The 113588-nt window shown below is 72.3% G+C and carries 112 protein-coding genes, 4 tRNA genes and 3 pseudogenes (1 of these 119 running past the window's edge); 45 read left to right on the top strand and 74 right to left on the bottom strand.

Features of this window, described 5'->3' with window-relative positions:
- From FB455_RS16575 to FB455_RS16480, 21 genes are all read right to left on the bottom strand, one after another.
- A protein-coding gene (locus FB455_RS16575) for a DNA-directed RNA polymerase subunit beta' (RefSeq protein ID WP_013288640.1) crosses the window boundary here: on the bottom strand, nt 1-2265 show its 5' portion. The gene continues 1623 nt to the left of window position 1, outside the view; 2265 of the gene's 3888 nt are visible here — the first part of the coding sequence; the start codon lies at nt 2263-2265; the stop codon falls past the left edge of the window.
- Between the two features lie 80 nt (nt 2266-2345).
- Complete coding sequence (gene rpoB / locus FB455_RS16570; protein WP_013288641.1) at nt 2346-5777, bottom strand: DNA-directed RNA polymerase subunit beta; 3432 nt, start codon at nt 5775-5777, stop codon at nt 2346-2348.
- A 574-nt stretch (nt 5778-6351) separates the two neighbouring features.
- Complete coding sequence (gene rplL, locus FB455_RS16565; RefSeq protein WP_013288642.1) at nt 6352-6738, bottom strand: 50S ribosomal protein L7/L12; 387 nt, start codon at nt 6736-6738, stop codon at nt 6352-6354.
- Between the two features lie 54 nt (nt 6739-6792).
- Nucleotides 6793-7341, bottom strand: a complete 549-nt coding sequence (rplJ, locus tag FB455_RS16560) for a 50S ribosomal protein L10 (RefSeq protein WP_013288643.1) — start codon at nt 7339-7341, stop codon at nt 6793-6795.
- 316 nt (nt 7342-7657) lie between these two features.
- Complete coding sequence (locus FB455_RS16555) at nt 7658-8347, bottom strand: hypothetical protein (protein ID WP_013288644.1); 690 nt, start codon at nt 8345-8347, stop codon at nt 7658-7660.
- The gene (locus FB455_RS16550; protein WP_145753984.1) at nt 8344-9231 is read right to left on the bottom strand and encodes an ATP-binding cassette domain-containing protein; all 888 of its coding nucleotides are present in this window, start codon (nt 9229-9231) and stop codon (nt 8344-8346) included. Before FB455_RS16550 ends, FB455_RS16555 begins: the two co-directional genes overlap by 4 nt.
- An 82-nt stretch (nt 9232-9313) precedes the next feature.
- Nucleotides 9314-10030, bottom strand: coding sequence for a 50S ribosomal protein L1 (gene rplA / locus FB455_RS16545; protein ID WP_013288646.1), 717 nt, complete (start codon nt 10028-10030; stop codon nt 9314-9316).
- An 88-nt stretch (nt 10031-10118) separates the two neighbouring features.
- A complete protein-coding gene (rplK, locus tag FB455_RS16540; RefSeq protein ID WP_013288647.1) occupies nt 10119-10550 on the bottom strand; it encodes a 50S ribosomal protein L11 in 432 nt (143 codons plus the stop codon).
- A gap of 186 nt (nt 10551-10736) precedes the next feature.
- Nucleotides 10737-11459: a transcription termination/antitermination protein NusG gene (gene nusG, locus FB455_RS16535; RefSeq protein WP_013288648.1), complete on the bottom strand. Its 723-nt coding sequence runs from the start codon at nt 11457-11459 to the stop codon at nt 10737-10739.
- A 35-nt stretch (nt 11460-11494) separates the two neighbouring features.
- Entirely contained in the window at nt 11495-11887 is a 393-nt protein-coding gene (secE, locus tag FB455_RS16530) for a preprotein translocase subunit SecE (RefSeq protein ID WP_013288649.1), read from the bottom strand.
- A 213-nt stretch (nt 11888-12100) separates the two neighbouring features.
- A tRNA-Trp gene (locus FB455_RS16525) sits at nt 12101-12173 on the bottom strand.
- A gap of 127 nt (nt 12174-12300) precedes the next feature.
- Nucleotides 12301-12693, bottom strand: coding sequence for a MaoC family dehydratase (locus tag FB455_RS16520; RefSeq protein ID WP_030269317.1), 393 nt, complete (start codon nt 12691-12693; stop codon nt 12301-12303).
- 4 nt (nt 12694-12697) lie between these two features.
- A complete protein-coding gene (locus tag FB455_RS16515; protein WP_013288651.1) occupies nt 12698-13144 on the bottom strand; it encodes a MaoC family dehydratase N-terminal domain-containing protein in 447 nt (148 codons plus the stop codon).
- Between the two features lie 120 nt (nt 13145-13264).
- Nucleotides 13265-13432 (bottom strand): 50S ribosomal protein L33, encoded by a 168-nt coding sequence (gene rpmG / locus FB455_RS16510; RefSeq protein ID WP_013288652.1) that lies wholly within the window; start codon nt 13430-13432, stop codon nt 13265-13267.
- 132 nt (nt 13433-13564) lie between these two features.
- Nucleotides 13565-13637 (bottom strand) — tRNA-Met (locus FB455_RS16505).
- A 25-nt stretch (nt 13638-13662) separates the two neighbouring features.
- Nucleotides 13663-13735: transfer RNA gene (locus tag FB455_RS16500), tRNA-Thr, on the bottom strand.
- Nucleotides 13736-13831: 96 nt separating this feature from the next.
- Entirely contained in the window at nt 13832-16354 is a 2523-nt protein-coding gene (locus tag FB455_RS16495; RefSeq protein ID WP_013288653.1) for a putative bifunctional diguanylate cyclase/phosphodiesterase, read from the bottom strand.
- Nucleotides 16355-16404: 50 nt separating this feature from the next.
- Nucleotides 16405-16542, bottom strand: a complete 138-nt coding sequence (locus tag FB455_RS34305) for a hypothetical protein (protein ID WP_013288654.1) — start codon at nt 16540-16542, stop codon at nt 16405-16407.
- A gap of 422 nt (nt 16543-16964) precedes the next feature.
- Nucleotides 16965-17201, bottom strand: coding sequence for a hypothetical protein (locus tag FB455_RS16490; protein ID WP_013473700.1), 237 nt, complete (start codon nt 17199-17201; stop codon nt 16965-16967).
- Between the two features lie 84 nt (nt 17202-17285).
- On the bottom strand, nt 17286-17645 hold the full coding sequence (locus FB455_RS16485) for a hypothetical protein (protein WP_145753980.1): 360 nt from the start codon (nt 17643-17645) through the stop codon (nt 17286-17288).
- Entirely contained in the window at nt 17569-18078 is a 510-nt protein-coding gene (locus tag FB455_RS16480) for a pentapeptide repeat-containing protein (protein WP_486481542.1), read from the bottom strand. The genes FB455_RS16485 and FB455_RS16480 overlap by 77 nt, the downstream gene beginning before the upstream one ends.
- Nucleotides 18079-18167: 89 nt before the next feature.
- On the opposite strand from FB455_RS16480, the gene FB455_RS16475 reads away from it, so the two are divergent.
- Nucleotides 18168-19853 carry an AAA family ATPase gene (locus tag FB455_RS16475; RefSeq protein WP_145753975.1) on the top strand — a complete coding sequence of 562 codons (1686 nt, stop codon included), beginning with the start codon at nt 18168-18170 and terminating at the stop codon, nt 19851-19853.
- Nucleotides 19854-20052: 199 nt separating this feature from the next.
- Nucleotides 20053-20517 (top strand): hypothetical protein, encoded by a 465-nt coding sequence (locus FB455_RS16470; protein ID WP_145753972.1) that lies wholly within the window; start codon nt 20053-20055, stop codon nt 20515-20517.
- A gap of 569 nt (nt 20518-21086) precedes the next feature.
- On the opposite strand, the gene FB455_RS34300 is transcribed toward FB455_RS16470, so the two are convergent.
- The 3 genes from FB455_RS34300 to FB455_RS16460 form a co-directional block, all read right to left on the bottom strand.
- Nucleotides 21087-21248, bottom strand: coding sequence for a hypothetical protein (locus FB455_RS34300; protein ID WP_186466410.1), 162 nt, complete (start codon nt 21246-21248; stop codon nt 21087-21089).
- Nucleotides 21249-22325: 1077 nt separating this feature from the next.
- Nucleotides 22326-23021 (bottom strand): HAD family hydrolase, encoded by a 696-nt coding sequence (locus FB455_RS16465; protein ID WP_145753970.1) that lies wholly within the window; start codon nt 23019-23021, stop codon nt 22326-22328.
- Nucleotides 23018-23884, bottom strand: a complete 867-nt coding sequence (locus tag FB455_RS16460) for a winged helix-turn-helix domain-containing protein (RefSeq protein WP_145753967.1) — start codon at nt 23882-23884, stop codon at nt 23018-23020. Before FB455_RS16460 ends, FB455_RS16465 begins: the two co-directional genes overlap by 4 nt.
- Nucleotides 23885-24295: 411 nt before the next feature.
- Here FB455_RS16460 and FB455_RS16455 point away from each other — a divergent pair, with 411 nt between their 5' ends.
- The 15 genes and pseudogenes from FB455_RS16455 (at nt 24296) to FB455_RS16395 (ending at nt 34702) form a co-directional block, all read left to right on the top strand.
- On the top strand, nt 24296-24541 hold the full coding sequence (locus tag FB455_RS16455; RefSeq protein ID WP_145753965.1) for a DUF6284 family protein: 246 nt from the start codon (nt 24296-24298) through the stop codon (nt 24539-24541).
- Nucleotides 24541-24915 carry an RRQRL motif-containing zinc-binding protein gene (locus tag FB455_RS16450; RefSeq protein ID WP_145753963.1) on the top strand — a complete coding sequence of 125 codons (375 nt, stop codon included), beginning with the start codon at nt 24541-24543 and terminating at the stop codon, nt 24913-24915. Before FB455_RS16455 ends, FB455_RS16450 begins: the two co-directional genes overlap by 1 nt.
- Nucleotides 24912-25712, top strand: a complete 801-nt coding sequence (locus FB455_RS16445; RefSeq protein ID WP_145753961.1) for an ABC transporter permease — start codon at nt 24912-24914, stop codon at nt 25710-25712. Before FB455_RS16450 ends, FB455_RS16445 begins: the two co-directional genes overlap by 4 nt.
- A gap of 1 nt (nt 25713) precedes the next feature.
- On the top strand, nt 25714-25905 hold the full coding sequence (locus tag FB455_RS16440) for a hypothetical protein (protein ID WP_145753959.1): 192 nt from the start codon (nt 25714-25716) through the stop codon (nt 25903-25905).
- A gap of 97 nt (nt 25906-26002) precedes the next feature.
- The gene (locus tag FB455_RS16435) at nt 26003-26470 is read left to right on the top strand and encodes a DUF3307 domain-containing protein (protein ID WP_145753957.1); all 468 of its coding nucleotides are present in this window, start codon (nt 26003-26005) and stop codon (nt 26468-26470) included.
- Between the two features lie 47 nt (nt 26471-26517).
- Nucleotides 26518-26688: a hypothetical protein gene (locus FB455_RS34295; protein WP_186466409.1), complete on the top strand. Its 171-nt coding sequence runs from the start codon at nt 26518-26520 to the stop codon at nt 26686-26688.
- Nucleotides 26689-26778: 90 nt separating this feature from the next.
- Entirely contained in the window at nt 26779-29025 is a 2247-nt protein-coding gene (locus tag FB455_RS16430; protein ID WP_145753954.1) for an FtsK/SpoIIIE domain-containing protein, read from the top strand.
- 142 nt (nt 29026-29167) lie between these two features.
- A complete protein-coding gene (locus FB455_RS16425) occupies nt 29168-29410 on the top strand; it encodes a molecular chaperone DnaJ (RefSeq protein ID WP_145753952.1) in 243 nt (80 codons plus the stop codon).
- The gene (locus tag FB455_RS16420; protein WP_145753950.1) at nt 29407-29706 is read left to right on the top strand and encodes a hypothetical protein; all 300 of its coding nucleotides are present in this window, start codon (nt 29407-29409) and stop codon (nt 29704-29706) included. Before FB455_RS16425 ends, FB455_RS16420 begins: the two co-directional genes overlap by 4 nt.
- On the top strand, nt 29703-30002 hold the full coding sequence (locus FB455_RS16415) for a hypothetical protein (RefSeq protein ID WP_145753948.1): 300 nt from the start codon (nt 29703-29705) through the stop codon (nt 30000-30002). Before FB455_RS16420 ends, FB455_RS16415 begins: the two co-directional genes overlap by 4 nt.
- A pseudogene (locus FB455_RS16410) lies at nt 29972-30931 on the top strand (bifunctional DNA primase/polymerase); the annotation flags it as partial. The gene FB455_RS16415 and the pseudogene FB455_RS16410, both read left to right, overlap by 31 nt.
- Nucleotides 30928-32511 carry a YfjI family protein gene (locus FB455_RS16405; protein ID WP_145753942.1) on the top strand — a complete coding sequence of 528 codons (1584 nt, stop codon included), beginning with the start codon at nt 30928-30930 and terminating at the stop codon, nt 32509-32511. The pseudogene FB455_RS16410 and the gene FB455_RS16405, both read left to right, overlap by 4 nt.
- A gap of 381 nt (nt 32512-32892) precedes the next feature.
- The gene (locus FB455_RS34290) at nt 32893-33060 is read left to right on the top strand and encodes a hypothetical protein (RefSeq protein ID WP_186466408.1); all 168 of its coding nucleotides are present in this window, start codon (nt 32893-32895) and stop codon (nt 33058-33060) included.
- Nucleotides 33057-33260 carry a helix-turn-helix domain-containing protein gene (locus FB455_RS16400; protein WP_145753940.1) on the top strand — a complete coding sequence of 68 codons (204 nt, stop codon included), beginning with the start codon at nt 33057-33059 and terminating at the stop codon, nt 33258-33260. The genes FB455_RS34290 and FB455_RS16400 overlap by 4 nt, the downstream gene beginning before the upstream one ends.
- Complete coding sequence (locus FB455_RS16395; protein WP_145753938.1) at nt 33257-34702, top strand: site-specific integrase; 1446 nt, start codon at nt 33257-33259, stop codon at nt 34700-34702. The genes FB455_RS16400 and FB455_RS16395 overlap by 4 nt, the downstream gene beginning before the upstream one ends.
- Before the next feature lie 63 nt (nt 34703-34765).
- Here FB455_RS16395 and FB455_RS16390 read toward each other — a convergent pair.
- Nucleotides 34766-34849 (bottom strand) — tRNA-Tyr (locus tag FB455_RS16390).
- Between the two features lie 147 nt (nt 34850-34996).
- On the opposite strand from FB455_RS16390, the gene FB455_RS16385 reads away from it, so the two are divergent.
- The 4 genes from FB455_RS16385 (at nt 34997) to FB455_RS16370 (ending at nt 38218) form a co-directional block, all read left to right on the top strand.
- A complete protein-coding gene (locus FB455_RS16385) occupies nt 34997-35491 on the top strand; it encodes a YajQ family cyclic di-GMP-binding protein (protein ID WP_013288657.1) in 495 nt (164 codons plus the stop codon).
- Nucleotides 35492-35650: 159 nt separating this feature from the next.
- Complete coding sequence (locus FB455_RS16380; protein ID WP_145753935.1) at nt 35651-37150, top strand: MFS transporter; 1500 nt, start codon at nt 35651-35653, stop codon at nt 37148-37150.
- A 65-nt stretch (nt 37151-37215) separates the two neighbouring features.
- On the top strand, nt 37216-37722 hold the full coding sequence (locus FB455_RS16375) for a SigE family RNA polymerase sigma factor (RefSeq protein ID WP_013473722.1): 507 nt from the start codon (nt 37216-37218) through the stop codon (nt 37720-37722).
- A complete protein-coding gene (locus FB455_RS16370) occupies nt 37703-38218 on the top strand; it encodes a hypothetical protein (protein WP_145753933.1) in 516 nt (171 codons plus the stop codon). Before FB455_RS16375 ends, FB455_RS16370 begins: the two co-directional genes overlap by 20 nt.
- 4 nt (nt 38219-38222) lie before the next feature.
- Here FB455_RS16370 and FB455_RS16365 read toward each other — a convergent pair whose 3' ends face one another.
- The 9 genes from FB455_RS16365 to FB455_RS16325 all read right to left on the bottom strand — a co-directional run bounded on the left by FB455_RS16365 (nt 38223) and on the right by FB455_RS16325 (nt 47543).
- Nucleotides 38223-39482, bottom strand: coding sequence for an MFS transporter (locus tag FB455_RS16365; RefSeq protein WP_013288661.1), 1260 nt, complete (start codon nt 39480-39482; stop codon nt 38223-38225).
- A gap of 137 nt (nt 39483-39619) precedes the next feature.
- Entirely contained in the window at nt 39620-40498 is an 879-nt protein-coding gene (htpX, locus tag FB455_RS16360; protein ID WP_030269305.1) for a zinc metalloprotease HtpX, read from the bottom strand.
- Nucleotides 40499-40647: 149 nt separating this feature from the next.
- A complete protein-coding gene (locus FB455_RS16355) occupies nt 40648-42114 on the bottom strand; it encodes a proton-conducting transporter transmembrane domain-containing protein (RefSeq protein ID WP_145753931.1) in 1467 nt (488 codons plus the stop codon).
- Complete coding sequence (locus FB455_RS16350; RefSeq protein WP_145753929.1) at nt 42111-43616, bottom strand: NADH-quinone oxidoreductase subunit M; 1506 nt, start codon at nt 43614-43616, stop codon at nt 42111-42113. Before FB455_RS16350 ends, FB455_RS16355 begins: the two co-directional genes overlap by 4 nt.
- A complete protein-coding gene (locus tag FB455_RS16345) occupies nt 43613-45538 on the bottom strand; it encodes an NADH-quinone oxidoreductase subunit 5 family protein (protein WP_145753927.1) in 1926 nt (641 codons plus the stop codon). Before FB455_RS16345 ends, FB455_RS16350 begins: the two co-directional genes overlap by 4 nt.
- A complete protein-coding gene (nuoK, locus tag FB455_RS16340; RefSeq protein WP_013288666.1) occupies nt 45535-45915 on the bottom strand; it encodes an NADH-quinone oxidoreductase subunit NuoK in 381 nt (126 codons plus the stop codon). Before nuoK ends, FB455_RS16345 begins: the two co-directional genes overlap by 4 nt.
- Nucleotides 45912-46460, bottom strand: coding sequence for an NADH-quinone oxidoreductase subunit J family protein (locus FB455_RS16335; protein ID WP_145753925.1), 549 nt, complete (start codon nt 46458-46460; stop codon nt 45912-45914). Before FB455_RS16335 ends, nuoK begins: the two co-directional genes overlap by 4 nt.
- Complete coding sequence (locus FB455_RS16330; RefSeq protein WP_013288668.1) at nt 46457-47047, bottom strand: NuoI/complex I 23 kDa subunit family protein; 591 nt, start codon at nt 47045-47047, stop codon at nt 46457-46459. Before FB455_RS16330 ends, FB455_RS16335 begins: the two co-directional genes overlap by 4 nt.
- 73 nt (nt 47048-47120) lie before the next feature.
- Nucleotides 47121-47543 (bottom strand): ester cyclase, encoded by a 423-nt coding sequence (locus FB455_RS16325; RefSeq protein ID WP_013288670.1) that lies wholly within the window; start codon nt 47541-47543, stop codon nt 47121-47123.
- 94 nt (nt 47544-47637) lie between these two features.
- Between FB455_RS16325 and FB455_RS16320 the strand changes: the two genes are divergently transcribed.
- Nucleotides 47638-48681 (top strand): glutathione S-transferase family protein, encoded by a 1044-nt coding sequence (locus tag FB455_RS16320; protein WP_013288671.1) that lies wholly within the window; start codon nt 47638-47640, stop codon nt 48679-48681.
- A gap of 197 nt (nt 48682-48878) precedes the next feature.
- Here FB455_RS16320 and nuoH read toward each other — a convergent pair whose 3' ends face one another.
- The gene (nuoH, locus tag FB455_RS16315; RefSeq protein ID WP_013288672.1) at nt 48879-49841 is read right to left on the bottom strand and encodes an NADH-quinone oxidoreductase subunit NuoH; all 963 of its coding nucleotides are present in this window, start codon (nt 49839-49841) and stop codon (nt 48879-48881) included.
- 260 nt (nt 49842-50101) lie between these two features.
- A pseudogene (locus FB455_RS16310) lies at nt 50102-50749 on the bottom strand (NADH-quinone oxidoreductase subunit C); the annotation flags it as partial.
- A gap of 103 nt (nt 50750-50852) precedes the next feature.
- On the opposite strand from FB455_RS16310, the gene FB455_RS16305 reads away from it, so the two are divergent.
- Entirely contained in the window at nt 50853-51899 is a 1047-nt protein-coding gene (locus FB455_RS16305; RefSeq protein WP_186466407.1) for a glucose 1-dehydrogenase, read from the top strand.
- A gap of 32 nt (nt 51900-51931) precedes the next feature.
- Here FB455_RS16305 and FB455_RS16300 read toward each other — a convergent pair whose 3' ends face one another.
- Nucleotides 51932-53248 carry a DUF2252 domain-containing protein gene (locus FB455_RS16300; protein WP_013288675.1) on the bottom strand — a complete coding sequence of 439 codons (1317 nt, stop codon included), beginning with the start codon at nt 53246-53248 and terminating at the stop codon, nt 51932-51934.
- A 36-nt stretch (nt 53249-53284) separates the two neighbouring features.
- Nucleotides 53285-53845 carry an NADH-quinone oxidoreductase subunit B gene (locus FB455_RS16295; RefSeq protein WP_013288676.1) on the bottom strand — a complete coding sequence of 187 codons (561 nt, stop codon included), beginning with the start codon at nt 53843-53845 and terminating at the stop codon, nt 53285-53287.
- Between the two features lie 149 nt (nt 53846-53994).
- Between FB455_RS16295 and FB455_RS16290 the strand changes: the two genes are divergently transcribed.
- From FB455_RS16290 to FB455_RS16280, 3 genes are all read left to right on the top strand, one after another.
- The gene (locus tag FB455_RS16290; RefSeq protein ID WP_013288677.1) at nt 53995-54552 is read left to right on the top strand and encodes an RNA polymerase sigma factor; all 558 of its coding nucleotides are present in this window, start codon (nt 53995-53997) and stop codon (nt 54550-54552) included.
- The gene (locus FB455_RS16285) at nt 54545-55735 is read left to right on the top strand and encodes a hypothetical protein (RefSeq protein ID WP_013288678.1); all 1191 of its coding nucleotides are present in this window, start codon (nt 54545-54547) and stop codon (nt 55733-55735) included. The genes FB455_RS16290 and FB455_RS16285 overlap by 8 nt, the downstream gene beginning before the upstream one ends.
- A gap of 99 nt (nt 55736-55834) precedes the next feature.
- On the top strand, nt 55835-56776 hold the full coding sequence (locus FB455_RS16280) for a hypothetical protein (protein WP_013288679.1): 942 nt from the start codon (nt 55835-55837) through the stop codon (nt 56774-56776).
- A gap of 49 nt (nt 56777-56825) precedes the next feature.
- Here the strand turns inward: FB455_RS16280 and FB455_RS16275 are convergent, their stop codons facing one another.
- Both FB455_RS16275 and FB455_RS16270 read right to left on the bottom strand, forming a co-directional pair.
- Complete coding sequence (locus FB455_RS16275) at nt 56826-58304, bottom strand: pyridoxal phosphate-dependent decarboxylase family protein (protein ID WP_013288680.1); 1479 nt, start codon at nt 58302-58304, stop codon at nt 56826-56828.
- A 35-nt stretch (nt 58305-58339) separates the two neighbouring features.
- Nucleotides 58340-59737 (bottom strand): MFS transporter, encoded by a 1398-nt coding sequence (locus FB455_RS16270; RefSeq protein WP_013288681.1) that lies wholly within the window; start codon nt 59735-59737, stop codon nt 58340-58342.
- 123 nt (nt 59738-59860) lie between these two features.
- On the opposite strand from FB455_RS16270, the gene FB455_RS16265 reads away from it, so the two are divergent.
- Complete coding sequence (locus tag FB455_RS16265) at nt 59861-60217, top strand: hypothetical protein (RefSeq protein ID WP_013475204.1); 357 nt, start codon at nt 59861-59863, stop codon at nt 60215-60217.
- Nucleotides 60217-60873, top strand: coding sequence for a nucleotidyl transferase AbiEii/AbiGii toxin family protein (locus FB455_RS16260; RefSeq protein ID WP_145753916.1), 657 nt, complete (start codon nt 60217-60219; stop codon nt 60871-60873). The genes FB455_RS16265 and FB455_RS16260 overlap by 1 nt, the downstream gene beginning before the upstream one ends.
- 57 nt (nt 60874-60930) lie before the next feature.
- Here the strand turns inward: FB455_RS16260 and FB455_RS16255 are convergent, their stop codons facing one another.
- Entirely contained in the window at nt 60931-61242 is a 312-nt protein-coding gene (locus tag FB455_RS16255) for an MGMT family protein (protein WP_047894270.1), read from the bottom strand.
- A 13-nt stretch (nt 61243-61255) separates the two neighbouring features.
- On the opposite strand from FB455_RS16255, the gene proB reads away from it, so the two are divergent.
- A complete protein-coding gene (gene proB / locus FB455_RS16250) occupies nt 61256-62413 on the top strand; it encodes a glutamate 5-kinase (protein ID WP_013288683.1) in 1158 nt (385 codons plus the stop codon).
- A 74-nt stretch (nt 62414-62487) separates the two neighbouring features.
- Entirely contained in the window at nt 62488-63729 is a 1242-nt protein-coding gene (locus FB455_RS16245; protein ID WP_030269271.1) for a glutamate-5-semialdehyde dehydrogenase, read from the top strand.
- 663 nt (nt 63730-64392) lie between these two features.
- Here FB455_RS16245 and FB455_RS34790 read toward each other — a convergent pair.
- From FB455_RS34790 to FB455_RS16215, 6 genes and pseudogenes are all read right to left on the bottom strand, one after another.
- Nucleotides 64393-65262 (bottom strand): annotated as a pseudogene (locus tag FB455_RS34790) (prenyltransferase/squalene oxidase repeat-containing protein); the annotation flags it as partial.
- A gap of 129 nt (nt 65263-65391) precedes the next feature.
- Nucleotides 65392-66639: an adenylyltransferase/sulfurtransferase MoeZ gene (moeZ, locus tag FB455_RS16235; protein ID WP_186466406.1), complete on the bottom strand. Its 1248-nt coding sequence runs from the start codon at nt 66637-66639 to the stop codon at nt 65392-65394.
- A gap of 41 nt (nt 66640-66680) precedes the next feature.
- A complete protein-coding gene (locus FB455_RS16230) occupies nt 66681-67499 on the bottom strand; it encodes a DUF3152 domain-containing protein (protein WP_145753914.1) in 819 nt (272 codons plus the stop codon).
- Nucleotides 67500-67578: 79 nt separating this feature from the next.
- The gene (locus FB455_RS16225; protein WP_145753912.1) at nt 67579-68442 is read right to left on the bottom strand and encodes a DUF3152 domain-containing protein; all 864 of its coding nucleotides are present in this window, start codon (nt 68440-68442) and stop codon (nt 67579-67581) included.
- Between the two features lie 5 nt (nt 68443-68447).
- Nucleotides 68448-69446 carry an alpha/beta fold hydrolase gene (locus FB455_RS16220; protein WP_013288689.1) on the bottom strand — a complete coding sequence of 333 codons (999 nt, stop codon included), beginning with the start codon at nt 69444-69446 and terminating at the stop codon, nt 68448-68450.
- 40 nt (nt 69447-69486) lie between these two features.
- Entirely contained in the window at nt 69487-72303 is a 2817-nt protein-coding gene (locus FB455_RS16215; protein ID WP_145753910.1) for a hypothetical protein, read from the bottom strand.
- Between the two features lie 149 nt (nt 72304-72452).
- Here FB455_RS16215 and FB455_RS16210 point away from each other — a divergent pair, with 149 nt between their 5' ends.
- Both FB455_RS16210 and FB455_RS16205 read left to right on the top strand, forming a co-directional pair.
- Nucleotides 72453-73091 (top strand): TetR/AcrR family transcriptional regulator, encoded by a 639-nt coding sequence (locus FB455_RS16210; RefSeq protein ID WP_013288691.1) that lies wholly within the window; start codon nt 72453-72455, stop codon nt 73089-73091.
- A gap of 65 nt (nt 73092-73156) precedes the next feature.
- Nucleotides 73157-73384 (top strand): DUF3107 domain-containing protein, encoded by a 228-nt coding sequence (locus tag FB455_RS16205; protein ID WP_013288692.1) that lies wholly within the window; start codon nt 73157-73159, stop codon nt 73382-73384.
- Nucleotides 73385-73430: 46 nt separating this feature from the next.
- On the opposite strand, the gene FB455_RS16200 is transcribed toward FB455_RS16205, so the two are convergent.
- A complete protein-coding gene (locus FB455_RS16200; protein ID WP_145753907.1) occupies nt 73431-74102 on the bottom strand; it encodes a ferritin-like fold-containing protein in 672 nt (223 codons plus the stop codon).
- 282 nt (nt 74103-74384) lie between these two features.
- On the opposite strand from FB455_RS16200, the gene FB455_RS16195 reads away from it, so the two are divergent.
- Nucleotides 74385-76046, top strand: coding sequence for a DEAD/DEAH box helicase (locus tag FB455_RS16195; RefSeq protein WP_145753904.1), 1662 nt, complete (start codon nt 74385-74387; stop codon nt 76044-76046).
- A gap of 185 nt (nt 76047-76231) precedes the next feature.
- The gene (locus tag FB455_RS16190; protein WP_145753902.1) at nt 76232-77380 is read left to right on the top strand and encodes a class I SAM-dependent methyltransferase; all 1149 of its coding nucleotides are present in this window, start codon (nt 76232-76234) and stop codon (nt 77378-77380) included.
- Between the two features lie 41 nt (nt 77381-77421).
- Here FB455_RS16190 and FB455_RS16185 read toward each other — a convergent pair whose 3' ends face one another.
- Nucleotides 77422-77847 carry a hypothetical protein gene (locus FB455_RS16185; RefSeq protein WP_071097700.1) on the bottom strand — a complete coding sequence of 142 codons (426 nt, stop codon included), beginning with the start codon at nt 77845-77847 and terminating at the stop codon, nt 77422-77424.
- Between the two features lie 180 nt (nt 77848-78027).
- Here FB455_RS16185 and FB455_RS16180 point away from each other — a divergent pair, with 180 nt between their 5' ends.
- The gene (locus FB455_RS16180; protein ID WP_026268433.1) at nt 78028-78447 is read left to right on the top strand and encodes a helix-turn-helix domain-containing protein; all 420 of its coding nucleotides are present in this window, start codon (nt 78028-78030) and stop codon (nt 78445-78447) included.
- Nucleotides 78448-78469: 22 nt separating this feature from the next.
- Here FB455_RS16180 and FB455_RS16175 read toward each other — a convergent pair whose 3' ends face one another.
- From FB455_RS16175 to FB455_RS16160, 4 genes are all read right to left on the bottom strand, one after another.
- Nucleotides 78470-79624: a hypothetical protein gene (locus FB455_RS16175; RefSeq protein ID WP_145753900.1), complete on the bottom strand. Its 1155-nt coding sequence runs from the start codon at nt 79622-79624 to the stop codon at nt 78470-78472.
- A complete protein-coding gene (locus tag FB455_RS16170; RefSeq protein WP_013288699.1) occupies nt 79617-79847 on the bottom strand; it encodes a heavy-metal-associated domain-containing protein in 231 nt (76 codons plus the stop codon). The genes FB455_RS16175 and FB455_RS16170 overlap by 8 nt, the downstream gene beginning before the upstream one ends.
- A 165-nt stretch (nt 79848-80012) precedes the next feature.
- Complete coding sequence (locus tag FB455_RS16165) at nt 80013-82130, bottom strand: DEAD/DEAH box helicase (protein WP_186466405.1); 2118 nt, start codon at nt 82128-82130, stop codon at nt 80013-80015.
- Nucleotides 82127-83965, bottom strand: a complete 1839-nt coding sequence (locus tag FB455_RS16160) for a BTAD domain-containing putative transcriptional regulator (RefSeq protein ID WP_145753898.1) — start codon at nt 83963-83965, stop codon at nt 82127-82129. Before FB455_RS16160 ends, FB455_RS16165 begins: the two co-directional genes overlap by 4 nt.
- A gap of 141 nt (nt 83966-84106) precedes the next feature.
- Between FB455_RS16160 and FB455_RS16155 the strand changes: the two genes are divergently transcribed.
- Nucleotides 84107-84931, top strand: a complete 825-nt coding sequence (locus FB455_RS16155; RefSeq protein ID WP_013288702.1) for a hypothetical protein — start codon at nt 84107-84109, stop codon at nt 84929-84931.
- A gap of 163 nt (nt 84932-85094) precedes the next feature.
- On the opposite strand, the gene FB455_RS16150 is transcribed toward FB455_RS16155, so the two are convergent.
- The 7 genes from FB455_RS16150 to FB455_RS16120 all read right to left on the bottom strand — a co-directional run bounded on the left by FB455_RS16150 (nt 85095) and on the right by FB455_RS16120 (nt 90536).
- Nucleotides 85095-86213, bottom strand: coding sequence for a branched-chain amino acid ABC transporter permease (locus tag FB455_RS16150; RefSeq protein WP_114918872.1), 1119 nt, complete (start codon nt 86211-86213; stop codon nt 85095-85097).
- Nucleotides 86210-87100 (bottom strand): branched-chain amino acid ABC transporter permease, encoded by an 891-nt coding sequence (locus FB455_RS16145; protein WP_013288704.1) that lies wholly within the window; start codon nt 87098-87100, stop codon nt 86210-86212. The genes FB455_RS16150 and FB455_RS16145 overlap by 4 nt, the downstream gene beginning before the upstream one ends.
- Nucleotides 87097-87825: an ABC transporter ATP-binding protein gene (locus FB455_RS16140; protein WP_013288705.1), complete on the bottom strand. Its 729-nt coding sequence runs from the start codon at nt 87823-87825 to the stop codon at nt 87097-87099. The genes FB455_RS16145 and FB455_RS16140 overlap by 4 nt, the downstream gene beginning before the upstream one ends.
- Nucleotides 87826-88569, bottom strand: coding sequence for an ABC transporter ATP-binding protein (locus FB455_RS16135; RefSeq protein WP_013288706.1), 744 nt, complete (start codon nt 88567-88569; stop codon nt 87826-87828).
- Between the two features lie 3 nt (nt 88570-88572).
- The gene (locus FB455_RS16130) at nt 88573-89775 is read right to left on the bottom strand and encodes a substrate-binding domain-containing protein (RefSeq protein ID WP_013288707.1); all 1203 of its coding nucleotides are present in this window, start codon (nt 89773-89775) and stop codon (nt 88573-88575) included.
- 216 nt (nt 89776-89991) lie between these two features.
- The gene (locus FB455_RS16125) at nt 89992-90237 is read right to left on the bottom strand and encodes a hypothetical protein (RefSeq protein ID WP_064446649.1); all 246 of its coding nucleotides are present in this window, start codon (nt 90235-90237) and stop codon (nt 89992-89994) included.
- Nucleotides 90234-90536, bottom strand: coding sequence for a DivIVA domain-containing protein (locus FB455_RS16120; protein ID WP_030269240.1), 303 nt, complete (start codon nt 90534-90536; stop codon nt 90234-90236). Before FB455_RS16120 ends, FB455_RS16125 begins: the two co-directional genes overlap by 4 nt.
- A 283-nt stretch (nt 90537-90819) precedes the next feature.
- Here FB455_RS16120 and FB455_RS16115 point away from each other — a divergent pair, with 283 nt between their 5' ends.
- Nucleotides 90820-91047: a GntR family transcriptional regulator gene (locus FB455_RS16115; RefSeq protein WP_030269238.1), complete on the top strand. Its 228-nt coding sequence runs from the start codon at nt 90820-90822 to the stop codon at nt 91045-91047.
- Between the two features lie 344 nt (nt 91048-91391).
- Here FB455_RS16115 and FB455_RS16110 read toward each other — a convergent pair whose 3' ends face one another.
- The gene (locus tag FB455_RS16110; RefSeq protein ID WP_071097686.1) at nt 91392-92510 is read right to left on the bottom strand and encodes a glycerophosphodiester phosphodiesterase; all 1119 of its coding nucleotides are present in this window, start codon (nt 92508-92510) and stop codon (nt 91392-91394) included.
- A 106-nt stretch (nt 92511-92616) separates the two neighbouring features.
- On the opposite strand from FB455_RS16110, the gene FB455_RS16105 reads away from it, so the two are divergent.
- Nucleotides 92617-93951, top strand: a complete 1335-nt coding sequence (locus tag FB455_RS16105; protein WP_145753896.1) for a potassium transporter TrkG — start codon at nt 92617-92619, stop codon at nt 93949-93951.
- Nucleotides 93941-94609 (top strand): potassium channel family protein, encoded by a 669-nt coding sequence (locus FB455_RS16100; RefSeq protein WP_013288711.1) that lies wholly within the window; start codon nt 93941-93943, stop codon nt 94607-94609. The genes FB455_RS16105 and FB455_RS16100 overlap by 11 nt, the downstream gene beginning before the upstream one ends.
- 87 nt (nt 94610-94696) lie before the next feature.
- On the opposite strand, the gene FB455_RS16095 is transcribed toward FB455_RS16100, so the two are convergent.
- The 7 genes from FB455_RS16095 to FB455_RS16065 form a co-directional block, all read right to left on the bottom strand.
- Nucleotides 94697-96316, bottom strand: a complete 1620-nt coding sequence (locus FB455_RS16095; protein ID WP_013475180.1) for a serine/threonine-protein kinase — start codon at nt 96314-96316, stop codon at nt 94697-94699.
- Between the two features lie 71 nt (nt 96317-96387).
- Nucleotides 96388-97944 (bottom strand): fused MFS/spermidine synthase, encoded by a 1557-nt coding sequence (locus FB455_RS16090; protein WP_071097679.1) that lies wholly within the window; start codon nt 97942-97944, stop codon nt 96388-96390.
- Between the two features lie 36 nt (nt 97945-97980).
- Nucleotides 97981-99018: a VldE C-terminal domain-containing protein gene (locus FB455_RS16085; RefSeq protein ID WP_013288714.1), complete on the bottom strand. Its 1038-nt coding sequence runs from the start codon at nt 99016-99018 to the stop codon at nt 97981-97983.
- A 184-nt stretch (nt 99019-99202) separates the two neighbouring features.
- Nucleotides 99203-100012, bottom strand: a complete 810-nt coding sequence (locus FB455_RS16080; protein ID WP_030269228.1) for an inositol monophosphatase family protein — start codon at nt 100010-100012, stop codon at nt 99203-99205.
- Nucleotides 100005-100457, bottom strand: a complete 453-nt coding sequence (locus FB455_RS16075; protein ID WP_013288716.1) for a response regulator — start codon at nt 100455-100457, stop codon at nt 100005-100007. The genes FB455_RS16080 and FB455_RS16075 overlap by 8 nt, the downstream gene beginning before the upstream one ends.
- A complete protein-coding gene (locus tag FB455_RS16070; protein WP_145754098.1) occupies nt 100454-102211 on the bottom strand; it encodes a sensor histidine kinase in 1758 nt (585 codons plus the stop codon). The genes FB455_RS16075 and FB455_RS16070 overlap by 4 nt, the downstream gene beginning before the upstream one ends.
- A gap of 70 nt (nt 102212-102281) precedes the next feature.
- Complete coding sequence (locus FB455_RS16065; protein ID WP_145753894.1) at nt 102282-103493, bottom strand: fused response regulator/phosphatase; 1212 nt, start codon at nt 103491-103493, stop codon at nt 102282-102284.
- A 293-nt stretch (nt 103494-103786) separates the two neighbouring features.
- Here FB455_RS16065 and FB455_RS16060 point away from each other — a divergent pair, with 293 nt between their 5' ends.
- Nucleotides 103787-106165, top strand: a complete 2379-nt coding sequence (locus FB455_RS16060) for a M28 family peptidase (RefSeq protein WP_145753892.1) — start codon at nt 103787-103789, stop codon at nt 106163-106165.
- An 82-nt stretch (nt 106166-106247) separates the two neighbouring features.
- Here FB455_RS16060 and FB455_RS16055 read toward each other — a convergent pair whose 3' ends face one another.
- A complete protein-coding gene (locus FB455_RS16055) occupies nt 106248-107132 on the bottom strand; it encodes an NAD(P)-dependent oxidoreductase (protein ID WP_145753889.1) in 885 nt (294 codons plus the stop codon).
- Nucleotides 107133-107161: 29 nt separating this feature from the next.
- Between FB455_RS16055 and FB455_RS16050 the strand changes: the two genes are divergently transcribed.
- Nucleotides 107162-107512, top strand: coding sequence for a winged helix-turn-helix transcriptional regulator (locus FB455_RS16050; RefSeq protein ID WP_069088010.1), 351 nt, complete (start codon nt 107162-107164; stop codon nt 107510-107512).
- A gap of 108 nt (nt 107513-107620) precedes the next feature.
- The gene (locus FB455_RS16045) at nt 107621-108169 is read left to right on the top strand and encodes a YciI family protein (RefSeq protein WP_145753887.1); all 549 of its coding nucleotides are present in this window, start codon (nt 107621-107623) and stop codon (nt 108167-108169) included.
- Between the two features lie 4 nt (nt 108170-108173).
- Here the strand turns inward: FB455_RS16045 and FB455_RS16040 are convergent, their stop codons facing one another.
- Nucleotides 108174-108368: a hypothetical protein gene (locus FB455_RS16040; protein ID WP_356997722.1), complete on the bottom strand. Its 195-nt coding sequence runs from the start codon at nt 108366-108368 to the stop codon at nt 108174-108176.
- Nucleotides 108369-108516: 148 nt separating this feature from the next.
- Between FB455_RS16040 and FB455_RS16035 the strand changes: the two genes are divergently transcribed.
- On the top strand, nt 108517-109146 hold the full coding sequence (locus tag FB455_RS16035) for a hypothetical protein (protein WP_363800079.1): 630 nt from the start codon (nt 108517-108519) through the stop codon (nt 109144-109146).
- A gap of 144 nt (nt 109147-109290) precedes the next feature.
- Here FB455_RS16035 and FB455_RS16030 read toward each other — a convergent pair whose 3' ends face one another.
- The 4 genes from FB455_RS16030 to FB455_RS16015 form a co-directional block, all read right to left on the bottom strand.
- A complete protein-coding gene (locus tag FB455_RS16030; RefSeq protein ID WP_083395376.1) occupies nt 109291-109686 on the bottom strand; it encodes a CPCC family cysteine-rich protein in 396 nt (131 codons plus the stop codon).
- Nucleotides 109687-109733: 47 nt separating this feature from the next.
- Entirely contained in the window at nt 109734-109988 is a 255-nt protein-coding gene (locus tag FB455_RS16025; protein ID WP_013288724.1) for a Smr/MutS family protein, read from the bottom strand.
- Nucleotides 109989-110047: 59 nt separating this feature from the next.
- The gene (locus FB455_RS16020; RefSeq protein WP_013288725.1) at nt 110048-110410 is read right to left on the bottom strand and encodes a tetratricopeptide repeat protein; all 363 of its coding nucleotides are present in this window, start codon (nt 110408-110410) and stop codon (nt 110048-110050) included.
- 86 nt (nt 110411-110496) lie between these two features.
- The gene (locus FB455_RS16015) at nt 110497-111267 is read right to left on the bottom strand and encodes an ROK family protein (protein ID WP_013288726.1); all 771 of its coding nucleotides are present in this window, start codon (nt 111265-111267) and stop codon (nt 110497-110499) included.
- A gap of 85 nt (nt 111268-111352) precedes the next feature.
- Between FB455_RS16015 and FB455_RS16010 the strand changes: the two genes are divergently transcribed.
- Together FB455_RS16010 and FB455_RS16005 are read left to right on the top strand one after the other, a co-directional pair.
- Nucleotides 111353-112990 (top strand): ABC-F family ATP-binding cassette domain-containing protein, encoded by a 1638-nt coding sequence (locus tag FB455_RS16010; RefSeq protein ID WP_071097666.1) that lies wholly within the window; start codon nt 111353-111355, stop codon nt 112988-112990.
- A gap of 38 nt (nt 112991-113028) precedes the next feature.
- Nucleotides 113029-113346, top strand: a complete 318-nt coding sequence (locus tag FB455_RS16005; RefSeq protein WP_013288728.1) for a hypothetical protein — start codon at nt 113029-113031, stop codon at nt 113344-113346.
- The last annotated feature ends 242 nt before the right edge of the window (nt 113347-113588 follow it).

Below are 113588 nucleotides of genomic sequence, written 5' to 3'. Positions count from 1 at the left end.
ACCACGCTGGTACTGCTTGTCGATCCGGTCGGCTTCCTTCTCGTACCGCTCCAGGATCTCCCGCTTGCGCGGCGGAGCGATGACGTCCTCCATGCCGATGGTGACGCCGGACCAGGTGGCCCAGTGGAAACCGGCCTCCTTGAGCCCGTCCAGGGTGGCCGCCAGGGCCACCTTCGGGAAGCGCTCGGCGAGGTCGTTGACGATCGCGGAGAGCTGGCCCTTGCGGATCTCGTAGTTCACGAAGCGGTAGCCCGGGGGCAGCGTCTCGTTGAACAGGACCCGGCCCAGCGTGGTCTCCACGGTCACCGGCTCGCCCTCGGTCCAGCCCTCGGGGGCGGTCCACGGCTCGGCGCCGGCGCCGTTGTCCACACCGACCACGTCGCGCAGCCGGATCCGGACCGGCGTCTGCAGGTGCAGCTCGCCGTTGTCGTACGCCATCCGCGCCTCGGCGTCCGAGCTGAACGCCCGGCCCTCGCCCTTGCCACCCGGGGTGAGGTGGGTGAGGTGGTACAGACCGATGACCATGTCCTGGGTCGGCATGGTGACGGGCTTGCCGTCGGCCGGCTTGAGGATGTTGTTCGACGACAGCATCAGGATCCGCGCCTCGGCCTGGGCCTCGGCGGACAGCGGCACGTGGACCGCCATCTGGTCACCGTCGAAGTCGGCGTTGAACGCGGTGCAGACCAGCGGGTGGATCTGGATGGCCTTGCCCTCGACCAGCTGCGGCTCGAAGGCCTGGATGCCCAGACGGTGCAGGGTCGGCGCGCGGTTCAGCAGAACCGGGTGCTCGCCGATGACCTCTTCCAGCACGTCCCACACGACCGGCCGCTGCCGCTCGACCATCCGCTTGGCGGACTTGATGTTCTGCGCGTGGTTGAGGTCGACCAGCCGCTTCATCACGAACGGCTTGAACAGCTCCAGCGCCATCTGCTTGGGCAGGCCGCACTGGTGCAGCTTGAGCTTCGGGCCGACCACGATGACCGAACGGCCGGAGTAGTCGACGCGCTTGCCCAGCAGGTTCTGGCGGAACCGGCCCTGCTTGCCCTTGAGCATGTCGGACAGCGACTTCAGCGGCCGGTTACCCGGGCCGGTGACCGGACGGCCACGGCGGCCGTTGTCGAACAGCGCGTCGACGGCCTCCTGGAGCATCCGCTTCTCGTTGTTGACGATGATCTCGGGCGCGCCGAGGTCGATCAGCCGCTTGAGGCGGTTGTTCCGGTTGATCACACGCCGGTACAGGTCGTTCAGGTCGGAGGTCGCGAAGCGGCCACCGTCGAGCTGCACCATCGGGCGCAGGTCCGGCGGGATGACCGGGACGCAGTCCAGCACCATGCCGAGCGGCGAGTTGCGGGTGTTCTGGAAGGCCGCGACGACCTTGAGCCGCTTGAGCGCACGGATCTTCCGCTGGCCCTTGCCGGAGCGGATGGTCTCGCGCAGGTTCTCCGCCTCGGCCTCCAGGTCCATGTTCTGGACCAGGGCCTTGATCGCCTCGGCGCCCATGCTGCCGGTGAAGTACTCACCGAAGCGGTCGCGCAGCTCGCGGTAGAGCAGCTCGTCGGTGACCAGCTGCTTCGGCTCCAGCTTGCGGAAGGTGTCGAGGACCTCGTCGAGGCGGTCGATCTCGCGCTGGGCCCGGTCGCGGATCTGGCGCATCTCGCGCTCTCCGCCCTCCTTGACCTTGCGCCGGACGTCCGCCTTCGCGCCCTCGGCCTCCAGCTCGGCCAGGTCGGCCTCCAGCTTGGCGGCCCGCTTCTCGATCTCCGAGTCGCGGCTGTTCTCGGCCTGCCGCTTCTCGGCCAGGATCTCGTTCTCGATGGTCGAGAGGTCGCGGTGACGCGCTTCGGCGTCCACGCTCGTCACGACGTACGAGGCGAAGTAGATGATCTTCTCGAGGTCCTTCGGGGCGAGGTCCAGCAGGTAGCCCAGCCGGCTCGGCACGCCCTTGAAGTACCAGATGTGGGTCACCGGAGCGGCCAGCTCGATGTGACCCATCCGCTCCCGGCGAACCTTGGAGCGGGTCACCTCGACGCCGCAGCGCTCGCAGATGATGCCCTTGAAGCGGACCCGCTTGTACTTACCGCAGTAGCACTCCCAGTCCCGCTGCGGACCGAAGATCTTCTCGCAGAAGAGCCCGTCCTTCTCCGGCTTGAGGGTGCGGTAGTTGATGGTCTCGGGCTTCTTGACCTCGCCGTGGGACCACTGACGGATGTCGTCAGCGGTGGCGAGGCCGATGCGCAGCTCGTCGAAGAAGTTGACGTCGAGCACTATGTCCCCTATGTCGTCGTCTGTACTGCTAGCTAACGAGTGGGATCCGGGGCAGGGTGACCCTGCCCCGGATCACCACCTCAGACCTCTTCGACCGAGCTCGGCTCGCGCCGGGACAGGTCGATGCCCAGCTCCTCCGCCGCCCGGAACACCTCGTCGTCGGTCTCGCGCATCTCCAGGGCCACACCGTCGCTGGAGAGCACCTCGACGTTGAGGCACAGCGACTGCAGCTCCTTGAGCAGCACCTTGAACGACTCCGGGATGCCCGGCTCGGGGATGTTCTCGCCCTTGACGATCGCCTCGTAGACCTTGACCCGGCCCAGGACGTCGTCGGACTTGATGGTCAGCAGCTCCTGCAGGGCGTAGGCGGCGCCGTACGCCTGCATGGCCCAGCACTCCATCTCACCGAAGCGCTGGCCACCGAACTGCGCCTTACCACCCAGCGGCTGCTGCGTGATCATCGAGTACGGGCCGGTCGACCGGGCGTGGATCTTGTCGTCGACCAGGTGGTTGAGCTTCAGGATGTAGACGTAGCCGACCGCGATCGGGTCCGGCAGCGGCTCGCCGGAACGACCGTCGAACAGCTGCGCCTTGCCGCTGCCCCCGATGAGCTGGTTGCCGTCCCGGTTGGGCAGGGTCGACGCCAGCAGGCCGGAGATCTCCTCCTCGCGGGCACCGTCGAAGACCGGCGTGGCCACGTTGGTGTCCGGCTCGGACTCGTGCGCGTTGATCGAGCGGAGCTGGCGCTTCCACTCGGCGTCGTCGCCGTCCACGCTCCAGCCGGTCTTGGCAACCCACCCGAGGTGGGTCTCCAGGACCTGGCCGATGTTCATCCGGGACGGCACACCGAGCGGGTTCAGCACGATGTCGACCGGGGTGCCGTCCTCCAGGAACGGCATGTCCTCGATCGGCAGGATCTTGGAGATGACGCCCTTGTTGCCGTGGCGGCCCGCGAGCTTGTCACCGTCCTGGATCTTGCGCTTCTGGGCCACGTAGACCCGGACCAGCTCGTTCACGCCCGGGGGCAGCTCGTCGCCGTCCTCGCGGGAGAAGGTACGCACACCGATGACCGTGCCGGTCTCGCCGTGCGGCACCTTCAGCGAGGTGTCCCGGACCTCGCGCGCCTTCTCGCCGAAGATCGCGCGGAGCAGCCGCTCCTCGGGGGTCAGCTCGGTCTCACCCTTCGGAGTGACCTTGCCGACCAGGATGTCGCCGGGGACGACCTCGGCGCCGATCCGGATGATGCCGCGCTCGTCGAGGTCGGCGAGCATCTCCTCGCTGACGTTCGGGATGTCGCGGGTGATCTCCTCCGGGCCGAGCTTGGTGTCCCGGGCGTCGACCTCGTGCTCCTCGATGTGGATCGAGGTGAGCACGTCCTGCTGCACGAGGCGCTGCGACAGGATGATCGCGTCCTCGTAGTTGTGGCCCTCCCAGCACATGAACGCCACCAGCAGGTTGCGTCCGAGCGCCATCTCGCCCTCGTCGGTGCACGGACCGTCGGCGATGACCTGACCGGCCTCGACGCGGTCGCCCTCGAAGACGACCGGCTTCTGGTTGACGCAGGAGCCGGCGTTGGAGCGGCGGAACTTGTGCAGCAGGTACGTACGGCGGTGGCCGTCGTCCTGGTGGACGGTGATGTAGTCCGCGCACAGGTCCTCGACCACACCGCCGACCTCGGCGACGACGACGTCACCGGCGTCGACCGCGGCGCGGTACTCCATGCCCGTACCGACCAGCGGAGCCTCGGCCTTGACCAGCGGCACCGCCTGACGCTGCATGTTCGCACCCATGAGCGCGCGGTTGGCGTCGTCGTGCTCCAGGAACGGGATCATCGCGGTGGCGACCGAGGTCATCTGCCGCGGCGACACGTCCATGTAGTCCACGGCGCCCGGCGCGACGTCCTCGGTCTCGCCGCCCTTACGGCGGACCAGGACGCGGTCCTCGGCGAAGGTGCCGTCCGACTTCAGCGGGGCGTTTGCCTGCGCCTTGACGAACCGGTCCTCCTCGTCCGCGGTCAGGTAGTCGATCTGGTCGGTGACCCGGCCGTCGATGACCTTCCGGTACGGCGTCTCGATGAAGCCGAACGGGTTGACCCGGGCGAACGTGGACAGGGCGCCGATCAGGCCGATGTTCGGGCCTTCCGGCGTCTCGATCGGGCACATCCGGCCGTAGTGGGACGGGTGCACGTCCCGGACCTCGAAGCCGGCCCGCTCGCGGGACAGACCACCCGGGCCGAGCGCGCTCAGCCGGCGCCGGTGGGTCAGGCCCGCCAGCGGGTTGGTCTGGTCCATGAACTGGGACAGCTGCGACGTACCGAAGAACTCCTTGATCGCCGCCACCACCGGGCGGATGTTGATCAGGGTCTGCGGCGTGATCGCCTCGACGTCCTGGGTGGTCATCCGCTCGCGGACGACCCGCTCCATCCGGGAGAGACCCACCCGGACCTGGTTCTGGATCAGCTCGCCCACGGTACGCAGGCGACGGTTGCCGAAGTGGTCGATGTCGTCGGCCTCGTAGCCCTCCTCACCGGCGTGCAGCCGGCAGAGGTATTCCACGGTGGCGACGATGTCGTCCTCGGTGAGCGTGCCGGTGGTGATCGGCACGTCCAGCTCGAGCTTCTTGTTGAACTTGTAGCGCCCGACCTTGGCGACGTCGTACCGCTTCGGGTTGAAGAAGAGGTTGTCGAGCAGGGTCTGGGCGTTCTCACGGGTCGGCGGCTCGCCAGGGCGGAGCTTCCGGTAGATGTCGAGCAGGGCCTCGTCCTGGCCGGCGATGTGGTCCTTCTCGAGCGTGGTCATCATGAGCTCGGACCAGCCGAACTTCTCACGGATGCGCTCGGCGGACCACCCGATGGCCTTGAGCAGGACGGTGACGGCCTGGCGGCGCTTGCGGTCGATGCGAACGCCGACCGTGTCGCGCTTGTCGATGTCGAACTCCAGCCAGGCACCCCGGCTCGGGATGACCTTGACGCTGGAGAGGTCGCGGTCGGAGGTCTTGTCCGGCTGCTTGTCGAAGTACACGCCCGGCGAGCGGACGAGCTGGCTGACCACGACGCGCTCGGTGCCGTTGATGATGAAGGTGCCCTTCGGCGTCATCATCGGGAAGTCACCCATGAACACCGTCTGGCTCTTGATCTCGCCAGTGGTGTTGTTGGTGAACTCCGCGGTCACGAACAGCGGCGCGCAGTAGGTCAGGTCCTTCTCCTTGCACTCCTCGATCGAGGCCTTGACCTCGTCGAAGCGCGGAGCCGAGAAGGAGAGCGACATGGTGCCGGAGAAGTCCTCAATGGGACTGATCTCGTCGAGGATCTCCGCGAGACCCGAGCGTGCGTGCGGGTCGTCCGCCGACCGGCCCTGCCAAGCCTCGTTGCCGACGAGCCAGTCGAAGGACTCGTTCTGGATGGCGAGGAGGTTGGGGACCTCGAGGTGTTCGGTGATCCGACCGAAAGAAACTCGGCGGGGCGCGAATGCGCTCGACGTACGACTGGTCTTCGCAGGGCGGGAAGCTGCCAAGATGCGTCCTTCCGAGGACCGGTGCTGCAGAACGGCTGGTACGCGTGCACTCCAATGACCCCACCAGAAATATCCACAATCGGACATTTCCGAGCAGGGGTCAAGTCGGAAGGCAGCGCAAACTAGCAGTGTAGCCGAGAGGCTAACCGCTGTCCAGCCCACCCCGCAGGTCGTCGCGGAACAAGCCCTGGGACCTCGGAAAACCGGGTCGACCGGGCCGCTCGGAACGCGACGCTCCTGCCGGTCCGCTCGGGAGCCGCGGCGGCGGTGCTGCCGTTGCCTTACCCGAGAGGCGGCCGTTGCAAGCGCGGAAGGTCTTGCTGATGTTCAGCGTGCCTGGCAGGCCCGTGCCGCGTCAAGGGCCGGTTACTGCTCGGGGTGTCTTTCCCACCGACGGGCTACCGACAGACGTCGCTGACCGGCCGATGAGAGGACGCTGTACGCCCTGCTCACGCCGTTCGCCGGCGGGCGGCACCAACACGGCGGGCGGTGACCCGGTCTCCCGGATCACCGCCCGCCGCGACGCGATGTGCCCCGGCTCACGTGAGCCGGACGCGCGTCAGGTGGAGCAAGGTCACTTGAGGGTGACCTTGGCGCCCTCGCCCTCGAGCTTGGCCTTGGCCTTCTCGGCGGTCTCCTTGTTGGCCTTCTCCAGGACGGCCTTCGGAGCGGCCTCGACCAGGTCCTTGGCCTCCTTGAGGCCCAGGCCGGTCAGCTCGCGCACGACCTTGATGACCTGGATCTTCTTGCCACCGTCGGCGTCGAGGATGACGTCGAACTCGTCCTTCTCCGGCTCGGCCTCGGCGGCCGGGGCACCCGGACCGGCCGGGCCGGCGACGGCGACCGGAGCGGCGGCGGTGACCTCGAAGGTCTCCTCGAACTGCTTCACGAACTCGGAGAGCTCGATCAGCGTCATCTCCTTGAACGCGTCGAGCAGCTCGTCGGTGCTGAGCTTCGCCATGTCTGGCGTCCTTTCTCGCAATGAAAACTAAGAACGTGGTGCGCCGGGAGGGCCTCAGGCCGCCTCGGCGCCCTCCTGCTCGCGCTTCTTGTCCGCCAGGGCGGCCGCCGCGCGGGCGGCCTTGGAGAGCGGAGCCTGGAACAGGGCCGCGGCCTTGCTCAGGTTGCCCTTCATGGCGCCGGCCAGCTTGGCCAGCAGCACCTCGCGGGACTCCAGGTCGGCGAGCTTCGTGACCTCGGCCGCGGAAATGGCCTTGCCCTCGAAGACACCGCCCTTGATGACGAGCTTCGGGTTGGCCTTCGCGAAGTCGCGAAGCCCCTTCGCCGCCTCGACGACGTCGCCCGAAACGAAAGTCAGCGCGGTAGGACCGGAGAACAGCTCGTCGAGCCCGGAGATGCCCGCATCGGCCGCGGCACGCTTGGCAAGCGTGTTCTTCGCGACCGTGTAGCTGGTCTCCTTGCCGAGCGAGCGCCGCAGCTGGGTGAGCTGCGAAACCGTGAGCCCGCGGTACTCGGTCAGCACGGTCGCTCCCGCGTTGCGGAAGCTCTCGGTCAGCTCGGCGACGGCCGTGGCCTTGTCGGCCCGGATCGGCTTGTCCGCCATGTCCCTCCTCTCTCGTTGCTCGGAGCTGGTACGCCGGCGGCGAGCCGAGGCTCGACGACGGCGGCGGAGGCATCACGACAACGAAAAAGCCCCGGCGCAGGGCGCACGGGGCGAGGGCCGGGGACACGGGCACAGTCGGCGGACCGTGCGTGAAACCGAGTTTCGCTTACCGCCCTGCGCGGGTCGCCCGTCGTCGCGGGACCTTCGACCGTGCCGGAGCACGGTGACCAGCGGTCTTTGGGTGGAACTACCGCACCAGGTTACGCGACGTGCGCCGCAGCACCAAATCGCCGGAGGTGCTCCCGGTCACCAGGGCTCAGGCCCGGGTGCGCCGCGCCCAGGCGTAGCCGGTCAGCGCCACCGCCGTCCAGGCCAGGGCCCAGCCGGTGAGCAGCAGACCGGCCCCGGCCGCGACCGGCCCGGTGACCGCCCGCGCGGTCGCCATGACCGGCGGGACCATCCAGGGCGCGACCGAGCCGGAGAGCCCGAGCACCACGACCCCGACCGCGCCCGTGACCAGCACGGCGACCCCGTAGCCGGCGCTGCGGGTCACGGCCCGGCTCGCCAGCGCGCCGAGCGCCACCGCAGCCGGCAGCGAGAGCAGGTGGGCCCAGAGCCCGAGCGCCACCCCGAGGAGCACCGGCCGCTCCCCCGGCCCGACGGTCGCGGTGACCCCGCCGAGCGGCCACGGCAGCGCCAGCGCGACGAGCACCACGGCGAGCCCGGCCACCAGCGCCGCGAGCAGCCCGGCCGCCCGCTCCCGGGCCGGGCCGGCCACCACCCGGGCCATCCGGCGCTGCACGTCGGGTTCCACGTCCAGCAGGATCTTGGTCTGCCAGGCCAGCACCGGGAACAGCACCACGGCGGAGACGCCGTAGGCCTCCGCCGGCCGGGCCCGGCCACCGCCGTAGAGGACGCCGAGGACGAGCAGGCCGGCCAGCACCGGCGCCAGCGCCCGTCCGGTACGCACGAAGCCGGCCAGCCGCAGCCGGACCAGCGCGATCACCGGGCCACCTCCGGCGCCGGCCCGGGCCGGGCGGAGTCCCCGGCCTCGGCACCGGCCTGGTCCGGGGAACCAGCGGCGGACGCGCCGCCCGACCCGCCGGTGCCCGACGGCCCGGCGGAGGCCGGCACCGGGTGCGTGGCCGGGGGCGGGACGGCGTGTTCGCGTACCCGAAGGATCTGGTGGCCGTCGGCGCGCAGGCGGGCGACGGCGGCGGCCAGCCCGGCGGCCGGGACCGCCAGCTCGACCACGGCGACGGCCGCGCCGCCCGACGACGCCTCCTCGGTCACCGTGCCGTCGGTGACCGACAGGTGCCGGGCTCCGGGGAGCCGGACCGTCTCGCCGCGGTGGTCGCTGACCAGCACCGTGCCGCCGTCGGCCAGCACCTCGCCGATGATCTCGGGGACCGACTCGCGGGCGGTGGCGTCCAGCCCCTCCCAGGGCTCGTCGAGCACCAGCAGGCCGGGCGGGCGCAGCAGTGCCTGCGCCAGGCCGACCTTCTGCGCGGTGCCCTTGGACAGCCGCGGCAGGCGCACGTCGTGGAAGCGGGTCAGGCCCAGTCGCTCCACCCAGTGGCGCACCGCCCGGTCGGCGGCGGGACCGGGCAGGCCGGCGACGCGGCCCATGGCGGACAGGTAGGCCCCGACTGTGAACGGCTGGTCGGCGGGGAAGCGCTCCGGCACCCAGCCGACGACCGGCGGCCGGTCGGCGACCCGGCCCCGGCTCGGGCGCAGCACCCCGGCGGCGAGCTGGAGCAGAGTGGACTTGCCGGCGCCGTTGCGGCCGAGCACGACCGCTGCCTCACCCGGGCCGATCGCGACGTCGACCTGCCGCAGCACCCACGGGCCGTGCCTGTGGTAGCGGAGCCAGACGCCGTCGAGCCGCATGCGCCCGAGAGTGCCACACCGGACAGACGAACGGGGCCCCGCCACGACGTGGTGGCGGGGCCCCGTTCGGGAGTACGCGTGCTCAGCCCTCGGCCGAGCCCTCCTGGAAGTTCTTCACGACCTTCGGGTCGACCGGTACGCCCGGGCCCATCGTGGTGGTGAGGGTGACCTTCTTGAGGTACGTGCCCTTGGCCGCGGACGGCTTGGCCCGCAGCACCTCGTCCAGCACCGCGGCGTAGTTGTCCACCAGCTGGTTCTCCGAGAAGGAGGCCTTGCCGATGATCAGGTGCAGGTTGGAGTGCTTGTCCACCCGGAAGGTGATCTTACCGCCCTTGATGTCCGAGACGGCCTTGGTGACGTCCATGGTCACGGTGCCGGTCTTCGGGTTCGGCATCAGACCGCGCGGGCCCAGGATCCGCGCGATCCGGCCGATCTTGGCCATCTGGTCGGGCGTGGCGATCGCCGCGTCGAAGTCCAGCCAACCGCCCTGGATACGGGCGACCAGCTCGTCGGTGCCCACCTCGTCCGCACCCGCGGCGACGGCCTCCTCGGCCTTCGCGCCGGCGGCGAAGACGATCACGCGGGCGGTCTTACCGGTGCCGTGCGGCAGGTTGACCGTGCCGCGGACCATCTGGTCCGCCTTGCGGGGGTCGACGCCGAGGCGCATCGCGACCTCGACCGTGGCGTCGAACTTGACGTTGGTGGTCTCCTTGGCCAGCTTGACGGCCTCGACCGGGGTGTAGAGCTTCGACCGGTCGATGACATCGGCGGCCTTGCGGTAGCTCTTGCTGCGCTGCATTTCTGGTGACTCCTGTGGTCTCTGGCGGGCGCGCGGCGTACGCGGCCCTCCCACGAACAGAAAGATCGGGTGGAGCGGTGGAGCGAGATCAGTCGGCGACGGTCAGGCCCATCGACCGGGCGGTGCCGGCGATGATCTTCTCGGCCTGGTCGATGTCGTTGGCGTTGAGGTCCGCCATCTTCTTCTCGGCGATCTCGCGCAGCTGGGCGCGGGTGACCGAGCCGACCTTCTCCTTGTGCGGGACGCCCGAGCCCTTCTGCACGCCGGCGGCCTTGATCAGCAGCCGGGCGGCGGGCGGGGTCTTCAGCACGAAGGTGAACGTGCGGTCCTCGTAGACGCTGATCTCGGCGGGGACGATGTCGCCCCGCTGGGACTCGGTCTGCGCGTTGTAGGACTTGCAGAACTCCATGATGTTCACGCCGTGCTGGCCGAGCGCGGGGCCGACCGGCGGCGCCGGGGTGGCCTGGCCCGCCGGCAGCTGAAGCGTGAACGTCTTGACGAGCTTCTTCTTCGGAGGCATGTCTCTTCCTGGGGCTTGGAACTGGGATTCTCGCCGGTCCGCGGGCGCGCACGGTCAGCACGGTGCGGACAGCCGACGTTCTAGGGTAGCGCAGCCGTCGGCCACCCCCCGCGCCGAGGTCGGCGGATGGCGAAACGGCGCACCGGCGGCCACCGGGAAGGGGCGGGCCGCCGGTGCCGACGTACGTCAGATCTTGGCGACCTGGTTGAAGTTCAGCTCGACCGGCGTCTCCCGGCCGAAGATCGACACCAGCACCTTGAGCTTCTGCTGGTCGGCGTTGATCTCGCTGATCGTCGCCGGCAGCGACGCGAACGCGCCGTCAGTGACGGTGACCGAGTCGCCGACCTCGAAGTCGAGGACCTTGATCTCGGGCTTGGCCTTCTTCTGCTCGGTCTCGACCGCCGGGGCCAGCCACTTGAGCACCTCGTCGAGGCTCAGCGGCGCCGGCCGGTCGGCCCGGTCGGTCGCGCCGACGAAGCCGGTGACCCCCGGGGTGTTCCGGACGCAGGAGTAGGACTCGGCGGTCAGTTCCATCCGGACCAGGATGTAGCCCGGGAAGACCTTCGCCTGGACCTGCGACCGCTTGCCGTTCTTGACCTCGACCTCTTCCCGGGTCGGCACCTCGACCTGGTAGATGAAGTCCTCCATGTCGAGGGAGGTGATCCGGGTCTCGAGGTTGGTCTTGACCTTGTTCTCGTAGCCGGCGTACGAGTGCACCACGTACCAGTCGCCGGGCGCGTAACGCAGCTTCTGGCGCAGCTCGGCGACCGGGTCGAAGTCCTCGTCCGGGGCCGGCTCGGTGGTCGGGAACTCCGGCTCGCTGGCGGCCTCGACCGACTCGTTGTTGGCCGCCGTCGCCACCGTGGACTGCTCGTCCGGGGTTCCGGCGGTCTCGTCGTACTCAGGCACGCTCGCTCACTTCCGTCAGTATCGCTGTCCGCAGGTCAGCTGGACTCGCCGAAGACCCACAGCACCGCCTTGGCGAAGCCGTAGTCCAGGCCGGCCACGATCGCCAGCATCACCGCGACGAAGGTGACCACCACGGCCGTGTAGGTCAGCAGCTCCTTGCGGGTCGGCCAGATGACCTTACGCAGCTCTGCCACGACCTCGCGGAAGAACCGCGCGATGCGGGCGAACAGCCCGATCCGCTCGGTGTCCTTGCGGGTCTTCCGGCCCTCGGCCGGCTCGGCCTGCGCCCGCTTGCGGGTCGCGGTGCCACCCCGGGCGACCGGCTCGTCCGCGTCGGTGGCGTCGTCGTCGGCCACGTCGTCGACGGTCGCGTCGTCGTTCAGACGCTCGTCGCCGTCGTCCTCGCCGCGGCGCTTGCTCTCGGCCACTTCGCCCTCCGTGCGGGTATGGGGTCGCACGCCGGGCGGCGTGCGCGGCGTGTTGGTCACGCCGGCCGGACCAACCGTCCCGCGACGGGCCGCGGCCGGCGGACCGGCCGGGAGGGCCCGAACGCCTCGGAACCACCCCACCGATGCCACCACCACGGGCCGGACGCCGCCGGTGAGGGCGGCGCGACCCACGGAACGGTCAGGCCTGAGGCGCAGGGGTGACAGGACTTGAACCTGCAGCCTGCGGTTTTGGAGACCGCTGCTCTGCCAATTGAGCTACACCCCTGTGCGGCAACTCACCTCCACCCGGACACGCTGTGCCGAGCGGGGGTCACTTGCCCCACGGCGGACCAGTGTACGGGTAGTCGTGCGACTTTCCCAACCGGTCTGCCTCTCGCGCGTCGGGCGAACCCTCAGCGCGTCGTGCGGATCAGTGCCCGAGCCTGCGACAGCACCTTCTCGCCCTGGCAGGTGGCGGTGATGTCGAGCCTGGTCAGGCCCTCTTCGGTGACCTCCTTGACCACCGCTGACACCTCGATCTCGGTGCCCTCGTCGGTGTCCGGGACGACCACCGGGCGGGTGAAGCGGACGCCGAAGTCGACCACCGCGTCCGGCGCGCCGGCCCAGCCGGCCACCGCCCGGCCGACCAGCGCCATGGTGAACATGCCGTGGGCGATGACGCCCGGCAGCCCGACGCCGGTGGCGGTGCGGTCGCTCCAGTGGATCGGGTTGAAGTCGCCCGAGGCGCCCGCGTAGCGGACCAGGTCCGCGCGGGTCACCCGGTACGTCTGGGTGGGCAGCTCCATGTCCTCAGGCCTCCCCGCGTACGACGATCTTGGACCACACGGCGACCACCGGCTCACCGTCCACCGTGCTCACGTCCGTGCGGGTGGTCAGGAAGCCGTGCCCGCCCCGGGTGGTGACCTCCTCGATGGTGTTCACGCACACCAGCTCGTCCCCGGCCACCACCGGCCGGGTGTACGCGAACCGCTGGTCGCCGTGCACCACACGGCTGTAGTCGACGCCGAGCGCCGGGTCCTCGACGATCTGCCGGCTGGCCGACATGGTGACGACCACGGGGAACGTCGGCGGCGCCACCACGTCGGGGTGGCCGAGCGCCCGGGCCGCCTCCGGGTCGTGGTGGACCGGGTCGGTGGCGCCGACGGCGGTGGCGAACTCGCGGATCTTTTCTCGGCCCACCTGGTAGGGGGCGGTCGGCGGGTACGTCCGGCCGACGAAGGACGGGTCCAGGGACATGCCGCCGAACCTACACGGAAAACACGAACGCCGATCCGCCCGGTCGGGCGGCCCGGAGGCCACCCGTCAGGTGGATCGGCGTTCGAGAAGCTGTTGCGGTGCCGGCTGTGCCGGCCGCGGTCAGCGGGTCTCGCGGTGGACGGTGTGCTTGCCGTCCCGGGGGCAGAACTTCTTCAGCTCGATGCGGTCCGGGTCGTTACGGCGGTTCTTGCGCGTGATGTAGTTGCGCTCCTTGCACTCCACACACGCCAAAGTGATCTTCGGCCGGACATCGGTCGCCTTCGCCACGGCGGAGTGCCTTCCTCGCTCACGGATATCAACTACGGCGTGTCAGCGTACGCGCTGACGACGCGGACATGCAAAGTGGGCGCCTGTGGCGCCCATCCCACCGGCCACCGGGCTGGGCCCGGAGGACGAGAGTAGCGGTGGCCGGACTTGAACCGGCGACACAGCGATTATGAGCCGCTTGCTCTGCCATCTGAGCTACACCGCCGTGGCGGGTCCAGCCGGACCCTCTGAGCCCCCTTACGGAATCGAACCGTAGACCTTCTCCTTACCATGGAGACGCTCTGCCGACTGAGCTAAGGGGGCCTGCTCGATCACCCCGGGGGGTGTCGCGCAGGGGAAACAGTACACGACCGCGTCGCGCAGGTGAAATCGGATCCCCCGAGTGCGTGTCCGCCCTGGTCAGGGCACTACTCGCAGGCGCGGCAGCTCCCCCGCGACCACCGTCTCCGGGTCGACCTGGGCGCCGAACCAGGCCTCCAGCCGCTCGTACGGCAGAGGGCGGCTGAACAGGAATCCCTGGCCGATCTCACAGCCGATGTCCTGGAGCAGCTCCAGCGTCAGCTCGCTCTCCACGCCCTCGGCCACCACCGCCAGGCCGAACTGCTGCGACAGCGTCACCACCGCGTTGACGATCGCCAGGTCGCCCGGATCGGTCGCCATGCCCTGCACGAACGACCGGTCCACCTTCACCTCGTGCACAGGCAGCCGACGCAGTTGCGCCAGCGACGAGTTACCCGTGCCGAAGTCGTCCACCGAGAGGCGGACACCGAGGTCACGCAGGCTGCGCAGGGTGGGTATGGGACGTTCGGTGCCGTCCAGGACACCCGCCTCGGTGACCTCCAGCGTCAGCCGCTGCGGCGGTACGCCGTACTCGGCCAGCAGGTCGCGTACCAGCGCCGGGAAGTGCTGGTCGGTGAGCGTACGCGCGGCGAGGTTGACCGCGACGGACAGCGGCTGTTCGCCGTGGCTCCAGTCGCGGCTGCGCCGCAGGCTCTCCCGGAGCACGAACTCGGTGAGCCGGCCGAGCTGGCCGGTGTGCTCGGCCACCGCCACGAAGTCGTCCGGGGCGACACTGCCGTGCGCCGGGTGCTCCCACCGGGCCAGGCACTCCACGCCCACCAGGCGGCGGTCCCGCAGCGTGACCTTCGGCTGGAAGTAGACCTCCAGCTCGCCCTCGTCCAGCGCGCGTTGCAGGTCGCCAGCGAGGCCGAGCCGGCGCAGCGACCGCGACTCCAGCGCCGGGCTGTAGAGCTGCACGCTGCCCGGTACCGACTTGGCCGCGGTGGCGGCCAGGTCGACGCGTTGCAGCAGCGCCACCGCGTCGCTGCCGTGGTCCGGGTGCACGGCCACCCCGACGACCGTGTCCACGTCCAGGGTGAGCGCGTCGAAGACCATCTCGTCGCGGATCTGCTCCCGCAGCTGGGCCGCCAGTTCCAGGGCCGCCTCGGTGCTCTCCAACCGCAGCGTCACCAGGAACTCGTCACCGCCGGCCCGGCCGACGAGCGCCGAGGAGGGCGCGCAGGAGCGCAGCCGCTCGGCCACCTCCATGAGCACCTTGTCGCCGGCGGCGTGACCCAGCGACTCGTTCACCTGGCGGAGCCGGTCCACGTCGAAGAGCAGCAGCGCCACCACCTCACCCGGGGCGCGGATCTTGACCGCCTCCGCCACCGACGAGGTGAGGCGCCGCCGGTTGGGCAGGCCGGTGAGCGCGTCGTGGTCGGCGTCGTGCCGCAGCCGGTCGACCAGGCGGGAGTTCTCCAGCGCCACAGCGGCGTGCGCGGCGACCGTCTCGAAGACGGGGATGTCGCCGGGGGCGAAGTGGCCGATGTCGCTGAGCCGGTTGGTCACCTCCAGCGTGCCGATCACGGCCTGGCCGGAGCGCAGCGGCACCACGATGGCGTCCTTGACCCGCTCCTCCCCCGCCGCCTGCCGCAACGCCGGATCGCCGCCGAGCCAGCGGCCGATCGAGAGGGTACGACCCTTCTTGTGCACCTGCTGGCGCAGGCTCGCCGGGGTGGGCGCCAGGTCAAGCAGGCCGGGGGTGTCCACCCGGGCGGTGAGCAGCACCTCGGGATGCCGGCCCTGGGCGGGCAGCCAGAGCGTCGCGTACTCGGCCTGCATCAGCGCGCGTACCCGGTCGAGGAGGATGTCGGCGAGTGACCGCTCGGTGCCGGAGGCGAGAAGGCGGGTGAGCTCGTACATCCCGGCCAGCGTGCGGTGCTGGCGGAAGAACTGGGAGTAGGAGCGGTAGACCAGGACCAGGCCGCTGAAGAGGGCGGCGAGCAGCAGCGCCGACCACCACGTCGTCTTCAGGGCGATCAGGACGAGCAGGCCGATCGCCACGTTGATGGCGGCGGTGAGCAGAGCGGTCGGCATGCTGCGCAGCGCGTCCCGCCCGGCCTGCCAGCCCTGGAGCAGCACGTGCACGCCGACCACGCTCACGAGGCTGACCAGCGTGACCACGCAGACGGCGAGGAACAGCGAGCCCCAGGTCCCCGGCCCGACACCGCGCAGCGGCGGCAGCGCCAGGAGTACGAGGCTGGCCAGCGAGGTGGCGGCGGCGGCCTTGGCGACGTTGAACCAGAGCTTCGCCGCGCCGAAACGGTGCGAGGCACTCCAGATCAGCACCGAGAGTGTGTAGATCAGTACGACACTCAAGGGCGGCAGGAAGTAGAGCGCCACGATCAGTGGCACCTCGGTGAGCGTCACGCCCACCGACTGGCGCCGGACGTAGACGTTCAGCACCGCGAAGCTGATCCCCGCCATGACGACGAAGAACACGAAGGCGAGCGGCCACTTGCCGAACGGGTGGTCCGCCACCAGGGCGATGCAGGTGCTGAAGACCACCGCCAGCAGCGCCAGAGGGGCGGTGACGAGCCAGGCACGTTCCGTTGACCTACGAGGTCGGCCCTGGCTTGCCATGCCCCTCCTACCCGAGACGTCGTCCGCCGGCCGGCGGACGACTCGATGATTCAGCGCGGGGCGTCCATCGTCCAGACGATGTCGGCGAGTTGCGCGCTACTGGTGCCGGGGAGGATGCCGAAGGCGCCTGCGATGGCGGCGAGCACGAGGAGCGAGCCAAGCAGCCGGCCCAGCGTTCGACCAGACATGATTGCTCCTGTCGGGAGATTGCCACAGGGATGGTGAAGGTTTCCCGATCGTGCCACAAGCCTGAGGGGCAGAAAAGCGGAGAGGACCCGCCCAGCCCGAGTAGCTGTCAGGTTCCGCCGTTCGGCCCGGCCACCCACGACACGCAGCCAGGTCATGGGGGTGAAGGGACGTCAGCCGCTTCGTCCATTGCGGATTCCCACCTTCACCCACGAAGGGGATCAAGTCACGCGAAACCCCACACCACCAACCCTGGGTCGCCCGGCCGGCTCACCCTGGCCAATCCGCCCGGTGGACCACCACCGGACCCGCGGGCATTGACCACCATACCTGCCCGTGTCATGAACGCCAGAGGATGATTCGCTCATTCACGCCGGAACCGCTCAGTGGGCTCACCAGGGGCGTCCAGCGCCTTCGGCGTACGTCACCTGAGCATGTCCGCCACGCCGGTGTCCGGATCGACCGCCACGCTGAGCTTGCAGTGTCCCCGGGCTCGGGTCTCCCCACGGGGAACGAAGTCGACGACCAGCAGGCGCTCGGTTCCGCGGAGTCCTCGCACCTGCGCTTCGTACGGCTCGGAGATCTGCCAGTCGTCGATCTGGAACCCGCCTCGGGGCTTGCCGGCGCGCATCCGTCTGGTGAACTCGGCGGTCGCCAGCACCCGAACCTCATCCTGATCCACGACCCAGTATCGATCTACCGGCCCGTCCGCCGGAGGACACGGCCCGGCGGACCGGTCGCGCGGCTACTGGCCGAAGGTGTACCGCAGATTCGCGTTGATCAGCTCGTTCAGTCGCCTACGCAGATGCCCGAGCAGCGAGGGGTCTGGAAAAGGCTCGGCGAGCAGCAGCGTCCACCGAAGCAGGGTGCCTTGATGCCCGTCGGACGCGAGATCGAAGCGCACCTGCGCGTCGGGTCGCTTCGACCACAGCGATGACCAGACGACCAGGTTCGGGCGTTCGCGGCGCAGGATCTGCGGTCGCTGTTCGTCGTCGAGCAACCGAAGCCACGGGCGTGCCGGGTCGCGGTCAGGCTCGCTCAGCGCCTCGAAGACGACGGCCGGCGGAGGCGCTTGACCGCGTATGCGACTGCCCGCTTCGATCATGGCTCAGCTTAACGGCGCGAGCCGACAGGGCTGACGAGTGTCGCGGCCCGAACGAGAATGGCCCCGGAGCGCGTTTTCGCAACTCACGGGCCGTTCTTGCACCTGGTGGCGGGTGATGGATTCGAACCTCTGTAGCTTTCGCGACGGACTTACAGTGCGTCAAGCTCAGTGCTATGACCTGGGCATATCGGCTGCCTTGCCTTGCTGGTGACACACAAACAACAGGACTCACCCCAGTAGGCAGGCGTAGCCCATCCGGTCGACGCCCGTCCGGCGATGGGTCGAACGTCGGCGGCACGTCCAACCGCGCCCTGTCGAAGGACACCACCCCGCCGCCGAACGTCGCTCCTTGGAAGGGCACCCGCCCGCCGCTGAACGTCGCCCCGTCGAATGACACCTGCGCGCCACTGAACGTCGCCCCGCCGCCAAACAACGGATCCTCGCCGAAGGCGATTGCCGACGCGAGCAACCTCGGCGTGGCGCGGGGTCGCGTTCACCGCAGCGCTCGGGCAGGATCGCCTCGTGGCCATCGACTTCTGGATCTCCTCGCTTACGTTCAGCGACCGAACGCGCGTTCTTACACCCGCTCAAGGCATCACCGTCATAGTCGGACCGAACAACTCTGGCAAGACCGTTACTCTGCACGGCTTAATCAACTCTCTCGCCTCACCCCATAGCAAGAGTGAGGCAAAGGTCGTGCGTGATGTCAGCTTCGAAACCAAGGGCACCGTGGACGACCTCCATGCTTGGTTGCAAGAGAATGCGCACAAAGAGCGCAACATGTATGAGGAGATGTATCGGCGGATGGGCCAGCAAGTCAGATGGCATGAGCTGAAATACGGCTGGGAGAATGCCCACACAGGGCATATAGGACCCCACCTGGCGAACTATCTCACGTTCTCCGCCGACGTCGACTCACGCGCTGGTATCGTAGGCGGTCAGGTCAGTTCGGGGTATATGGATGATATACCAAGCAGCCCCGTCGCCTTCCTGTACTACGACGGCGATCTTGAGCAAAAATTCTCAAAGATTTGCGAATCGGCGTTCGGGATGCCTATTACCCTTCAACGGCTTAGCTCCTCATCGTCTCTTAGACTAGGGGTTCCCGACGCTGAAGTTCCGCCCGTCAATCGGCCCACGAAGGCGTATGCGGATGCCGAGCGTGCGCTTCCAGCGTTAGGCGAGCAGGGCCATGGGATGCGGAGTTTTATGGGTCTAGCGCTAACAATGCTGGTCCAGAACTACTTCGTGATTACCGTTGACGAGCCAGAAGCTTTCCTGCACCCTCCTCAGCGGCGCGCGCTGGGGCGACTCCTCAGCGAATTGGCGACCAACAGCGGGTCTCAGCTATTCATCGCGACTCATGATACGGACTTTCTTTGGGGATTACTTGACGGCCCTGCCGAAGTAACTGTTGTTCGGCTTACCAGGGACGGCGACGTGAACCATGCCAAGCAGATTGACGCCGAGCAGGCAAAATCGTTATGGACTGACCCCCTCCTTAGATACTCAAGAATCTTCGACGGCCTCTTTTACAATCGGGTCGTAGTAGCGGAAAGCGACTCCGACTGCCGGTTCTTCGGGGCGGTCGTGGACTACCTCGTCGATGAGCGAGGTGTCGCAAGACCTGACGTGCTCTTTGTACCTGCCGGAGGAAAGGATCGGATACATGTCGCGGTATCAGCCCTCCGCAGCGTAGGCGTCGACGTGGTTGCCGCTGTTGACTTCGACATGTTTCGAGATGAACAGGGCTTTAAGCGCCTGGTCGAAGCTTGCGGAGGCACCTGGGAGGAATTTGCTCAGCTCAGGACACGCTTTGCAGGGCCAATTAGCGCGAAGCGGGTCGCCAAGCCCATTTCGGGGCTTCGGAAGAAGCTGGACAGCATCTTGCCCGGCGATGAAGCAGACCTGGACCGGGAGACCAGCAAGGCGGTTACAGCGCTATTCTCGTTCAAAGATGGATGGGAGGAGGCGAAAGATACCGGACTCGAATCCGTACCGCATGGAGATGCGTATCTCTCTTGCGAGCTACTACTCAGCAAGCTCACCGAAATCGGAGTCTTCGTCTCACCCAACGGCGAGCTTGAATCATTCGTCAAGGGCGTCGGAGGCCATGGACCGAAGTGGGTGAATGCTGTTCTGTCTAAAGGTCTACAGAAGCGGTCCGCTACAGCACATCGCTTCGTTAGGCAGTTGATTGAGAGATGACAAGCCGCTCAGGGGATGCTAGCCGCCTTGGTTGGCGCGGCACTCACCACAGCGCAAAGAGTTGCGGGCATCAGCCAAGGAGAAAGGAGTCACATCTTTAGCTCAGCCGACTTTTCGGGCGAGACGGGCAGGGCGACTCGCCGTGCGCTGACTCAAGGCCAACACCGTCGATCTGACGGCGCTCACCGACGCTGCCTTGGTGCGGAAGGCGCTCGACACGCTCGCCCTGCGGATGGACGGCACGCCCGCGTCGCCCAACACAGTCGCCCGCAAGCGGGCCGTCTTCTCCGGCGCTCTCAAGTACGCCGTTGAACTGCGGCTACTCGACACGCACCCGATGTCCCTGCTGAGCTGGACCGCTCCGAAGATGGCCGATGAGGTCGACCGGGGAGCGGTGGTCAACCCCAATCAGGCTCGGGCGCTGCTCGCCGAAGTGGGGCGCAGCGTGCCCGAGTTGGAAGCGTTCTTCGGGTGCATGTACTACGCCGCGCTGCGCCCCGAGGAAGTGCTCCACCTGCACGAAGACGAGTACGAGCGGCCCGCCCAGCGTGGGGGGTGGGGGGTACTGCACCTGACCGGCTCGACGGTGGCCGTAGGTCGGGACTGGGGCGACGGAGACGACACCGCCGAGGACCGAGGGCTCAAGCACCGGGCAAGGCAGTGACCCGGGACGTACCGGTTGCGCCGCCGCTCGTGCGGCTGCTCGACCATCACATCAAGGAGTACCCCACCGGGATCGAACGGCAAGCTGTTCGTGACCCGACGCGGCCGCGGCGGGCGGTACGTCCCCACCGCCGGCCAGCCGAGCCCGAACAACACCTACGGGAAGGCGTGGCGCGACGCGCGGGCAAAGGTGCTCACCCCGGCTCAGTAGCGCTCCCCGCTAGCCCGGCGACCGTACGACCTGCGGCACGCCGCCGCGTCGCTCTGGCTCAACGCCGGGGTGCCGGCAACCCAGGTCGCCGGGTGGGCCGGGCACAGCGTCCACGTCCTCATGCGGGTCTACGCGAAGTGCGTCTACGGGCAGGAGGAAGCCGCCCGCGCCACCGGATTGAAGCAGCCCTTGCGAACGGAACCACGCGCCCGAGCGATCACAATCGCGACGGTAGGGCCGACTTGGCCACAGGCGAGATGTCGTGAAAGGCTGCCTCTAATGCGGCCGTAGGGTTCGACCTCTGGGCGGTTGCGGGGGTTGGGAGCCGGTGGGCCAAACCAGCTCCCAACCCAAGAGAGTCAGCGGTGATCGTGCTTGGTCGCCAAGTTCACCGCCAACTCGACCATCACCACGAGAGCCTGCACCGCGAGGTGCAGGCTCTCGTCGTTGACGAACAGCAACCCCAAGAGTTGCAGTCCGGTCCGGACGTAGAGCCAGCCCTCCGCCAGCTCACGTGGCATGACTGAAGTCAACTGTGCCGGCTCCTTCCCGGCTCCATTCGACCCCTCGTGCGCCTGGGGCACTAAATCCTCCGATCCCTGATGCTGATGCGCCTCAGGTAGGCCACATCCGGAGCGGCGATCCGCCGACCCGATCGGATGTCTACGAGTCGCCAGCGCTCCACAAGGGCGGGATCCGTCTCCCCAGCACCACTCGCAAAGTTGCTCACGAGCAGCAGAAGCAGGCTATCCAGGGCAGGGTTCCCCGCGCGTGCGCGCGCGGGCGCGCACGCGCGGGCCGATGTCCGTGAAGCTGTCGATCAGTCTTGAGCGCCAACCTGCCCAAACGGACTGGAAGCCGATCGTTAATCATCAATCCTTCCCGTTGCGGTGATGTGTAACATCCGCCCGCTAGGGTCGACCCCATGGCGAACGACGGCGACCCCGGCTACTGCCTGAAGTGCCTTGATTGGCTCCCATCCGATACCAGGGGTGGCACTCGCTTCTGTTCCGCGAAGTGCCGCAACCAGAAGTGGCGACGAGATAAGCGCGGGCGACAACCCTTTAAGTTGCCCGAAAACTGCGATTACTGTGGGTTTTCCATCTACACGTGGGGACTTAGGCGCAAAAGAAGCGATTCCCTCTATTGCGGCAGTAGATGTCGCCAGGCGGCGTATCGACAACGTCAGCGCGGGGCGGAACTCCGCGCACAACTAGGTATCGAACTGCCGCCGAGCCGGAGAGCCAGGTAGGGGTCAGTCCGTGGGGGCATGCCGCGCCGACCGAGGATGGCCGAGCTAGCGTCGCCTAGGCGCAGGCTCGGCGGCGCCGTGGAACTAGTTGATCTCCGTGACACTCATGTGACACAGCCAGCGAGATCGAGCGGGCTAGAGCGGGACTGAGTGAGACGCACAGATAGAGGCCCCCGACCGACGTTCTCGCTGGTCGGGGGCCTCTATCTGCACCTGGTGGCGGGTAGAGGATTCGAACCTCTGAAGCTTTCGCGACGGATTTACAGAGCGCCACGGACAGGCCGCCGACCTGCGCAAACGCCGTTCAGCCCGAGCACGACGACGCGGATGCGACGTCGGTCCCGTTTCAGCCTCCCGCCCGGTCGATCAGAGCACCGGCAATCTCGCCCATGCTGGTGACCACCACGTCCGCCCGGGCGAGCCGGAACGCGTCGACCTTCGCCGGCCGATTCGCGTAGCCGACCACCGCGACCCCGGCGGCTCGTGCTCCCTCTATGTCTGAGAGCGAGTCGCCGATCAGCACACACCGGCCCGTCGGCACGCCGAGGGTGCGCACGGCTTGCAGGATCGGTTCCGGGTTGGGCTTCATGCGGTCCGGCTCGGCGTACGCCCGGCCGACCACCGGAGAGACGTACCCGGCAAGCCGGTGCGCTGCGAGGTAGGCGATCACCGCACCGGCCGAGTTGTTACTGACCGCCGCTACCGGCACCTCGGCTTGCCGCGCCGCCACGATCACCTCGCGGCCGTATGGTGTTGGCTCGGCAGTCTCGACGGCCCGCCGCTCGGCGGCGCAGAGCGCATCCTCTACCGCTCGCGTTACGCGCTGGTTGCCGACCACGCTAGTGCGGCGCAGTACCTCAAGCGGGTCCGGCTCGCTGGCGAGGTCGGGCGGTACATCGACACCATGCTGCCGCAGTACGTTGACCAGCTCGCCTGCGACCTGCTGCGCCGGGTATCCGGCGAAGATGCTGCACACCGGCCCGTCAAAGTCGAGCAAGACCGCGCCGACCTCGCCGAGCAGCCTGCCGAGGTCGGCGTTCATCCGTCGTACCGATAGGCAATGGTCGACCACACCGAGTCGAACCACTGGCGGGACGCCTCTACGAACTGCGTGGCGTGAGAGGTTTCGTCGTCGGTGACCGCGTAGTGGAACAGCGGCACGTCCTTGCCCATCAGGTCGTAGATCGCCATCGGCTCGCCTTTGATCGAGACGGTGCGCTCAACGACCGGATAGAAGCCATAGAAGACCTCTTCGTCATTGAGGATGTAGAGCTTGAACAGCGGCGACGCCCGGTGCATCCGCACCTCAACGGTGGTCGACCGGATGAGGCCGAGGTCACCCAGCTCGGTGACCTGATCGATGATGCCATCTGCGGCTCGGCGGGTGATCCGCTCCGCACGCTCGCGCACCGCCGCGTCGTCGGCCTGCGTCTCAGCCCGTGAGGGCAGCGCCATCGGCACGGTCATGTCGGAGATCAGGACTCGCACGGCGATCGTCTCCGGCGCGAGCCGACCGACGCGCACCTTGTCGAGCGCTTCCGCGAGCGCATCCCGCAGCGTCTCGCCCGAGAACCCCGCAAAGTCGATCGTGACGTGAGGCCGCTCAAACGCCGCTTCGATGTGCGGGCGCAGCTCGACCGCTCGCTGTGTTTGCGCCCGGACGAACGCGCCGCTGCCCTGCCGGGACACGATCAGCCGCTCTGCCCGGAGCAACTCCAAGGCTCGCTTGACCGTCTCCCGCGCCACGCCGTAGCGGGCGGCTAGTTCGGGCTGCGATGGCAGCTTGTCGCCGGGGGCGAGCCGGCGCATGAGGATGGCCGCCCGCAGCTTGTTCGCGATCTGCTGCGAGGCCTGTTTGGGGTCGTCGGGATCTAACTGACCGAGGAAGTCAAGGTTCTCGTTCACCCGCTCACGGTAGCGCTGACTAGCCAAGTCGGGAAAGTTCGGCACGCCCTCTTGACCTGACTAGCCAGGCCGCCCTACGGTCATGGCGTCGGACCTGACTAGCCAGGCACGACAAGCCGAGCGGAAGCCGGAGAAGGTGGCGCTTTTGCGCCGCGCGCTTACGGGCCGGTCGTGTGGTCGTTCATTGAGAACTTCACAGCAGAAGCGCCGCGTGGATCCGTCTGCGGCATCCCCGCCTTGAGCCACACGGTGGCCGACCCCGGTGTCTTCCCGGGCGAGCGGGGCGAGCGGGCCGGATCCGGCGCGCGGCATGGACTTCTGCCTCTTGATTTCTGTTCGTCCCCGGGGTGCGGCCGGTCTGGTCGCACCCCGGGGCTTTCCCGACTGCAGCGACTCTCCCGGAGGTTTCCCGTGAGGAAGCACCTTGCCCCCGTGGCCGCCGAGCCGACCGCCGCCGACCTGGCCGCGATCGACACGGAGTGGCCGCTGATCGCGGCCGAACTGGACGTGCTCGACGCCGAGATCACGATGCTCTACGCCGAGGACCACGGCGGACCCTCGCCGCTGGACTGGCGGCGGCTGCGCCGGGCCGAGGCCCGCGTCACCCGCGCCGCCGCCGACCTGACCGCCCGCACCGACCCGCACCGCGCGGCCTGATGTCCCGCATCCGCGCCACCTTCCACGACCCGGACGGAGCGCGGTACGGCATCCCTACCTACTGGTGGCGCGGTGCCCCGCCCGGCTACGCCACCCGTCGCCAACTGGCCGCCGCCGGGCTGCGCCCCGGTGGTCAGCCGATCGCCGCTCAGATCCTCTGGCGCGGCGTCGGTGGCACCCGCGCCGCCTACCTGTACCGGCTGGATCTGGCCGCCCCGAAGCGCACCGCCACCCCCGCCCAACGGCGCGCCATCGCCGCCGCGCTGCTCGCCCGCCGGACCTGCCCGACCTGCGGCACGGTCCGGCCCTACTACATCCCGCGCTCGCTCGGCGAATGCCTGAGCTGCGCATACCCGTTGGAGGACGCAGCATGACCGCCCCCACGATCAACGGCACCCGCTACCCGCAGCCCCTCGAAGACCTGTTGCCCGCCGCCCGCGCGCTGGACCTGCCCGAGGGTGAGGCGTTCCCGTCGCGCAACCGGCTCATGCGGGAGTTCCGCATCGGCGCACCCAAGGCCGGTGAACTCCTGGCCCTGCTCAAGGCCGAGCCCGCGACGCCGCCGGTCGACAGCACCGGCCCGGATGCCACGGACCCGGCCGACGCACAGGCCGTGCCCGAGCCCGCGCCGCCGGTCGAGCCGGACCCGACGCCCGCCCCGGAGATCACGACGGCCGAGCCGGATGCCGAGGCCACGGCGGTCAGTCGCCCGGACACGCCCCCCGACGACGAGCCGAGCCGGCGTCCGGTGGTGTGGCCGGTGGTGCTCATGGCCCTCGGCGCGTTCGTGGCCGTCTGGTCCGGCTGGGTCGGGCTCGGCAAGCTCACCGGGTTCGGGAAGGTCGACCTGCTGCCCGGGATCGTGGAGCCGGGTTCGTGGGCCACCATCGACTCCGCGATCACCCTGCCCATCGGGGTGGAGGCGTACGCCGCGTACGCGCTGTACGTGTGGCTGTCCGGCCGGGTGCCGACCCGGGCGCGCACGTTCGCCAAGTGGTCGGCGCTGGCCTCCCTCGCGGTCGGCGCGCTCGGCCAAGTCGCCTACCACCTGCTCACCGCCTACGACGTCACCGCCGCCCCGTGGTGGATCACCACCCTCGTGTCCTGCCTCCCGGTGGCGGTGCTCGGCATGGGCGCCGCGCTCGCGCACCTCGTCCGAGAGGGCCACTGACATGCCGAAGCGCAAGGCCACTGAGCAGGATCTGGCCAACATCGTGGCGGAATGGGCCGTCCGGGAGATCCACCGGGACGACAACACCCGCAAGGCGTTCCGCAACCTGTCGCCCGAGGTCCAGGGCCAGATCCACGGATGGGCCGCCGACGAGCGGCAGCGCCGTGCGGACGGCATCACCATCACCGACTGACTTCGCCCGGCGGCACGGCCCCTCGGCCTAGGAACCGTGCCGTGCCGCCGGTCCACCCCCCTTCAGCCGTACCTACCGACCTCGGGAGATGCCCCTCATGTTCGCAGATCCGACCGGCGCGCACGCGGCGACGTTCGCCGCCGTGTTCGTTGCTCTCTACGTCGCGCATCAGGTGGGCGACCACTGGATCCAGTCGCAGCGCCAGGCCGACTGCAAGGGCCTGCCCGGCTGGCCCGGCCGCCTCGCCTGCGCCGCCCACGTCGCCACCTACACCCTCACCGCCCTGGTGGCGCTGGTGTTCCTCATCGCCGGTACCGGCCTGCGGCTGGATCCGTGGGCGGTCGGCGTGGGCTTGACCGTCTCGGCGGTGTCGCACTACATCGCCGACCGGCGCACCCCGCTGCGGCGCATCGCCGAAGCGCTGGGATCCGCGAAGTTCTACGCCCTCGGCGCGCCCCGCGCCGGCCACGACGACAAGCCCTGTCTCGGGACCGGCGCGTACGCCCTGGATCAGTCCTGGCACATCGGTTTCCTGTTCGTCTCCGCCCTGCTCATCGCCGCCTGACCCACCCTGCCCCGCTGGCAGTCCACTTCCTGAAGGAGAGCCTTCTGATGGCACGCATCTCGATCGGCCGGTCCTCTGGCCGCATCACCACCGGCACCTCAACGCTGTGGTGCCCGCCCTGCGGCAACGACAGCAACTGGCGCGACATCACCGCTGACGACCGGCGTACCTACGCCACCTGCGGCGACTGCGGCAACCGCGTCTCCGTTAAGAACTGACCCCGCCCGGCGGCACGGCTACCGGCTCCCAACCTGCGCCGTGCCGCCGGTCCCCCGTCCGATCCGTGAACCGTTGGAGGAACCCCCATCATGACGTCCCCCCAAGACGACCGTTTCGACTGGCAGGCCGCCGAAGCGGACCTGTCCGACCCCACCACCGGCCCGGACGGCCCGGATGCTGAGGTGGTGGATCTGGATGCCGCCCGGTCCCGGCGGCAGGGTTCCGTCACCCTCGGCGAGGGTGACGGAAGCGACCTGGACGACGACCGTCCGGAGGGCGGCCCGGTGCTGGTGGACAGCGTGGAGGCGCAGCGCCGCCCGCGTTTCTCCCTGGCCGGGTTCCGCGACGCGCAGCGGGTGCCGATCCTGCCGGGGTGGCTGCGCTCGCGGGCGGAGTTCGCCGGGAACCTGACGTGGGCGGGCGGGTTCGCCGCCCACGCAGCCGGCTACCACGCGCTGCGGCTGCCGAAGTACGCGGGCCGCATCGCGTGGCGCGCGCCGCGCGGCCTCGGCCGCCTGATCGGCGGGTACGGGCGGTGGCTGTTCGACCTGGAAGGCGAGCCGGTCCGACAGTCGGTAGTCCGCGCCGCGATCGACAAGCCCGAAGAGGCCCGCACCTACCAGGGGCTGTCGCGGCAGCGTGACCGGCGGGTGCGCTGGCGCGGCCTGACCGCGATCCCCGCCGCGCTGGCCCTGTTCACCCTGGCCGGAGTGCTGCTGCTCGCCCCGGGCGCGGTACAGCTCGCCGTGGCGGTCGTGGTGGTGACGGTGCTCGCGTTCCTCGGCGCGCCGGCCGACAAGCCGCTGCTCGACACCGCCGTGGTCCGCACCGCCGCCGCGCCGCTGACCTCGGCCGAGGTGTTCGCCGCCCTGGCCGCGTTGAACATCAAGGGCATCAACGACGCCATCCGCCGGGGCGACAACGGCAAGCGGTGGTTCCCCGCCCCGATCGCGCGGGAGAACGGCGTCGGCTGGCGCGCCGAGGTGGAGCTACCGCGCGGCGTCACCGCATCGAGCGTGGTGGAGAAGCGCGAGGAACTGGCCGCCGCGCTGACCCGTCCGCTCGGGTGCGTGTGGCCCGAGGCCAACGGCGAGGTGCACCCCGGGCGGCTCGTGCTGTTCGTCGCCGACAAGGACATGAGCCGGGCCAAGCAGAAGCCGTTCCCGCTGCTCACCTCCGGCACGGTGAACCTGTTCAAGGCCGCGCCGTTCGGCACCGACCCGCGCGGCGCGCTGGTCACCATCACCCTCATGTACGCCTCGGTGATCATCGGGGCGCTGCCCCGGTTCGGGAAGACGTTCGCGCTGCGGTTGGCGCTGCTGCTGGTCGCGCTCGACCCCCGGTCGTGGGTGCTGGCGTTCGACCTCAAGGGCACCGGTGACCTGTCCCCGTTGGAGCCGGTCTGCCACGCCTACCGGGCCGGTGACGAGAAGGAGGACATCGAGTACCTGGTCACCGCGCTGCGGGAGGTCCACACGGAGATGCGCCGCCGCACGAAGGTGATCCGGGATCTGCCGCGTGACCTGTGCCCGGAGAACAAGGTCACCGACGAGTTGGCGTCCAACCGCAAGTTGGGGTTGCACCCGATCGGCATCGGGATCGATGAGTGCCAGCGGGCGTTCGAGCACCCGGTGTACGGCGCGGAGATCGAGGAGATCTGCGAAGACCTCGTTCGCCGTGGCCCGGCGGTCGGAATCATGCTCAAGCTGGCCACCCAGCGGCCGGACGCGAAGAGCCTGCCGACCGGGATCTCCGCGAACGCGGTGCTGCGGTTCTGCCTCAAGGTCATGGGGCAGACCGAGAACGACATGGTGCTGGGCACGTCGATGTACCGCAACGGCATCCGGGCCACGATGTTTTCCCGCCGGGACAAGGGCATCGGCTACCTGGCCGGTGAGGGTGACGAGCCGGTCATCGTCAAGACGTTCGAGATCGACGGCCCGGCCGCCGAGGCGATCGTCGCCCGCGCCCGCAAGGCCCGGGAGCGGTACGGCAACGTCACCGGCCACGCCGCCGGGGTCGTGCTCGACACCACCGCCGTGCGGCGGGACACGATCCTTGAGGACGTGGCCGGGGTCATGGCCGAGGCCGAGCCGAAGCTGTGGTCCACCGTGATCGTGAAGCGTCTCGCCGCGCTGCGGCCCGACGTGTACGCCGGGTTCACCGCCGATCAGCTCCGCGAGGCGCTCAAGGTCCACGGCCTCACGACGAAGCAGTGCTGGGGCGAGGACACCGACACCGGGGAGTCCGGCAACCGCAAGGGCTTCCACCGCGCGGACGTGCTCACGGCGATCACCAAGCGTGACCGCGAGACGGGCGGCGGCAAGACCAAGTAGCCCACGATCCGCCGCTAGGTCTAGCGGCCACCTCCGCTAGACCTAGCGGCACCGCTAGCGACTCAAACATTTCCTGGCCAGCGCCCTAGCACCTAGCGGCGTCGGCCCCTCGCACCCTCAAAACGGCCTGTGGAGGCGTTTCGTGCTGACCATCGCCGCGCTAGCTAGCCTGACCATCCTCGGTTACGCAGCGTTCTACCTGATCAAGTGCTACGCCGTGCCGTTCGGCCCCTGCCGCCGCTGCAAGGGCACCGGAGAGCGGCGCGGCCTCATCCTCCGACTCAAGCGCGAGTGCCACCGCTGCGCCGGCACGGGCAAGCGGGTGCGCGTCGGCCGCCGCGTGATCGAGCGCGTCCGCGACGAGTACCGGGCTGGCACCCGATGAACCGCCGCAACCTCAACCAGCACACCGACTGGTGCGGGCGGGACCACCGATGCGGCCTCGGCGAGCACCGCTCGCCAGAGATTGTGGTCGACATCCCCGGCCACGCCCGCGCGGTCCTCGTACGGGTGCGCACAGCCGCCGGGCGGGAGCACGCCGAGGTGCGTGTCCGGGTCGCGCTCGCCGCCGGGGAGCTGGCCGCCCGCCGCCAGTTGGTGGGGCTGCTCGGCGACGTGCGCGAGGCCGTCACCCGCGCCGCGATCGCCGCGCGGCCCCGGCCGAGGCGGGCCGCGCGGTGAACGGCATCGCGCGCCGCGATGGTGCGTCACCGCGTGATCCGCGTCTGTCCGGTGCGGAGGTGTGGCTGACCGGCACCCCGGCCGAGCTGGACGCCCTCACCGCCGCCCTGACCGCCGCCGGGCACCTCACCCAACGCGGCACCCGCCGGGCGCTGACCGGCGCGGACGCCGGTCGCCACCGCCTGTATCTGCGGCTGACCGTCACCGCCGCCGCCAAGCGGCCCGCACGCGGCCCGGAGCAGGGCGGCGCGCTGATCGACCTTGACGCCGCCCGCGCTCACCGCCGACCCGCCTAGGAGACGCCCCCATGTCTGACCTGCTCACCGCCGCACTCGGCCACGCCGCACGCGGGTGGCACGTCTTCCCGCTGCGCCCCGACGACAAGCGGCCCGCGTTCCCCGACCACGCGGCCGACGACTGCACCGGCCGTGACCCGCGCTGCCGGACCGGTCACGTCGGGTGGGAGGCCCGCGCGACCACCGACCCCGACCGTATCCGCCGCGCGTGGTCGGCCCGCCCGTACGGCATCGGCCTCGCGTGCGGGCCGTCCCGCCTGGTGGTGGTCGACCTGGACGTGCGCAAGCCCGGACAGACCATGCCGCCCGGCTACGAGGGATGCCCGCACGGGCTGCGAACGCTCGCCGAGCTGGCCGCCGCGCACGCCGCGACGATCGACCCGACCTACACCGTGACCACCGGACGGGGCGGCACCCACCTGTACTACCGGCACCCCGACACCGGTCCGGCGCTGCGCAACACCGCCGGGACGCTCGGCCCGATGGTCGACACCCGCGCCCACGGCGGCTACGTCGTCGCCCCCGGCTCCACCGTGGCCGGGCGGCCGTACACGGTCGACCTGGACACCGACCCCGCGCCGCTGCCCGCCTGGCTCGCCGTACTGCTGGCACCCGCGCCGCTGCCGCCGCAACGCCCGGTGGTGGTCGACCTGCCCGCCGACCGCACAGGCGCGTACGTGCGGGCCGCGATCGACCGGGAGACGGCACGGGTCACCGCCGCCCCGGCAGGGGAGCGCAACCGGTCGCTGTACATCGCCGCCGTGGCCCTCGGCCAGCTCGCCGCCGGGGGCGCGCTCACCGAGGCCGACGCGCAAAGCGTGCTGGAACAGGCCGCAGCGTCCGCCGGGCTCGGCCGCGTCGAGACCGCACGCACCATCCGATCCGGGCTAGCCGCTGGCTCCCGCCGACCCCGAAAGGTGGCCGCATGAGCACCGCCCGCCTCCACCTCGTCACCGACCACCCGGACCCCGGCGGGCAGGAAGCCGCGGGCGCCGCGTTGTGGGATGTTCCAGTGCCGTTGACCGGCGTGAACACCGCGCCGCCGCCGTTCCCGGTCGACGTGTTCCCCCGCTGGCTCGGCGACATGGTGACCGGCGTTGCCCGGTTCACCGCTACCGATCCCGCGATGGCCGGCACTCTCGCCGTCGCCGTGCTGTCCGCCTGCGCGGGCGGACGCCTCGAAGTGGAGCCGGTGGCCGGGTGGCGGGAGCCGGTCAACATCTTCGCCGCTGTCATCGCCGGTCCCGGCGAGCGCAAGTCACCCGTTCACCGGGCGATGACCGCGCCGCTGTTCGCCGCACAATCCACCCTGGCCGACGCGATGCGGCCAAGGATCGCCGAGGCCGCCGCGCTGCGCGACATCGCCGACCGGCAAGCCGAACAGGCCAAAACCGCTGCGGCGAAGGCCACCGACCCGCACAAGCGCGACGACGCCGCCGCCGAAGCCGTGGCCGCCGCGATCGCCGCCGAGGCCATCACCGTGCCCGGCCTGCCCCGGCTGATCGTGGACGACGCCACCCCCGAAGCGCTCATCGGGCTGATGGCCGCCAACGGCGGACGCATGGCGATCATCTCGGATGAGGGCGGCATCTTCGACACCCTCGCCGGTCGCTACTCCGGTGCCCCCAACCTCGACCCCTACCTGAAAGGCCACGCGGGGCAGCCGATGAGCAACGAACGGCAGACCCGCGAGGGCGCGTCGATCGACAAGCCCGCGCTGACCGTGTGCGTGATGGCGCAACCGGTGGTGCTGCGCCAGTTCGGCGGCAACGCCGGGCTCGCCGGACGCGGACTCCCTGCCCGGTTCCTGTTCGCGCTGCCCGCGTCGATGGCCGGATACCGGCCCGTTGACACGCCCCCGGTGCCCGAGCAGGTCACCGCCGGGTACCGGCACCGCGTGCACGACCTGGCCGCCACCTTCGCCGAATGGACCGATCCCGCCGTCGTCGTGCTCACCGACGACGCCCGCCAGGTGCGCCGGGCCGCCGCCGAGCAGGTCGAAGCCGAGCTACGCCCCGGCGGGAGCCTGCACGACATGCGCGAGTGGGGCAACAAGCTCTCCGGCGCAACCCTGCGCCTGGCCGGGCTGCTGCACGTCGCCCACCACCCCGCCGACGCCTGGCGGCAACCCATCGACGCCGACCGCATGGCCGACGCCGTACGCCTGGCCGAGTTCTTCGCCGCCCACTACCGGACCGCCGTCGCCGCGATCACCGCCGACACCGCCACCGAAACCGCCCGCCGCGTCCTCACGATCGTCACCGCCAAGGGCATGACCACCTTCACCCGCCGCGAACTGCACCGCCGCTGCCACCGACAACTACCCCGCGCCGCCGACGTCACCGCCGTCCTGGACGTCCTCACCGCCCACGGCTGGATCCGCACCACCGAGGCAGGCGGCTACGAAGTCCACCCCCGCGCCGCGCACCTCGCCGCCGGGAGCGGTGACAGCGGTGACACGGTGACAACCAACCCTGACGGCGGCGTTTCCGCAGCTCAGAGCACCTGAACCACTGTCACCGGCACCCGGTGACAGGGCGGTGACAGCGGTGACACACCCGGACCGCTGTCACCGCTGTCACCACCTGTCACCACCACCCGGTGACAGCACAAACAGCGGCTTGACCAGCGCAAACACCCGCCCGGCCGTCCGGCTGTCACCGTGTCACCGCCCCCTGGCCCCTCCCGCCGCATCCGACCCACGGCAGCCCGCCAATACCCCTCGAAACGGCCCGCTGAGAGCCACGCAGACGGAACGGCCCTATGCCTTACACCAACCCTGCACGGATCTTGCGTCTCCGTAGCTCTCAGCGGGCCGCTCTACGCCGTTCTGCCGCACCACTACCCCCATCCTCCACACGCGACCCGCACCGACCGGAAGGCGCTCACCGTGCGAATCAGGCTGCACGGCACCCCCGCTGAAACAGCCGCAGCGCTCGCCGCCCTGGCCCGAGTCCTGCACATCCAGCAGGTCAGCCGCCCCTACCCCGACCGCCGATCCCCGATGTTCCAGCGCATCTACCTCCACGCCACCCCGAGGGAGGACACCCGCCCATGACCACCGCCCGCCGCACCCCGACCGGGAACCTGCTCACCCTCGCCGAAGTCCTGGACGAACTGCGCGTACCCCGCTCCACCTTCTTCCGCTGGAAGGCCACCGGCCGCGCACCCCGAACCATCAAGTACCCCAACGGCAGCCTGTACGTCCGCCGCCGCGACCTGGACACCTGGATCAACGACCACGAAGAGGCAGCATGAGCAGCTACGACGTGCGAGTCTGGAGCATTCTCCCGAACCGCAGCCAGAAGAAGCCCAGCTACTCCGTTCGCTGGTTCGTCGCGAAGAAGCCGTTCCGGAAGACCTACGCGACGCGAGCGCTCGCTGAAAGCTTCCGTTCCAAGCTGATCGTTGCGCAGCGGGAAGGCGTCGCGTTCGATGAGGTCAGCGGCCTGCCCGAGCCGATGGCGCGAGCGCTCAACACCCGGTCGTGGTACGAGCACGCCGTGGCCTACGTCGACATGAAGTGGCCTCGCGCGTCGGCAAAGCACCGCAAGGGCATCGCCGAGACGCTGGCGACCGTCACCCCGGCACTGCTCGCGACCGACCGGGGCGTGCCCAGCGACAAGGCGCTACGGGCCGCGCTCTACGGATGGGTGTTCAACAAGGCCCGCCGAGACGCTGGGGAGCCACCTCCCGGCCTCGCTCCCGCAGTGCGCTGGCTCAAGGCCAACACCGTCGACCTGGCCGCGCTCGCCGACGCCGCATTGGTGCGGAAGGCGCTCGACACGCTCGCCCTGCGAATGGATGGTGCCGCCGCGTCGGCCAGCACGATCGCCCGCAAGCGGGCCGTCTTCTCCGGGGTGTTGAAGTACGCCGTTGAGCTGCGGCTACTCGACACGCACCCGATGTCGCTCGTGAGCTGGACCGCGCCGAAGACGGCCGATGAGGTCGACCGGGGAGCAGTGGTCAACCCCGATCAGGCGCGAGCACTGCTCGCCGAGGTCGGGCGCGCCGTGCCCGAGCTGGAAGCGTTCTTCGGGTGCATGTACTACGCCGCACTTCGCCCCGAAGAGGTGCTTCACCTGCGCGAAGACGAGTACGAACGGCCCGCCGAGCGTGGCGGGTGGGGCGTACTGCACCTCACCGGCTCGACGGTGGCCGTCGGTCGCGATTGGGGCGACAGCGACGACACCGCCGAAGATCGAGAGCTGAAGCACAGGGCCAAGGCGGCTACACGGGACGTGCCGGTGCCGCCGCCGCTCGTGCGACTGCTCGACCATCACGTCAAGGAGTACCCGCCCGGATCGAACGGCAAGCTGTTCGTGACTCGGCGCGGCCCCGGCGGGCGGTACGTGCCCACCGCCGGCCAGCCCATCCCGAACAACACCTACGGGAAGGCGTGGCGGGACGCGCGGGCAAAGGTGCTCACGGCAGCTCAGCAGCGCTCGCCGCTGGCCCGGCGCCCCTACGACCTGCGCCACGCGGCCGTGTCGCTCTGGCTCAACGCCGGGGTGCCAGCTACCCAGGTCGCCGAGTGGGCCGGGCACAGCGTGCACGTCCTCATGCGGGTCTACGCGAAGTGCGTCTACGGCCAGGAGGAAGCCGCTCGCCGCCGGATCGAAGCCGCGCTTGGAGGTGCGGAAAACGCCGACGCGAATACGACGCGACCGGCGAGATCGAGCGGGCTAGAGCGGGATTGAGTGAGACTCACGAAAGAGGCCCCTGACCGGCGTTCGCGCTGGTCAGGGGCCTCTTTTTGCACCTGGTGGCGGGTAGAGGATTCGAACCTCTGTAGCTTTCGCGACGGATTTACAGTCCGCTCCCATTGGCCGCTCGGGCAACCCGCCAGGGCACACCACCGCGTCGCAACGCGGCAGCGGAAGCAAGGATAGCGGTTGCCCCCGGCACTGCCGCAACCGGGTACCGTCAGGAGGTCCCACGCTGGTCAGCGCGGGACGGACCAGGACAGACCGCCGGACAGCAGGAGCATGAGCATGGCAGCGAACCCGTCGTTCGACATCGTGAGCAAGGTCGACCGGCAGGAGGTCGACAACGCCGTCCGCCAGTCGGAGAAGGAGCTCTCGACGCGGTTCGACTTCCGCGGCACCGGCGCGGAGATCTCCTGGTCGGGCGAGGAGGCGATCAGCCTCCAGGCGGAGACCGAGGAGCGGGTCCGGGCCGCGCTGGACGTCTTCAAGGAGAAGCTGGTCAAGCGGAACATCTCGCTGAAGTCGCTCGACGCCGGCGAGCCCCGTCAGTCGGGCAAGATTTTCAAGATCGACGCCAAGGTGGTGCAGGGCATCGACTCGGACAAGGCCAAGGCGATCAGCAAGAAGATCCGCGACGAGGGCCCGAAGGGCGTGCAGGCGCAGATCCAGGGCGACCAGCTCCGCGTCACCGGCAAGAAGAAGGACGACCTCCAGACCGTCATCGCCCTGCTCAAGGGCGAGGACTTCGGGCTGGCGCTCCAGTTCACCAACTACCGGTAGGCACGACGATCGAGTCGCGTGGCAGGTGACCGGCACGGTCACCTGCCACGCAGTGGTCAGAACGCGCGGCCTGCATCTCGGCCGCGAACAGCTGCGGTTCCTTCTGCCGTCAGGCGACTTCCTTGGGGTACGGGCCGGTCGTGAGGTCGGCTGGGAGCCATGACCCCCGCGATGCTCCTCCCCTATCGCCCGGTGCTCGGCCAACCGGTACTGCGCCGGCTGCTGCCCGGCCTCGCGACCTCCGCTCTCGGTGACGGGCTCGCCCTGGTCGCGGTGACCTGGCTTGCCCTGCAACTCGCCCCCGACGGGCAACGCGGCACGTGGACCGCGTTCGCGGTGGCCGCGTATACGCTGCCGGGCGCCGCCGGCACGCTGTTGCTCGGGCGGTGGCTGGGTGCACGGAGCGGGGCTCAGCTCGCCGGCTGGGACGCGACGGTGCGGGCCGCCGCCTTGGGGGCGATCCCCGTCGCCCACCTCGCCGGGGTGCTGGACGTCGGTCTCTACGTTGCCCTGCTGGCGGTGTCCTCGCTGCTGCACCCGTGGGGGTCGGCCGGTCGGTTCACGCTCGTGGCCGAGCTGCTGCCGCAGCGGCACCACCTGGCCGCGAACGCGCTGCTCGGGGTCTTCGGCCAGGCCGCGACGATCGTCGGCCCGCCGCTGGCCGGCCTGCTCATCGCCTGGGTCGGCGCGGTGTGGGTGATCGCCGTCGACGCCGCCAGCTTCGCCGTGCTGGCCGTCAGCTACCGCCTGGTCGTCCGCGATCGCGAAGCCGCGGCCGTCAGTGAGCGAGACACCGCCGCCGTCCGTGACCGAGAAGCCGCAGCCGTCCGTGACGGAGACACCGCGACCGTCCACGACCGGGACACCCTCGGCCGGTACCGGAACGCCCCAGCCGGGGCGGGGCCGTCGCGTACGTCGGGATTCCGGATCATCGGGCGGGACCGGTCGCTGCTCGGACTGCTGGCGCTGACCTTCGCGTTCTTCTTCCTCTTCGGGCCGTTCTACGTCGCCATGCCGGTGCACGTCACCGACGACCTGCACGCCTCCGCCGGGACGCTCGCGGCCTACTACACCGCGTTCGGCGTCGGCTCCCTGCTCGGCGGGCTGCTCACGGGTCACCTGCGCGGACGGCCGCTGCGGACCACGCTCGCCGGCATCGTGGTGCTGTTCGGCGCCGCGCTGATGCCGCTCGGCCTGGGCGCGCCGGTCGTCCTGTCGCTGCCCGCGTTCGCGCTCGCCGGCCTGGTCTGGGCGCCCTACCAGCCGACCGCGACGGCGTTGTTCCAGCGCCGCGCTGGCACCGTGGACCTCCCCCGCGTGCTGGCGGCCAACGGGGCGGTCACCGTGCTGGCGGTGCCGCTGGGCACGATGCTCGGCGGTCCGGCGACCGCCGCGTTCGGGGCACGTCCCACGCTCCTGGCGTGCGCGGTGGCGATCCTCGCGCTGGGTCTGGTCGCCGCGGTGTCCACCGCGCGCCCCGGAGCGCAGAACACGGAGCGGACCGGGCCGGCGGGCCCGCACGACCGGCCCGGCCCACAGACGACAGGCCCGCACGACCGGCCCGGCCCGCAGACGACAGGCCCGCACGACCAGCCCGAGCCGCACGACCGGTCCGCCCGGGTGAAGGCGCCGGATCGGGTACGACCCGGAGCGTCCTGATCCGGGTGCAACCGCCGGAGCCGCATCGGGGTGTCGAGTGGTGAGAGCGGACACGGGAGGTGGGCATGGACGGCCCCGAGGACTTCGACGCCTTCTACACGGCGACCGCGCGGCGGGTCGTGCACCACGTCTACGCCCTCTGCGGCGACCTGGCCGAGGCGCAGGACGTGACGCAGGAGGCGTACGCGCGGGCCTGGCAGCGCTGGTCGACAGTCGGGGCGTACGAGGATCCGGAGGGCTGGGTCCGGACGGTGGCCTGGCGCCTGACGGCCAACCGGTGGCGCGGCCTGCGGCGCTGGTTCGCCGCGCGGGCCCGGCTGGGCCGGGAGACTCCGGCGCCCGGGCCCAACCCGGACCGGGTGGCGTTGCTGGCGGCGTTACGGCGACTGCCCGACGCGCAACGGCTGGTCGTCGTCCTGCACCACCTCCACGACCTGCCGGTGGCGGAGATCGCCCGGACCACAGGCATGCCGGAGGGGACTGTCAAGTCGTACCTGTCCCGGGGTCGTGCCGCGCTCGCCGTTCTACTGACCGACGACAAGGAGGAAGTCGATGTCGGCACGCATTGGTGAGGCTCTGCGTGAGTTGGAGCAGGACATGACCGGGCTGCGGCTCAGCCCGGCGGCCGAGGTGCGCGCACGGGGGCGTGCCAGGAGCCGGCGCCGGGCCGCGGTTCTGGCGGGGGTGGCCGCTGTGACGGTCACCGGCGGTGCCGCGACCATGGCGGCACTGTCCGGACCGGCGACGCCGATGCCGGCCGGCGGCGGCGCGGCCACCCCGTCCGCCGCGGCGTCGGCCGCGTGTCAGGCCGACCCTCCGGTACGGCTGGACGTCGTCTTCCGGCCGGGCGCCGGCACGCCGCAGATCGGGGAGGTCGACTACCGGATCGGGCAGGCGCGCGGGGACACCGGGCTGCGCTGCGGTGGCAGGACGGTCGCGGCCCGGCCGGACGGCGACGGCCGGGTCGTCCTGTCGGTGCTGCTCGCGCAGGGTGAGGACCCGGCGCCGATCCGGGCCGCGGTGGAGAAGCTGCCCGGGGTGGAGCGGGTGGTGACCGCCGGCGGGTGAGCGGTCAGGCGGCGAGCGTCTGCTCGGCGCGTACCGCTGTGGCCTCGGCCCGGGCGATCGGGCCGCCGGGCAGCGCGGCGACCGCGGCTCCGACGGCGACCGCCACCCCGGCGAAGACGAACGCCCAGGAGACGCCGCCGGCGTGGTCGATGATCAGGCCCGCGATCGAGCCGCCGGCGGCGCTCGCCGCCACCGACATGGTCACCACCCAGGTGTACGCCTCGTTCAGCATGCCGGCCGGGGTGATCCGCCCGACGAGCGTGTTCTCCAGGGTGAGCGCGGGGGCGATGGCCGCGCCGCCGAGCACCAGCGCGACGCCGAGCGCGGCCGGGCCGGGCATCACCGCGAAGACGGCGAAGCTGGCCGCGACGGTGCCGAGCAGCCAGGCGAACTGGCGGGTCATGTTGGCGGCGGGCTTGCGTACGCCGAACCAGAAACCGCCGATGGCGCTGCCGATGCCCCAGACGGCGAGCAGCACGCCGGCAAGGCTCTCCGGGTCGTCGGCGCCGGAGTTCCCGGCGAAGGCCGGGACGATGACGCCGGAGGCGCCGAACGCGATGCCGAGGCTCGCCACGCAGAGCAGCAGCGCGGGGAAGCCGCCGAGCCGCAGCGGGCCGAGGCCCCTTGCGTGGTGCTCGCGGGGGTGCGGGCGCCAGCCGCGCATGACCCGTCCGAGCGCGACGGTGCCGGTGCCGATCAGGGTTACCACCGCGGCGCCGACGAGCGCGGCGGAGGCGTCGGCGAGCAGCACGAAGCCGGCTACCAGCAGCGGCCCGATCACGAACACGACCTCGAAGAGGGTGGTCTCGGCGGCGAGCGCGGTGTTGCGCAGGTGCGCCCGGCCGGTGGCGGGGGCGGTGAGGTCGTTCCAGGCGCCCCGGATCGCGGCTGTGAGCGGCGGGTACGTGGCTCCGGCGACGCCCGAGGCCAGGTAGATCAGCCCGAGGTTGCCGCTGTCGGAGCGGGTGGCGACGAGCAGCCCGATCAGGGCGAGCGGGTGGGTGACCGCGGTGAGCAGCAGGACGGGGGTGGGTCCGACCCGGTCGGCGATCCGGCCGGCGACCGGGCTGAGCGCGGCGCCGGAGAGCGCGTAGATGCCGCCGGCGACGGCGGCCAGGGAGTACCGGCCGGTGACCTGCTCGACGACGAGCAGCAGCGCCAGCGGGGTCATGCCGATCCCGAGCCGGCCGATGATGCCGAGGATCAGCAGCATCGGCGCGCCGGGGATCCGCCAGACGCCCTGGTACTGGCGCAGTGCGGCCACAGTCGACCTCCAGGAGGGTAATGAGCGGGAGACGTTTCGACCCTAACGGCGTGACCTGACCGGGGGAAACGCATTGTGCCCGGACACACCACCGCGCCCGCGTCGTGGGACGCGGGCGCGGTGGGGAGTACGGCGGGTCAGCGCTGGAACTGCACCGGCCCGGAGTTGCGGGCCATCTGCTCCAGGCGGGCCACCCGCTGCTCCATCGGCGGGTGGGTGGCGAACATCGCGGCGATGCCGCCGCCCCGCTTGAACGGGTTGTCGATCATCAGGTGGGCGGTGCTGGCGAGCTGGCCCTGGGGCGCCAGCGGGCGCGCCTGCGTACCCATGTGGATCTTTCGGAGGGCGCTGGCCAGGGCCAGCGGGTCGCGGCTCAGCTCGGCGCCGGACTGGTCGGCCTGGAACTCCCGGCTCCGGCTGATCGCGAGCTGGATCACCGTGGCGGCGATCGGGCCGAGGATCAGCGTGAGCAGCAGCACGGCCGGGTTCGGGGCGTCCTCGTCGTCCGAGGAGCCCAGCGGGATGAACCAGGCCAGGTTGGCCAGCATGGTGATGATGCCGGCCAGGCCGGCAGCCACGCTGGAGATCAGGATGTCCCGGTTGTAGACGTGGGACAGCTCGTGGCCGATCACGCCACGCAGCTCCCGGTAGTCCAGGATCTCCACGATGCCCTGGGTGACGCAGACCGCCGCGTTCTCCGGGTTACGACCGGTGGCGAACGCGTTGGGCTGCGACGTCGGGCTCACGTAGAGCCGCGGCATCGGCTTGCCGGCCTGCGTGGAGAGCTCCCGCACCATCTGGTACAGCTCGGGGAACTGTGCCTCGCTGACCGGTTGCGCCTTCATCGAGCGCAGTGCGAGCTTGTCGGAGTAGAAGTAGGTGACGCCGTTCATCAGCAACGAGACGACGACGGCGATGACGAGACCGCCGCTACCGCCGAACCAGTAGCCGATCGCGAGGATCAGCGAGGTCAACAGGCCGAGCAGCGCTGCGGTCTTGAGACGGTTGTGATGCACGATCTCTCCTTCGGTGCACGGGCCCTTGCGGGAGGCCCGCTGACCGGTTCAACACACCGGTACCCGTCAACCATCCGGCTCATGGCTGAAAGTTGCCTGGATGTTGCTGTGCGCAGGCTGAAGCGGTCGCCCATCCGGGCAGGAACCGGTCAGCGCGCCGCCACGTCCAGCACGAGCTGCGGTGCGAAACCGATCACCACCGCGGCGACGGTGGCCACGCCGAGCGCCAGCACCACGGTCCGGGCGGGCCGGACCGTCGCCACGCCGGCCGGCGTCGCGTAGAGGGAGGCGGTGACCCGCAGGTAGTACGCCAGGCCGATCACCGCGTTCAACGCCACCACGAGCGCCAGCCAGCCCGCGTTCCCGGCCAGCAGCGCGCGTACCACCGTCACCTTGGCGAACAGCCCGGCCAGGCCCGGCGGCAGCCCGGCCAGCCCGATCAGCGCCAGCGCGAACGCGCCGCCCACCCAGGGGTGCCGCCGCGCCGCGCCGCGCAGGTCGGCCAGCGTGCCGCCGTCACCGTCCGCCGGGCGCAACGCCACCACAGCGGCGAACGCGGCCAGTTCCAGCAGCACGAAGAAGATCGCGTACGCGACGGCTGCGGCGTACGCGACCGCCCGCGCGTCGCCGGTGCGGCCCGCGGCCAGCGCCAGCGCGCCCAGCGGGGCGAGGATGTACCCCGCCTGGGCCACCGACGACCAGGCGAGCAACCGCACCGTACGCCGCTGACGCAGCGCCACCAGGTTGCCGACGGTCATGGTCAGCACCGCCAGCGCCGCCAGCACCGGGCCGGTCAGGTCACCCGGCAGCGCCCGCTGCACCACAGCCAGCAGCGCCACCACGCCACCGAGCTTCGAGGCGGTCGACAGGTACGCGGCCACCGGCAGCGGCGCGCCGTCGTACGTGGCAGGGGCCCAGGCGTGGAACGGCACGGCGGCGACCTTGAACGCCAGCCCGGCCACCACGAGTGCCACAGCGACTGTGGTCAGCGGCAGATCGGTCAGGTCGTCGCGGGCGGTCAGTGTGGCGCCGAGCCGGTCCAGGTGCAGCGTGCCGGTGACCGCGTAGAGCAGCGCCGCGCCGAGCAGCGTCACTGTGGTGGCGACCACGCTGACCACGAAGAACGTCACAGCCGCCTCGGCACCGGCGAGGCTGCCCCGGCGCAGGCCGACCAGCACGTACAGCGGGAGCGTCAGCGTCTCCAGCGCCACGATCAGCGTGATCAGGTCACCGGCGGCGCCGAGCACCACGCCGCCTGTCATCGCGCAGGCGAGCAGGAAGCAGTACTCGCCGACCGGGGTGCGCCCGGCGCGCAGCAGCGGACCGGACAGCGCCAGCACGCCGAGCGTGAGCAGGGCGATCACGGCCCCGACCAGCGCGGCCCGGCCACCCCACACCCAGGAGCAGTCGTCGCCCACGCAGAACGTGCGCCGCTCACCGGCCGCCCCGACCAGTGCCGCGCCGGCCGCGGTGCCGGCCGCGCCGAGCGCCGCCACCGCCACCGTGACGGCGGGCCGGGCCACCAGCAGGTCGAACAGGAGCACCAGCACGGCCGTGCCGGCGGCCAGGTACGCGGGCAGCATCGCCACGTTGTCGACACTCTGCACCAGGCTCATGGGACGACCCCCAGCAGCGCCTCCACCGGACCGGAGGCGTACGACAGCACGAGCGCCGGGGCCAGGCCGACCGCGAGCGCGAGCAGCACCAGCGGCGCCCAGGCGGTCAGTTCCGCCCTCGCCAGCCCGGGTGCGAGCCCCGCCACCGCCGGGCTGGGCCGCCCGTGCGTGACCCGGCGCAGCAGCCGCAGGAAGTACGCGGCGGTGAGCGCCCCGCCCAGCGCCGCGAGCACGGCGAGGGTCAGCCAGAGCGGGCCGCCCCGCTGCACGGCGGCCACCACGGCGAACGCCTCACCCCAGAACCCGGCCAGGCCGGGCAGCCCCAGCGAGGCGACAGCCGCGAAGCCGAGCAGCCCGGCCAGCCGGGGCGCGGTCTCCCGCAGCCCGGACAGCTCGGCCAGCGAGCCGGTGTGCGCGCGGTCCTTGACCGCCCCGGCCAGGAAGAACAGCAGGCCGGTGATGACACCGTGGGCGATGTTGCCGATCAGCGCGGCCTGGATCCCGGTGGCGGTGAGCGTGGCGACCCCGAGCAGCACGAAGCCCATGTGTCCGACGCTGGAATACGCGATCAGCCGCTTCAGGTCGTCCTGCGCGAGGCAGACCAGCCCACCGACCAGGATCGCGGCGACGGCGAGCACGCCGAGCACCGGCGCGGCCCAGCGGGCGCCCTCCGGGGCCACGCCGACGGCGACCCGGATCAGCCCGTACGTGCCCATCTTGAGCAGCACCCCGGCGAGGATCACGCTGCCCACGGTGGGCGCCTGGGTGTGCGCGTCGGGCAGCCACGAGTGCAGCGGCCAGAGCGGGCTCTTCACCGCGAACGCCAGCGCCAGCAGCGTGAACGCGGCGAGCTGGGTGCCCCGGGACAGCCCGGCACCGCCGGTGAGCGCGACCAGGTCGGCGGTGCCCGCGGCGGCCACCACCACGTAGACGCCGACCAGCAGCAGCACCGAGCCGAACAGCGTGTAGAGCGCGAACTTGCGGGCCGCCCGACGACGGTCCGCGCCGCCCCAGCCGGCGATCACCGCGTACATCGGCAGCAGGACGACCTCGAAGAACAGGAAGAACAACACCAGGTCGAGCGCGAGGAACGTGCCGAGGATGCCCACCTCGACCACCAGCAGCAGCGCCACCAGCGCCCGCCCGCTGCCGCCGCCGGGCGGCACCCGCCACAGCGTGTACGCGCAGCACAGCAGCGTGAGCAGCGCGGTCAGCACCACCAGCGGCCAGGAGATGCCGTCCACACCGAGGTGGAAGCGCAGGTCGAGCCCGGGCACCCAGGTCAGGTCGACCTGGTGCCACGGCTGCACCGCCGGGCGCGGCCCGTACCCGAACCAGCCGTGGTCGCCGCCGACCAGCGGCAGCGTCGCCAGCAGCGTCAGCGCGGCCGCAACGGTGCCGACCACCCGGCCGGCCCGGTCGCCGGGCACGACGGCTGTGGCCAGCGCGCCGAGCGCCGGAACCGCCACCACGGCGACCAGCAGGACCTGCCCGAACGTCATGAGGTCACTCCGATCAGCGCGACCGCGAGGCCGATCAGCAGCGCGCCCGCGAGCACCCCGGCCGCCGCGCGCGGCAGCGCCGCCCGGTGCAGCGCGGCCAGGCCGCCGCCCACCTCGACCGCCGCCCGGCCGCTGCCCTCGACCAGCCCGTCCACGCCCAGTTCGTCACCGGTACGCACGACCCGCGCGAGCGCGCCCGCCGGGCGTACGACGAGGGCGTGCTGGACGTCGTCGAGCCGGAACGCGCGGGCGAAGACCGGCCGCAGCGGGCCCAGGAAGCGGGCCGGGTCGGCGGCCGGGTCGCGGCGCCAGCCCGCCCAGGCGACGCCCGCGCCGGCGAGCAGCAGCAGGAACGGCAGGATCAGGTTCGGCGCCAGGTGCACCAGCTCGACCGCCTCGCCGGTGTCGTCGCCGGGCACGCGCAGCCGGTCGGCGAACCAGGGCGCGAACGCGGCCAGGCCGAGCAGCGCGGCCGGGGCCGTGAGCAGCAGCACCGGCCAGCGCAGCAGCGCGGGCGGGTCGTGCGGGCGCAGCAGCGGCGTGCGTGTCCGGCCGAGGAACGTGCGCAGCAGCAGGCGGGTCGCGTACCAGGCGGTCACCGCCACGCCGACCAGCCCGGCCAGCCAGACCAGCCAGCCCACCCAGGCGGCGGTCGGCCCGGCGCCGTCGAGCGCGGCCGCCTCGGCGGCGGCGAGCACGCCGTCCTTGCTCCAGAAACCCGAGAGCGGGGGTACGCCGGCGAGCGCGCCCAGGCCGACCACCATGCACCAGAACGTGACGGGCATGGCGGCACGCAGGCCGCCCATCCGGGACATCAGCGTGGTGCCGACGGCGTGGATCACCGCACCGGCGGCGAGGAACAGCAGCGCCTTGAACGCGGCGTGGGTGAGCAGGTGGAACAGCGCGGCAGCAGGTGCGCCGACCGCCAGCGCGCCGGTCATGTAGCCGATCTGCGACACGGTCGACCAGGCGAGCACGCGCTTGATGTCGTCCTGCGCGGTGGCGGCGAACGCGCCGAGCAGCATGGTGATCGCGGCCATCACGCCCAGCACGGCGAGCGCGGCCGGTGCGCGCTCGAACAGCGGGAACAGCCGGGCCACCGCGTACACCCCGGCGGCGACCATGGTGGCGGCGTGGATCAGCGCGGACACCGGCGTCGGACCGGCCATCGCGTCGGGCAGCCAGGTGTGCAGCGGGAACTGGGCGCTCTTGCCCGCCACCCCGGCGAGCAGCAGCAGACAGGCGGCGGTGAGCGTGCCGGTGCCGTAGTCGTGCGCCAGCACGTCGGCGATCCGGAAGCTGCCCGCGCCCACGCCGAGCAGCGCGATGCCGAGCAGGAAGCCGACGTCACCCACACGGGTGACCAGGAACGCCTTGACCGCCGCGCCGGGTGCCTCGGGCAGCCGCCGATCGTGGGCGATGAGCAGGTACGAGCAGACGCCCATCACCTCCCAGCCGACCAGCAGCATGATCAGGTCGCCGGACACCACCACAGTGAGCATGGCGGCGGTGAAGAGGCTCAACTGCGCCGCGTACGGCGGGTAGCGGTGGTCGACGTCCACGTCGTCGTGCGGACCCCGGCGCAGGTAGCCGATCGAGTAGACCTGCACTGCCAGCGCGACGGCGGCGACGGCGGTGGCGACGAGCACCGCCACGCCGTCGAGCCGCAGGCCCAGCGTGACCCGCAGCCCGCCCAGGTCGACCCAGGTGGTGGACGCCTCGACCGGGGCGTCCACGCGGACCAGCAGCGCCAGCGCGGCCAGCAGCGACACGGCCGCCCCGGCCACGCCCAGCGCGACAGCCGACCGCCGGGCCGCCGCCCGGTCCTGGCGCGGGGCGGGCGGCAGCAGCAGGCCGAGCAGCCCGGCGACCAGCGGCGCCGCCGGCAGCACCGCGGCGAGCCACAGCGTCGGCGTGCTCACCGGACCGCTCCTTCCGTGCCCGGCGCTTCCGGCGTCGGCAGCCCGCCCGGGGCCACCGCGACCGCCGGCGCCGGCTCGTCGAGCGGCACGTCGTCGACCGTGACGCTGGCGCGCAGCCGGTAGAGCTGGAGCACGATGGCGAGCCCGACACCGATCTCGGCGGCGGCCAGCACGATCACGAACAGCGCGAACACCTGCCCGGAGTGCGGCAGCACGGCCTTGACGGTGGTGTCGGCGGTGACCAGCACCAGGTTCACCGCGTTCAGCATCAACTCCACCGCCATCAGCACCAGGACGGCGTTGCGGCGGCGCAGCACGCCGTACACGCCGAGGCCGAACAGCAGCGCGGCGGTGACGTACGGGATGACCGGCCTCACGGGCGCCTGCCCTCGTCGGCTGGTTGCGCCGCGCTGGTGTCGGTGGACCGGCGGCCGATGTCCGGGCGGGACAGCACGATCGCGCCGACCAGCGCGGCCAGCAGCAGCACCGACAGCACCTCGAACGGCAGCACCCAGGAACGGAACAGTTGCTCGCCGAGGCGCTCGGCGGTGCCGGCGGCGGGCAGGTCCACCCGGGACCAGCGGAACGCGTCGATCAGCAGCACCGCCAGGCCGAGGCCGCTGCCCGCGCCGACGAGCGCTGCGGCCCAGCCCGGCCGGTCCAGGTCGTCCGACGGGCCGATCGGCGCGCGGGTCAGCATCACCGCGAACAGCAGCAGCACCACCACCGCGCCCACGTAGATGAGCACCTGCACCCAGGCCACCAGCTCGGCGGTCAGCACCAGGTAGTCACCAGCCAGCGCGCCCAGGCACACCACCAGCCACAACCCGGCCCGGACCAGGTGGCGGGTCGCGACCACCAGCGCACCCGCGCCCACCGCCACCGCGCCCAGCGCGAGCAGCAGGACGTCCGCACCGGTCATGAGACGGTGCCTCCGCCCGGATCGGTGGCGGCGTCGGGGCGTACCCGGGAAGGAGCCGGACGGGCCGACGGACCCGCCGCCTTCCGGGCGGCGGTGGTCTCCTCCTTGGAGGGGTCGCCGAGCGGGTCGTGAGCCGGCGGCGGCGGCACGGTGGCCATCCACTCGCCCAGATGGTCCTTGTCGTGCAGCAGGTTCTTGATGTCGTACTCGGCGTACTCGAACTCGGGCGACCAGTAGAGCGCGTCGAACGGGCAGACCTCGACGCAGATGCCGCAGTACATGCAGAGCGAGAAGTCGATGTCGAACTTGTCGAGCACGTTGCGCTGGCGGGGGCGGGCGGCGCCGGGCACCGCCACCTCCTCCTTGTGCGAGTCGATGTAGATGCACCAGTCCGGGCACTCGCGCGCGCAGAGCATGCAGACCGTGCAGTTCTCCTCCAGCAGCGCGATCACGCCACGGGAGCGGGGCGGCAGCTCAGGCTCGACGTCCGGGTACTGCTGGGTGGTCGAGCGGCGGGTCATCGTCTTCAACGTGACCGCCAGGCCCTTCACCAGGCCCCCGCCGGGCACTCCACCGTGCTCGCTCATGCCGCCCATCCTGCCCTGTGGCCCGGGCGCGCGCGACCACCACCCGGCGCTTTGGCCCGCGCGGGCGGCCGGATCACGCCTCGCCGGGTGTGAGCGGAGGCAGCATCTCCACGCCGAGCTGCTGGAGCACCTGGAACAGCTCGTTGACGCTCCACACGTCCACGATCCGGCCGTCGTCGTCGAAGCGCAGGAACGTCGCGCCCGAATAACTGACCACGCGGCCGGTCGGCGGCACCGGGCCGAACTGGCCGGCCTGGGTGCCGGCGGCCCGCCAGCGCACCGCCACCCGCGTACCGGTCGCCACCACGTCGACGATCTTGTAGCGCAGGTCGGGGAACGACGCCCGCCGGTCCCGGTGCCACGCCAGCATCGCCGCCGGGCCGGTGCCGCCCAGGCCCGGGCAGTCCGCCGCCACCAGCTCGTACGCGCTCTCCTCGCGCCCCGCGTTCCACACGTCGGCGACGAAACGCCGGGCTGCCGCCTCCACATCGGTCACGGCGGGCAGCCTATGCCCCTCTCCGGGGCACTCGCCCTGCCGGGAGCCGCCGGAGCGACCATGATGGGAACGAAAGGCGAACTCGGAGGTGGGTGTGGGCAGCGACGACGAGGTCCTGGACCGGACCGGCGGCAAGTACGTGGAGCCGGGTGGTGAGTTCACCCGGGACCAGCGCTACATCGCCACCCGGATCACCGCCGACGAGCGGGACGGCTGGCCGGTGGAGCCGGGGCGCTACCGGCTGGCGGTCAGCCGGGCCTGCCCCTGGGCCAACCGGCTGATCATCATCAGGCGCCTGCTCGGGCTGGAGGACGCCATCTCGATGGCCGTGGCCGGGCCCACCCACGACAAGCGGAGCTGGACGTTCGACCTCGACCCGGACGGCAAGGACCCGGTGCTCGGCATCGAGCGGCTGGCCGACGCGTACTTCGCCCGCTTCCCCGGCTACGAGCGCGGCATCACAGTGCCGGCGCTCGTCGACGTGCCCACCGGGCAGGTGGTGACGAACGACTACGCGCAGATGAGCCTGGACCTCACGACCGAGTGGACGGCGCACCACCGGCCGGGCGCGCCGGACCTCTACCCGGAACCGCTGCGCGGCGAGATCGACGAGGTGAACGGAGTCGTCTTCGCGGACGTCAACAACGGCGTCTACCGGTGCGGCTTCGCCGGCAGCCAGGAGGCGTACGACAAGGCGTACCACAGGCTGTTCGACCGGCTGGACTGGCTGAGCGAGCGGCTCGCCGGGCAGCGGTACCTGGTCGGCGACACGATCACCGAGGCGGACGTACGGCTGTTCACCACGCTCGTGCGCTTCGACCCGGTCTACCACGGGCACTTCAAGTGCAACAGGCAGAAGCTCAGCGAGATGCCGGTGCTGTGGGCGTACGCGCGGGACCTGTTCACCACGCCCGGGTTCGGCGACACGATCGACTTCGACCACATCAAGCGGCACTACTACGAGGTCCACCGGGACATCAACCCGACGGGGATCGTGCCGCTCGGCCCCGACCTGAGCAACTGGCTGATCCCGCACGGGCGGGAGGAGCTGGGCGGTCGTCCCTTCGGCGACGGCACCCCACCCCCGCCCCCACCCCCGTCCGAGCGGGTAGACCCCGCCCACACCCCGTTGCGCTGACCCGCTCCCTCCCCCGCCCCGTCTCGCCCCACCCTCGCCCTGCCCTCGCCCCGTCCTCGCCTCGCCTCGCCGATCTTGCACTTCGGGCCCGGAACCTGGGCGTCTTGCCCCTTTCGCCGGGGCAGGAAGTGCAAGATCGACGGGGACAGGGAGGGGCGGAGGGCGAGGAGAGGGCGGGGAGGGGCTGGGCGGGCGGGCTACAGGGCCAGGCGGACTGCGGCGGTCAGGACGAGCTGGGCCAGGGCCAGGGGGACCAGGACCAGCCAGCAGAGGCGCTGGAGCTGGTCCTCGCGCAGCCTCGGGTAGCTCACCCGCAGCCAGATGATCACGAAGGCGACGGCGAAGACCTTCAGCAGCGTCCACAGCCAGCCGAGCTGCGCGTCGGCGAACGGGCCCTGCCAGCCGCCGAGGAACAGCACGGTGGTCAGCGCCGCGATCACCACGATGCCCACGTACTCGGCGAGCAGGAAGAACGCGAACCGCAGGCCGGTGTACTCGGTCATGTAGCCGAAGACCAGCTCGGAGTCGGCCACCGGCATGTCGAACGGCGGACGGCGGATCTCCGCCAGCCCCGCCACGAAGAAGATCACCATGGCCGGTGCCTGCCACAGCAGCCACCAAGGCTGCCAGGCCTCCACGATGCCGGGCAGGCTGAGCGTGCCCGCCGCCATCGCCACCGAGGCGGCGGCCAGCACCAGCGGCAGCTCGTACCCGAGCAGCTGGGCGGCGCCGCGCAGCCCGCCGAGCAGGCTGTACTTGTTCGCCGACGCCCACGCGGACATGAGCACGGCCAGCACGCCGACGCCCACCACGGCGAGCACGAAGAACAGGCCGATGTCCAGCGGCTGGGCGACCAGGTCACCCGGCCCGAGCGGGATGACGAGCAGCACGAGCAGGTACGGCACCAGCGCCACAGCGGGCGCCAGCCGGAACACCGGCCGGTCCGCGTCGCGCGGGGTGACGTCCTCCTTCTGCACGAACTTGATGCCGTCGGCGACCAGTTGCGCCCAGCCGTGGAAGCCGCCCGCGTACATCGGGCCCAGCCGGCCCTGCATGTGCGCCATCACCTTGTGCTCGGCCTGGCCCACGATCAGCGGCAGCGTGAGGAACGCGACGAGCACGCCTGCCACGCGCAGGACCAGCTCCAACCAGTCCGGCATCAGCTCTCCCCCGCCGCGTCGGGCTCCGGCTCCTGGCGGGGCGGCCCGGTCGGCCGTTCCCCCGGCAGCGGCCGCCCGAGCGGACCCGCGTCGTCGGTCGCCGGAGCAGCAGCGGACCCCGCCCCGGGCTCCCCGGAAACAGCCCGCTCCGGAGCATCCCCGGCAGTCGGCCGCGCCGGGCGCTCAGCGGCAGCAGGCCGCGCCGGACGCTCGCCCGGAGCGGGCCGAGCCGGACGCTCGCCCGGAGCGGGCCGCGCCGGCCGTTCGCGGGCCGGGCGCGCCGGCGTACCCCCTCGGGGGCCCTCACCCGCGCCGGCCGCACCCGCCGGCGTGGGCGTCGTGCCCCACTCACCCGGCGCGGGCACGCCCGGCGGCCGGACCGGCCGGCGGCCGCCGCCCGCCTCCGACTCGCCCGGCTCCTTCGCGCCGGGCCACGGCTTGGCGACCCGGGAGGCGAGGACGAACTCCTTGCGCAGCGGGTGCCCCTCGAACTCCGGTGGCAGCAGCAGCGGCCGCAGCTCACCGTGGCCGGCGAAGTCGATGCCGAACATCTCGTGCGTCTCGCGCTCGTGCCACGCGGCGCCGGGGAACAGGTCGACCACCGACGCGACGACAGGCGTGTCCCGGGGCACCCGGGTGCGCAGCAGCAGCCCGTGCCGGTGCCGGACCGACCAGAGGTGCAGCACCACGTCGAAGCCGTCGGCCAGCTCGTCCACCGCCGACAGCCAGTCCAGGAAATCGAGATCCAGCTCGGCGTCGTCGCGCGCCGCACGCACCGCGTCCGCCCAGCTCGCCAGGGGTACGTCGACGGTGGCGCGGGCGTACCCCTGACCGCCGGAGACCGATGCGGTGGCCTCGACGGGCGCGAGCAGCGCGACCACTCGCCGGCCGACCTCTTCCGGAGTCATGCGCTGATCCTATGGCCGACGGCTGCGGACCGGGCCGGGCCGCCCGTGCCGGGATCGCCGCTTTGCCGGGCGGGCGGGGCGAGCGCGCGGAAAGATGAGGTCCGTGCGCGCTGTGACTGTGACCCCCGGTGTCCCGGACTCGCTGCGGCTCGTCGAGGACTGGCCCGAGCCACCGCCCGAGGAGGGCGCGATCCTGATCGAGGCGCTGGCTGTGGGTGTCTGCGGCACCGACCACGAGATCGTCGCGGGCGAGTACGGCGAGGCGCCGCCGGGCCAGGAGCGGCTGGTGCTCGGGCACGAGTCGCTGGGCCGTGTGCTGGATGATCCGACCGGCACGTTGCACACCGGTGACCTGGTCGCCGGTGTGGTCCGCCACCCCGATCCGGTGCCCTGCGCGAACTGCGCGGTGGACGAGTGGGACATGTGCCGCAACGGCCAGTACACCGAGCACGGCATCAAGGCACTGCCCGGTTTCGCCCGGGAGCGCTGGCGGTTGCAGCCCAAGTTCGCCGTCGGCCTGGACCCGGCACTCGCATCAGTGGGCGTGCTGCTGGAGCCGACGAGCGTGGTGGCGAAGGCGTGGGACCACATCGAGCGGATCGGCCGCCGGGCCGAGTGGAAACCGATGACCGTGCTGGTCACCGGTGCCGGGCCGATCGGGCTGCTGGCCGCGCTGCTCGGCAGCCAGCGTGGGCTGTCGGTGCACGTGCTGGACCGCAACACCACCGGGCCGAAGCCGGAGCTGGTCCGCGCGCTCGGGGCGACGTACCACACGGCGACCGTGCCCGAGCTGGACGTGAAGCCGGACGTGGTGATCGAGTGCACCGGCGCGCCCACTGTGGTGCTCGACGCCATGTGCAAGGCCGCGCCCACCGGCATCGTCTGCCTGACCGGCGTCTCCAGCGGCGGCCGGACGATCAACTTCGACGCCGGTGCGCTCAACCGGGAGCTGGTGCTGGAGAACAACGTGGTGTTCGGCTCGGTGAACGCCGGGCGGCGGCACTGGGAGATGGCCGCCGAGGCGCTCGCCCAGGCCGAACAGTCGTGGCTGACGTCGCTGATCACCCGCCGGGTGCCGCTGTCGAACTACCGCGAGGCGTACGCCTCGGTCGGCGAGGACATCAAGGCGGTGCTGGACTTCACGCAGTGAGGCGGGGCGCCGGATCCGGCGCCCCGGCCCTCTCAGATGCCTGGTAGCCGGCCGTTGCGGAACAGGTCCACGAAGAGCTGGTGGTCCTCGCGCGCCCGGATCCCGTACCGGTGGCCGAAGTCGACCAGGTAGCCGACGAACGCCTCCGGGTCGGCGTCGACGACCGCGACGATCGCCTCCTCGGTGGAGTAGTCGACCAGGTCGTGGCTGGACTCGTCGTCGGCGACCGAGTGCATCCGGGCCACCGCCCGGCCCAGGTCGGCGAGCACGCCGGCCAGTGCCTCCGGCTCGTTCACGTCGGCCCAGTCCAGGTCCGCCGCGTACGGGGACACCTCGGCGACGAGCTGCCCGACGCCGTCCAGCTCGGTGAAGCCCAGCCACGGGTCGGCGTGCGCCTGCAACGCGCGCTGCGACTCGGCGGTGCGGTGCCCCTGGTGCCGGAAGTACGACCGGACCCGCTCGTCGTCGACGTACCGCGCCACGGCCGGCACCTGCGCCTGCTTCATGTAGATGACGACGTCGTTCTCCAGCGCCTGGGTGTGCCCCTCCAGCAGCAGGTTGTACGACGGCAGCCCGGCCGACCCGATGCCGACGCCCTTGCGCAGCACCACGTCCTTGATGCCGGCGGCCACCGGGCGCATCCGGGTGGTCGAGTCCGGCAGCGTGTGCAGGTAGTCGGCGAACGCGGCGCAGACCTTCTCCCGGGTGGCGTCGTCGATCTCGTGGACGCCGTCGCCGAGGGAGAACCGGCGCTCGTAGTTGTCGATCGTGGTCTGCGCGGCGAGCAGGTCCACCCGGGTGTTCAGCCGCGCCTGCTGGAGCACCCGGCGCAGCACACCGTCGGCGTTGTCGAGCGTGATCGAGCCGATCGCGTCGTCCCCGCCCGCGGCGATGGCCCGCAGTTCGGCCAGGTACGACCGGGCGAAGCCGGTCACCAGTTCGCCGATCACCCGGTCGGAGAGCGCCTTGGCGTAGCCGAGCAGCGCCACGCTGGCGGCGAACCGCTTCAGGTCCCAGGTGAACGGCCCGACGTACGCCTCGTCGAAGTCGTTGACGTTGAACACGAGCTGCCCGGAGGCGTTCATGTAGGTGCCGAAGTTCTCGGCGTGCAGGTCACCGTGGATCCACACCCGGCTGGTCCGCTCGTCGAGGAACCGGTCGCTGCCGAAGTCGCCGCGCTGGTCGGCGTAGAACAGCGCGGCGCTGCCCCGGTAGAAGGCGAACGGTGACGCCGCCATCTTGCGGAACTTGCGGCGGAACGCCGCCGGGTCGATCGCCATGGACGCGCCGAACTCGTCGGTCAGCACGTCGATGATGAATGCGGAGCGCTTCTCCGCGAGGTCGGTCATGAGCCGCAGGCTAGCCCCGCGCCGCCACCTGGCGGTTCAGCCGACCGGCGGACGTACCGGGGGTGCGGTGAGCGCCTCGACCGGCCGCGCCACAGCGTCCGCCGGGGAGGTGAGCGCGTCGGGCCGGGGCACGCCGCCGATGCCTGACTGCTCGGCGGCGATCTTCTCCTGGAGGCGCAGGATGCCGTGCAGCAGCGCCTCGGGGCGCGGCGGGCAGCCGGGCACGTACACGTCGACGGGGATGAGCTGGTCGACGCCCTTGGTCACCGAGTAGGAGTCCCAGTACGGGCCGCCGCAGTTGGAGCAGGCGCCGAACGAGATCACGTACTTCGGCTCGGGCATCTGGTCGTAGAGCCGCTTGACCGCCGGGGCCATCTTGTCGGTGACGGTGCCGCTGACCACCATGAGGTCGGCCTGCCGGGGCCCGTGGGCGAACGGGATCACGCCGAGCCGCATGAAGTCGTGCCGGCCCATGCTGGTGGCGATGAACTCGATGGCGCAGCAGGCCAGGCCGAAGTTGAACACCCAGAGCGAGTAGCGGCGGCCCCAGTTCAGCACGAACCGGATCGGCTCGCCGAGCACGGCCGGCACCTGCACCTCGGGCCCTCCCCTGTCTGCGAAATTCCGCTGTCCCTGAACCGACAGTCAACCACAGCGCCCGGATCGGCAACCCCCGCAACCGGTACGGGCGTCAGGGCGTGTGACCGGCGTGACCGCGTCGGCGGTACGCACACGGGGAGGACCAGGTGACGGTGACGAGGGAGCCGATGCTCGACGAGCCACCCGAGGGGACAGCGAGGCGCGCCGAGAGGCGCGAGGCGGTCGACTTCGACGGGCTCTACCACGCACACTTCCGGTCCCTGACGCTTCAGCTCACCGCCTACTGCGGTGACCTGTCCCAGGCGCAGGACATGGTGCAGGAGGCGTTCTGCCGGGCGTTCGCCCGCTGGTCCCGGGTGTCCCGCTACGACGATCCGGTGGCCTGGGTCCGCCGGGTGGCCTGGAACCTGGCCACCAGCCGCTGGCGGCGGCTGCGGACGGCCCAGGCGTGGCTGCACCGCCAGCGGGAGGAGTACGTGCCGGGGCCGGGGCCGGACCGGGTCGCGCTGACCGCCGCGCTGGCCGAGCTGCCGCCGCATCAGCGCCGCGCCGTGGTGCTGCACTACCTGGCCGATCTGAGCGTCGCGCAGATCGCGGCGCAGGAGGACGTGCCGGAGGGCACCGTCAAGTCCTGGCTGTACCGGGGGCGGACCGCGCTGGCGGCGAAGCTCACCACCACGAGCGAGGTGAACCACCATGACTGAGCCCGACGACATCCTGATCGGCGGCGAGTTCGCCGAGTTCCGCACGGCGTACACGCCTGTGGTGCACCCGGCCGGGACGGCCGCGGTCCGGCGCACGGTCCGGCGCCGCCGCCGACGTACAGCGGTGGTCACCGCGGCGGCCGTGGTGCTTGCCGTGGTGATCCCGGTGGGCGCGAACGCCGCCCTGGACCGGCGGCCCGGACCGCCCCCGGCGCCCGCGCAGACAGTCACCCCGACTCCGTCCGAGAGCACGTCGCCGCCACCGTCGACGCCGCCGCCGAGCACGGCCGGCTCGACCCCGGCCGCTCCGGACGGGCGGATCACGCGGTCCCAGCTGCTCGCGGCCCAGCTCGACCTCGTGTCCTGGCCCGACGCACCGAAGACCTGTGTCAGTGACGACGTCCGGCTCCGTTCCGGCCCGCAGGACGAATCGGTCCCGACGCTGCTCGCCGGGCCGGAGTACACCGACCTCGACGGCGACGGCGCGACCGAGACGGTCGTCCTCGTCGCCTGCCGCTACGGCGAGGCGTCGGGCAAACAGGTGCTCGCCTTCGACCGGGACGGCGACGGCCGGATCATCACCATGGGCCGGGTGGTCGGCACCCGTGAGGGCATGGATGACATCACCGAGTTCTCGGTGCGGGACGGCGGGGAGGTCCGGGCGCACGTCGCCGACATCCAGCCCTGTTGCGGCACGCCCGAATGGACGCCGCAACGGCAGTGGCGGACGTACGCCTGGAACGGTGAACGGTTCCGGCAGGTCGACGGACCCACGAAGTTCGGCACCGACCCCCGTCTGACCGACCTCACGATGACCGCCCGCGACGTCGTGGCCGGGCCGCCGGACAAGAAGGGGATCCGGAAGGTCACGGTCACCGTGACGGTGGTGAATCATGGGCCGGTGAGCGTGCGCCAGCTCGGGTTCACCGGCTGGTACGACTACACGAGACCGAACGGGTCCGCCCTGGACCGGTGCCGGAACGTACGGCTCGACGGGGGCATCGCCTGCGTGCTGGACACCCTGTCGGTAGGCGCGAGCAGGACGTACACGTTCACGTTCGACCATCCGGCGACCGCCGACGAGCCGCCGACGCTGCGGGCGATCCACATCGACTCGCAGGAGCGGTACTGGAACGACCTGAACTGGAAGGACAACGAGGTCGAGCTGACCTCCGTCGGCTGACCGACAGATCGCAACCGACCGTCCCGTCTGGACGTGTCACCGGCATCGGACGGACGGAGATGCCGCCGTCCGGCAACGGGGAATCACGGGAGGAACAGCATGACCACACGTACGGCACGGATCGCCACCGCACTGCTCGGTGGGACCGCCGCACTGATCACCCTGGCCGCGCCGGCCGCCGCCGCGCCGAGCGCCGCCACCGGCCGCGTCGACGTCACGGCCCAGCGGCTCGTCCTCGACCCGACCGACCGGGGGTACGTCGGGACGCTCACCGCGACGGTGACCAACCGGCGGTCGACCGCGACGTCGGTGAGCCTGGTCGTCACCGAACCGGCGGGGGCGTCGTTCACCTCCATCGAGCCCGGCGGCGGCTGCTTCTACGACCGCCTGGTGGAGAACCGGCTGGTGATCGGCTGCGGCGGCGAGCAGATCGAGGCCGGCAAGAGCCTCACCTTCCGGCTGGGCTTCCACGTCTGGACCACGGCGCGCACGTACCCGATGGTCGCGAACGGCGGGCGGATCGAGGTCGTCCCGGACGGCGCCGCCGCGGCCTCGGACGCCACCGGCTTCACCACCCTCTTCCGCTCCACCACCGGCAGCCTGCGCAAGCCGCGGCCGTACGTGCAGGCCGTCGACACCGACCTCAGCATCCGGGGCAGCGCCGTGACGCTGACCCCGCAGCCGGACGGCACCCTGCTCGGCCGGATGCCGGTCACCGTGCGCTACGGCAACGACGCGCCGACCTTCGCTCTCAACGTCGCCGCCGCCCTGCCCGCGGGGGTGCAGGTCGACCACATCGAGCCGCAGGACATGCCGAGCTTCCCGCTCGGGTTCACCGTGCCGGGCGGCCGGTTCATGCCGGGCGAGGAGCGCACCTTCGACGTCTTCCTCAGCGCGCCCGTCGGCACGGCGGCGGGCGAGTTGGGCACCGGCAGCCTCACCGTGACCGGGAGCTACTTCTGGCAGGCCGAGGACCCGCAGGACGTGGACCCGTCGGACAACACCACGTCGTTCACGGTGACCGCGGCCGCCGCGAGCTGACCCGTCGCCCGCCCGGCCGGCGCCCACGCGCCGGCCGGGCGTCGCGGCGTCACCAGGCCGGACGCTGGAGCAACCCGACGAACTCCGCGAGCAGCCGTTCCCGCAGCCGCGCCGGGGCGGCGTCCAGCAGCGTGTTCACCACCGCCATCCGGTCCGGCACACCGGCGCCGCCGGCCAGGCCGAGGCCGCCTGCCAGTCCGGCCACCAGCTCGGGGGTGAGCGCCTCCGGCGCGAGGCTGCCGGCCAGCGCCAGCAGCTCCGGCGGCAGCACGACCGGCCCGGCGGCGCGGGCCGCCGCGACCGCCTCGGCCAGCGCCGGGCCGAACTCGGCCACCCGGGGCGCCACCGCCGCAGTCACCGTGAGGTGCACGCTGGCCGGCAGATCGGCGTACGTGAGCTGGGGCTGGGTGTGCCAGCCACGCGCGGTCAGCTCGTCGACGAGCACGAACAGGTCGAGCCCCGGATCGTCGCTGGTGAAGCAGACCACTGTGGTCTCCGGTTCGGCCATCAGCCGCAGGCCTCCGGTGGCCCGTACCGCGTCGGCCAGCCCGGTTACCGCGTCCCGGGTGGCGGCGGCCAGCCGCAGGTAGCCGTCCTCGCCGAGGTGGCGAAGTGTGGCGTACGCGGCGGCGATCGGCCCGCCGGACCGGGTGGAGGCGATCACCGGGTTGACCATCGTGTACCCGGGCCAGTCGGCGTACGCGAAGAACTGCGGGGCGCGCAGCGCCGGATCGCGGTGCAGCAGGACCGAGACGCCCTTCGGCGCGTACGCGTACTTGTGCAGGTCGACCGAGATCGAGGTGACCCCGGGTACGGCGAAGTCGAACGGCGGCACCGGCGCGCCGAGCCGGCGCAGCCAGGGCAGCGCCCAGCCGCCGAAGCAGGCGTCCACGTGGCAGCGCACACCCGCGGCCTGCGCGACGGCAGCGATCTCGGTCACCGGGTCGACCACCCCGTGCGCGTACGACGGGGCGGAGGCCACCACCAGCACGGTCTCCGGGCGGATCGCGGCGGCCACCACGGCCGGGTCCGGCCGCAGCGTCACCGGGTCGACAGGCACGGTGTCCAGCGTGACCCGCAGGTAGTGCGCCGCCTTGGCGAACGCGGCGTGCGCGCTGGCCGGCGCCACGATCCGCGGCTCGGTCAGGTCGGGGCGGGCGTCCCGGGCCGCCTTGACGGCGAGCAGCAGCGACTCGGTGCCGCCGCTGGTGACGCTGCCGACCACGTCCGGCGCGCCGGTGCCGGGACCGCCGCCGAGCAGACGCGCGGCGGCGCCGACGAGCGCGTTCTCCATCGCCAGCAAGGACGGGAACGCGGTCGGGTCGAGGCCGTTGACGTGCGCGCTCTCCGCGTACGCGGCCTGCGCCAGCTCGTCCAGTCCGGCCACGCCGGGGTCGTAGACGTACGCGAACAGCCGCCCGCCGTGGGTCGGCCGGTCGGCGGCCCGCAGCGCGCGGATCTCGCCTAGTACGTCCGCCGCGGGCATCCCCCGCGCGGGCAGCGCGCCCACGCTTGCCGTGTCGGTCATCGGGTGGTTCCTCTCGTGGACGGGCCGGACGGTGCTCACGCCCGCGTGACCGGGGCGTCGGCCTCGGTGGTTCCGGACGCTGTGGCCTCGGGCACTGTGGCCCCGGACGCGGTGGCCAGCTGGGCCGGGGTCAGGGTGTAGCCGCGCAGCAGCACCAGCGGGATCGCCACCAGCAGGGCGGGCAGCACTGTGAAGCCGAGCAGCACGCCGAGACGGGCCGTGTCGGACTGGACGGCGGCGGTGCCGGTGGACGAGGAGACGTAGCCGGAGAGCTGGAGCACCAGGCCGTAGATGCCCGGCCCCAGCGCCAGCCCGAACGTCTCCCCTGCCGTCCACAGCCCGGTGAACACGCCCGCCTGCCGCCGCCCGGTGCGCGCCGTGTCGTACGCGATGCAGTCCGGCAGCATGGCCAGCGCGAACACCTGCTGGCCTGCGTACCCGACGCCGATCACCGCGACCACCGCGTAGGCCGCGGCGGCGGGCAGAGCGGGCGCGGCGACCAGGGCCAGCGCGCCCGCGGCGAAGATCAGCGACGCGGCGACGAGCGACGCCCGCTTGCCCAGCCGGGCGCCCGCCCGGGACCACAGCGGCATGACCAGCAGCGCGGGCGCGACGAAGCAGGCGAACAGCAGCGTCGGGCCGCTGTCCGGCTCGCGCAGCACCTGATCGGCGAAGTACTTCACCCCGGCCAGCACGGTGGCCACCCCGGCGGACTGGATCACGAAGCAGATCAGCAGCACCCGGAACGGCCGGTTGCCGGTGGCGACAGCGAGCTGCGCGCGCAGACTCGGTTCGCTCTCCCCCACCGTGCCGGTCGGCGCGGATCGGGTGCCGAGGAACACGCCGACGGTGCCGGCGACGATCAGCGCGGCCACGAACAGACCCATCCACCGGTGGCCGGGCACGCCGTCGCCGCCCGCGCTCACCACCGCCGGGGCCACCGCGCCGGAGACCAGGATGGCCAGCGCCAGCACCGCGATCCGCCAGGTCATCAACCGGGTACGCTCCGCCGGGTCGGCGGTCAGCTCGGCCGGCATGGCCACGTAGGGCACCTGGAAGAACGCGAACGCGGTGGCCGTCGCCAGGAACGCCAGCGCCACGTACGCGGCGGCGGCCGGACCGTTCGCGAACGGCGCCGCGAAGATCGAGGCGAACAGGACAGCGAGTGCCAGCCCGCCACCGAGCAGGTACGGACGGCGCGCGCCCCAGCGGGAGCGGGTCCGGTCGGAGATCCGCCCGGCGACCGGGTTGACGAGCACGTCCCACGCCTTCGGCAGCAGCACCAGCAGCGCGGCCAGCCCGGCGGCGACGCCGAGCGTGTCGGTGAGGTACGGCAGCAGGAGCAGCCCGGGCACGGTGCCGAACGCGCCGGTGACCAGGGAACCCAGCGCGTACCCGAGGTGCACCCGGCGGGGCAGGCCCGAAGCTGTCATGGCGCCGAATGTTACTCACGTTATGGCCCGGGTCACATCCCCTCCCGGGTGCTGCTCGTTCGATGCCGACAGGCGCTCGCGAGTTGCGGTGAGGCGCAGGGCGGCACCGCTACCCTGTAGGGCATGGACCCAGCCCGATCCGTCCGCAGCTCGCGGGCACCGTACGAGGCCCGTCCCGGCCGTCGTGCGGTCGTGGTCCCCGACCTGAGCGAGTTGCAGGGCCCGGTCGCCGGCGTGGTCGAGCTGCCCCACCGGCTGTTCTGGCAACCCGACCGGCACGTCGACCTCGACGTCCCGGGTCTGCTCGCGTGGATGTACGAGACGGTGCTCACCGAAGCCGTTCATCCCGACGAGCTGCGCGCCTGGCTGCACGGCCCCACCCTCATCCGCCTGTGGCCCGAGTTGTATGTGCCCCGCGGTGTCCGCCGCGCCTGGGAAGAGAGCCACCCGGTGCTGCGCGCCCGGGACGTCGCCGCCTGATGTCACCGGTGCCGGACCCGTACCAGCACGAGGTCGCCCGTATCGCGCTCGCCGTGGCCGGCCGGCACGGCTTCGCCCTCGCCGGCGGCCAGGCCCTCATCGCCCACGGCGTCGGCGCCCGCCCCACCGAAGACGTCGATCTGTTCACGGACGTCGACGGTGGGGTCACCGCCGCCGCCGAGCTGGTGCGCGCCACCCTGCTCGATGCCGGATTCCAGGTCGAGACCATCGCCGAGCCCACCGAGCTGGACGACGTCTTCTACGGCTTCGAGCACGACATGATCGAGTTCGAGGTTCGCCGCAACGACCGGACCGTACGGCTGCAGCTCGTACGCTTCGCGCGCAGCACCAGCCCGATCGTGCTCGACGTCGGGCCGGTGCTGCACCTGGACGACGTGATCGGCACCAAGGTCGCCGCCATGGTCACCCGTGCCCAACCCCGCGACTACATCGACGTCGCCGCCGCGCTCGGCCGCTACAGCAGGAACGACCTGGTGGACCTCGCGCGGCGGGCCGACCCGGCGCTCACCGACGAAGAGTTCCAGGACTCGTTACAGCGCCTCGACCGCCTGCCCGACACCGTTTTCACGCTCTACCGCCTCGCCCCGGCCGAGATCCGCAACCTCCGGCACGCGTTCTCAGACTGGCCGCGATGACCCGGACTCGTTGAGGGCAGTCACGATCGGTTGGCAGGCTGCCGCCGACCCGTCGGGTCACCCCTCGTCCGGTGACCAGGACGCCGCCGCCAGGTCCACCCGGTCGCCACGCAACGGGCAGCCCTCGGCGAGCAGCCGTTCCCGGGCCTTGCGCTCGTGCCCTGGCGGCATCCGACCGGCCGCGTTCACCACCCGGTGCCACGGCACCCCGCCCCCGTGCCGCGCCATGATCGAGCCGACCAGCCGTGGCGACGCCCGTCCCGAGCGGTCGGCGAGCGCGTCGGCCACCGCCCCGTACGACATCACCCGCCCCGGCGGGATCCGCTCGACCAGCGCCAGCACCGCCTCGACGTATTCGTCAGGTGTCACGAGCTGCCACGATATGGGAACGCGCCGCGGCGCGGCAGACCGCAGCGCGCAGAATGGTCGGGTGCGCGAAGCAGTCACCTCGGCCCGGCGGATCGTGGTCAAGATCGGTTCGTCCTCGCTGACCACCGCGACGGGCGGCCTCGACGACGCCCGGGTCGACGCGCTCGTCGACACGCTCGGCGGGCTCGCCGCCTCCGGACGCGAGGTGGTGCTGGTCTCCTCCGGCGCGATCGCCGCCGGGCTCGCCCCGCTGCGGCTGCCCCGGCGCCCGCGCGACCTGGCCACCCAGCAGGCCGCCGCCAGCGTCGGCCAGGGCCTGCTGATCGGCCGGTACGCGGCCGCGTTCGCCCGGCACGGCCGCACCGTCGGGCAGGTGCTGCTCACCGTGGACGACGTGACCCGGCGGGCCCACTACCGCAACGCGTACCGGACGCTGCGCAAGCTGCTCGACCTGCACGCGGTGCCGATCGTCAACGAGAACGACACGGTGGCCACCGAGGAGATCCGGTTCGGCGACAACGACCGCCTGGCCGCGCTCGTCGCCGCGCTCGTCGACGCCGACCTGCTGGTGCTGCTCTCCGACGTCGACGCGCTCTGGACCGGCGACCCGGCCCGCCCGGGCAGCACCCGCATCACCGAGGTGCACGGCGAGGGCGACCTGGCGGGCGTGGACGTGGGCGGGGCCGGCCGGGCCGGGGTGGGGACCGGCGGCATGGTGACGAAGGTCGAGGCGGCCCGGATCGCCACCGGCTTCGGCATCCCGGTGGTGCTGACCGCCGCGCCGCTGGCCGCGCCGGCGCTGGCCGGGGAGCCGGTCGGCACGTACTTCCACCCGAGCAGCCGCCGCCCCGCCGCCCGTCTGTTCTGGCTGGCGCACGCCACCGCCCCCCGCGGCCGCCTGCACCTCGACCCGGGCGCGGTGCAGGCGGTGGTCGGCCGCCGCAAGTCGCTGCTGCCCGCCGGCATCACCGCCGTCGACGGCGCGTTCACCGCGGGCGACCCGGTGGACCTGGTCGACACCGCCGGCGCGCCGGTGGCCCGAGGGCTGGTCAACTACGACGCGGTGGAGCTGCCGGGGCTGCTCGGCCGTTCCACCTCCGAACTCGCCGCGGCGCTCGGCCCGGCGTACGAACGCGAGGTCGTCCACCGCGACGACCTGGTCCTGCTGTAAGGAAGGGGCCCTTCTTAACAGACGTCTGTTAAGAAGGGGCCCCTCCTTGAACCCCGTCTGAAGGAGTACGCACGATGAGCGTCGTCGAGCAGGCCCGGCGAGCCCGGGACGCGGCGGAAGCCCTGGCCACGGCCACCCGTACCGTCAAGGACGCCGCGCTGCACGCGATGGCCGACGCGCTCGTGACGCGTACCCCGGAGATCCTGACGGCGAACGCGGCGGACCTGGCGGCAGGGCGCGAGGCCGGGCTGTCGGCGGCCGTGCTGGACCGGCTCGCGCTCGACGAGGGCCGGGTGGCGGCCATCGCCGACGCGCTGCGCCAGATGGCCGCGCTGCCCGACCCGGTGGGCGAGGTGGTACGCGGCTCGACCCTGCCGAACGGGCTGGAACTGCGGCAGGTGCGGGTGCCGTTCGGGGTGGTCGGCATCGTCTACGAGGGCCGGCCCAACGTGACTGTCGACGCCGCCGGGATCTGCCTGAAGTCCGGCAACGCGGCGCTGCTGCGCGGCTCCTCGTCGGCCGCGCACTCCAACGCGGCGCTGGTCGCGGTGCTGCGCGACGCGGTCTCCGGCGCCGGGCTGCCGGCGGACGCGGTGCAGCTGCTCGACTCCAGCACCCGCGACTCGGTGAAGGAGCTGATGCGCGCCCGCGGCCTGGTCGACGTACTGATCCCGCGAGGCGGCGCGTCGCTGATCCGCGCCGTGGTCGAGGAGTCGACGGTCCCGGTGATCGAGACCGGCGTGGGCAACTGCCACGTGTACGTGGACGCCGCGGCCGACCTCGGCAAGGCCCTGGCGATCACGCTGAACGCCAAGACGCAGCGCCTGTCCACCTGCAACACCGCCGAGTCGCTGCTGGTGCACCGGGACGTCGCGGACGCGTTCCTGCCGGCGGTGCTGGCCGCGTTCGCCGACGCCGGGGTGACTGTGCACGGCACGCCCGAGGTCGCCGCCCACTCCGACGCCGTGGTCGCGGCCACCGAGGAGGACTTCGGCACCGAGTACCTCTCCGCCGACATCTCCGTCGCAGTGGTCGACTCGCTCGACGCGGCGGTCGCGCACATCCGCCGGTACGGCACCGGCCACACCGAGGCGATCGTCACCGACTCGCAGCGGGCGGCCCGGGAGTTCGTGGCCCGGGTGGACTCGGCAGCGGTCATGGTCAACGCGTCCACCCGCTTCACCGACGGCGGCGAGTTCGGCTTCGGCGCGGAGATCGGCATCTCGACGCAGAAGCTGCACGCGCGCGGGCCGATGGGCCTGCCGGAGCTGACCAGCACCAAGTACGTGGTCACCGGAGACGGTCACCTGCGCTGATCGGTCCGGTCCTCTGGGCGGCCACCAGTACGGGGTGGTGGGGGCATCATGGTGCCTCCGATGCCACCATCTCGCCGAACTGGTGTTGATCAACTGGCCGGGCTAGGCGATCTGGAGTGGATCCCCGTCCGCCGATGGCGGTGTGACGAGCGGAGGCAGCCCCGGGGGCACCCGAGCAGCGGGCGACACCGGGCCGGACGGCGGGTCCGGCACTGACGGCGCAGCCGGCACGGTGCTCCCGTCGGGGAGCAGGTCGGGCGCGACGATCCAGGCGGACCACGGCCCCTGCCCGCCGTCCGGACCGGCCGACGAAGCGGGCGCGGTCTCCGGCCCGGCCGACGAAGCGGGCGCAATCCCCGGCCCGGCCGACGACACGCCACTCGGCCCCGGCGAAGGGTCGGAGCCGAGGCGGTGCGGCGGCGGCCCGGCATCGGGAGCCGGGGCGGGCGGCGCAGGCGCGGGCGCGGGCGCGGTTACCGGCGGGGCGGGCGGCGCAGGCGCGGGCGCGGTTACCGGCAGGGCGGGCGGCGCAGGCGCGGGCGCAGGCGGCGCTGCGGGGAGGCGGCGCGGGCGCGGGGCCGGTACGGCCGGCGGCGCGGGCAGCTCCGCGGTCTGCGGCACCACGAACGGCGCTCCGGAGGTCGGAGCCTCGGGCGTGTTCGGACGGCACGCGCGGATCGCCCGCAGCGTGGTGTGCACGTCGAACTGGTGGCCGTCGTCGCTGTCCCAGCCGCCGTCGCTGCGCTGCGTCTCGGCGAGCCGCCTGCGCGCGGAGACCAGCAGCCACTGCTCCTCGCCCACGTCGACCCGGCGCAGCGTGGCGGCCAGCCAGGCCACGTCGGCCGGGGACATCCGGGGGATCCGGTCGGCCAGCACCGCCTGGATGCGCGCCGACTCGTAGTACATCTGCTGGCGGTGCAGCACCGCGGCGGCGAGCCAGCCGGCGGGCAGGAAGGACGGCCAGCTGCCGTCCGGCGCGAGTTGCGCGGCCAGTGCCTGCGCCGCCGCCTGCACCACACCGGCGTACGCGCCGCCGACCCGGTGATCGAGCGGACCGGCGGCCCGCGCGTCCAGCCCGGCCACTGTCAGCCAGAACCCGGCGTTGGCTGTCTGGTAGAGCCGGGCCTCGGGATCACCGGGGGTGGCCCACTCGGGGGCGAGCCCGGCCAGCGAGGGGTCCTCGTCCCAGCCGCCGTCGGGCAGTTGCCGGGCGGCCAGCCAGTCCAGCGCGTGCCGGGCGGCCGGGCGGCCCAGCGCGCCGAGGTCGTCCAGCTCGGCCAGGCGGAAGCAGGTCGCGTCGATCGAGGCGACCTCGCCGTCGAGGACCGCGGGCCAGCCGCCGCCCGGCGCCTGCCCGGCCTCGGCGGCGTCGAGCACGTCGGGCGGCACCGGAGCGCCGGAGCGCAGCCGGGAGAGACGGGCGCGGTCCACCGCGTCACCGTGAGCGACGACGAATCCGATCGCCGCGTCCAAGTCGACCACGGCACTGACGGTACTGGCGCGGCCGAGGTTACGCCTCGGCAGCTCGGTCAGGGCCGGTACCGCCCACCGGTCGTCGAGGGCATCCGCCGGAGGGTTGCCCGACCCGGCGTTTGCCCACGCCAGGGGCGCGGAAAGCACGATGGGCCCGCCCGGAGCGCCGGGCGGGCCCATCGACACGACTCAGTACGCGGGCAGCGACGGGTCGACCTGCTTGACCCAGGAGAGCACACCGCCCTGGAGGTGCACCGCGTCGGAGAACCCGGCCGCCTTCAGCGCGGCCAGCGCCTCGGCGGAGCGGACGCCGGACTTGCAGTGCAGCACGATCTGCCGGTCCTGCGGGAACTTCGCCAGCGCCTCGCCGGACAGGATCTCGCCCTTGGGGATGAGCGTCGCGCCGGGGATGCGGACGATCTCGTACTCGGCGGGCTCGCGCACGTCGACCAGGAAGATGTCCTTGCCCGAGTCCTGCCAGTCCTTCAGCTCCAGCGCGGTGATGGTCGAGTCGACCACCGCCTCCTGCGCCTCGTCGGAGACGGCGCCGCAGAAGTCCTCGTAGTCCTCCATCAGGTCGGTGAGTGTCGGGTTCTCGCCGCAGAGCACGCAGTTCGGGTCCTTGCGAACCTTGATCTTGCGGTAGCTCATCTCCAGAGCGTCGTAGACCATCAGCCGGCCGACGAGCGGCTCACCGATGCCGGCGAGCAGCTTGATCGCCTCGTTGACCTGGATCGACCCGATCGACGCGCAGAGCACGCCGAGCACGCCGCCCTCGGCACAGGAGGGGACCATGCCGGGCGGCGGGGGCTCCGGGTAGAGGCAGCGGTAGCAGGGGCCGTGCTCGGCCCAGAACACCGACGCCTGGCCGTCGAAGCGGTAGATCGAACCCCAGACGTACGGCTTGCCGAGCAGCACCGCCGCGTCGTTGACCATGTAGCGGGTGGCGAAGTTGTCGGTGCCGTCGACGATCAGGTCGTACCGGGAGAAGATGTCCCGGACGTTCTCCCGGTCCAGCGCGGTGTTGTGGATCTCCACGTTGACCAGCGGGTTGATCTCGCGGATCGACGCCGCGGCGGACTCGGCCTTGGACCGGCCCACGTCGGAGACGCCGTGGATGACCTGGCGCTGGAGGTTCGACTCGTCGACGGTGTCGAAGTCGATGATGCCGAGCGTGCCGACACCGGCCGCGGCCAGGTAGAGCAGCGCCGGCGAGCCGAGGCCACCGGCACCCACACAGAGCACCCGGGCGTTCTTCAGCCGCTTCTGCCCCTCCACCCCGACGTCCGGGATGATCAGGTGGCGCGAGTAGCGGCGGATCTCGTCTACGGTCAGCTCGGCGGCGGGTTCGACGAGCGGGGGCAACGACACGGTGGACTCCCCGGGATCGGCGGTGTGACCGCGCCATTGTCGCTCGCCCGGACGGGGTTCGGCCATGATGAGGGACACTCGGCCCGAACTGCGGGACCGGGAATAACTCAGACCCCGTCGGTGGGCTCGCCCTCGTACCGCATTCCGCCGATGTACGGCCAGGCGTTCGGCAGGCAGCCGTCCAGCCCGTACGTCTGCTGCTGCATCACCGGGGCGGGCGCGCCGGGCTCGGGGCAGGCCTGGTGCAGCTCGCCGAACTCGTGCCCGACCTCGTGGTTGATCACGTAGGTGCGGTAGACCTCCAGCGGGGCGCCGTAGTCGGGCACCGCCGTCATCCACCGGGCCAGGTTGAGCACGACCCGGCCGGGCAGCCGGCAGGAGGTGTACCGGTCGGTGCGCAGGCCTCCCTCGGCGCACATCCGCTCGGAGGTGACGGGGGTGGCGAGGTAGACGGTGAAGTCTGCGGCGGCCGCCTCGGGCACCCGCTGCACCCGCAGGTCTCCCGACGCGATCCAGCTGCGCGGGTCGCCCAGTACCGCGTCCACGGTGGCGGCGAACTCGTCGGCGTCCTGCCCCGTGTCCTGCTCGACCTCGACCCGGTAGCGGCGCAGCGGGCCCTCCTGTCCGCGTACCGGAGATCGGCCCTGGGCCACCGCGAACGTGCCGGGGCCGGCGGTGGGGTAGGCGGTCGGGGCCGGGACGTCGGCCTCGGCGCCGCGCGCCAGCGACGGTTCGGCGGCGAGCGACGTCCCACCGTGCCCGGGCGACGGCGCGTTCAGCCGGGTGATGCCGACCGCGCCGCCGACGGCCGCGAGCAGCATCGCCAGCAGCAGCACCGAGCGGCGGCGCCGCCGTCGCATCCGGCGCAGGGTGGGACGCTCGGACGGCGGCGCGGCAGGGTTGTCGTAAGGGGACGACGACGTCATGACCTCAGCGTGCCATGCAATTCGGGCATTTAGCTGCTTTTGCCGCCTATGCCGCGAATGTTCTTCGCAAACCGGGTGGTCAGAGGGCCGGCCCGGTGTACCGCTTCCCGCCCACGTAGGGCCACGGGTTCGGCCGGCAGCCCTTGAGGAAGAGCGTCTGCTGCTGCATCACCGGCGCCGCCCGGCCCGCACCCGGGCACCCCTCGTGCCGGTGCCCGAGCTGGTGCCCCACCTCGTGGTTGACCACGTAGAGCCGGTACGTGTCCAGCGGCATCCCGGCGTCGACCAGGTGCGGCGCCGAGGTCCGCCACCGGTCCAGGTTGATCACCACCTTGCCCGGCACCCGGCACGACGTGTACGGCACCCCGCCCACCCGGATGTCGATCCCGCCCGCCCCGCACAGCCGCCCGGCCGTGTCCCGGGTCGCGAGGTAGATCGTGAAGTCGTACCGGTCGTCCGCGCCGACCCGCTGCAACCGCAGCCTGCCGCCGTCGACCCAGCTACCCGGGCCGGCCAGGGCGCGCTGCACCGCCTCGCCGAAGGCGCGGACCTCCTCGCCGGAGCCGTTCTCCACCGCCACCCGGTAGCGGCGCAGCGTCCCCGAGCGGCCGAGCACGCCGCTGGTCCGGTCGTCGTACGCGAAGCTGCCCCGGCCCTTCGCCGGCCCCGGGTCGGACAGCGTCAGCACCGGCGCGGCCGGCGAGCTGGGCGTCACCGCCGGCGGCGGCGGGACGCTCGGCGTGGACGGCTCCCGCGTGGGCGCCGGCGGCTGGGCGACGAACCCGTCGGTGATCCGCGTCCCCGCGCCCGCCGACGGCAGTTGCACCGCCACGCCGACCCCGACCGCCGCGGCGGTCACGAAGGCGCAGACCACGAGCGCGGTACGCCAGTGACGAAGCGAGGAACGGGAGCGGGCGGCACGAGGACGGCGGGAGCTGGGCATCCGGCTCAGCCTGCCATGTCACGCTCCGTTCCGCTCTCCCCCATGCCGGTGGTGAGCGACTGTGTCGCCTCGGCGAGCAGGCCGAGCACCGCCCGCGCCACGGTCCGGGGCACCTCCAACTGGGCCACGTGCCCGACGCCGTCGAGCATCAGCAGCCGGCTGTCCGGGATGACCCGGGCCGCCTGCGGCGCCACCCGCACGTCGACCAGCCGATCCTGCCGCCCGCCCACCACGAGCGTGGGCGCCCGTACCGCCGCCGCCTGCCGCCAGAGCGCGCCCTCCCCCGGCAGGTACGAACGCAGGAAGCTGCCGACCAGGCCCCGGAACGTCCGCACGTACGCGGCGGCGTAGTGGGCCGCCTCGTACCGGACCCGGATCTCGTCGATCGCCTCCTGCCGGCGCTGATCGCTGATCCGGGTCAGGTCCGCCACGCACGCCTCCATCACCTGCTGCGCGGTCACCTCCGGGCTGAACTGGGCCAGCCGCCAGGCGGCCAGCCGTTCGCCCCGGGGGATCGCCAGCAACGGGAGCATCCGCCCCTGCAACGAGCGGCGGAAGTCCAGGAACGGCAGCGCGGGCGAGACCAGTGTGAGCGTGCGGACCAGGTCCGGGCGCAGTGCCGCCACCCGCACCGAGATCGCGCCGCCGAGCGAGTTGCCGAACAGGTGCACCGGACCCCGGTCGCTGTGCTCGATCCAGCGGATCACCCGCTCGGCGAAGGACGGGATCGTGTAGCGCGGCCCCGGCTCGCTGCGCCCGAATCCGGGCAGGTCGATCGCCTGGCCGTCGAGCCGGTCCGCGAGCAGCCCGGCCAGGTCGGTCCAGTTCTGCGCCGACCCGCCGAGGCCGTGCACGTACAGCGCGGGCTCCGCGCCGGGACCGGTGGCCGGGGTGTCGCGGACGTGCACGAGCGTGCCGTCGAGGCGTACGTGCCGGCCGGGCCAGGGCGGCGGGACGTGGTGTGCGGGAAGGCTGTGCTCCGGCCACAGTGCGGCGCGCTTCATGCCTCCAGTCTTCCCCGCACACGCCGTACCGCACACCGGCTCAGGAGAGCAGCGCCTCCAGCCGCCGGTTCACCGCCGCGAGCGTGGCCCGCACGACCGCCTGCCGGGGATCCCCGGCCACCAGCGCCGAACCGGCCAGCTGCTCCACCCAGCCGTCGCAGACCAGCAGCACCACCACTGTGGCGACCTCGCAGTTGCCGAACGGCACCACGGCGGCGTGCTCCACGAAGCACCGGCCCCGCTCGCCGGCCGGGACGACCCGGCCGAGCAGCTCGTCCACCGCGGCGGCCGCGGCCACCGCGCAGAGCCGCAGCACGTACCCGTCGACAGCCGGGCCGGTCGCGTGCCCCTCGGCCGTCCGGTCGCCGGCGACCAGGCGCACCTCGGTGGTGGCGTCCAGGCCGAACGTGCTCACCAGGACGTGCTCGATCACCACCCGCGGCCCCGGCACGCCGCCGGTGTCCAGCGGTCGCGACGGCGCGGTCTCCGTCGTGGTCATCTGCCCACCGGAGTACGACGTACCGAGCGTGACCGGGCTGCCGGTGGACATGCCGGTCGGCGCGGAGGCCAGCGACGTCTCGTCGACAGCGGCCCGGCCCCGGTGGGTGGCCTGCCGGCGGCGGCGCGGCGGCTCGTCGCCGTCGCCGGGCGCCTCGGCCGGGCGCGTGGCGCGGTCCGCACCGAACCGCGCGTCGCCGGAACGGTTCGCGGCCGGACGTGCCACACCGGCACGCGCCGGCATCTCGTCGCCGCCCGTCTCCTCACCGTTACGGGCCTCGCCCGGCTCCGCCTGCGGGGCACGGGCCTCGACCGGTGCCGGCTGCGTCCCGGGTGCTCGTGTCTCGCCCGCGCGCGTCTCACCGGAGCGGTCCAGCCGGGCCGACCGGCGGCGCAGCGGGGCCGGGGGCGGTACGGCGGGCGCGCCGGGCAGGTTCTGCGGGGCGGCGGCCAGACCCATCCGCTCCTGGAGCAGCCGGGCCACCATGCGGCTGACCTCGGCCGGGTCCGCGCCGTCGGCCAGGTCGAGCCGGAGGCTGTGCGCGCCGGCCGGGGTACGGCGCAGCGCGGCGTCGCGTACGCCCGCCACCTCCCGGACCGCGTCGAGGATCGCGTTGACGTCGAAGCCCTCCGGCCGCTCCCGCAGTGGCGCGGGTTCGTCGTCGCGGCGCAGGTGGGTGGCGATGCGGGCGAGTTCGGGGGTCTCGGCGGACGGTTCCACTGCCGGTGGCTCCGGCACGACGGGCACGTCCGGTTCCGAGGGGACGCGCTGCGGCAGCACGGGGGACGGTTCCTCCGGTCGGGGCTCGGCGACCGCGTCGGCGGCCGGCACCGGTTCCGGTGCGGACCGGCGGGCCGCGTAGGGAGGGGCGCTCGTCGGGTGGGGCGCGGGTGCGCGGTCGAGACGTTGCGCGCCGCCCTGGGCGGGAACGCCCGAGGTCGGCGGGGCGACGGCAGCCGCGTCGGCGGGCGGGGCGGGGGCGTACCCACCGGCCGGGGCGGGCGGGGCGCTGGACACCGGCGGGGCGCCGGGCGCGGGCGGGGCACTCGCCGGCGGGGGACCAGGGGGCGTGATCAGCGGGGCGACCGGAACCGGCGGCCCGGCCCAGGAGGGCCGCTCGTAGCCGTGCGGTGGTTCGGCGTCGCCCCGGGCCAGGCGGAAGGGACGGGTCGGTTCGGGCGTCGGCTCCGGCGCGGCCGGCGGCTCGTACCGGCGCGCCGGCTCGGGCCCGGCACCCGGCTCGTACTGCCGGGGCGCCTCGGACTCGGCGGACGGCGGGTACTGCCGCGTCGTCTCCGGGCCGAGGGCCGGCTCGGCGCGCAGCGGCTCGTACGGCCGTACCGCCTCGGGCCGGGGTGGCTCGTAGGCGGCGGGCGGCTCGACCCGGGCCGGCTCGTACGGCCGCACCGGCTCGGGCGCCCACTCGGCCGCGCGGTCCTCGCGGGCGCTGCGTTGGGCGGCGCTGTCGTCCTCCCACTCCCGCCGCTCGGCGACGGGCTCCTCGGCGCGGCGGGCCGGCGGCTCGTCGGGCCGGGCCCACGGCGGGGCCCAGCCGTCACCCCAGCTCGGGCGGTTCCAGGACGGCCCCGACCAGTCCGGTTCGGCGGCCCTCGGGTCGTCGGCCGCAGGAGTCCCGGCCGCGGCCCGCGGCTCGGCGGTGGCCGCCCGGCCCTCGGGCGGGTGGACCTCGCCCGCTGCGTGCTCCGGTCGGCCGGCGGCCGGTGGCTGGGTGACGGGCCGGTCGGCCCAGCCCCGGGACAGCGACGGGGTGGATTCGGTGTTCGGCGCGTGGAAGCCCGGCGGCACCTCGAAACCGGAGGCGGCGGCGCCGACCGGCGGGACCTGGAGCGCCGGGGGCGCGGAGGTCGGCCCGCTCTCGGCCCAGCGCGGGGCCCGGGCGGCCGGGTCGTCGGCGGCGTGCCGGGAACCGGCGGCCTCCCCCGGGTCGGTCGGCTGCTCGATCGTCGGCGCCGGGCGCGGGGCCGGTACGGCCAGCCGTTCGCCGTCGGCAGGCCGGGGCAGCTCGTCCGCGGGCGGGGCACTGACCGGCGCCTGGCGGGTCACTGGCGACTCCTCCCCGGCGTGGTGCACGCCGTTGACGTGGCGGCCGTTGACGCGGCCCGGTTCCGGCGCGGAGTGGCCGGGCAGCGGGGCCGGCAGGTCGCCGTGCCGGGGCGAGGAGGCGGCCCAGCCGCCGAGGTCGCCGTAGGGCCAGCCGCCGGGCGCCGGAGCGCCGCGGGACCAGCCGTTCGGCGGGGGCGCCCAACCGCCGCCGGTACGGGCCGGGTCGTCCTGCTGGCCCGTCCCGTCGCCGTGCTCTCCCGGGGTGGCGGCTCCGGGTTGCCCTGTTTCACTCACCGCGCGCTCCTTGGTCGCCCCCGCTGAGGCTACCGTGTGGTGACAGTGGCGATAAGTTACAGCGGCGGGCCAATTCCGCGACGGGTTCACGAACCCGGACCGGTTCGGGTGATACGTGCCGGCTCGTACGCAGATACTCGGAGGATCCGATGACCGCAGTGGGGAACGGTGCACAGACCGCCGGTCGGCCCACCCGCCTGCCCCGCTCGGCGCGCCGTAAGCAGCTGCTCGCCGCCGCCCAGGAGGTGTTCGTCGCGCAGGGCTACCACGCCGCCGCGATGGACGACATCGCCGAGCGGGCCGGTGTCTCCAAGCCGGTGCTCTACCAACACTTCCCCGGGAAGATGGAGCTGTACCTCGCGCTGCTGGACACGCACTGTGACGCGATAGTGGCCAACGTGCAGGACGCGATGAGCGGCACCAACGACAACAAGGAGCGCGTCGGCGCCGCGGTGCGCGCGTACTTCGACTTCGTCGACCACGAGAGCGAGGCGTTCCGGCTGGTCTTCGAGTCGGACCTGCGCAACGACCCGGCGGTGCGGCAGCGGGTGGAGCGGGTCGAGCAGGGCTGCATCGCGGCCATCACCGACACGATCATCTCGGACACCGGGGTCAGCCGCTCGCACGCCGAACTGCTCGCCTCGGGCCTGGTCGGCGCCGCCGAGACGGCCGCCCAGTTCTGGCTCGCCGGCGGCCGCCAGGTGCCCAAGGCGGAGGCCGAGGCGCTGGTCGCGGCCCTGTCCTGGCGCGGCATCGCCAGCTTCCCGCTGCAAGGTGAGTCAGCCTGAACATCGGGCCGCCGGATCGGATAGCCTTCCCACGGTGGCTTTTTCGCCCCAGTTGAGGAGGCACAGTGGAGGTCAAGATCGGCGTGCAGTACGCGCCGCGGGAGCTGGTCCTGGAGAGCGCGCAGTCGCCGGCCGAGATCGAGCAGATCGTGACCGACGCCTTCGCCAAGAGCGAGGGCACCCTCTCCCTGACCGACGAGAAGGGCCGGCGCGTGATCGTGCCGGTCGGCAAGGTCGCCTACGTCGAGATCGCCGAGGCGTCGCCCCGCGCGGTCGGATTCACCGTTCGCTGATTCCCGCGGCACCGGCCGCCGTGGCGGGCCTCCCCGCCACGGCGGCTCAGTTGTTCAACCCGACCGACGTCATCCGCGCGGCGTGCGCCTCGGTCAGCCGGCGCAGCAGCCCCGGCACGTCCCCGCCGGTCCGCCCGATCAACGCGACGAGCGCGCCCCGGTCGGCGGCGGCCACCCGGCCCGCCTGGGAGAGCGCCTCACCGAGCAGCCGCCGCGCCCACATCGACAGCCGTCCGGCCGCCCGGGGATCGGCCTCGATCGCGGCCCGGATCTCGGCCGCGGCGAACTCGGCGTACCGGGAGTCGTGCAGCACGTCGAGCAGCAGCGTCCGGTCCGGCCCGTCCAGGCCGTCGGCGATCCCGCGCAGGAAGTCGTCGGTGATCGCGTCCCCCACGTACGCCTTCGTCACCGCCTCCGCCCAGTCCCGCGGCTCGGTCGAGTCGTGGTACGCCCGCAGCGGCTCGACGTAGGGGGCCATCGCGTCCTCCGGAGTGACGCCCCGGGCGGCTAGCCGGTCGGTGAGCCACCTGTAGTGCGCGATCTCGGCGGCGGCCATCTCGCTGAGCGCGGCGCGGCGGCGCAGGTCGGGCGCGAGACGCGCGTCGGCGGCGAGGCGGTCGAACGCGAGCAGTTCGCCGTAGGCGACGAGCCCGAACAGGTCGGTCGCGGCGGGATCGGCGGCGGCAGGGTCGGTCGCGGCGGCGTCGGGGGCGGACACGAGCGCAGGCTACCGGCGCCGCCCCTGTGACTCAAGTCACAGCAGGCCACCCCGCGTGCACGGCCACCACCTGGGAATCGGGACGACTCAGGGACCGTTCAGGTACGATGAGACAGTTGCCGTGGGCACCGAATCGGTCACTTGCTGATCAACGCCGGTCCCCGACGCGCGTGCGGCCCGGTCCGGCTCGGCGAAATCGCCCCTGACCGCGTGGCCCGCGCCACACCGATCGCGCCCTGAGGACCTGAGGGGCGCACCACGAGAGGGCACCCCCAAATCCATATGAGCGAGCAGATTTCCGGCCAGCCACTGGCCCCCACCGCTCCGGTCCCCCCGGAGGCACCCACGTTCGCCGCGCTCGGCGCGCGGCAGGAGACCGTCGAGGCGCTGGCCGCCGCCGGCATCACCCGCGCCTTCGCGATCCAGGAGTACGCGCTGCCGATCGCGCTGCGCGGCGTCGACCTGATCGGGCAGGCGCCGACCGGCACCGGCAAGACGCTCGGCTTCGGCATCCCGCTGCTGGAGCGCGTGTTCGCCCCGTCCGAGGGCAGCGACGGCGTCCCGCAGGCGCTCGTCGTCGTACCCACCCGTGAGCTGGGCATCCAGGTCGCCAAGGACCTCGACGCCGCCGGCCGTACCCGGGGCGTCCGGGTGCTGCCGATCTACGGCGGCGTGGCCTACGAGCCGCAGATCGAGGCGCTGCGCAAGGGCGTCGAGATCCTGGTCGGCACCCCGGGCCGCCTGCTGGACCTGCAGAAGCAGAAGCACCTGCGGCTCGACCGGGTCCGCGCGCTCGTCCTCGACGAGGCCGACCGCATGCTCGATCTGGGCTTCCTGGACGACGTCGAGAAGATCCTGGCGATGCTGCCGGAGGACCGGCAGACCATGCTGTTCTCGGCCACCATGCCGGACCCGATCGTCGCGCTGTCCCGGCGCTTCCTGCGCCGCCCGGTGACCATCCACGCCGGGCACACCGCCGAGACCGGTCCGTCGCCGCAGACCACGCAGCTCGCGTACCGCACGCACTCGCTGAACAAGGTCGAGATCGTGGCGCGCATCCTCCAGGCCGAGGGCCGTGGGCTGACCATGATCTTCACCCGTACCAAGCGGGCCGCCGACCGGGTCGCCGAGGATCTCGACTTCCGCGGCTTCGCCGTCGCCGCCGTGCACGGTGACCTCGGTCAGGGCGCGCGCGAGCGGGCGCTGCGGGCGTTCCGGGCCGGCAAGATCGACACGCTGGTCGCGACCGACGTGGCGGCGCGGGGCATCGACGTCACGGGCGTCACGCACGTGATCAACTACGACTGCCCGGAGGACCAGGACACCTACACCCACCGCATCGGCCGTACCGGCCGGGCCGGGGCCACGGGTTCCGCGGTGACGTTCGTCGACTGGGACGACATGCCCCGCTGGCGGATCATCGACAAGACGCTCGGGCTGGACATGCCCGAGCCGCCGGAGACGTACCACACCTCCGCGCACCTCTACACGGACCTGGCCATCCCGACGGACGTCAGCGGCACGCTGCCGACCGCCGAGCGCACCCGCGCCGGCCTGTCCGCCGAGGTCGAGGAGGACCTGGGCGGCGTCGGCCGGTCGCGCCGGGGCGCACGGCGCGGCGACAGCCGGGGCCGCGAGCGCGGCGACCGCGACCGCGGTCGTGGCCGGGGCGGCGAGGGCGGTTCGTCCGCCGGTTCGCCCGCCGCACAGGCCGACGCCGGGGACGACGAGACCCCGCGTACGCCGCGTCGTCGGCGTCGCCGCCGGGCCGGCGAGACGGTGGCCGGTGAGCCGACCGCGGTGATCGGCACCGAGGGCGCGGCCGAGACCGCCGCCGCACCGCAGCAGGCCGCGGAGGGTGAGGCGGCGAGCAAGCCGCGTCGCCGTCGCCGTCGCCGCAGCGGCAGCACCGGCGCGCCCGCCGAGGCCACCAACGCCGACTGACGAACACCAACGGATACGGCCTCCCGGACCCCGGTCCCGGAGGCCGTCCCCATCCCCGGGCCCTCTCGCTCACTCGCCGACTGCGACGATCATGAAGTTGACGGCGCGACACGCCGTGCTCACGGCCGCCAACTTCATGACCGCCGGGGCGAGGGCGAGGGCGGGAAGCAGGAAGGTAGGTACTGATGCCGGAAGCGTTGGACTCGGCGCTGGCCGAGGTGCGGGCGCTGCTGCTCGCGCCGGGGCTGACCCGCGCGGTCGCCGCCGGGCGCCGTCGTGGGCAGCGTCCCTCGGTGGTACGCGCGGAGCTGCGCCCGGTCACGCTGAAGGCCGGTCCGCGGTTGCAGATCGCCGTCTCCGACGGATCACGGCCGCACACCCGCAACGTGGCACCGGGTACGGAGGCCGGCGCGGCTGTCGACGAACTGCTCGCCGAGCCGTTCGGCAACTGGCACGTCGAGACCGCCGACGCCACGCTCCAACTCCGGGTCACCAAGTCCGGCGAGGCGCAGGTGCACCGCGCGGCGGCCAGCCGTCCGGCCGCCGAGCCGGGCGGGCACGACCGGGCGAAGGAGTGGCTGCTCGACCCCGGTGATCCCCTGTTCCGGGAGATCGGCGGCTCGGCGGCCAAGCGCCGCCAGGTCGACGCGTTCCTGCGCGCGCTCGCGGCCACGCTGCCCGACGACCTCACCGGCCCGCTGCGGGTGGTGGACCTGGGCTGCGGCAACGCGTACCTGACCTTCGCCGCCTACCGCTACCTGGTCCAGCGCGGCCTGGACGTGACGCTCGTCGGGGTGGATGTGCGCGAGGACCAGCGCCGCCGCAACACCGAGCTGGCCGAGCGGCTGGGCTGGGCCGACCGGGTGGGCTTCGTGGCCGGCACCATCGCCGAGGCGCCCGTCGACCCGGCGCCCGACCTGGTCCTGGCGCTGCACGCCTGCGACACCGCCACCGACGAGGCGCTGGCCCGGGCGGTGCGCTGGGGCGCCCGCTGGGTGCTGGCCGCGCCCTGCTGCCACCACGACCTGGCCGCCCAGCTCCGGAGCGGTCAGGCGCCCGCGCCGTACGAGCTGCTGACCCGGCAGGGCATCCTGCGGGAACGGTTCGCCGACGTGCTCACCGACTCGCTGCGGGCCGCGCTGCTGCGGCTGCACGGGTACCGCGCCGAAGTGGTGGAGTTCGTCGACTCCCAGCACACGCCGCGCAACCTGCTCATCCGGGCACGGCGGACGGCAGGCGCGCCCACCGACGGGCAGCGCGCCGAGTATCGCGAGCTGGTCGGCCAGTGGGGTGTCACGCCCCGGCTGGAGACGCTGCTGGCCGAGGCGCGCTGAGCCGAGGCGCGCTGAGCCGAGGCGCGCTGAGCGGGCCGGTCCTACCGCCCGCGCTCGCCCCGGTTGCGGTCGCCCCGGTCCAGCACCGACACCCGCTCACCACGGGTCGGACCTCGCTCGCCGTCGTGTGACGCGCTCCGGAACGGCACCACCTTCCCGGCATGCTCGGCGTTGCCGGCGGCGGCGAAGGCGTTCCACGAGATGTCCACGAGCAACCGCTTCACCTCGGCGTGCCGGACGGCCGCGTTGCGCTGCAACGCCATCCGCGCGCCGAGCACCACAGCGGCCAGTGTGGTGCAGATCGCGCCGGTCGCGGCGATCAGGTGCACGCCGGTCGCCTCGCCTCCGCGTACCGCCAGCACCAGCAGCCAGATCCAGAAGCCGAGCGCGAACACGGCGGCCTTGGCCACGAAGAAGAGGCTCACCGCGCCGGGGCGATGCGGTACGGGGCGGTCCGGCTCGGCCATGCTGTTCCTCCATCGACATCCGGGATTCCCTCAGCTTAGTTGACCGGCGGCAACTTTCCGTAGTCGGGCGGTCCCGCCAATGAGACCTCCGGACCGATCAGTCAGTTACTTCTCCGGCCCGGCGTACTAGGCTCGGTGCGCGAGCCGGGCCACCGGAGGAAGGGGACAGATCCACCAGGGATGGGTTCCGCAGACGTTTCGCCACAGATGGCCTTCGCGCGCTTCGTACGACGGGCCATCGACGCCGCGCGCGAGGAGCGCGGCTGGACGGTGACCGACCTCGCCACCCACACCGGCGTCGGCCGCTCCACTGTGTTCCGCTGGCTGGCCGGCGACTGGCAGGACTACCCCGAACTCGCGAAGGTCCGCGGCTTCTGCGCCGCCCTCGACCTGCCCGTGGCTGCGGCGTTCCGCGCGCTGGGCCTGCCCGACGCCGGGCCGGTGCCCCGCCGCCGGGGCGCCGAGGACGGCCCGGTGGAGGCCGACGTGCGCGTCATCCTGGATCGGCTCGCCGACCCGAACGTGCCCGCCGAGGAGAAGCACCACATCCGCGATCTGCTCCGCTACCTGGCCCGCCGCCCGGTCCGCCGGGCCGGCTGAGCGCCGGTCGGGCGACGAGGGCTCAGGCCACCGTCAGCGTGAACTCGGCGGTCCGCACCACGCCGCCGACCTGGAAGTCCAGGAACATCCGGTAGCTGCCCGGCCCCGGCGCGGTCAGCCAGAACGTCACGTCGTCGCCGTCGCGCACCGGCTCCGGGTGCACGTGCAGGTAGCCGAGATCGCCCTCGCGCAACGCCACCAGGTGCCCGTACGCACCGAGGTACGGCTCCAGCGCCGCCGCCGTGCCGTCCGCGCCGGTGACCCGGAACCGCAGCGGCACCGACTTCCCCACCTCCGGCGTGCCCGCGTACCCGACGGTGAACCCGTCGACGGTGGCCGACGTGGCGGCGGCGGGCAGCGGCCGCGGCCGGTACGCGCCGGACGCGGTCAGGTCGGCGCCGAGCACCACGGCGACCTGGCGGCCGTCGTCGGCCACCGCGGTGAAGTCCGCGTACATCCGCCAGGGGCCCGCCTCCGGCGCCGTGATCGGCACCGACCAGGTGCCGTCGGCGGCCATCGTCGGGTGCAGGTGCCGGTAACCGCCGAGGTCACGCCGGACCATGATCACGTGCATCGGCTTGTCGTGCACGACGGCGAACCGGGTGACCGCCCGGCGCTGGTCGTCGCGGATCTGGAAGCGCAGCTCACCGGCGCGGCCCGCGACCAGCTCGGTCGACGGCACCAGCGTGTAGCCGGCCGAGGTGATCGACAGTCCGGTCGCGCCGTCGCCGCCGCCCTGGGTGACTGTTGCGCCGTCGTGCGTGTGCGCGCCGGTCCCGGGTGAGTGGGCGTGCGCGCCGCCGTCGGCGCCGCCCGTGGCGACCCCGCCGGCCGTCGCGCCGGCGGGCCGGGCCGGGTCGGCCGGCGCGTTCATCCGCCCGAGGCCGAAGCCGAGCAGGACGGCGAGCACCAGGCCGCCCACCACCAGGGCCAGCCGCAACGTCTCCCGGTCGACAGCGACGGGCCCGGCCGAACCGGCCGAACCACTCGCGCCGTCCCCGGCCAGCGCCGCGTCCCCGGGCAGAGCCGCGTCCGCAGACCGTCCCGCGCCCTCGGACGGAACAGCGTCACCGGGCCGCGCGGCGTGGCCGGGCTGCGCCGCGGGAACGCCGGAACCGGCCTCGGAGTCGTCGGGGACGACGCCGGTGCCGGACGTGACGGACGACGACTCAGGCACCGCCGCCGACCAGCTCGTACCCCGCCTCGTCCACAGCGGCACGCACGGACTCGACGGGCAGCGGCGCCGCGCTGGTGACAGTGGCGGTGCCGCTCGTCAGATCGATCCGGACCTCGTCGACACCGGGCAGCGCGGACAGCTCCTCGGTCACCGCCTTGACGCAGTGTCCGCAGGTCATCCCGGTCACGGTGTACGTCTGGACGACGGGTCGCTGCTCGGTCATGACCCCACGGTACCGCCGCCCGGGTCCGGGCCCGACGACGGTCCGCCGACGGTGGTGACGCTCGCATTCCGCCCGGCCCGGGAACTTTCCGCGCAGCCCGGGAACTGCCGCGCCGACCGGCGGCACGCCACGCCGGGACTCCCGTCAGGCAGGCCGAGGGACGGGTCAGCCGGCCACCGCGAGCGCCAGCGGCAGCACGTCCGGCGCACCGGCCCGGCGCAGCAGCCGCGCCACAGTGCCCATCGTCCAGCCCGAGTCGACGAGGTCGTCCACCAGCAGCACCGGGCCGTCCAGCCCCGCCAGCGCACCGGCCAGCTCGTCCGGCAGGCGGAAGGCGTCGTGCAGCGCGCGTACCCGCTGGGCGCTGTTGCCGCGCGGCCCGCCGCCGCCAGGCCCGGCCGGGACGACCTGGCCGAGCAGCGGCAGCCGGCCCACGGCGGCGATCCGCTCGGCCAGCGAGCCGACCAGCAGCGGTCGCGTCCGGGAGCCGACCGCGACCACGCCCACCGGCCGCCGGGGCCACGGGTCGTCGCCGTGCGCCCACGCCTTCAGCACCTCGACCACAGCGGCCACCACGTCGTCGGGCACCGGGCCGTCCGGCGCCTCCGGCCCGACCAGCCCGCGCAGCCGCCCACCCCACCCCAGGTCGGACAGGCGGCCCACGGCCCGGCCGGGCAGCGCCTGCTCCGCCGGGGGGATGCGGCCCTTCAGGGGTACGCCGACCGACTCCAACCCGGTCGGCCAGAGCTTCTTCGGCGGGATCGGCACGCCGGGCCGCCCGAGGAACGTCTGCGCGGCGGTCAGCGCCTGGTCGGAGACAGCGGCGTCGAACAACGGGCCGGCGCAGTTGTCGCACCGCCCGCAGTCCTGCGCCCCCGTGTCGTCCAGCCCTTCCCGCAGGTAGCGCATCCGGCAGCCGGACGTCGAGGCGTACTCCCGCATGGCCCGCTGCTCGGCGGCGCGCGCGTCGGCGACGCGCCGCAACCGGGCCTCGTCGTAGACCCAGGGTTCGCCGGTGGCGAGCCAGCCGCCACGCACCCGGCGGACCGCGCCGTCCACGTCGAGCACCTTGAGCATCAGCTCCAGCCGGGCCCGGCGCAGGTCGACCACCGGTTCGAGGGCCTGGGTGGAGATCGGCCGTTCGGTGTCCAGCGCGGCGAGCACGGCGCGCACCTGCTCCTCGGGCGGGAAGGCGAGCGAGGCGAAGTACCGCCAGATCGCCGCGTCCTCCACGCCGGGCAGCAGCAGCACCTCGGCGTGCTCGACGGCCCGGCCGGCGCGGCCGACCTGCTGGTAGTAGGCGATCGGCGAGGGCGGCGCGCCCAGGTGCACGACGAAGCCCAGGTCGGGCTTGTCGAAGCCCATGCCGAGCGCGCTGGTGGCGACCAGCGCCTTGATCTTGTTGTCCAGCAGGTCCTGCTCGGCGGCCCGCCGGTCGGCGTCCTCGGCCTGCCCGGTGTAGGAGGCGACCGACCAGCCCCGGCCGCGCAGGAAGTCGGCCGTCTCGGTGGCCGCCGCGACGGTGAGCGTGTAGACGATCCCCGAGCCGGGGAGCCGGTCGAGGTGGTCGGCCAGCCAGGCCAGGCGGTGGGCCGGGCTCGGCAGATCGAGTACGCCGAGGCGCAGCGACTCGCGGTCCAGGGTGCCCCGCAGCACCAGGGCGTCACCGAGCTGCTCGGCCACGTCCTGGGTGACCCGGGCGTTGGCGGTGGCGGTGGTGGCGAGCACCGGCGTGCGCTCGGGCAGGTTGGCCAGGAACGTGCGCAGCCGCCGGTAGTCGGGCCGGAAGTCGTGCCCCCAGTCGGAGACGCAGTGCGCCTCGTCCACCACGAGCAGCCCGGTGGTGGCTGCGAGCTTCGGCAGCACGCCGTCGCGGAAGTCCGGGTTGTTCAGGCGTTCCGGGCTGATCAGCAGTACGTCGACGGCGCCGGCGTGGATCTCGGCGGTGATCTCGTCCCACTCGTCCAGGTTCGCCGAGTTGATGGTGCGCGCCCGGATGCCGGCGCGGGCGGCGGACTCGACCTGGTTGCGCATCAGCGCCAGCAGCGGCGAGACGATCACGGTCGGCCCGTGCTGATTCCCCTCACGCAGCAGCGCGGTGGCCACGAAGTAGACGGCCGACTTGCCCCAGCCGGTGCGCTGCACGCAGAGCACCCGCCGCCGGTTGACCACGAGCGCCTCGATGGCCCGCCACTGGTCCTCGCGCAGCCGGGCGTGGTCACCCGCCAGCCGCCGCAGCACCGCCTCGGCACGCTCCCGGACGGCCATCCGATCCTGGCTCATCCGGCATTTCTACCAGGGGCCACCGACGTCACCGGCGGACCGGGCGGCGACGTGGGCGGCGGTACGGGTGTCGGTGCGGGCGGCAGGAAGATCAGCAGCTCGCGCAACGAGTCCGTCGCCGCCGCCGGCAGCAGGCACCGCGAGGCCAGCTCCTCCATCGACGTGTACGGGCCGCGCATCCGCCGGTCGACCACCACATGCTGCGCCTGCGACCGGGTCAGTCCCGGCAGCCCGCTGATCACGTGGTCCGGCACCGAGTTGACGTCCACCAGTCCGCCGTCGTCGTACGCCCGGGGCAGGTCGGGGCGGCCGATGCGCAGGTCCTCCCGCGCCGACGGGTACTGGTAGAGCAGGTAGCGGGCGTACTCCCGGCGCAGCCGGTTGCGGTCGGCGTACGGCCGGCCACGCCAGAGCCCGCGCAGCCAGGCGAGCAGCCGGCCGTTGAGCAGCACCACGTGCGGGACGCCCGAGATCCAGGTGGTCAGCCAGATCAGGATCATGGCGCCCTCGGGTCCGCTGACCTCCTCCGTCTCGCTGCCGCCGACGACCACCACGAACGTCACGGCGACGGTCAGGTAGCAGACCGCGGTGAGGATGCTGCCCCAGCCCCGCCGCCAGATCCCGTAGAGCAGCACCACCAGCCAGGTGAGCATGCCGAACGAGAGCAGGGCGATGAACGCGCCGCCCACAGTCGCGACGACGCTCAACCACCCGGGCACTCCGGCCGGACGCCGGGACGGCGGCACGGCACCGAACAGCGGCGCGACCGGTGGCGCGACCCAGGCCGGCAGGCCGGTCGGCGACTCACCCGGGCCGGCCGGTGGCGGCGGGAACGGGCTGCCCGGCTGCGCCGAGACGGTGAACTGCACCGGAACGGTGAGTTGAGCCGAGACCGTGGGCTGGGCCGGAGCGGCGGGCTGGGGCGGCGCCGTGAGCGGAAGCGGGCTCTCGGCCGGGCTCATGGGCAGCGGCCGGGCCGGTTCCTCGGCGGGGGCCGGAGACGGCTCCGGGCCGCCGACCGCCCACCTGTCGCCGGATCCGGCCGGACGACGCGGCGCCTGCGCGAGGAGATCCGGGTCGGCGCGCAGAATGCGCCGGTGCAGATCCTGGAGCGGCTCCCCCGGCTCGATGCCGTACTCGTCCCGGAGCAGCCCGGCGTAGTCACGGTAGGCGGCCAGCGCCTCGGCCTGCCGTCCGCTGCGGTGCAACGCCAGCATGAGCTGGTGACGCAGCCGTTCCCGGACCGGGAACTCGGCGACCAGCTCGACCAGCCGGCCGACCAGCTCGCCGTGCCGGCCGTCGGCCAGCTCCAGTTCGGTACGCGTCTCCAGCGCGACCGCCCGCATCTCCACGAGGCGGTGCCGGGCCGTCTCGAAGTACGCGCCGCCGAACCCGGTGAACGGCTCCCCCTGCCACAGCTCCAGCGCGGCGCTCACCTCGGTCAGCGCCTCCGCCGTACGCCCGGCCGCCTGTGCCGCCCGCGCACGCCGCACGCCGCGCTCGAAGCGCGCCACGTCCACCGCCTCGGGCGGCACGCGCAGCAGGTAGCCCGCGTCGGTGAGGGTGAGCACCCGGGCCGGCGTACGCGGCGACCGGTCGGGTTCCAGCATCCGGCGCAGACCGGCCACGTGCTTCTGCACCACGTTGAGGCCGTTCACCGGCGCCTCGTCCGGCCAGACCGCCTCGACGATCTGCCCGGTCGGCACGGGACGGCCCGCGGCGAGCAGCAGCACGGCCAGCACGGCCCGCTGCTTGGCCGGGCCGAGATCGAGTGGTCGGCCGGCGTACCAGGCCCGCTGCGGGCCGAGGAGTTCGAAGCGCAGCGCCTCTGACATGCGAGTTTCCGCCCCCGTACCGACTGCCCCCGCCCACCGTGGCCGACGGCAGTCGGACGGCAGCATAACGGCAGCGGGAACGCCGTGACGGCTGGCGATACTTCCCCGGCAACAATCACCTGGGAAAGCGAGTCGAACACCATGACGCAGCGAATCGGTTCCGCCGCGAGCCTCCGGCGGATCGCGGCTCTCGCGACGGCCGTGCTGGCCACCACCGTCCTGTCCGCGGGGTGCGGAACCGGCGACGCCTCCGAGGGCACCGGAGCGGCGCCCAGCCCGTCGGCCGACCCGAAGGCCGCGCTGCTGGCCGCCGTGCCGGACGAGAAGGACCCGGCCTTCCGGTTCTCCACCATCGAGGGCGCGGAGAAGTTCGACGGGGTGGTCGACCCGGCGGCGCAGGGCCTCGAGTTGTCCATGTCGGAGAAGATCAAGGACCCGGAGTTCACCATGGCGATGACCTTCCGGGTGATCGAGGAGGACATCTGGGTCCGGGTCAAGCTCACCGGCATCCCCGGTCTGCACGACATCATGAAGCTGCCGAAGCGCTGGATGCTCCTGGACCGCACCAAGCTCGACGACGCCTCCGACGTGCCGGTCTACCAGAACGCCGACCCGGCCAACACGGCCGCGGTGATCCGGACCGCGGAGACGGTCGAGGACCGGGGCAACGGCACGTACGGCGGGTTCGCCGACCTGACCGCGAACGCCGACATCCGCGAGAACTTCAGCACCGTGGACGTGGACGCGCTCGGTGACGCGGCGAAGAAGGTGCCGTTCACGGCTGTGGTCGGGCCGGACGGGAACCTCACGTCGCTGACCCTGGACGTGCCGGCCGCGGGCAAGAAGAAGGCGATGAAGCTGGTCGCCAAGTACTACGACTTCGGCAAGGCGCCGAAGCTCAGCGCACCGACCGGGGCGCAGGTGCAGAAGGCGCCGGCGTCGGCGTACGAGATGCTCAACGGCTGACCACGACGGACGTGCGAGGGGCGGTGGCCACACGGGGGGCCGCCGCCCCATCCGCGTGTCAGCGGCCGAGCACGTCGCCCCGGTCGATCATGAAGTTGGCGCGGCCGGACACGGCGTGTCGTGCCGTCAACTTCATGATCGCCGGGGCGGGGGTCAGCGGGGGTCAGCGGGAGCGGCGGAGGGCGGTCAGGAGGGGGGTTACGCGGGAGCGCAGGCTGGCCAGGCCGCCGGGGAAGAAGTAGACGGCCAGGATGAACACAGTGCCCAGGACGAACAAGGGCTGGCTCAGCGGGTGGCTGAGGAACGCGGGCAGGCTGTTCACCGCGTCGCTGCTGCCGAACGCGGTGAGCCGGTGGTCGAGGTACATGTAGAGGACGCCGCCCAGCACCGGCCCCCACCGCGTGCCGGGGCCGCCGAGCACCACCATGACCAGCAGCGACAGCGTCAGCTCCGACGAGGTGATGTGCGGGCTGGCGCCGCCGACGATCAGCACGTAGACCACCCCGCCGGCCGACGCGAGACCGCCGGCCAGCGTGAACGCGACGAGCTTGAACCGGTACGGGTCGAGCCCCAGCACCCCGATCCGCCGCTCGTCGTCGCGCAGCCCGGCGAGCACCCGCCCGGTCGGCGAGGCGCTGACCCGGTGCACCACGAGGACCACGATGGCCAGGTACGCCAGCGCCAGCCAGTACAGGTTCACCGTGTTGGTGACGCCCACCAGCGCCGACGGCAGCCCGGAGACGTCCAGCGGCAAACCCTCTTCGCCGCCGGTGAGACCGCCGAAGTCGCGGGCCACCAGGATCGCCCCGACCTGCGCGAACGCCAGCGTCACCATGGCGAACGCGATGCCCACCGTGCGCAGGGCCACCGCGCCGAGCAGCGCGGCGAGCGTGGTCCCGCCGATCACCGTGAGCACGGCGGCCTGCCACAGCGGCAGCCCGGCCTTGGTGACCAGGATGTCGGTGCCGTACACCCCGGCGGCGAAGTAGAGGGCGTGCCCGAAGGAGAGCATGCCGGTACGCCCGAACAGCAGGTCGTACCCGGCCGCGAGCCCGCCGAAGACCAGGCAGATGGCGAGCAGTTGCAGCGTGCCCGGCGAGTTCAGCGGCCCCTCGAAGATGCCCGGCAGGTGCAGTGTGGAGTACGGCAGGATCGCCGCCACCACCAGCGCCACCAGCGGCAGGTACGGGCGCAGCCCGTGCCAGCGGGCGCGGCCCGGGCTCAGCTCGTCCGGTACCGCCGCCGGGGGTGCCGGCGCCTCGGCGCTCTTGACCTCGGTCATGCGTGAGCCACCTTTCCGGCCAGGCCCTGCGGACGCAGCAGCAGCACCACGGCGAGCAGACCGACCACGCACAGGTCGCCCAGCCCGGACGTGCCGTAGTAGTTGACGAACTGTTGCAGCAGCCCCACCGCGACCGCCGCGTACGCGGACCCGACCACCGAGCCCATCCCGCCGATCACCACCACGATGAAGGCGAAGATCAGCAGCGAGCCGCCCTGCCCCGGTGAGACGGTCCCGAAGTAGACGCCACCGAGCGCGCCGGCAAGCGCGGCGGCGGCCCCGCCGATCGCGAAGACCAGCGTGAACGCCTTGCGCACGTCGATGCCGAGCGCCGTCACCATCTCCCGGTTCTCCACGCCGGCCCGGATGATCAGGCCGTACCGGGTCCAGCGCAGGAACGCCAGCAGCGCCCCGAGCACCACAGCGGCGGCGACGATCAGCAGCAGCCCGGCGTTCGGCACCTGGGCGCCGAGCACCGAGGTGACGCCCCGGCTCCAGTCCGGACGCGGGAACGGCCGCGGATCCGCACCCCAGGTGGCCTGGAGCAGCGCCACCCCGGCCAGCGACAGGCCGACGGTGACGAGCACCTGCTCGATGGTGCGGGAGTACAGCGGCCGGATCAGCACCAGCTCCACGAGCACCGCGACGAGCGAACCGGCCAGCACGCCGAAGACGACAGCCAGCACGAAGCCGAACCCGTCCGGCCCGGCGCCGGGCAGGTTGCCCGCCGCCCACCAGGTCGCGTACGCGCCCACGCCGAGGAACAGCCCGTGCGCGAAGTTGAGCACGTCGGCGAGGCCGAAGACGAGGGACAGGCCGGAGGCCACGAGGAAGTACAGCGCCGCCAGGCCCAGCCCGGTCAGCGTCAGCAGAACCACTGTGTTCACGAGTGCACCTCCGCCGAACCCACACCGAGCAACGACTTCGTCAGCGCGGTCTCCAGCAGCAGTTCCTGGGCGTCGCCGGTCCAGGCGACCTTCCCGGCGGAGAGCACCACCGCGTCGGTCGCCAGCCGCCGTACCACCGCCAGGTTCTGCTCGACCAGCAGCACCGGCACGGATTCCGCCACCCGTTCCAGCACCTCGGCCACCTCGGTCACCACCTTCGGGGCCAGCCCTTTCGTCGGCTCGTCGACCAGCAGCAGCCGGTTGTCGTTCAGCAGCACCCGGCCGATCGCGAGCATCTGCTGCTGCCCGCCGGACAGCGAGCCGGCCCGTTGCCGTCCGCGCCGCTCCAGCTCGGGGAAGAGCGAGAAGACCTTGTCGTACGCGGGCGTGACACCCCGCCGTTCGGCGAGCCGCAGGTTCTCCGCGACGGTGAGCGCGGCGAAGACGCAGCGGTCCTCCGGCACGTAGCCGAGGCCGTCGCGGACCAGCCGGTGGGTGGGGCGGGCGAGCAGGCTCCGCGCCCCCATGCGTACGCTGCCGCGCACCTCGCCGCCGCGCGGCGTCAGCCCGACGATCGCGCGCAACGTGGTGGTCTTGCCAACGCCGTTGCGTCCGAGCAGCACCGTCACGCCGGTCGGCGCGACCTCGAACGACACGCCCTGGAGGATGTGCAGCCCGGCGATCCGCACGGACAGGTCCGCCACGGACAGGACAGGTTCGGTCATTTAGAGCGCCTCCCCCAGGTACGCCTCCTGCACGGTGGCGTTCGCCATCACCGTGTCCGGGGTGTCGCACGCCAGCAGCGCGCCGTGGTGCATCACGGCGATCCGGTCGGCCAGTTCCAGGATCACGTCCATGTGGTGTTCCACCATGAGCACCGCCCGGCCGCTGTCGCCGGTCAATGACTTAATCACGCTGACCAGCTCGGGCACGTCCTCGGCGCTCACCCCGGCCATCGGCTCGTCCAGCAGCATCACGCGGGGTTCACCGGCGAGCAGCAGCGCGATCTCCAGCTTGCGCTTCTCGCCGTGGGCCAGGGTGCCGGCGAGCGCCGTACCCCTGTGGTGCAGGCCGACCCGGTCGAGCGCCGCGTCGGCGGCGGCGGCCACCTCCCGGTCGGCCGCCGCCCGCCGCCACAGCTTCATCGAGCCACCCCGGTGTGCCTGTACGGCGAGCCGGACGTTCTCCCGCACGCTCAGCGAGCCGAAGACCGAGGACGCCTGGAAGGTACGCCCCAGTCCGAGCCGGGCACGCCGGTGCGGCGGAAGCGCGGTGATGTCCGCGCCGTCCAGCAGGACCGTGCCCTCGGTGGGCCGGCGCAGGCCGGTGATCAGGTTGAACAGGGAGGTCTTGCCGGCGCCGTTGGGCCCGATCACGCCGAGGAACTCCCCCGGCGCCAGATCGAGGTAGACGGAGTCGACGATGGCGACCTCACCGATCCGCCAGGTCAGACCGCGGGTGGCGAGCACGGGTCAGCCCTTCATCTGCGCGACGGGCGGCGCGCTCTCGTCACCGGTGAGCGACTTCTGCGCGGTCGCCGTGAAGGCGGTGCCGCTGCCGGAGAGCTTGGCCTGGTACATCGGCTGGAGCAGGGCGTGGTCCTCGGCGCGGATCTTCATGGTGCCCTTGACGCCCTCGAACTCCCAGCCCTCAAGCGCCTTGATCATCTTCTCCACGTCGTCGCCGCCCTCCTGCACGGCCCGGACGACCATCTGCGCGGCGGCGAACCCGTCCGGGTGGAACAGGTCGAGCGTGCCGCCCGGCACCTTCGCCTTCGCGGCCTTGGCGGCCTCGGTGTCGCTGGCGCCGTCGAAGTAGTGCGACAGGAACGAGATCTTGCTGCCGGCCGCGCCGAACGTCGGCCACGAGGCACGGATGTCCAGGCCGGTGACGACAGTGGTCGAGGCGAGGACGCCCTGCTGGTCGAGCGTCTGCCACATGGCACCGGCGGTGGTGCCCGCCCAGGCGACGAAGAGCAGGTCCGGCTTGGCGGCCTTGATCTGGCTGGCGAACGGCGTGAACTCGGTGGCGCTGGCCGGGGCCCGGACGCTGCTCACGTTCGCGCCCGCACCGCCGATGACGGCCTTCACGGCGGCCTCGTTGGCGTCGCCGAACGCGCCGTCCTGCGCGAACACGACGACCTTCTTGCCGCCCGCGTCGCCGATGAACGACCGGGCGGTCACCACGTCCTGCCACGACTGCCGGCCGGAACGGAACGTGTACTTGTTCGCGCCGGTCACCGCGTCGGTGGCGGCCGGGCCGGAGATGAACAGCACCTTGTTCTGCGCGGCGATCGGCGCCACCTGGAGCGCCACCCCGGAGGAGGTGGACCCCGCGATGATCTTCGTACCCTTGCCGATCAGGTCCTTCGCGGCGGACACGGCCTTGGCCGGGTCGCCCGCGTCGTCGGCCTCGGTCACCTCGATCGTGCGGTCACCGACCTTGCCGGTGCCCTTGGTGGCGAAGTCGAGGCCCGCCTTGAAACCCTCGATGTACTGCTTGCCGTAGCTGGCGAGCGGCCCGGACTGGGAGTAGACCAGACCGACCTTGACCGGGGCGGCGTCGCCGCCGCCGGATGCGGTGTCCTGCGGGCTGCCACAGGCCGTGGCGGCCAGAGCGACCGCCACCGAGGTGGCGGCGGTAAGGAACACCCGTCGCGTGTGCCGGATCGTCATTGCGACTCCAGGTGAGGACAGGGGGAATGTCAGTTGTCGGCTCACGCTAGAAGTGACGTCACCCACGGGCTATGTGGTCGGCGCACACAAGTACCTGTGACGGGATGGCCGCACGTTACAACGCCGGACATCGCCACGTAACCGCACCGACCCGGGATGGCCGCCCCCACCACGCGCACCTCGCCGGCAATGTCGTCCCACGCCATCGCGCGCCGGTCACCGCCCGCCGCACTCCCCGTCGTGGTCGGCCGCCCGAGCGCACCGCCGCCCACCGTCGCGCGGGCGGTCACACCAGACCCAGTGGCGTACGGACTGCTCGTCCTCCCGTGACACGGTGGTCCCGGCGCGCTCCACGTCGGCCAGGAACCCGAGCGCCCGGCAGATGGCCCGCGCGAACCCCCGCGCGCCGTCGAGGTCGGCCGCGAGCACCGGCAGGTGTACGACGAACCGCTCCCGGCTCACCGCTGCGTACCCGGTGTGAACCGGGACTGCCAGCTCTTGAGCGCCGCCTTGATGCGCGTGTTCTCCTCGGCGTAGCGGGACGCGTCGCGCCGGGCCAGCGCCAGGTCACCCGCCACCCGGTAGAGGAAGGCGTGCACCTCCGCCGGGTCGAGCCCGTGCCGCACGGTGCGGAACCGCCGCTCGCGGATCTGCCCGACGCTCAGCGGCCGGCACGACTCCGAGCGGTACCAGCCCTCGTTCGGCTGCCGCCCCTTGCCACGTCGCCGGGTCGGCTGAAACAGGTTGAGCACGTTGCGCACGCCGATCCTCCTCACCGAGCCGTGGAGGCGGCCCGCCCGCAGACAGGGGACGCGGGCGGGCCGCCGACCCCGAGACCGCAGCCCGTTCGGCGGTACGACCCCGGAGCCCAATCCGGGTCCGACTCCCGAGGTTTGCCGAACCAACCGGAGCCGGACGCGACTCAACCTACACCAGTATCTGGTTATGCGCGAGCCTCCATTCTCGACGTGCTGGGCAACTTGTTGCAGTTACTTGTGCAGGTAGGGCAGGATCGGATTCGCCGAACCAACCGGAGTCCCCACCATGCCCACAGCTGAAGCACCGTTCCGCCGTATCGCCAACGACATCGCCGCGAAGATCAAGAGCGGCGACCTGAAGCCCGGCGACAGACTGCCCTCGACCCGTGAACTCGCCGAGACCTACGGCGTCCACATGAACACGGCCTACCGTGCGATGTCGTTGCTGCACGATCGCGAGCTGATCACCGGCCAGCCCGGCCGCGGCACGTACGTAGCCGAACCCCCGAGCTGATCAACTCCACTACGCCGAAGTGGCGGCATCATCGCGCCCGGAAGCAGCCACTTCCCCGAAGTGGCGCCCGCCCCGCGCGACAAGCCCCGCCCACCACCGCCGACCACCGCCCGCCACCGCCGATCTTGGAGTTGTGGCGCCCAGGATGTTCGGATTCGGGCGCTCTGTGAGGTGCCACAACTTCAAGATCGACGAAGCGGGGCGAGATCTTGGTACGGAATGGCCCTTGGAGGGGCCGTTTCGTACCAAGATCTCGGGGGCGGCCGAGCGCGACCGGAACCGGGGAAAGCGCGGACGGGGTGCCCGCCGGAACGGCGAGCACCCCGTTTTTCAGCGGAGCAGGGTCAGCGGCCGGCTCGGGCGGCCACCGCCGTGTCGGGGTGGTCGCTGAACACGCCGTCCAGGCCCAGGTCGAGGAACAGCTCGTACTCGGACGTGATGTCACCACGCGCGTTCGGGTCGGTGCCGATGCGGAAGTCCGCAGGCAGGAACTGGTTCTCGGCCCGGAACGTCCACGCGTGCACCACCAGCTTCTGCCGGTGCGCGTCGCGGATCACCGAGGTCGGCGCGAGCAGCCGGCCGGCGGAGTCCCGGGGCACGATCAGGTTCTTGTTCAGGCCCACGCCGTCGGCGTACCGGGAGATCCAGGCAAGTCCCGCGGGCGTGGCCAGATCCGCGTAGGTCCGCTTGTCTCCGCCCGCGACGAAGTCGTAGGGCGCGCCGCTCGCGTCCATGAGCTGCACCAGCCGTACGTCGATCATCTTGTCGAGCTTGCGCAGGTTGGCGGTCTCGAAGCTCTGGACGAACACCGGGTCGGCGCGGTGGGTGAGCCGGTTGCGGCGCAGCACCGCCACCAGCGGCTCCTCCAGCGGGCGGCCGATCGAGGCGAAGTAGGTGGGGTGCTTGGTCTCCGGGTAGACGCCGATGGTCCGGCCCCGGGCCTTCGACTCGGCCCGCGCCAGGTCGATGACCTCCTGGAACGTCGGGATCTCGAACCTGCCGTCGAACGCGGTGTTCGCGACCCGCACCTGGGGCAGCCGCTCCTTGGCCCGCAGCGTCTTCAGCTCGGCCAGCGTGAAGTCCTCGGTGAACCAGCCGGTGACGGTGACCCCGTCGATGGTCTTCGTCGCCTTGCGGCCGGCGAATTCGGGGCGGGCGGCCACGTCTGTCGTACCGGAGATCTCGTTCTCGTGCCGCGCGACCAGGACGCCGTCCTTGGTCGAGACCAGGTCCGGCTCGATGAAGTCGGCGCCCTGGCGGATGGCGAGCCGGTAGGCCTCCAGGGTGTGCTCCGGGCGGTAGCCGCTCGCGCCGCGGTGGCCGATCACGATCGGCCGCTGGGCCGCGGGGGCACGCTCGGCGCGGTGGTCCGGGCCGGCCTGGGCGGCCACGGCCGGCACCACCACAGCGGCCGCCGCGAGCAGCGCGCCGGCCACGCCGAGGGTGGAAAGGGTACGTCGCAACGCCGTCTCCTGTCGTCGATGGGTACGCACAGCAGACCGGTCGTGGTTGACCGCCAGTTGGTCGGTTCCTGACCTGCCGGTGAATCTCCGGACGGAAGATGACGGGATGCGCCGCCTGCTCCGGAAGCCCGTACGGCTGGTGCCGTTGGGGTTCCTGGCGGTGATCCTGGTCGGCACCGGTCTGCTCATGCTGCCCTGGGCCACCAACGAGCAGCGGTACACCCCGTTCGTCACCGCGCTGTTCACGTCCACGTCGGCGGTGTCGGTGACCGGGTTGGCGGTGACCGACACGCCGAACTACTGGAACGGGTTCGGGCTCGTGATGATCACCGTGCTGACGCAGCTCGGCGGTCTGGGCATCCTGACCGGGGCGTCGCTGGTGATCCTGGCGGTCTCCCGCCAGCTCGGCCTGCGTAACCGGCTGCTCGTGCAGGCGGAGACCGCCGAGTTCGGCCTCGGCGACGTACGCCGGCTGCTGCTGCGCATCGCGGCGACCGTCTTCGCGACCGAGGCCCTGATGACGGCGGTGATCGCCACGCGCCTGTTCCTGGCGTACGACTACCGGCCGGGCCGGGCGCTCTGGTCGGCGGTGTTCCACTCGGTCCAGGCGTTCAACAACGGCGGCTTCGCGCTCTACTCCGACGGCCTGATCGCGTTCTCCCGGGACGGCTGGGTGGCGCTGCCGCTCAGCATCGGCGCGATCATCGGCGGGCTGGGCTTCCCGGCGCTGTTCGAGGCGGTACGCGAGTGGCGGCAGCCGGCGCGCTGGGCGGTCGCCACGAAGCTGACCGTGTGGGGCAGCGTGGTGCTGACCGTCTTCGGCGTCGCCTACCTGCTGATGGCCGAGTGGACCAACCCGTTCACGATCGGCACCTTCGACGTGCCGGGCAAGCTGCTGGCGTCGTTCACGCAGATCGCGTTGAGCCGTACCGGCGGCTTCGACGTGATCAACGTCGGGCACCTCACCGACGAGAGCTACCCGATGCTGATCGGCCTGATGTTCATCGGCGGCGGCAGCGCCAGCACCGCCGGCGGCATCAAGGTCTCCACGTTCTTCCTGCTCGGCTTCGCCATCTGGGCCGAGCTGCGGGGCGAGCCGGACACCACTGTCGGGCGCCGCCGGGTGGCGGCGGCGAGCCAGCGGCAGGCGCTGACCGTGGCGCTGCTGAGCGTGGCGCTCGTGGCCGGGGGAACCGTCGGCCTGATCGCGCTGACCTCGCACGTGTCGTTCTCGGCCGCGTTGTTCGAGGTCACCTCCGCGTTCAGCACGACCGGTCTGACCGTCGGGGTGTCCGGGCAGCTCTCCCCGCCGGGTCAGTACGTGCTGACCGCGCTCATGTACATCGGCCGGGTCGGGCCGCTCACCCTCGGCTCGGCCATCGCGTTGAACACCCGTCGACGGCTGTACCGCTACCCGGAGGAGCAACCCATTGTCGGCTAGACATCCGGAGGAGACAGGCATCGCGGTGATCGGCCTGGGCCGGTTCGGCACGCGCCTGGCGGAGTCCCTGTCCCGTCTCGGTTACGAGGTGCTGGCGATCGACCGCGACCCGGCCCGGGTCCAGCACTGGTCGGCCGAACTCGACCGGGTGGTGCAGGCGGACAGCACCGAGGAGGTGGTGCTGCGCCAGCTCGGGCTGGCGGACTTCCGCCGGGTCGTGGTCGCGATCGGGGCGTCGCTGGAGGCGAGCGTGCTCACCGTACTGGCGCTGGCCGAGCTGGGGATCGAGCAGATCTGGGCGCGGGCCACCTCGGAGAAGCACGCGAAGATCCTGCACTCGGTCGGCGCGCACCACGTGGTCTTCCCCGAGGCGGAGACCGGCGAGCGGGTGGCGCACCTGATCGTCAGCCGGATGCTCGACTTCATCGAGTTCGACGACGACTTCGCCATCGCCAAGGTCAAGGTGCCCGCGCCGCTGGTCGGGCGGTCACTGCGCGACATCGCACCGCAGGACCGGTACGGCGTCATGGTGGTGGGCGAGAAGCAGTCCGGGCAGCCGTTCCGTTATGCCGGGCCGGACACGGTGCTGCAGGCGGACAGCGTGCTCATCGTGGAGGGCGCCATCACCCAGGTGCAGCGCTTCTCCGCGCTGACCTGACGACGGCGCCGACCTGACGACAGGTCTCGCCTGTCAGCCCTTCTTCGGACCCTTGCCCTTGCCGTGCCCACCCCCCCTTCGGCCGGTCTACTTTGCTTTTCCCTTGCCGTTCTCCTTGCCCTTGGGCTTCGGCGCGGCCTTGGGCTTCGGTTTCGCCGGCGCCGGTTTGGCCTTCGCCGGCCCGCTCTTGGCGGTGGTCTTGGTGGCCGGCTTGACCGGCGTCTTCACCGGCGGCGCGGTGGTCGGCGCCGAGCCGGCGATGCCGGAGACCTGCACGCCGCAGGTGCTGTCGCCGAGCGTGAACTCGACAGGCAGCGTGTTGCTCCCGGTGTAGCGGCCGGCCAGCGTCAGCTTCGTCGACGCGCCGGGGGCCAGCGCCGGGTCCGTCGCCGGTGCGGCGATCGAGACGGTACGCCCCACCTGACGTGCCGTGGGCTGGGCCGTGGTGACCGTCTGCTTGCCGGGGAACGTGAAGTTCATGGTCCAGCCGCGCAGTTCCCGGTCGCTGGTGTTGGTGAGCGTCAGCTCGGCGGAGAAGTCCTTGCCGGTGTCGCGGCGCAGCGAGTAGTCGACAGCGCACGGGATCGTCTCGGGCAGGCTCATCCGCGCCTCGGTCGGCTCCACCCCGCCGCTGGCCGGGCTCCGCGACGTCAGCCCCCACAGGGTGGCGGTCACCGCGACCAGGCCGACGGCGGCCACTCCGGCCTCCACCTTGCGCCGCCGCGCCACCGCCCGCCTGGTACGGGTACGCACCACCGAGAACGGCAGCGCGTCGGTCTCCGCCGACCACGGCAGGATCGTGGTGCCGGCGTTCTCGGCGAGCGCCGGGTCCATCCGGCCGAACGCCGGCGACACCGGCACGATCGCCGCGATACCCGCCGCCTCGGCGAGCGTACGGGCCACCTCGGCGGTCGCCGGGCGGTCCTCGGGGCGCTTGGCCAGGCACCGCTGCACGAGCGAGGCGACCGGCTCGGGCAGCCCCGGCACCGCGGGCATCGGGTCGGGGTCGCGGTACATGTGGGCGCGCAGCATCTCGGTGGTGGTGCTGGCCTGCCACGGCAGGCGGCCGGTGAGCATCCGGTAGAGCAGCAGCCCGACCGCGTACACGTCGGTGGCCGGCGAGACGTGGCCGTTGTCCAGCCGCTCCGGCGCCAGGTACGCGGGCGTGCCGAGCAGCGCGCCGTCCGGCCCCTTGTCGCTCTCCCCCACCAGCGCCGAGATGCCGAAGTCGACGACCTTCACGCCGGTCGGGGTCAGCATCACGTTGCCCGGGGTCACGTCCCGGTGCACCACACCGCGGGCGTGCGCGGCGGCCAGCGCCGAGGCGACCTCCGCGCCGATGGTCATGGCCTCCCGCCAGGGAAGCTGCCCGTCGCGGCCGAGCCGCCCGCTGAGCGGACCGCCGTCGACCAGCTCCATCACCACGTACGGCACGGTCAGGCCGACCTGCACGGACTCGCCGTAGTCGTACACGTTGGTGATGTTGGGGTGGCACAGCCGCGCGGCGGCCTGCGCCTCCACCCGGATCCGGTGCCGGAACGCCTTGTCGCTGGCCAGCCGCGAGGCCAGCACCTTGACCGCCACCTGGCGGCCCAGCACCTCGTCGTAGCCGCGCCAGACGACCGACATGCCGCCCGCACCCAACTGCTCGACGAGCCGATATCGCTCGCCGAGCAGTTGCACGCCGTTCCTGACCGGTCCACCCATGGTCGGTCCTGTTGCCCGAAGTGGGCCCCGGTACACCTCAGCTGTCGGAATCGGTCAGGAAGTTCACCCGTTCAGGCGGTCGCGAGCAGTTGGTCCACCGGCGCGTAGTCGTCGGTGAGCACCATCGCGTCGCCCACCCACTCGGTCACCGCCGCCTCGTCCATCAGCGCGGCCGGCTCGGGCAGCAGCTTGAGGCCGGGCGGGATCGCGGCGAGCGGCAGCGGCGCGTCCGAGGCGACGATCACGAAGTTGGCGCCCTGCCTCCCGTCGATCGCGCCGGGCGGGGCGATCAGCGCGACGTGCGCGAACTCGGCCTTCACGGTGGCCAGCTCGGCCCGGATGAACCGGCCCGGCGGGTAGTCGATGACGTTCTGCACGTAGATCCCGTCCGGGCGCAGCACCCGGCGGATGTCGGCGGCCATCTCCCGGGTCGCCAGGTGCCACGGCACCACCAGGTGGCCGAAGGCGTCGCCGACGATGAAGTCGCGGCTGTCGGCCGGCTCGCCGCGCAGCAGCACCCGCGCGTCACCCACCTCGGCGCGCATCTGCGTGCCGGTACGCAGGCCCAGCTCCCGCCGGTCCAGCTCGACCAGGCCGCCGTCGAGTTCGAACACCAGGTTGTCGCTGCCGGGCCGGGTCGCGGCCAGGTAGTGCGGCACCGTGAAGCCACCGCCGCCCAGGTGCAGCGCGTCCATCGGCTGCTTCGCCGGCCGCGCCACGTCCGCGACCAGGCCGATCCACTGCGTGTACGCGTACTTGAGGTGGGTCGGCTCGCCCAGGTCGACGTACGAGTGCTCGGCCGAGTTGAGGTAGAGCGTGCGTCCCTGCGGCCAGGACGGGTCCACCTCGACGCGGGCGCAGTGGTACGCGGTCTCCACGTCGCACGGGTTCGGCGCCGCGGCGGTGAGCCCGGCGGCGGCGAGCCCGAGCAACGCCAGCGCGGCCTTGACCCGGCCCGGCGCGGACAGTCCGCTCGGGCCGGCCTGCCGTCGCAGCCAGAAGCCGAGCGCCAGCCCGGTCACGCCGAGCACGGCGGCCAGCCCCAGCACGATGACGGTGCTGGACAGCGCCGCCACCAGCACGAAACCGGTGCCGAGCGTGGCGGTGATGCCGCCGAGCGTACCGATGCCGGACAGCTTGCCCACCACCTGCCCGGTCCGGCGCAGGTCGGCGAGCTGGAGCTTCACCACGAGCGGGGTGATCCCGGCCAGCAGCGCGGCGGGCAGCAGGACGGTCAGCGCGGTCAGCAGGAGCACCGCGCTCGCCGCGCCGCCGCGCAGCGCCTCACCGGCGTACCTGACGATGGGCAGCGTGATTGCGGTGGCGATGCCGGCCAGCACCAGCGCCGGAGCCAGCAGGGTGCGCGGGTCACGCCGGTCGGCGAGCCAGCCGCCGAACCACGCCCCGTACGCGATGGCGGCGAGCGCCATGCCGATCACCGAACTGGTCACCTGGAGGGTCACCCCGACGTACGGGCCGACCAGGCGCAACGACACGGTCTCCAGCACCAGCACGGCCCCGCTGGAGAGGAAGACGAGGAACGCGGCGAGCCCGTTGGGCAGGGCCCGGGGCGGGACCGGGGCGTCGGCCGCCGGTCCCGCGATGACGTCGGACGATGTGCTGCTCACCGTGGCGATGCTACGCAGCGCTCGCGGCGGGCCGGGTCAATACATCGAGATGTGAACATGGTTTGTGTGGTCCGCCGCCGGGCTGCCGCCGCCGCTGTACGCCCGCCAGCCGGTGTTCGGCATCCAGATCTGCCGATACCAGATGACGTACATGATGCCGAGCCGGTTGGCGTTGTTCTTCGCCCAGGCGGCGAGGCTGTCGCCGTACGCCTTGTCGCCACCGGTGGCGGTCTTGTCCTCGAACCCGCCGCTGGCCGCGGAGAAGTCGCAGGCCCGGCCCTTGGGGTGCTCGCCGCCGCCACCGCTGCGGTGACACGAGGCGTAGCGCTTGTAACCGGCCGACTTGGCCTGCTGGAGCATGTGCAGCGTGCGCGGGGTGATGCAGCCGGACGCGGGCGTCGGGTCGTCGACCGAGCAGGACTCCGACGGCCACGAGCCGTCCGAGTTGCGCGGGGCGGGCTTCGCCGACGAGGAGGTGCCGTTGAACCCGGACCCGGCGCCGGAGCTGACCTTCGCCAGCGCCACCTCGGCGTCCTTCTTCTTGCGGGCCTGCACGGCGACCTGCTTGGCCTGCTCGCGCACCTCGGCGTCGATGGCGAGCTTCGCCTCGGCCGCCTGCGCCTTCGCGTCGGCCAGCTCCCGCAGCCGCTTGCTGTCGCGCTGGGCCATCACGTCCAGCTCGGCCGCGCGCTTGAGGAAGTCGTTCGGGTCGGCGCTGGCCAGCAGCATCGACGTCGCGGTCAGCCGGCCCATCCGGTACGACTGCGCGGCGACCTCACCGGCCTGCGCGCTGAGCCCGACGAGGCGTCCCTCGATGTCGGTGAGCTGGGCGGCGAGCGCCTTCTGCCGGCGCTTGGAGTTCTCCAGCTTGTTCTGGGCCTCGATGTGGCCCTTCGCCGCCGCCTCCAACGCCGCCCGCAACTGCTTGCTGCCGCCCTCGTTCGGGGCGTTCGGGCTGGGTACGGCGGCGGCCGGGCCGGCGGCCACGCCGGAGCCGAGCAGCACGGCCACCGCGGCGAACGCGGCGAGCAGCGACCGCCGGACGCGCCGGCCGGTAGGGCTGGTCCTGGGCACGTGTTGGTCCTTCCGTCGACCGCCGGCCCCCGTACACCGAGCGGCGTCTCCGCCGGCGCCGGACGGCGGCCTGCTGGCGGAGACCGCCGGTCACGATACCGGACCACGCGCGACACGCCAGGCCGGCGACGGCGTACGGCCTCCGACGTCGACGCAGCGTGCCGTGCCCGTCGCGCAGCGCCGCTCAACCGCCCAGCAGGGCGGCGCTCACCTCGTCCCAGATCTCCGGGCTCGCCGCCACGAGCAGTCCCCGGCCCTCGTCGGCCGGGTGGTAGTCGGCACCGTCGAACCGGCGGGCCACGCCACCGGCCTCGCGCACCAGCAACGTGCCGGGTGTGTGGTCCCACGGCAGGGTGCGCCAGAACAGCACGAACTGCTGCTCGCCGGTGAGCACGTCCAGGTATTCCCGGCCGGCGCAGTGCTGGCCGGGCAGCAGCTCACCGATGCGGCGGCCTCCCTCCTCCACCCGGCGGCGGAAATCCGGGGGCAGGAACTTCGTCGCCGCGGTGCCGCGCAGCGCGCCCACCCTCGGCTCGGCCCGCGGCGCACCCAGCGACGCCCCGTCCAGCCGGGCGCCGGCGCCGAGCCGGCCCGCCGCCATCGTGCCGTCGAGCGGGTCGTACACCCAGGACGCCACCGGTACGCCGTCGGTGAGCAGCGCCGCCATCAGTGCGAACGGCCGGCGGCCGGCGGCGAAGTTGGAGGTGCCGTCGACCGGGTCGACGAGCCAGACGTCGCCGCTGCCGCGCAGGTGCCGCAGCAGGTCGGGATCGTCGGCGACGGCCTCCTCGCCGACCACCACCGAGCCGGGACGCAGCCGCCGCAGTCCCTCGGAGATCAGCGCCTCGGCCTCGCGGTCGGCGACCGTGACCACCTCGCCCGGTGCCTTCTCGGAGATGTCGGACGCGTCGAGCCGGCGGAACAACGGCACGACGACCTTGGCCGCCGCCTCCCGCAGCAGCGCGCCGACGTCGTCCAGCAGCGGGTCAGCCACGCGGCGGCAGCTTGACCACGCTGACGAAGAACTCGTCGATCTGGCGGACCACCGAGATGAAGCGCTCGAAGTCCACCGGCTTGGTCACGTAGGCGTTGGCGTGCAGCTGGTAGCTGCGCAGGATGTCCTCGTCGGCCTGCGAGGTGGTGAGCACCACGACCGGGATGCGGCAGAGCTGCGCGTCCTTCTTGATCTCCTTGAGCACCTCCCGGCCGTCGCGCCGGGGCAGGTTCAGGTCGAGCAGGATCAGGTCGGGCGTCACCGCGTCCGCGTACCGGCCCTCGCGGCGCAGGTAGGCGAGCGCCTCGGCGCCGTCGGAGACGACGGTGAGGCGGTTGCGGAGCTTGTGCTCCTCGAACGCCTCCTGGGTCATCAGCACGTCACCGGGGTCGTCCTCGACGAGCAGGACCTCGATCGGGCTCTTGCCGTCCGCGGGCGCGGTCATCCCACCGTCTCCTTCATGCCACCGTTTGTACCGTGTCGGTCCGCCTGCGCGGGCGGCTCTTCGCGTGCCTCGCCGTCCGGCTGCCGCCCGGCGCCCGCCGGGTCGGTCTCGGCGCCCTCGGCGGCCGGCGTTCCGGCCGGCTCCGCGGCGTCCCCGTCCGCGGCGTCCCCGTCCGCTGCCGCCTCCGCCGCCTTGGCGGCCTCGATGTCGGCCTCCAGCGCGGGCAGCGTGAACCGGATGGTGGTGCCCTCGTCGGCGTCGGTGTCCACCCAGACCCGGCCGCCGTGATACTCCACGATCTTCTTGACGATGGCCAGTCCGATGCCGGTGCCCGGGTACGCGTCCTTCGAGTGCAGCCGCTGGAAGATCACGAAGATTTTGTCGGCGAACTCCGGTTCGATCCCGATGCCGTTGTCCCGGCAGCTGATCTCCCACTCGCCGTCCACCAGCCGCGCCGACACGTGCACCTTCGCCGGCACGTCGGGCCGGCGGAACTTCACCGAGTTGCTGACCAGGTTGACCAGCAGGTTGGTCAGCAGCGGCTCCTCGCCGCGGATGGTCGGCATCTCGCCCCAGGTCAGCTCCGCGTCGGCGTACTGCAACGCCGCCTCGGTCTGCCCCGCCACGTCGCCCATCACCTTGTTCAGGTCGACCTCGGTGAAACCGGTGGTCAACCGGCCGATCCGGGAGAACGCCAGCAGGTCGTTGATCAGCCGCTGCATGCGCTGCGCGCCGTCCACCGCGAACGCGATGTACTGGTCGGCCCGCTCGTCGAGCTGCCCGGCGTACCGCCGCTGGAGGAGCTGGCAGAAGCTCGCCACCTTGCGCAGCGGCTCCTGGAGGTCGTGCGAGGCGACGTACGCGAACTGCTCCAGGTCACGGTTGGACCGGGTCAGCTCCTCGGCCTGCTTCTGCAACTGGCTGTTGACCCACTCGATGCGCTCCCGGGCCTCGCGTACCTCGTCCAGCTCCCGGGCGATCTTCATCCGCATCTGGTCGATGTCGTCGGCGAGCCGGCGGAACTCCGGCGGCCCGGACCCCTCGATGCGGTGCCGGTAGTCGCCGTCGGCCACCTCACGCACCTGACCGACCAGGTCGGCCAGCGGGCGGATCAGGATCCGGTCCAGCGAGAGCAGCATGACCACGCCGGCCGCCGTCACCACGAGCGCGGCGATGATCAGCAGCACGACGAGCGTGTTGCTGGTCGAGTTGACCCGGTCGGCGGTCTCCTCCCGGACGGTGAGGATCTCGTCCTGGAGCGTGTTCACCGACGCCCTGATGCCGTCGAACTGCTGCCGGGTCGCGTCCGTGATCAGCGCCTGGCCGGCCTCCGCGCCGTCCCGCTCGACAGTGGTGATGACCGGCTCGGCCACCTGGGCCCGCCACTGTGCGGTCTGCTGCTCGACCACGTCCAGCGACCGCCGCACGTCCGGGTAGTCGGCGGAGAGGTCCCGGATCGAGGTGACCAGGCTCTGCTCGCGCTTCACGCCCTCCTGGTAGGGCTCCAGGTCGCTGCGGTCGCCGTTCACCGCGTACCCGCGCACCGACGTCTCCTGGTCGAGCAGCACGCTCATCAGCTCCTGCGCCTGGACGCGCAGCGGGCCGGTCTTGAGCAGCACCGCGTCGATGTTCTCGCGGTTCTTCGCGGCGACCGCCGCCTCCGCGGCGGCCAGACCGAGCAGCAGCACCAGCACCACGCCGAGGAGCGCGACCACCCGCCGCCGCAGGGTCCACCCCTGCTGGTACGCCTTCACAGGTTCCTCCCCGTCGCCCTTCGCGCTCACTGCGTCATCTTCGTTCGCGACCGCGGAGCCGGCTCGGCGCTCACCGGCCGCTGCCCCGCGTGACCAGCAACATCGCCACGTCGTCGGCGAGCGGGCCGCCGTTTATCTGCTCGGCGCGCCCGACCAGCCAGGCGGGCAGCTCGGCCAGCGGCACCGCCCGGTTCGCCGGTTCGGCGAGCAGCCCGGTCAGGCCCGGCACGTCGAGGCGTTCGTCCCCGCCGTCCACCCGGCCCTCGATGAGGCCGTCGGTGTACATCAGCAGGGACCAGTCGTCGGTGTCGAACTCCAGGTCGAAGGCGACCGGGCGGCGCGGGCGTACGCCCAGCAGCAACCCGCCCTTGGCCGGCACCGGCGCGACCTTGCCGCCGCTGAGCAGCAGCGGCGGCGGGTGACCGGCGAGGCGTACGGTGGCCCGCGCCGACGCCAGGTCGAGCCGTGTGGTGGCCACCGTCGCGAAGATCTCCTGGAGGCGGCGCTCGCTCATCAGCACCTGCTCCAGCGCGGGCAGCACCTCGTCGTCCGGCACCCCGGCCAGCACCAGGGCCCGCCAGGCGACGCGCAGTTCGACACCGAGCGCCGCCTCGTCCACGCCGTGCCCGCAGACGTCGCCGACGATCAGGTCGATCCGGTCCGGCTGGGTCTGCACCACGTCGTAGAAGTCGCCGCCGATCAGCGCGGCGTGCCGGCCGGGCCGGTAGAACGTGTGCACCGACACCTCGTCGGTGGTCATCAGCGGCTGCGGCAGCAGGCCGCGCTCCAGGCGGGCGGACTCGGCCTGGCGCAGCTCCACCTCACGCAGCCGGCGGGCGTTCTCGTCGGCCCGCTTGCGCTCGACCGCGTACCGCAGCGCCCGGGTCAGCAGGACACCGTCGACCTGGCCCTTGACCAGGTAGTCCTGCGCCCCCTCGGCGACCGCGACGATGCCCAGGTGCTCGTCCGAGCGGCCGGTCAGCACGCAGACCGCGGCGCCGCTGGCCATCTCCAGCACCCGGCGCAGCCCGTCCAGGCCCTGCGCGTCCGGCAGACCCAGGTCGAGCAGGACGCAGTCCACGCCCATCACCCGCTGCCGGGCCTCGCTGAGGCTGGTGGCGACCAGCAGGTCGATCATCGAGTTGGTCTCGGCGAGCAGCTCACCGACCAGGAAGGCGTCGCCCTCGTCGTCCTCGACCAGCAGCACCCGCAGCCGCTCGCCCGGCGGTACGCCGCCGTGCAGCCCTGCCCCGGCCGACGGCACGCGGACGGCACCCGACATGCCGGAACCCCGCTGCGGTCGGGTAACCGCCGCGAGTCGCGGGAGTTCGCTGGTGATGTCGGGCTCCTTCCGAATGCCCTGCTGATCCTGACTCAGACAACAGTCGCACACCGCGCGACCGCTGCCGGTGCGGCGGAGCGTGTGACACGTCCATCCGGACAGCGGCACGGTCGACCCACGATGTTACGCCGCAAGCGGTGTCACACCGGCAGCGCACCGACCGGGGACTGCCGCCGCAGGCCCCGGGGGTGCAGGATGATCCCCACCCCGTAGATCCACCCCGAGGAGTCCCCGTGGGCGCACCCCCCACCCGCCCCGCCGACCGCGCGTTCACCAGGCCCCGCCGCCGGCCGATCGCCGCCCTGGCCGCGCTCGCCGCGCTGCTCGCCGTCGGGGCGGGCGTCCTGGTCGGCCTCTCCACCCCGGCACCGCGCCCGGCGGACGCGCCCGAGGGCGAGTTCAGCGCCGCCCGGGCGTTCCGGAACGTCGAGGTGATCGCGGCCGAGCCGCACGTGGCCGGCAGCGCCGCGAACGACCGGGTGCGCGAGCACCTGGTGGCGACGCTGCGCGGGCTGGGCCTTCAGACCGAGGTGCAGGACGCGGTCGCGCCCGAGGCCGGGCAGCTGTCCGGCGCGGCGGGCGGGGCGACGCTGGCCCGGGTCCGCAACGTGGTGGCCCGGCTCCCCGGCACCGACCCGACCGGGAAGGTGTTCCTGGTCTCGCACTACGACTCGGTGCAGACCGGGCCGGGCGGCAACGACGACGCCGCCGGCACCGCCGCGATCCTGGAGGTGGCCCGGGCGCTGACCACCGGCCCACGCCCCCGCAACGACATCGTCTTCGCGCTGACCGACGCGGAGGAGGCGTGCCTGTGCGGGGCCGCCGGGTTCGCCGGCGACCATCCGCTCGCCCGTGACGGCGGGGTGGTGCTCAACCTGGAGGCGCGCGGCTCCACCGGTCCGGTGATCATGTTCGAGACGTCCCGGAACAACGCGAAGCTGGTCGAGATCTTCGGCAAGGCCGCCCCGCACCCGGTGGGCACCTCGTTCGCGGTGGAGATCTACCGGGCGCTGCCGAACGACACCGACTTCACCGCGTTCCTCGACCGCGAGTTCGTCGGGCTCAACTCCGCGTACATCGACGGCGGCGCGATCTACCACACCCCGCTGGACGTGCCGGCCCGGATGGACCGGGGCAGCCTCCAGATGCACGGTGACAACGCGCTCGGCCTGGCCCGCGAGTTCGGCCGTACCGACCTGGGCGACCTGCGCGCCGGCCACGACGACACCTACTTCCCCGTGCTCGGCGGCCTGGTCCGCTACCCCGGCTGGCTGACCCTGCCGCTCGCAGTGGCCGCGCTGCTCGCTGTCGGCGCGCTCGGCTGGTTCCTGCGCCGCCGGGGCCGGGCCACCGCCGGCACGCTCGCCGCCGGCTTCGGCCTGACCCTGGTGCCGGTCGTCGTGGCCCCGCTCGGCGCGTGGCTGCTCTGGGCCGCGATCACCACGATCCGCCCCGGGTACGCCGAGCTGCTCGACCCGTACCGCCCGGTCTGGTACCGGCTCGCCGTCGTGGCGCTCGCCGCCGCGGTGCTGTTCTGCTGGTACGCGCTGCTGCGCCGCCGGGTCGGCCCGGCCGCGCTGGCGTTCGGCGGGCTGGCCTGGCTGGCCGTGTTCGGTGTGCTGCTCGCCGTGGCGGTGCCCGGCGGGGCGTACCTGACGACACTGCCGGCGCTGGCCGGCGCGCTCGCCGGTTTCGCCGCGCTCGCCACCCGCCGCGACGGACCGTGGCCGGTGGTCGCGGTGACGCTCGCCGCTGCGGTGGCAGTGGTGATCCTGCTGCCTCCGGTGGTGCTGCTGTTCCCGGCGCTCGGCATGGGCATGGGCGCGGTAGCCGCGCTCGTCGCGGTGCTGCTCGGCCTCGCCGTACTCCCGGTGGTGGACCTGCTGCACCCCCGGGCCGGCGGCCAGCGCGGCCTGCTCGCGCTGCGCGCACGCCGGCTCGGCGCGCTGCCCGCCGCGGCGGCCGCGCTGGCGGCGGTGGTGCTCGCCGGGGTCGGCCTCGCGGTGGACCGCTTCGACGCCGCGCATCCCGTGCCGACCCATCTGATGTACGCGCTGGATGCGGGCACCGGGAAGGCGGCCTGGCTGACTCGCGAGGAGAAGCCGCAGCCCTGGACCGACGGCTACGTCGACCGGAGCATCGCGGTGGCCGACGAGTTCCCCGGGCTGGGCAACGGCGAGATGCGCGCCGGACCGGCCACCGCCGCGCCGCTGCCCGCGCCGAAGGTGGAGACGCTCTCCGACACCCGCAACGGCGGCCAGCGTGTGCTGCGGGTACGGGTGGTGCCGCAGCGGCAGGTACGCCTGCTCACGATGCACGTCGACACCAGCACCGCGACGGTGCGGTCCGCCACCGTGGCCGGGCGGAACGTGCCGGTCGAGCCGGGCGACGGGAAGTGGGGATTCGGGGTCGTGTTCCACGCCCCGCCGCCGGAGGGCGTCGAGGTGACGCTGACGCTCGTGCCGCGCGGCGGTGCGGTGTCGGTGCGGGCCATGGACGCCAGTGACGGACTGTCCGGGGTGCCCGGGTTCCGGGAGCGGCCGGCGGGCGTGGGGGTTGTCGGCTCGCACAGCTCGGAGATGCTGGCGGTGGCGCGCACGTACCCGCTCTGACCACCGTTTGATCGACACCACCTCGCCGGAGTGGCGGTATCCGCGCGCCGGGATACCGCCACCTCGGCGTACTGGTTGTGGGTCAGCGCCGCCCCAGCACCTCGGCGACCCGCAGGAAACCGTCCGCGCCGTGGCCCAGCCCGACGGCCCGGCGGGCCATGCCCTCGGCCGCGCGCATCACCCCGGCGTCGATGCCGTGCGCCTCGGACGTGTGGACGATGTGGGCCATGGAGGACACGGCGGAGGTGATCGGGTTGCCGTCGCCGGGGAAGATCCCCGTGTCCATCTCCGCCGCACCCTCCTCGAAGATCGGCGGCAGGATCGCGGCGATGCCGGCGGCGAACGGCACGAGTTCCCGCGCCGTCACGCCCTCCGCCTTGGCCACCGCCAGCGCGTGCGCATAACCCGCCATCGCGGTCCAGAAGATGTCGAGCAGCGCGATGTCGTACGCCGCCGCGCGCCCGATCTCCTCGCCGAGGTGCGTGTGGGTGCCGCCCAGCGCGTCGAGCACCGGCTGGTGCTCCTGGTAGAGGCCGGCCGGACCGCTGTAGATGAGCACCGCGTCCGGGGTGCCGATGGTGGTGGTCGGCGTCATGATCGCGCCGTCCAGGTACCGGATGGCGTGTCCGGCCGCCCACCGCGCGGTGTCCCGGGCCCGGTCCGGGGTGTCGGCCGTCAGGCTGACGACCGTTCGGCCCGTGAGTGCGGCGGCCACCGCCTCGCGTCGCAGGATGGCGTCCGACGCGTCGTAGTTCACCACGCAGACCACAGTCAGCTCGCTCGCGGCGACCGCCTCCTCAGCGGTCCGGGCGCTCGTCGCGCCCCGCTCGACCAGCTCACGATCCTTGCCGGGCGTGCGATTCCAGACCGTCGTCGGCACTCCGGCGCTCAGGAAGGCGCCGGCCAGCGCACGACCCATCGGTCCCAGACCGAGCACCGTGACAGACTTGTCGGGATTGATGTTCACGCAGACTCCTCTTGTCGAACGGGACGCAGATGACGCGCAGCCGGGCCCAGGATCTGAACGTCTGTGGAGTGACGGCCGCGATCGCCGTGATCGACGGCAAGTGGAAGACAGCCCTGCTCTGGCTGCTGGAATCCGGCCCGCGCCGCCCCGGAGAGCTGCGCCGGCAGCTTCCGGGCCTCACCGAGAAGGTGCTGACTCAGGCGTTACGGGAGATGGAGGGCGACGGACTGGTGCACCGGGAGGCGTACGAGGTGCTGCCGTTGAAGACCGAGTACTCGCTGACCCCGTTCGGCCGCGACCTCGCCGAGGCGCTGGCTCCCCTCTCCGACTGGGGCCACCGCCGCCTGGACAAACTCGCCGAAGCCCGCACCGCCTCCTGACCACCCTTTTCCGCCTCCGCCCACAACCAGGTTCGTCGCGGTCGGGCACGCCGACAAGTACCCACAAAAAAGTGGCTACGTCTGCTGATCGACCGCGAGACTCGGGTCATGGAATTCTTCTGCTACCACCGCGATCGGCTCGACTCGGCAACTCTGCGCCAGGCGCTGATCGAGGAGCACTGGTCCTACATGGACGGGTACGCGGAGCAGATGATCGCTCGCGGCCCGACCCTCGCCGACGACGGTTCACCGACCGGCAGCGTGCACATCCTGGCCCTGCCCGGCCCCGCCGCCGCCCGGACGTTCGCCTTCGACGAGCCCAACTACCAGGCCGGCGCGTACCGGGACGTGATGCTGCGCCGGTGGCGCAACATGCTGGGCCGCACCATGTGGGAGTTCCCCGGCGGCCGGACCGGCGGCAACCGCTACCTGGTGCTCGGCCTCGGTCCGGAGCAGAGTGCAGGTCCGGTGCTGCCGCAGCGGCAGGACGAGCTGATCGCGTACGGGCCGCTGCTGTCCGACGACGGCGCGAGGTGGCTCGGTACGGCGGCGCTGGTGCGGGCGACCGGGCCGGACGAGGCGCGCGCGGCGCTGGACGCCGACCGATACGCCGAGGTGGAGGTGCACCACTGGGTGTTCGGTGGCCGCCCGGCGTAACCGGCTACTCGTGGTCTGCCAACCGCAGCAGGAGACCTGCGGGCTGCGTCGTGCCGCCGTGGATGGGCGCGGCGTTCAGCAGCCGATGCCCCGGCAGCAGCGCCAGCAGATCAGGACGCTGCGCCGGTCCGACGCGCGTCTCACCGAATTCCCCCATGTCGTAGGCGGCGTACGGCTCGGTGAACTGAAGGCGCAGCAACTCGCCGGCGGGGGCGATTCGCCGACTGGGACACGCCGCCAAGTATCCACGTGGCTAGGCTGGCGACGTGCCAAGCGATCCGGAGCGTGTACGGCAGGCGCTGGCGATGTGGGACGGTTTCCCCGTTCACCGCGAGCCGCGCCCGATCGTGCTGACAGCGATGGGCGTCACGGCGCTCGACCGACTCATGGTGGACACGCAGTGGCGGTCGTTGTTCGACGCCCCCGGCGTCCCGGAGTCCGAGTTGCCGCCGGAGATCGCGCCGGCCGCCGTCGACTACTGCCGTGACGTGCAGAGCGGGGCGCAGAGACCGCTGGCGAACATCATCCGGGCGAACGGACCGTTCGCCACCGACCGAGGCACTCGCGAACTCCCGGCGTGGATGATGCACCCCGACGACCGGCGATGGCCGTTCATCGCTCTGGACCCGGACTTCGAACGTCGGATGACGTGGCGGCCACCCGGCGTAGGAGCCGCTCATCACGAGGAGGCCGTGCTCGCGCACGATGGGCGCACTCTGACGTTCCGGTTCATCGGAACGCCCGCGCAATATGCCGACTACCCAGACGCCGTGGTGTTCGAGACGGACACGGCGGTGCTCGTCGAACCGGTGGAGGTCGCCCGCGACGGAGACGGCTATCGGCTGGCCTACGCCGAGGAGCGCGAGGTGGTGGTGCGCCTGGCCGCTCCGCTCGGCAACCGGGTCCTGATCGGCATCGGGCACGGTCCCGGAACAACCACCTTCGGCCTCCCCATAACGGTGCTCACCGCGGCCTGACAGAGGTGAGCAGACGCGATGGCGCCACCACCCCAGAGCGCCTGAGCGTTGTCCGGTCTCGGGATCCACATGACAGATCGGTATCAGGACCTGCGTGACTCTCGGCGAGAGCGCGGAAGTCACCGGCTGTGCCGTCCGAGCACGTCAAGCCGTCCCGGGCGTTGATCGACGGCGTCTGCGCTCCCAACGGGCTCGTCGCTCGGCATAGGCACGCCGCGCATCCGACAGACTGACCGGCCGTTCGGCGTAGGCACGACGTGCATCCGTCAGACTGAGCGAACCGTTGGGGCCACCCCGCACCGTGTCAGCGTCCTCGTCGTCCTGCCCGTCGTCCTCCCAACCGCAGGCGAAGCAGATCTCGAACTGACCTCGCCCTTCGAGCGTCGGGTGCCGGCAGCAGGGACACGCGTAGGGTTCGCCACCCGCTTCAGCCACCACAGAACGCTGGTTCAACGCCTCGACGTACTGCTCAAACCACCTGGTGCGGCTCGCGAGTTCTTCTGCGGACGGCCCCTCCTGCTTGCCGGCATGTTCGTCCATCCTCTGCACCTCACGTTGTCGATCGGGTTGAAGTGGCTCGTATACCGCTACTTCCAGCGGAAGTGCACGAACAGCCGGCCGAAGTTCTTCGAGTCCTTCTCGACCCGGTGGTAGAGCTGCTTCACGTCCTTCTGGTCGAGGAAGCGCAGCACCTTCTTCTTGAGCGCGCCCGACCCCTTGCCCGGGATGATCTCCACGAGCGTGGCCTTCTTCGCCACCGCCTCATCCATGATCCCGCGCAACGCGCGGTCGATGTCGTGGCCCTTGTTGTAGATGTCGTGGAGGTCGAGCTTGAGCTTCACGGTCCCATCCTAGGTACGCGGAAGGGCAGCCCGCCCGGGCTGCCCTTCCGCGTGATCAGTCAACGACCGACCTTGCCCTCCACCCGGCGCAGGGCGGTGGCGTAGTCGGTGTTCGTCGAGTACATCGCGGCAGCGATGCGCAGGTGCCGCAGCGCGTCCACGGGCCGGTTCATCCGCTCCAGCGTGCGGCCGAGCACGTGGTGCGCGTAGTGGTCGCTCGGGTCGCGGTCGACCAGCGCGCGCAGCTGCTCCTCGGCCCGGTTGAGCTGGGCCGACTGGAAGTACGCGCGGGCCAGCAGCTGCCGGACCGAGGAGTTGTCCGGCTCGGCCTCGATGATCGGTTCGAGCAGCCGGGCCGCTCCGGTCGGGTCACCCGCTTCGAAGAACATGGTCGCCCGCCGGTACTCCGCCAGAAGATCCACTCGACCCACCTCCTCGTGTCGCGCCAAGCCTTGGTCCGACGCTGGCACAACACCGGCGCAAGCGCGAGTGTTCCTGCGGTCGAAGATCACGTGGTCGGGTCGTACCGGCCGCCGATCAGATCCCAGGCCCGGACACCACCGACGATTCCGGCCGTGTTCGGGACGATCACCACGTCGTCGCCCATCCGGGCCACCTGCTCGGGCCGAATCAGCCGGGAGTTGCCGCCGCCGAGATACAGCCGGTCCCAGCGGAACACCGGCCGCAGACCGTCCACCACCTGCCGGATCCGCCGCGACCAGAACGCGTCGCCGAGGCGCCGCCGTTCCGGCTCCCCCACGTACGTGTCGTAGGTGGTGTTCCACCGCACCGGCGCGTGCGACAGCTCCAGGTGCGGCGCCAGCACCCCGCCGTCGAACAACGCGCTGCCCAGCCCGGTGCCGAGCGTCAGCACCAGCTCGCAGCCGGTCCCGGCGACCACGCCCGCGCCGTGCACCTCGGCGTCGTTGAGCACCAGCGCCGGTACGCCGAACGCCCCGGCCAGCGCGGTGCGCGCGTCGTACCCGGACCACTCGGCCAGCAACTCGGGGTCGACGCGGCTGCGCGGCCCGGAACGGGTCACGTAGTGCGGCGTCGCCACCACGACGCCGTGCCGGATCATGCCGGGCATGCCGACGGTGAGCCGGTCCGCCGTGGGCAGGCGGGCGCCGAGATCCAGCAGCGTCTTGACGAACAGGCCGGGCGGCAACGGGTACGGCGTGGGCACGCGCAACGGCCGCGCGCGCATGGTTCCGGCGGCATCCAGTACGGAGGCCTTGATCCCGCCGCCACCACAGTCGATCGCCAGTGTGGTCACCACGGCTGTGAGTCTCCCTCAGACCGGCGCCGCCGCGAGCGCGGGTCACGGTAATCCGGATGCGCCCGCCGGTAGGCTCGATCACCTGATGAGCGCCACGTTGATCGCCAAGGACCTCACCGCCGGCCACGGTGACCGCATCCTCTTCGAAGACCTCGACCTCGTCGTCGCACCCGGCGACGTGGTGGGGCTGGTCGGGGTCAACGGCGCGGGCAAGTCCACGCTGCTGCGTACCCTCGCCGGTCTTGCCCCCCGCGAGCAGGGCTCGGTGGCGCTGAGCCCGCCCACGGCGACTGTCGGCTACCTGCCGCAGGAGCCGGAGCGCCGGCCCGGCGAGACGGTCCGCGGCTTCCTGGCCCGGCGGACCGGGGTGACCGCCGCGCAGGCCGCGCTTGATGCCGCCACCGAGGCGCTCACCGCCGGGACGGCGGGCGCCGACGACGCGTACGCGAACGCCTTGGAACGCTGGCTCGACCTCGGCGGCGCGGATCTGGACGAGCGGGCCGAGCAGGTCGCGGCGGAGCTGGGTCTCGACGTCGACCTGGACCACCCGATGACCGGACTGTCCGGCGGGCAGGCCGCCCGCGCCGGGCTCGCGTCGCTGCTGCTCAGCCGGTACGACGTCTTCCTGCTCGACGAGCCCACCAACGACCTCGACCTGGCCGGGCTGGACCGGCTGGAACGCTTCGTCACCGGCCTGCGCGCCGGGACCGTGCTGGTCAGCCACGACCGGGAGTTCCTCACCCGCACCGTCAACCGGATCGTCGAGCTGGACCTGCACCAGCGGCAGGTCAAGCACTACGGCGGCGGCTACGCGGCCTACCTGGAGGAGCGCGCGGTGGCGCGCCGGCACGCCCGCGAGGAGTACGAGGAGTACGCCGACACGAAGGCCGACCTGGAGGCGCGCGCCCGCACCCAGCGGGCGTGGATGGAGAAGGGCGTCAAGAACGCCCGCCGCAAGGCCACCGACAACGACAAGATCGGCCGCAAGTACCGCGCCGAGTCGACCGAGAAGCAGGCCGCGAAGGCCAAGCAGACCGCCCGGCTGATCGAGCGGCTGGACGTGGTCGAGGAGCCGCGCAAGGAGTGGGAACTGCGGATGGAGATCGCCGCCGCGCCCCGCGCCGGCGCCGTCGTGGCCTCGCTCCGGCAAGCGGTGGTACGCCGTGGCGGCTTCACGCTCGGCCCGGTGGACCTCCAGATCGACTGGGCCGACCGGGTGGCGATCACCGGGGCGAACGGCTCCGGCAAGAGCACCCTGCTCGCCGCGCTGCTCGGCCGGCTGCCGCTGGACGAGGGACACGCCGCGCTCGGCCCCGGTGTGGTGGTCGGTGAGGTCGACCAGGCCCGGGGACTGTTCCTCGGCGACCAGCCGCTGCTGGAGGCGTTCGGCGCCGCCGTACCCGATCTAGCCCCGGCGGACGTGCGGACGCTGCTGGCCAAGTTCGGGCTGCGCGCCGAGCATGTGCTGCGGCCGGCGGCGACGCTGTCACCCGGCGAGCGGACCCGGGCCGCGCTGGCCCTGCTCCAGGGCCGGGGCGTCAACCTGCTGGTGCTCGACGAGCCGACGAACCACCTCGACCTGGCCGCGATCGAGCAGTTGGAGTCGGCGCTGGCGAGCTACCCGGGAACGCTGCTGCTGGTGACCCACGACCGGCGGATGCTCGACGCGGTGAGCGTGAACCGGCGGCTGCGCGTGGCGGACGGACGGATCGCCGAACACTGATCCGTGCCGACCCGCGCGCGCGGGTCCACAATGAGCGCATGCTCAAGTGGGAGTACGCGCTGCTGGTCCGCCGCCGCCAGGCCGCCGCCACCGACGCCGGGTGGGAGGTCGTCTTCATCTGGTACGGCCCGGACGGCTCCATGATCGACGTGACGCCGTACGGCGACACCGCGCTGGCCCACCTGAACCGGGCCGGTGACCAGGGCTGGGAACTGGTCGCGATGAGCGAGGACCCGTCGCTGCCGGGCAACAACGAGTTGCACCGCTACCACCTCAAGCGCCCGAAGGCAGCGGCTGCCCAGCCCCGCCAGCGCATGCGAGGCTCCCGCACAGTCCGCCGAACCCTCTCCCCCTGACCGCCCGCCCCCGCCCTGCCCCACCAGCCCCGTCCCCGCTTGACGAAACCCATAGGGACACCCCCCTGTTCCCCTGTTCCCCTGTTCCGGTCGATCTTGCAGTTGCCGCCCTTCAGGTACCCCTTTTGCGAGCTTGGTCCGGGCCGCAAGTGCAAGACGCTTCTATGTCTGTGGTGATCGGTTCGGCTGATTGCCGTTAGGGTTCGGCGTTGGTGATCACTTGGGTGGCTCTTCGTTGATCC

Source organism: Micromonospora sp. CNZ296 (assembly GCF_007827635.1).
The sequence above is the reverse complement of the archived record's forward strand: the minus strand, read 5'-3'. Positions and strand labels throughout refer to the sequence as shown.

Excerpts from the sequence above, each read along its gene's own strand:
- FB455_RS16105 (WP_145753896.1), top strand. The coding sequence starts at position 92,617 with ATGCGCCGCCTGCTCCGGAAGCCCGTACGGCTGGTGCCGTTGGGGTTC.
- rplK (WP_013288647.1), bottom strand. The coding sequence starts at position 10,550 with ATGCCTCCGAAGAAGAAGCTCGTCAAGACGTTCACGCTTCAGCTGCCG.
- FB455_RS16180 (WP_026268433.1), top strand. The coding sequence starts at position 78,028 with ATGGGTTCCGCAGACGTTTCGCCACAGATGGCCTTCGCGCGCTTCGTA.
- FB455_RS16285 (WP_013288678.1), top strand. The coding sequence starts at position 54,545 with ATGACTGAGCCCGACGACATCCTGATCGGCGGCGAGTTCGCCGAGTTC.
- FB455_RS16450 (WP_145753963.1), top strand. The coding sequence starts at position 24,541 with ATGTCCCGCATCCGCGCCACCTTCCACGACCCGGACGGAGCGCGGTAC.
- FB455_RS16140 (WP_013288705.1), bottom strand. The coding sequence starts at position 87,825 with ATGACCGAACCTGTCCTGTCCGTGGCGGACCTGTCCGTGCGGATCGCC.
- FB455_RS16445 (WP_145753961.1), top strand. The coding sequence starts at position 24,912 with ATGACCGCCCCCACGATCAACGGCACCCGCTACCCGCAGCCCCTCGAA.
- FB455_RS16550 (WP_145753984.1), bottom strand. The coding sequence starts at position 9,231 with ATGCGGCTCGACGGCGTCTGGCTCCGCTACCACAGGCACGGCCCGTGG.
- FB455_RS16495 (WP_013288653.1), bottom strand. The coding sequence starts at position 16,354 with ATGGCAAGCCAGGGCCGACCTCGTAGGTCAACGGAACGTGCCTGGCTC.
- FB455_RS16440 (WP_145753959.1), top strand. The coding sequence starts at position 25,714 with ATGCCGAAGCGCAAGGCCACTGAGCAGGATCTGGCCAACATCGTGGCG.
- FB455_RS16130 (WP_013288707.1), bottom strand. The coding sequence starts at position 89,775 with ATGACGATCCGGCACACGCGACGGGTGTTCCTTACCGCCGCCACCTCG.
- FB455_RS16075 (WP_013288716.1), bottom strand. The coding sequence starts at position 100,457 with ATGACCGCGCCCGCGGACGGCAAGAGCCCGATCGAGGTCCTGCTCGTC.
- FB455_RS16185 (WP_071097700.1), bottom strand. The coding sequence starts at position 77,847 with ATGGCCGAGCCGGACCGCCCCGTACCGCATCGCCCCGGCGCGGTGAGC.
- FB455_RS16485 (WP_145753980.1), bottom strand. The coding sequence starts at position 17,645 with ATGATCGAAGCGGGCAGTCGCATACGCGGTCAAGCGCCTCCGCCGGCC.
- rplL (WP_013288642.1), bottom strand. The coding sequence starts at position 6,738 with ATGGCGAAGCTCAGCACCGACGAGCTGCTCGACGCGTTCAAGGAGATG.
- FB455_RS16465 (WP_145753970.1), bottom strand. The coding sequence starts at position 23,021 with ATGAACGCCGACCTCGGCAGGCTGCTCGGCGAGGTCGGCGCGGTCTTG.
- FB455_RS16355 (WP_145753931.1), bottom strand. The coding sequence starts at position 42,114 with ATGAGCCTGGTGCAGAGTGTCGACAACGTGGCGATGCTGCCCGCGTAC.
- FB455_RS16005 (WP_013288728.1), top strand. The coding sequence starts at position 113,029 with ATGCTCAAGTGGGAGTACGCGCTGCTGGTCCGCCGCCGCCAGGCCGCC.
- FB455_RS16115 (WP_030269238.1), top strand. The coding sequence starts at position 90,820 with ATGCCCACAGCTGAAGCACCGTTCCGCCGTATCGCCAACGACATCGCC.
- FB455_RS16220 (WP_013288689.1), bottom strand. The coding sequence starts at position 69,446 with ATGAAGCGCGCCGCACTGTGGCCGGAGCACAGCCTTCCCGCACACCAC.
- FB455_RS16515 (WP_013288651.1), bottom strand. The coding sequence starts at position 13,144 with ATGTCCCTGGACCCGTCCTTCGTCGGCCGGACGTACCCGCCGACCGCC.
- FB455_RS34300 (WP_186466410.1), bottom strand. The coding sequence starts at position 21,248 with ATGCCACGTGAGCTGGCGGAGGGCTGGCTCTACGTCCGGACCGGACTG.
- FB455_RS34305 (WP_013288654.1), bottom strand. The coding sequence starts at position 16,542 with ATGTCTGGTCGAACGCTGGGCCGGCTGCTTGGCTCGCTCCTCGTGCTC.
- moeZ (WP_186466406.1), bottom strand. The coding sequence starts at position 66,639 with ATGGCCGAACCCCGTCCGGGCGAGCGACAATGGCGCGGTCACACCGCC.
- FB455_RS16330 (WP_013288668.1), bottom strand. The coding sequence starts at position 47,047 with ATGAGCGAGCACGGTGGAGTGCCCGGCGGGGGCCTGGTGAAGGGCCTG.
- FB455_RS16370 (WP_145753933.1), top strand. The coding sequence starts at position 37,703 with ATGTCGGCACGCATTGGTGAGGCTCTGCGTGAGTTGGAGCAGGACATG.
- FB455_RS34295 (WP_186466409.1), top strand. The coding sequence starts at position 26,518 with ATGGCACGCATCTCGATCGGCCGGTCCTCTGGCCGCATCACCACCGGC.
- FB455_RS16335 (WP_145753925.1), bottom strand. The coding sequence starts at position 46,460 with ATGACCGGTGCGGACGTCCTGCTGCTCGCGCTGGGCGCGGTGGCGGTG.
- FB455_RS16065 (WP_145753894.1), bottom strand. The coding sequence starts at position 103,493 with ATGTCGGGTGCCGTCCGCGTGCCGTCGGCCGGGGCAGGGCTGCACGGC.
- FB455_RS16265 (WP_013475204.1), top strand. The coding sequence starts at position 59,861 with ATGGACCCAGCCCGATCCGTCCGCAGCTCGCGGGCACCGTACGAGGCC.
- FB455_RS16210 (WP_013288691.1), top strand. The coding sequence starts at position 72,453 with ATGACCGCAGTGGGGAACGGTGCACAGACCGCCGGTCGGCCCACCCGC.
- FB455_RS16300 (WP_013288675.1), bottom strand. The coding sequence starts at position 53,248 with ATGACCGACCTCGCGGAGAAGCGCTCCGCATTCATCATCGACGTGCTG.
- FB455_RS16160 (WP_145753898.1), bottom strand. The coding sequence starts at position 83,965 with ATGTCAGAGGCGCTGCGCTTCGAACTCCTCGGCCCGCAGCGGGCCTGG.
- FB455_RS16520 (WP_030269317.1), bottom strand. The coding sequence starts at position 12,693 with ATGGAGCTGCCCACCCAGACGTACCGGGTGACCCGCGCGGACCTGGTC.
- rplJ (WP_013288643.1), bottom strand. The coding sequence starts at position 7,341 with ATGGCGGACAAGCCGATCCGGGCCGACAAGGCCACGGCCGTCGCCGAG.
- FB455_RS16010 (WP_071097666.1), top strand. The coding sequence starts at position 111,353 with ATGAGCGCCACGTTGATCGCCAAGGACCTCACCGCCGGCCACGGTGAC.
- FB455_RS16150 (WP_114918872.1), bottom strand. The coding sequence starts at position 86,213 with ATGACCGAGGTCAAGAGCGCCGAGGCGCCGGCACCCCCGGCGGCGGTA.
- FB455_RS16280 (WP_013288679.1), top strand. The coding sequence starts at position 55,835 with ATGACCACACGTACGGCACGGATCGCCACCGCACTGCTCGGTGGGACC.
- FB455_RS16030 (WP_083395376.1), bottom strand. The coding sequence starts at position 109,686 with ATGGACGAACATGCCGGCAAGCAGGAGGGGCCGTCCGCAGAAGAACTC.
- FB455_RS16260 (WP_145753916.1), top strand. The coding sequence starts at position 60,217 with ATGTCACCGGTGCCGGACCCGTACCAGCACGAGGTCGCCCGTATCGCG.
- FB455_RS16275 (WP_013288680.1), bottom strand. The coding sequence starts at position 58,304 with ATGACCGACACGGCAAGCGTGGGCGCGCTGCCCGCGCGGGGGATGCCC.
- FB455_RS16395 (WP_145753938.1), top strand. The coding sequence starts at position 33,257 with ATGAGCAGCTACGACGTGCGAGTCTGGAGCATTCTCCCGAACCGCAGC.
- FB455_RS16430 (WP_145753954.1), top strand. The coding sequence starts at position 26,779 with ATGACGTCCCCCCAAGACGACCGTTTCGACTGGCAGGCCGCCGAAGCG.
- FB455_RS16165 (WP_186466405.1), bottom strand. The coding sequence starts at position 82,130 with ATGAGCCAGGATCGGATGGCCGTCCGGGAGCGTGCCGAGGCGGTGCTG.
- FB455_RS16050 (WP_069088010.1), top strand. The coding sequence starts at position 107,162 with ATGACGCGCAGCCGGGCCCAGGATCTGAACGTCTGTGGAGTGACGGCC.
- FB455_RS16170 (WP_013288699.1), bottom strand. The coding sequence starts at position 79,847 with ATGACCGAGCAGCGACCCGTCGTCCAGACGTACACCGTGACCGGGATG.
- FB455_RS16225 (WP_145753912.1), bottom strand. The coding sequence starts at position 68,442 with ATGCCCAGCTCCCGCCGTCCTCGTGCCGCCCGCTCCCGTTCCTCGCTT.
- nuoH (WP_013288672.1), bottom strand. The coding sequence starts at position 49,841 with ATGCCGGACTGGTTGGAGCTGGTCCTGCGCGTGGCAGGCGTGCTCGTC.
- FB455_RS16380 (WP_145753935.1), top strand. The coding sequence starts at position 35,651 with ATGACCCCCGCGATGCTCCTCCCCTATCGCCCGGTGCTCGGCCAACCG.
- FB455_RS16245 (WP_030269271.1), top strand. The coding sequence starts at position 62,488 with ATGAGCGTCGTCGAGCAGGCCCGGCGAGCCCGGGACGCGGCGGAAGCC.
- FB455_RS16400 (WP_145753940.1), top strand. The coding sequence starts at position 33,057 with ATGACCACCGCCCGCCGCACCCCGACCGGGAACCTGCTCACCCTCGCC.
- FB455_RS16195 (WP_145753904.1), top strand. The coding sequence starts at position 74,385 with ATGAGCGAGCAGATTTCCGGCCAGCCACTGGCCCCCACCGCTCCGGTC.
- FB455_RS16385 (WP_013288657.1), top strand. The coding sequence starts at position 34,997 with ATGGCAGCGAACCCGTCGTTCGACATCGTGAGCAAGGTCGACCGGCAG.
- FB455_RS16045 (WP_145753887.1), top strand. The coding sequence starts at position 107,621 with ATGGAATTCTTCTGCTACCACCGCGATCGGCTCGACTCGGCAACTCTG.
- FB455_RS16190 (WP_145753902.1), top strand. The coding sequence starts at position 76,232 with ATGCCGGAAGCGTTGGACTCGGCGCTGGCCGAGGTGCGGGCGCTGCTG.
- FB455_RS16375 (WP_013473722.1), top strand. The coding sequence starts at position 37,216 with ATGGACGGCCCCGAGGACTTCGACGCCTTCTACACGGCGACCGCGCGG.
- FB455_RS16155 (WP_013288702.1), top strand. The coding sequence starts at position 84,107 with ATGACGCAGCGAATCGGTTCCGCCGCGAGCCTCCGGCGGATCGCGGCT.
- FB455_RS16095 (WP_013475180.1), bottom strand. The coding sequence starts at position 96,316 with ATGGGTGGACCGGTCAGGAACGGCGTGCAACTGCTCGGCGAGCGATAT.
- FB455_RS16270 (WP_013288681.1), bottom strand. The coding sequence starts at position 59,737 with ATGACAGCTTCGGGCCTGCCCCGCCGGGTGCACCTCGGGTACGCGCTG.
- FB455_RS16435 (WP_145753957.1), top strand. The coding sequence starts at position 26,003 with ATGTTCGCAGATCCGACCGGCGCGCACGCGGCGACGTTCGCCGCCGTG.
- FB455_RS16350 (WP_145753929.1), bottom strand. The coding sequence starts at position 43,616 with ATGACGTTCGGGCAGGTCCTGCTGGTCGCCGTGGTGGCGGTTCCGGCG.
- FB455_RS16405 (WP_145753942.1), top strand. The coding sequence starts at position 30,928 with ATGAGCACCGCCCGCCTCCACCTCGTCACCGACCACCCGGACCCCGGC.
- FB455_RS16420 (WP_145753950.1), top strand. The coding sequence starts at position 29,407 with ATGAACCGCCGCAACCTCAACCAGCACACCGACTGGTGCGGGCGGGAC.
- rplA (WP_013288646.1), bottom strand. The coding sequence starts at position 10,030 with ATGCAGCGCAGCAAGAGCTACCGCAAGGCCGCCGATGTCATCGACCGG.
- FB455_RS16230 (WP_145753914.1), bottom strand. The coding sequence starts at position 67,499 with ATGACGTCGTCGTCCCCTTACGACAACCCTGCCGCGCCGCCGTCCGAG.
- proB (WP_013288683.1), top strand. The coding sequence starts at position 61,256 with ATGGGAACGCGCCGCGGCGCGGCAGACCGCAGCGCGCAGAATGGTCGG.